This window comes from Ruegeria sp. BA12 (genome assembly GCF_056539625.1).
The window spans coordinates 55,959-168,874 of the sequence record NZ_JBQFVF010000004.1; the positions used below are offsets into that span (position 1 = coordinate 55,959).

The 112,916-nt window shown below is 57.3% G+C and carries 111 protein-coding genes, 3 tRNA genes and 2 riboswitches (2 of these 116 cut by a window edge); of the genes, 62 read left to right on the top strand and 52 right to left on the bottom strand.

Annotated features, from left to right (window positions below; translation table 11 throughout):
• A protein-coding gene (locus ACR0B0_RS09765; protein WP_170361039.1) for an argininosuccinate synthase crosses the window boundary here: on the bottom strand, positions 1-1,019 show its 5' portion. 208 nt of this gene lie to the left of the window's left edge; the window shows 1,019 of its 1,227 coding nt (coding positions 1-1,019); its start codon is at positions 1,017-1,019; its stop codon lies beyond the left edge, outside the window.
• A gap of 118 nt (positions 1,020-1,137) precedes the next feature.
• Here ACR0B0_RS09765 and ACR0B0_RS09770 point away from each other — a divergent pair, with 118 nt between their 5' ends.
• Both ACR0B0_RS09770 and ilvA read left to right on the top strand, forming a co-directional pair.
• A complete protein-coding gene (locus tag ACR0B0_RS09770) occupies positions 1,138-1,926 on the top strand; it encodes a hypothetical protein (RefSeq protein WP_480647540.1) in 789 nt (262 codons plus the stop codon).
• Between the two features lie 58 nt (positions 1,927-1,984).
• Entirely contained in the window at positions 1,985-3,211 is a 1,227-nt protein-coding gene (gene ilvA / locus ACR0B0_RS09775) for a threonine ammonia-lyase IlvA (protein ID WP_480647542.1), read from the top strand.
• On the opposite strand, the gene ACR0B0_RS09780 is transcribed toward ilvA, so the two are convergent.
• A complete protein-coding gene (locus tag ACR0B0_RS09780) occupies positions 3,208-3,537 on the bottom strand; it encodes an Hpt domain-containing protein (protein WP_170396836.1) in 330 nt (109 codons plus the stop codon). The two genes, ilvA and ACR0B0_RS09780, sit on opposite strands and share 4 nt — an antisense overlap.
• Before the next feature lie 156 nt (positions 3,538-3,693).
• Between ACR0B0_RS09780 and ACR0B0_RS09785 the strand changes: the two genes are divergently transcribed.
• A complete protein-coding gene (locus ACR0B0_RS09785; protein WP_480647544.1) occupies positions 3,694-4,965 on the top strand; it encodes a PP2C family protein-serine/threonine phosphatase in 1,272 nt (423 codons plus the stop codon).
• Here ACR0B0_RS09785 and ACR0B0_RS09790 read toward each other — a convergent pair.
• Positions 4,962-5,408, bottom strand: coding sequence for an NUDIX hydrolase (locus tag ACR0B0_RS09790; protein WP_480647546.1), 447 nt, complete (start codon positions 5,406-5,408; stop codon positions 4,962-4,964). The two genes, ACR0B0_RS09785 and ACR0B0_RS09790, sit on opposite strands and share 4 nt — an antisense overlap.
• 76 nt (positions 5,409-5,484) lie before the next feature.
• Between ACR0B0_RS09790 and hslO the strand changes: the two genes are divergently transcribed.
• From hslO to ACR0B0_RS09830, 8 genes are all read left to right on the top strand, one after another.
• Positions 5,485-6,462, top strand: coding sequence for an Hsp33 family molecular chaperone HslO (gene hslO, locus ACR0B0_RS09795; protein ID WP_170349573.1), 978 nt, complete (start codon positions 5,485-5,487; stop codon positions 6,460-6,462).
• Complete coding sequence (locus tag ACR0B0_RS09800; RefSeq protein ID WP_480647548.1) at positions 6,446-7,051, top strand: CoA pyrophosphatase; 606 nt, start codon at positions 6,446-6,448, stop codon at positions 7,049-7,051. Before hslO ends, ACR0B0_RS09800 begins: the two co-directional genes overlap by 17 nt.
• Positions 7,048-8,202 carry a CCA tRNA nucleotidyltransferase gene (locus ACR0B0_RS09805; RefSeq protein WP_480647550.1) on the top strand — a complete coding sequence of 385 codons (1,155 nt, stop codon included), beginning with the start codon at positions 7,048-7,050 and terminating at the stop codon, positions 8,200-8,202. Before ACR0B0_RS09800 ends, ACR0B0_RS09805 begins: the two co-directional genes overlap by 4 nt.
• A gap of 191 nt (positions 8,203-8,393) precedes the next feature.
• A complete protein-coding gene (locus tag ACR0B0_RS09810) occupies positions 8,394-10,232 on the top strand; it encodes an ABC transporter ATP-binding protein (protein ID WP_480647552.1) in 1,839 nt (612 codons plus the stop codon).
• Complete coding sequence (locus tag ACR0B0_RS09815) at positions 10,229-12,061, top strand: ABC transporter ATP-binding protein (RefSeq protein ID WP_480647554.1); 1,833 nt, start codon at positions 10,229-10,231, stop codon at positions 12,059-12,061. The genes ACR0B0_RS09810 and ACR0B0_RS09815 overlap by 4 nt, the downstream gene beginning before the upstream one ends.
• A 57-nt stretch (positions 12,062-12,118) precedes the next feature.
• Complete coding sequence (locus tag ACR0B0_RS09820) at positions 12,119-13,348, top strand: class I SAM-dependent RNA methyltransferase (protein WP_170349578.1); 1,230 nt, start codon at positions 12,119-12,121, stop codon at positions 13,346-13,348.
• A gap of 20 nt (positions 13,349-13,368) precedes the next feature.
• Entirely contained in the window at positions 13,369-14,154 is a 786-nt protein-coding gene (locus tag ACR0B0_RS09825; RefSeq protein ID WP_170349843.1) for an ion transporter, read from the top strand.
• Between the two features lie 56 nt (positions 14,155-14,210).
• Positions 14,211-14,729: a L,D-transpeptidase family protein gene (locus ACR0B0_RS09830; protein ID WP_170349579.1), complete on the top strand. Its 519-nt coding sequence runs from the start codon at positions 14,211-14,213 to the stop codon at positions 14,727-14,729.
• Here ACR0B0_RS09830 and ACR0B0_RS09835 read toward each other — a convergent pair.
• From ACR0B0_RS09835 to cysQ, 7 genes are all read right to left on the bottom strand, one after another.
• Entirely contained in the window at positions 14,713-16,158 is a 1,446-nt protein-coding gene (locus tag ACR0B0_RS09835; protein WP_170349580.1) for a nodulation protein NodH, read from the bottom strand. The genes ACR0B0_RS09830 and ACR0B0_RS09835 overlap by 17 nt on opposite strands.
• A gap of 6 nt (positions 16,159-16,164) precedes the next feature.
• On the bottom strand, positions 16,165-17,865 hold the full coding sequence (locus tag ACR0B0_RS09840) for a DUF5927 domain-containing protein (protein WP_480647556.1): 1,701 nt from the start codon (positions 17,863-17,865) through the stop codon (positions 16,165-16,167).
• Entirely contained in the window at positions 17,862-18,848 is a 987-nt protein-coding gene (locus tag ACR0B0_RS09845; RefSeq protein ID WP_170533175.1) for a glycosyltransferase family 2 protein, read from the bottom strand. The genes ACR0B0_RS09840 and ACR0B0_RS09845 overlap by 4 nt, the downstream gene beginning before the upstream one ends.
• Before the next feature lie 165 nt (positions 18,849-19,013).
• Complete coding sequence (locus ACR0B0_RS09850) at positions 19,014-19,994, bottom strand: glycosyltransferase family 2 protein (RefSeq protein ID WP_480647558.1); 981 nt, start codon at positions 19,992-19,994, stop codon at positions 19,014-19,016.
• A gap of 64 nt (positions 19,995-20,058) precedes the next feature.
• Positions 20,059-21,042 (bottom strand): UDP-glucose 4-epimerase GalE, encoded by a 984-nt coding sequence (gene galE, locus ACR0B0_RS09855; RefSeq protein ID WP_170376474.1) that lies wholly within the window; start codon positions 21,040-21,042, stop codon positions 20,059-20,061.
• A 70-nt stretch (positions 21,043-21,112) separates the two neighbouring features.
• Positions 21,113-21,913 carry a 3-deoxy-manno-octulosonate cytidylyltransferase gene (locus ACR0B0_RS09860; RefSeq protein ID WP_226689029.1) on the bottom strand — a complete coding sequence of 267 codons (801 nt, stop codon included), beginning with the start codon at positions 21,911-21,913 and terminating at the stop codon, positions 21,113-21,115.
• Positions 21,913-22,710 (bottom strand): 3'(2'),5'-bisphosphate nucleotidase CysQ, encoded by a 798-nt coding sequence (cysQ, locus tag ACR0B0_RS09865; RefSeq protein ID WP_480647561.1) that lies wholly within the window; start codon positions 22,708-22,710, stop codon positions 21,913-21,915. Before cysQ ends, ACR0B0_RS09860 begins: the two co-directional genes overlap by 1 nt.
• Positions 22,711-22,832: 122 nt before the next feature.
• Here cysQ and ACR0B0_RS09870 point away from each other — a divergent pair, with 122 nt between their 5' ends.
• Positions 22,833-23,654: an ABC transporter permease gene (locus ACR0B0_RS09870; protein WP_170349587.1), complete on the top strand. Its 822-nt coding sequence runs from the start codon at positions 22,833-22,835 to the stop codon at positions 23,652-23,654.
• Here the strand turns inward: ACR0B0_RS09870 and ACR0B0_RS09875 are convergent.
• Positions 23,651-24,253: an alpha-ketoglutarate-dependent dioxygenase AlkB family protein gene (locus tag ACR0B0_RS09875; RefSeq protein ID WP_170349588.1), complete on the bottom strand. Its 603-nt coding sequence runs from the start codon at positions 24,251-24,253 to the stop codon at positions 23,651-23,653. The two genes, ACR0B0_RS09870 and ACR0B0_RS09875, sit on opposite strands and share 4 nt — an antisense overlap.
• 212 nt (positions 24,254-24,465) lie before the next feature.
• Between ACR0B0_RS09875 and dnaK the strand changes: the two genes are divergently transcribed.
• The 9 genes from dnaK (at position 24,466) to radC (ending at position 33,021) form a co-directional block, all read left to right on the top strand.
• The gene (dnaK, locus tag ACR0B0_RS09880; protein ID WP_170349589.1) at positions 24,466-26,373 is read left to right on the top strand and encodes a molecular chaperone DnaK; all 1,908 of its coding nucleotides are present in this window, start codon (positions 24,466-24,468) and stop codon (positions 26,371-26,373) included.
• A 74-nt stretch (positions 26,374-26,447) separates the two neighbouring features.
• Complete coding sequence (gene dnaJ / locus ACR0B0_RS09885) at positions 26,448-27,602, top strand: molecular chaperone DnaJ (RefSeq protein WP_170349590.1); 1,155 nt, start codon at positions 26,448-26,450, stop codon at positions 27,600-27,602.
• 128 nt (positions 27,603-27,730) lie between these two features.
• Positions 27,731-27,837, top strand: a riboswitch (TPP riboswitch).
• Between the two features lie 43 nt (positions 27,838-27,880).
• Positions 27,881-28,684: a bifunctional hydroxymethylpyrimidine kinase/phosphomethylpyrimidine kinase gene (gene thiD / locus ACR0B0_RS09890; protein WP_480647563.1), complete on the top strand. Its 804-nt coding sequence runs from the start codon at positions 27,881-27,883 to the stop codon at positions 28,682-28,684.
• Positions 28,681-29,658, top strand: a complete 978-nt coding sequence (locus tag ACR0B0_RS09895; protein WP_480647565.1) for an FAD-dependent oxidoreductase — start codon at positions 28,681-28,683, stop codon at positions 29,656-29,658. Before thiD ends, ACR0B0_RS09895 begins: the two co-directional genes overlap by 4 nt.
• Positions 29,642-29,836 carry a sulfur carrier protein ThiS gene (thiS, locus tag ACR0B0_RS09900; RefSeq protein WP_480647567.1) on the top strand — a complete coding sequence of 65 codons (195 nt, stop codon included), beginning with the start codon at positions 29,642-29,644 and terminating at the stop codon, positions 29,834-29,836. Before ACR0B0_RS09895 ends, thiS begins: the two co-directional genes overlap by 17 nt.
• Before the next feature lie 2 nt (positions 29,837-29,838).
• Complete coding sequence (locus ACR0B0_RS09905; RefSeq protein WP_480647568.1) at positions 29,839-30,603, top strand: thiazole synthase; 765 nt, start codon at positions 29,839-29,841, stop codon at positions 30,601-30,603.
• Complete coding sequence (locus ACR0B0_RS09910) at positions 30,600-31,196, top strand: thiamine phosphate synthase (protein WP_480647570.1); 597 nt, start codon at positions 30,600-30,602, stop codon at positions 31,194-31,196. Before ACR0B0_RS09905 ends, ACR0B0_RS09910 begins: the two co-directional genes overlap by 4 nt.
• On the top strand, positions 31,193-32,155 hold the full coding sequence (locus ACR0B0_RS09915; protein WP_480647572.1) for a HesA/MoeB/ThiF family protein: 963 nt from the start codon (positions 31,193-31,195) through the stop codon (positions 32,153-32,155). The genes ACR0B0_RS09910 and ACR0B0_RS09915 overlap by 4 nt, the downstream gene beginning before the upstream one ends.
• A 110-nt stretch (positions 32,156-32,265) precedes the next feature.
• Complete coding sequence (gene radC / locus ACR0B0_RS09920) at positions 32,266-33,021, top strand: RadC family protein (RefSeq protein WP_058283296.1); 756 nt, start codon at positions 32,266-32,268, stop codon at positions 33,019-33,021.
• A 4-nt stretch (positions 33,022-33,025) separates the two neighbouring features.
• Here the strand turns inward: radC and ACR0B0_RS09925 are convergent, their stop codons facing one another.
• The 3 genes from ACR0B0_RS09925 to secA form a co-directional block, all read right to left on the bottom strand.
• A complete protein-coding gene (locus ACR0B0_RS09925) occupies positions 33,026-34,582 on the bottom strand; it encodes a phosphate ABC transporter substrate-binding/OmpA family protein (protein ID WP_480647574.1) in 1,557 nt (518 codons plus the stop codon).
• A gap of 25 nt (positions 34,583-34,607) precedes the next feature.
• Positions 34,608-35,531, bottom strand: coding sequence for a hypothetical protein (locus tag ACR0B0_RS09930; protein WP_170349599.1), 924 nt, complete (start codon positions 35,529-35,531; stop codon positions 34,608-34,610).
• A 100-nt stretch (positions 35,532-35,631) separates the two neighbouring features.
• Positions 35,632-38,349 carry a preprotein translocase subunit SecA gene (secA, locus tag ACR0B0_RS09935; protein WP_170349600.1) on the bottom strand — a complete coding sequence of 906 codons (2,718 nt, stop codon included), beginning with the start codon at positions 38,347-38,349 and terminating at the stop codon, positions 35,632-35,634.
• Positions 38,350-38,525: 176 nt separating this feature from the next.
• Here secA and ACR0B0_RS09940 point away from each other — a divergent pair, with 176 nt between their 5' ends.
• From ACR0B0_RS09940 to ACR0B0_RS10010, 15 genes are all read left to right on the top strand, one after another.
• Positions 38,526-39,374 (top strand): peptidylprolyl isomerase, encoded by an 849-nt coding sequence (locus ACR0B0_RS09940; RefSeq protein WP_425081256.1) that lies wholly within the window; start codon positions 38,526-38,528, stop codon positions 39,372-39,374.
• Positions 39,375-39,379: 5 nt separating this feature from the next.
• Complete coding sequence (argJ, locus tag ACR0B0_RS09945; RefSeq protein ID WP_480647576.1) at positions 39,380-40,606, top strand: bifunctional glutamate N-acetyltransferase/amino-acid acetyltransferase ArgJ; 1,227 nt, start codon at positions 39,380-39,382, stop codon at positions 40,604-40,606.
• A 55-nt stretch (positions 40,607-40,661) separates the two neighbouring features.
• A complete protein-coding gene (gene mutT, locus ACR0B0_RS09950) occupies positions 40,662-41,060 on the top strand; it encodes an 8-oxo-dGTP diphosphatase MutT (RefSeq protein WP_170349603.1) in 399 nt (132 codons plus the stop codon).
• Between the two features lie 782 nt (positions 41,061-41,842).
• Positions 41,843-43,786 (top strand): AMP-binding protein, encoded by a 1,944-nt coding sequence (locus ACR0B0_RS09955; RefSeq protein ID WP_480647796.1) that lies wholly within the window; start codon positions 41,843-41,845, stop codon positions 43,784-43,786.
• A gap of 78 nt (positions 43,787-43,864) precedes the next feature.
• The gene (locus ACR0B0_RS09960) at positions 43,865-44,683 is read left to right on the top strand and encodes an ABC transporter ATP-binding protein (protein ID WP_170376430.1); all 819 of its coding nucleotides are present in this window, start codon (positions 43,865-43,867) and stop codon (positions 44,681-44,683) included.
• Between the two features lie 29 nt (positions 44,684-44,712).
• The gene (locus ACR0B0_RS09965) at positions 44,713-45,699 is read left to right on the top strand and encodes a branched-chain amino acid ABC transporter permease (RefSeq protein ID WP_480647578.1); all 987 of its coding nucleotides are present in this window, start codon (positions 44,713-44,715) and stop codon (positions 45,697-45,699) included.
• Positions 45,700-45,954: a hypothetical protein gene (locus ACR0B0_RS09970; protein WP_170349607.1), complete on the top strand. Its 255-nt coding sequence runs from the start codon at positions 45,700-45,702 to the stop codon at positions 45,952-45,954.
• Positions 45,951-46,208: a hypothetical protein gene (locus ACR0B0_RS09975; RefSeq protein WP_170349608.1), complete on the top strand. Its 258-nt coding sequence runs from the start codon at positions 45,951-45,953 to the stop codon at positions 46,206-46,208. Before ACR0B0_RS09970 ends, ACR0B0_RS09975 begins: the two co-directional genes overlap by 4 nt.
• A gap of 3 nt (positions 46,209-46,211) precedes the next feature.
• Positions 46,212-47,288 carry a branched-chain amino acid ABC transporter permease gene (locus ACR0B0_RS09980; RefSeq protein ID WP_170349609.1) on the top strand — a complete coding sequence of 359 codons (1,077 nt, stop codon included), beginning with the start codon at positions 46,212-46,214 and terminating at the stop codon, positions 47,286-47,288.
• A gap of 73 nt (positions 47,289-47,361) precedes the next feature.
• On the top strand, positions 47,362-48,645 hold the full coding sequence (locus ACR0B0_RS09985) for an ABC transporter substrate-binding protein (protein ID WP_170360980.1): 1,284 nt from the start codon (positions 47,362-47,364) through the stop codon (positions 48,643-48,645).
• 64 nt (positions 48,646-48,709) lie between these two features.
• Positions 48,710-49,939, top strand: coding sequence for a patatin-like phospholipase family protein (locus tag ACR0B0_RS09990; protein ID WP_480647580.1), 1,230 nt, complete (start codon positions 48,710-48,712; stop codon positions 49,937-49,939).
• Positions 49,940-49,941: 2 nt separating this feature from the next.
• Entirely contained in the window at positions 49,942-50,775 is an 834-nt protein-coding gene (locus ACR0B0_RS09995; RefSeq protein WP_170349612.1) for an ABC transporter ATP-binding protein, read from the top strand.
• A 19-nt stretch (positions 50,776-50,794) separates the two neighbouring features.
• Positions 50,795-52,015 (top strand): phenylacetate--CoA ligase family protein, encoded by a 1,221-nt coding sequence (locus ACR0B0_RS10000; protein WP_480647582.1) that lies wholly within the window; start codon positions 50,795-50,797, stop codon positions 52,013-52,015.
• 121 nt (positions 52,016-52,136) lie between these two features.
• Positions 52,137-53,801 (top strand): ABC transporter permease, encoded by a 1,665-nt coding sequence (locus ACR0B0_RS10005; protein ID WP_480647584.1) that lies wholly within the window; start codon positions 52,137-52,139, stop codon positions 53,799-53,801.
• Positions 53,802-53,877: 76 nt separating this feature from the next.
• Positions 53,878-54,228 (top strand): DUF2794 domain-containing protein, encoded by a 351-nt coding sequence (locus tag ACR0B0_RS10010; protein WP_170349615.1) that lies wholly within the window; start codon positions 53,878-53,880, stop codon positions 54,226-54,228.
• On the opposite strand, the gene ACR0B0_RS10015 is transcribed toward ACR0B0_RS10010, so the two are convergent.
• The 3 genes from ACR0B0_RS10015 to ACR0B0_RS10025 all read right to left on the bottom strand — a co-directional run bounded on the left by ACR0B0_RS10015 (position 54,225) and on the right by ACR0B0_RS10025 (position 56,794).
• Positions 54,225-54,962, bottom strand: coding sequence for a C40 family peptidase (locus ACR0B0_RS10015; protein ID WP_480647586.1), 738 nt, complete (start codon positions 54,960-54,962; stop codon positions 54,225-54,227). The two genes, ACR0B0_RS10010 and ACR0B0_RS10015, sit on opposite strands and share 4 nt — an antisense overlap.
• On the bottom strand, positions 54,959-56,341 hold the full coding sequence (locus tag ACR0B0_RS10020; RefSeq protein ID WP_480647588.1) for a leucyl aminopeptidase family protein: 1,383 nt from the start codon (positions 56,339-56,341) through the stop codon (positions 54,959-54,961). The genes ACR0B0_RS10015 and ACR0B0_RS10020 overlap by 4 nt, the downstream gene beginning before the upstream one ends.
• 63 nt (positions 56,342-56,404) lie before the next feature.
• A complete protein-coding gene (locus ACR0B0_RS10025) occupies positions 56,405-56,794 on the bottom strand; it encodes a hypothetical protein (protein ID WP_170349845.1) in 390 nt (129 codons plus the stop codon).
• Between the two features lie 144 nt (positions 56,795-56,938).
• On the opposite strand from ACR0B0_RS10025, the gene ACR0B0_RS10030 reads away from it, so the two are divergent.
• Positions 56,939-57,589 carry a carbonic anhydrase gene (locus ACR0B0_RS10030; protein WP_170349618.1) on the top strand — a complete coding sequence of 217 codons (651 nt, stop codon included), beginning with the start codon at positions 56,939-56,941 and terminating at the stop codon, positions 57,587-57,589.
• Between the two features lie 105 nt (positions 57,590-57,694).
• Complete coding sequence (locus tag ACR0B0_RS10035; RefSeq protein WP_480647590.1) at positions 57,695-58,231, top strand: SRPBCC family protein; 537 nt, start codon at positions 57,695-57,697, stop codon at positions 58,229-58,231.
• Positions 58,232-58,291: 60 nt separating this feature from the next.
• Here the strand turns inward: ACR0B0_RS10035 and ACR0B0_RS10040 are convergent, their stop codons facing one another.
• The 4 genes from ACR0B0_RS10040 to ACR0B0_RS10055 all read right to left on the bottom strand — a co-directional run bounded on the left by ACR0B0_RS10040 (position 58,292) and on the right by ACR0B0_RS10055 (position 62,747).
• Entirely contained in the window at positions 58,292-59,209 is a 918-nt protein-coding gene (locus ACR0B0_RS10040) for an endonuclease/exonuclease/phosphatase family protein (RefSeq protein WP_480647591.1), read from the bottom strand.
• Between the two features lie 161 nt (positions 59,210-59,370).
• Positions 59,371-60,393 carry an aspartate-semialdehyde dehydrogenase gene (locus ACR0B0_RS10045; RefSeq protein ID WP_170349621.1) on the bottom strand — a complete coding sequence of 341 codons (1,023 nt, stop codon included), beginning with the start codon at positions 60,391-60,393 and terminating at the stop codon, positions 59,371-59,373.
• 110 nt (positions 60,394-60,503) lie between these two features.
• On the bottom strand, positions 60,504-61,541 hold the full coding sequence (locus ACR0B0_RS10050; RefSeq protein ID WP_170550205.1) for a glycosyltransferase family 4 protein: 1,038 nt from the start codon (positions 61,539-61,541) through the stop codon (positions 60,504-60,506).
• Positions 61,542-61,574: 33 nt separating this feature from the next.
• Complete coding sequence (locus tag ACR0B0_RS10055; RefSeq protein WP_170550202.1) at positions 61,575-62,747, bottom strand: MFS transporter; 1,173 nt, start codon at positions 62,745-62,747, stop codon at positions 61,575-61,577.
• Between the two features lie 142 nt (positions 62,748-62,889).
• Between ACR0B0_RS10055 and ACR0B0_RS10060 the strand changes: the two genes are divergently transcribed.
• Positions 62,890-64,032 (top strand): DUF3095 domain-containing protein, encoded by a 1,143-nt coding sequence (locus ACR0B0_RS10060; RefSeq protein ID WP_480647593.1) that lies wholly within the window; start codon positions 62,890-62,892, stop codon positions 64,030-64,032.
• Between the two features lie 4 nt (positions 64,033-64,036).
• Here the strand turns inward: ACR0B0_RS10060 and ACR0B0_RS10065 are convergent, their stop codons facing one another.
• Both ACR0B0_RS10065 and ACR0B0_RS10070 read right to left on the bottom strand, forming a co-directional pair.
• Positions 64,037-64,807, bottom strand: coding sequence for an HpcH/HpaI aldolase family protein (locus ACR0B0_RS10065; RefSeq protein WP_480647595.1), 771 nt, complete (start codon positions 64,805-64,807; stop codon positions 64,037-64,039).
• A gap of 10 nt (positions 64,808-64,817) precedes the next feature.
• Positions 64,818-66,230: a pyridoxal phosphate-dependent decarboxylase family protein gene (locus ACR0B0_RS10070; RefSeq protein WP_480647597.1), complete on the bottom strand. Its 1,413-nt coding sequence runs from the start codon at positions 66,228-66,230 to the stop codon at positions 64,818-64,820.
• A 235-nt stretch (positions 66,231-66,465) separates the two neighbouring features.
• Here ACR0B0_RS10070 and hpaR point away from each other — a divergent pair, with 235 nt between their 5' ends.
• Together hpaR and ACR0B0_RS10080 are read left to right on the top strand one after the other, a co-directional pair.
• Positions 66,466-66,900, top strand: a complete 435-nt coding sequence (gene hpaR / locus ACR0B0_RS10075; protein ID WP_170349627.1) for a homoprotocatechuate degradation operon regulator HpaR — start codon at positions 66,466-66,468, stop codon at positions 66,898-66,900.
• Positions 66,901-67,441: 541 nt separating this feature from the next.
• On the top strand, positions 67,442-68,140 hold the full coding sequence (locus ACR0B0_RS10080; protein ID WP_170410991.1) for a fumarylacetoacetate hydrolase family protein: 699 nt from the start codon (positions 67,442-67,444) through the stop codon (positions 68,138-68,140).
• A gap of 3 nt (positions 68,141-68,143) precedes the next feature.
• On the opposite strand, the gene ACR0B0_RS10085 is transcribed toward ACR0B0_RS10080, so the two are convergent.
• Positions 68,144-69,352: a winged helix-turn-helix domain-containing protein gene (locus ACR0B0_RS10085; RefSeq protein ID WP_170349629.1), complete on the bottom strand. Its 1,209-nt coding sequence runs from the start codon at positions 69,350-69,352 to the stop codon at positions 68,144-68,146.
• Between the two features lie 4 nt (positions 69,353-69,356).
• Complete coding sequence (locus tag ACR0B0_RS10090; protein WP_170360951.1) at positions 69,357-70,382, bottom strand: LacI family DNA-binding transcriptional regulator; 1,026 nt, start codon at positions 70,380-70,382, stop codon at positions 69,357-69,359.
• 115 nt (positions 70,383-70,497) lie between these two features.
• On the opposite strand from ACR0B0_RS10090, the gene ACR0B0_RS10095 reads away from it, so the two are divergent.
• Positions 70,498-70,574, top strand: a tRNA-Arg gene (locus tag ACR0B0_RS10095).
• A gap of 56 nt (positions 70,575-70,630) precedes the next feature.
• Here ACR0B0_RS10095 and arsJ read toward each other — a convergent pair.
• The 3 genes from arsJ to ACR0B0_RS10110 are packed head-to-tail and all read right to left on the bottom strand — an operon-like array spanning position 70,631 to position 73,721.
• A complete protein-coding gene (gene arsJ / locus ACR0B0_RS10100; RefSeq protein ID WP_480647599.1) occupies positions 70,631-71,896 on the bottom strand; it encodes an organoarsenical effux MFS transporter ArsJ in 1,266 nt (421 codons plus the stop codon).
• Positions 71,893-72,891, bottom strand: coding sequence for an ArsJ-associated glyceraldehyde-3-phosphate dehydrogenase (locus ACR0B0_RS10105; RefSeq protein WP_170349642.1), 999 nt, complete (start codon positions 72,889-72,891; stop codon positions 71,893-71,895). Before ACR0B0_RS10105 ends, arsJ begins: the two co-directional genes overlap by 4 nt.
• Positions 72,888-73,721 carry an arsenate reductase/protein-tyrosine-phosphatase family protein gene (locus tag ACR0B0_RS10110; protein WP_480647601.1) on the bottom strand — a complete coding sequence of 278 codons (834 nt, stop codon included), beginning with the start codon at positions 73,719-73,721 and terminating at the stop codon, positions 72,888-72,890. The genes ACR0B0_RS10105 and ACR0B0_RS10110 overlap by 4 nt, the downstream gene beginning before the upstream one ends.
• Positions 73,722-73,927: 206 nt before the next feature.
• On the opposite strand from ACR0B0_RS10110, the gene ACR0B0_RS10115 reads away from it, so the two are divergent.
• Positions 73,928-74,003: transfer RNA gene (locus tag ACR0B0_RS10115), tRNA-Thr, on the top strand.
• 32 nt (positions 74,004-74,035) lie between these two features.
• Here the strand turns inward: ACR0B0_RS10115 and dxs are convergent.
• From dxs to ACR0B0_RS10145, 6 genes are all read right to left on the bottom strand, one after another.
• A complete protein-coding gene (gene dxs, locus ACR0B0_RS10120) occupies positions 74,036-75,964 on the bottom strand; it encodes a 1-deoxy-D-xylulose-5-phosphate synthase (RefSeq protein WP_170349644.1) in 1,929 nt (642 codons plus the stop codon).
• 14 nt (positions 75,965-75,978) lie between these two features.
• The gene (locus ACR0B0_RS10125) at positions 75,979-76,845 is read right to left on the bottom strand and encodes a polyprenyl synthetase family protein (RefSeq protein ID WP_170410982.1); all 867 of its coding nucleotides are present in this window, start codon (positions 76,843-76,845) and stop codon (positions 75,979-75,981) included.
• Positions 76,846-77,088: an exodeoxyribonuclease VII small subunit gene (locus tag ACR0B0_RS10130; protein ID WP_058282745.1), complete on the bottom strand. Its 243-nt coding sequence runs from the start codon at positions 77,086-77,088 to the stop codon at positions 76,846-76,848. It lies immediately after the preceding gene.
• Positions 77,085-78,011 carry a histone deacetylase family protein gene (locus ACR0B0_RS10135; protein WP_480647603.1) on the bottom strand — a complete coding sequence of 309 codons (927 nt, stop codon included), beginning with the start codon at positions 78,009-78,011 and terminating at the stop codon, positions 77,085-77,087. Before ACR0B0_RS10135 ends, ACR0B0_RS10130 begins: the two co-directional genes overlap by 4 nt.
• A 69-nt stretch (positions 78,012-78,080) precedes the next feature.
• Positions 78,081-78,782 carry a response regulator gene (locus ACR0B0_RS10140; protein ID WP_170349647.1) on the bottom strand — a complete coding sequence of 234 codons (702 nt, stop codon included), beginning with the start codon at positions 78,780-78,782 and terminating at the stop codon, positions 78,081-78,083.
• Complete coding sequence (locus tag ACR0B0_RS10145) at positions 78,779-79,291, bottom strand: MarR family winged helix-turn-helix transcriptional regulator (protein ID WP_170349648.1); 513 nt, start codon at positions 79,289-79,291, stop codon at positions 78,779-78,781. Before ACR0B0_RS10145 ends, ACR0B0_RS10140 begins: the two co-directional genes overlap by 4 nt.
• 160 nt (positions 79,292-79,451) lie before the next feature.
• Between ACR0B0_RS10145 and ACR0B0_RS10150 the strand changes: the two genes are divergently transcribed.
• The 4 genes from ACR0B0_RS10150 (at position 79,452) to ACR0B0_RS10165 (ending at position 82,331) form a co-directional block, all read left to right on the top strand.
• On the top strand, positions 79,452-80,318 hold the full coding sequence (locus ACR0B0_RS10150; protein WP_480647605.1) for a branched-chain amino acid aminotransferase: 867 nt from the start codon (positions 79,452-79,454) through the stop codon (positions 80,316-80,318).
• Positions 80,319-80,445: 127 nt separating this feature from the next.
• Positions 80,446-81,396, top strand: coding sequence for an AraC family transcriptional regulator (locus ACR0B0_RS10155; protein WP_170360940.1), 951 nt, complete (start codon positions 80,446-80,448; stop codon positions 81,394-81,396).
• A gap of 109 nt (positions 81,397-81,505) precedes the next feature.
• The gene (locus tag ACR0B0_RS10160) at positions 81,506-81,871 is read left to right on the top strand and encodes an SPW repeat domain-containing protein (RefSeq protein ID WP_170349651.1); all 366 of its coding nucleotides are present in this window, start codon (positions 81,506-81,508) and stop codon (positions 81,869-81,871) included.
• Positions 81,872-82,133: 262 nt separating this feature from the next.
• Positions 82,134-82,331, top strand: a complete 198-nt coding sequence (locus ACR0B0_RS10165; RefSeq protein ID WP_170396731.1) for a hypothetical protein — start codon at positions 82,134-82,136, stop codon at positions 82,329-82,331.
• 33 nt (positions 82,332-82,364) lie between these two features.
• Here ACR0B0_RS10165 and cobO read toward each other — a convergent pair whose 3' ends face one another.
• From cobO to ACR0B0_RS10190, 5 genes are all read right to left on the bottom strand, one after another.
• The gene (gene cobO / locus ACR0B0_RS10170; protein WP_480647608.1) at positions 82,365-82,964 is read right to left on the bottom strand and encodes a cob(I)yrinic acid a,c-diamide adenosyltransferase; all 600 of its coding nucleotides are present in this window, start codon (positions 82,962-82,964) and stop codon (positions 82,365-82,367) included.
• A gap of 58 nt (positions 82,965-83,022) precedes the next feature.
• Positions 83,023-83,958: a DMT family transporter gene (locus tag ACR0B0_RS10175; RefSeq protein WP_170376372.1), complete on the bottom strand. Its 936-nt coding sequence runs from the start codon at positions 83,956-83,958 to the stop codon at positions 83,023-83,025.
• A 45-nt stretch (positions 83,959-84,003) separates the two neighbouring features.
• Positions 84,004-84,666, bottom strand: coding sequence for an HD domain-containing protein (locus ACR0B0_RS10180; protein ID WP_480647609.1), 663 nt, complete (start codon positions 84,664-84,666; stop codon positions 84,004-84,006).
• Complete coding sequence (aroC, locus tag ACR0B0_RS10185; protein ID WP_170360930.1) at positions 84,650-85,750, bottom strand: chorismate synthase; 1,101 nt, start codon at positions 85,748-85,750, stop codon at positions 84,650-84,652. Before aroC ends, ACR0B0_RS10180 begins: the two co-directional genes overlap by 17 nt.
• A gap of 95 nt (positions 85,751-85,845) precedes the next feature.
• Positions 85,846-86,286 (bottom strand): 6,7-dimethyl-8-ribityllumazine synthase, encoded by a 441-nt coding sequence (locus ACR0B0_RS10190; protein ID WP_170376366.1) that lies wholly within the window; start codon positions 86,284-86,286, stop codon positions 85,846-85,848.
• 74 nt (positions 86,287-86,360) lie between these two features.
• Positions 86,361-86,508: riboswitch (FMN riboswitch) on the bottom strand.
• Positions 86,509-86,617: 109 nt separating this feature from the next.
• Between ACR0B0_RS10190 and ACR0B0_RS10195 the strand changes: the two genes are divergently transcribed.
• Positions 86,618-87,226, top strand: a complete 609-nt coding sequence (locus tag ACR0B0_RS10195) for a glutathione S-transferase (RefSeq protein ID WP_170550164.1) — start codon at positions 86,618-86,620, stop codon at positions 87,224-87,226.
• Positions 87,227-87,267: 41 nt separating this feature from the next.
• Here ACR0B0_RS10195 and ACR0B0_RS10200 read toward each other — a convergent pair whose 3' ends face one another.
• Positions 87,268-87,726: a c-type cytochrome gene (locus ACR0B0_RS10200; RefSeq protein ID WP_170349659.1), complete on the bottom strand. Its 459-nt coding sequence runs from the start codon at positions 87,724-87,726 to the stop codon at positions 87,268-87,270.
• Positions 87,727-88,211: 485 nt separating this feature from the next.
• Here ACR0B0_RS10200 and petA point away from each other — a divergent pair, with 485 nt between their 5' ends.
• From petA to ACR0B0_RS10220, 4 genes are all read left to right on the top strand, one after another.
• On the top strand, positions 88,212-88,796 hold the full coding sequence (gene petA, locus ACR0B0_RS10205) for a ubiquinol-cytochrome c reductase iron-sulfur subunit (protein ID WP_170349660.1): 585 nt from the start codon (positions 88,212-88,214) through the stop codon (positions 88,794-88,796).
• An 11-nt stretch (positions 88,797-88,807) separates the two neighbouring features.
• A complete protein-coding gene (gene petB / locus ACR0B0_RS10210) occupies positions 88,808-90,139 on the top strand; it encodes a cytochrome b (RefSeq protein WP_170349661.1) in 1,332 nt (443 codons plus the stop codon).
• A 17-nt stretch (positions 90,140-90,156) separates the two neighbouring features.
• On the top strand, positions 90,157-90,942 hold the full coding sequence (locus tag ACR0B0_RS10215; protein ID WP_170349662.1) for a cytochrome c1: 786 nt from the start codon (positions 90,157-90,159) through the stop codon (positions 90,940-90,942).
• 146 nt (positions 90,943-91,088) lie between these two features.
• Positions 91,089-91,502 carry a nuclear transport factor 2 family protein gene (locus ACR0B0_RS10220; protein ID WP_480647612.1) on the top strand — a complete coding sequence of 138 codons (414 nt, stop codon included), beginning with the start codon at positions 91,089-91,091 and terminating at the stop codon, positions 91,500-91,502.
• 11 nt (positions 91,503-91,513) lie between these two features.
• Here the strand turns inward: ACR0B0_RS10220 and mtaB are convergent, their stop codons facing one another.
• Both mtaB and dapF read right to left on the bottom strand, forming a co-directional pair.
• Complete coding sequence (gene mtaB, locus ACR0B0_RS10225; RefSeq protein ID WP_480647614.1) at positions 91,514-92,770, bottom strand: tRNA (N(6)-L-threonylcarbamoyladenosine(37)-C(2))-methylthiotransferase MtaB; 1,257 nt, start codon at positions 92,768-92,770, stop codon at positions 91,514-91,516.
• Positions 92,767-93,609 (bottom strand): diaminopimelate epimerase, encoded by an 843-nt coding sequence (gene dapF, locus ACR0B0_RS10230; RefSeq protein ID WP_480647616.1) that lies wholly within the window; start codon positions 93,607-93,609, stop codon positions 92,767-92,769. The genes mtaB and dapF overlap by 4 nt, the downstream gene beginning before the upstream one ends.
• Before the next feature lie 211 nt (positions 93,610-93,820).
• On the opposite strand from dapF, the gene ACR0B0_RS10235 reads away from it, so the two are divergent.
• Positions 93,821-93,896 (top strand) — tRNA-Lys (locus ACR0B0_RS10235).
• Positions 93,897-94,300: 404 nt separating this feature from the next.
• Here the strand turns inward: ACR0B0_RS10235 and ACR0B0_RS10240 are convergent.
• From ACR0B0_RS10240 to ACR0B0_RS10255, 4 genes are read right to left on the bottom strand one after another with little or no spacing between them, the layout of a single operon-like run.
• The gene (locus ACR0B0_RS10240) at positions 94,301-95,092 is read right to left on the bottom strand and encodes an endonuclease (protein ID WP_480647618.1); all 792 of its coding nucleotides are present in this window, start codon (positions 95,090-95,092) and stop codon (positions 94,301-94,303) included.
• Positions 95,085-96,452, bottom strand: a complete 1,368-nt coding sequence (locus ACR0B0_RS10245; protein ID WP_480647620.1) for a DNA cytosine methyltransferase — start codon at positions 96,450-96,452, stop codon at positions 95,085-95,087. The genes ACR0B0_RS10240 and ACR0B0_RS10245 overlap by 8 nt, the downstream gene beginning before the upstream one ends.
• A 35-nt stretch (positions 96,453-96,487) precedes the next feature.
• Positions 96,488-96,952 (bottom strand): very short patch repair endonuclease, encoded by a 465-nt coding sequence (locus tag ACR0B0_RS10250; RefSeq protein WP_480647622.1) that lies wholly within the window; start codon positions 96,950-96,952, stop codon positions 96,488-96,490.
• Positions 96,918-97,658 (bottom strand): hypothetical protein, encoded by a 741-nt coding sequence (locus ACR0B0_RS10255; RefSeq protein WP_480647624.1) that lies wholly within the window; start codon positions 97,656-97,658, stop codon positions 96,918-96,920. The genes ACR0B0_RS10250 and ACR0B0_RS10255 overlap by 35 nt, the downstream gene beginning before the upstream one ends.
• Positions 97,659-98,766: 1,108 nt before the next feature.
• On the opposite strand from ACR0B0_RS10255, the gene ACR0B0_RS10260 reads away from it, so the two are divergent.
• The gene (locus tag ACR0B0_RS10260) at positions 98,767-99,201 is read left to right on the top strand and encodes a hypothetical protein (RefSeq protein WP_480647626.1); all 435 of its coding nucleotides are present in this window, start codon (positions 98,767-98,769) and stop codon (positions 99,199-99,201) included.
• 137 nt (positions 99,202-99,338) lie between these two features.
• Positions 99,339-100,334, top strand: coding sequence for an HNH endonuclease signature motif containing protein (locus tag ACR0B0_RS10265; protein ID WP_480647628.1), 996 nt, complete (start codon positions 99,339-99,341; stop codon positions 100,332-100,334).
• A 428-nt stretch (positions 100,335-100,762) separates the two neighbouring features.
• On the opposite strand, the gene ACR0B0_RS10270 is transcribed toward ACR0B0_RS10265, so the two are convergent.
• The gene (locus ACR0B0_RS10270) at positions 100,763-102,028 is read right to left on the bottom strand and encodes a hypothetical protein (RefSeq protein WP_480647630.1); all 1,266 of its coding nucleotides are present in this window, start codon (positions 102,026-102,028) and stop codon (positions 100,763-100,765) included.
• 331 nt (positions 102,029-102,359) lie between these two features.
• Here ACR0B0_RS10270 and ACR0B0_RS10275 point away from each other — a divergent pair, with 331 nt between their 5' ends.
• Complete coding sequence (locus ACR0B0_RS10275; protein ID WP_480647632.1) at positions 102,360-104,006, top strand: DNA cytosine methyltransferase; 1,647 nt, start codon at positions 102,360-102,362, stop codon at positions 104,004-104,006.
• Here ACR0B0_RS10275 and ACR0B0_RS10280 read toward each other — a convergent pair.
• From ACR0B0_RS10280 to ACR0B0_RS10295, 4 genes are all read right to left on the bottom strand, one after another.
• Positions 104,003-105,853 carry a DEAD/DEAH box helicase family protein gene (locus tag ACR0B0_RS10280; protein WP_480647634.1) on the bottom strand — a complete coding sequence of 617 codons (1,851 nt, stop codon included), beginning with the start codon at positions 105,851-105,853 and terminating at the stop codon, positions 104,003-104,005. The two genes, ACR0B0_RS10275 and ACR0B0_RS10280, sit on opposite strands and share 4 nt — an antisense overlap.
• Positions 105,850-106,125 carry a helix-turn-helix domain-containing protein gene (locus ACR0B0_RS10285; protein WP_480647636.1) on the bottom strand — a complete coding sequence of 92 codons (276 nt, stop codon included), beginning with the start codon at positions 106,123-106,125 and terminating at the stop codon, positions 105,850-105,852. The genes ACR0B0_RS10280 and ACR0B0_RS10285 overlap by 4 nt, the downstream gene beginning before the upstream one ends.
• Positions 106,098-106,457 (bottom strand): hypothetical protein, encoded by a 360-nt coding sequence (locus tag ACR0B0_RS10290; protein WP_480647638.1) that lies wholly within the window; start codon positions 106,455-106,457, stop codon positions 106,098-106,100. Before ACR0B0_RS10290 ends, ACR0B0_RS10285 begins: the two co-directional genes overlap by 28 nt.
• A gap of 156 nt (positions 106,458-106,613) precedes the next feature.
• On the bottom strand, positions 106,614-107,789 hold the full coding sequence (locus ACR0B0_RS10295) for a tyrosine-type recombinase/integrase (RefSeq protein ID WP_480647640.1): 1,176 nt from the start codon (positions 107,787-107,789) through the stop codon (positions 106,614-106,616).
• A 619-nt stretch (positions 107,790-108,408) separates the two neighbouring features.
• Here ACR0B0_RS10295 and ACR0B0_RS10300 point away from each other — a divergent pair.
• The 6 genes from ACR0B0_RS10300 to ACR0B0_RS10325 all read left to right on the top strand — a co-directional run bounded on the left by ACR0B0_RS10300 (position 108,409) and on the right by ACR0B0_RS10325 (position 112,770).
• Positions 108,409-108,837: a hypothetical protein gene (locus tag ACR0B0_RS10300; RefSeq protein WP_170349678.1), complete on the top strand. Its 429-nt coding sequence runs from the start codon at positions 108,409-108,411 to the stop codon at positions 108,835-108,837.
• On the top strand, positions 108,834-109,499 hold the full coding sequence (locus tag ACR0B0_RS10305; RefSeq protein ID WP_170349679.1) for a MotA/TolQ/ExbB proton channel family protein: 666 nt from the start codon (positions 108,834-108,836) through the stop codon (positions 109,497-109,499). The genes ACR0B0_RS10300 and ACR0B0_RS10305 overlap by 4 nt, the downstream gene beginning before the upstream one ends.
• A 31-nt stretch (positions 109,500-109,530) precedes the next feature.
• Positions 109,531-109,857: a biopolymer transporter ExbD gene (locus ACR0B0_RS10310; protein WP_480647642.1), complete on the top strand. Its 327-nt coding sequence runs from the start codon at positions 109,531-109,533 to the stop codon at positions 109,855-109,857.
• Positions 109,854-110,231: an ExbD/TolR family protein gene (locus tag ACR0B0_RS10315; RefSeq protein WP_170515635.1), complete on the top strand. Its 378-nt coding sequence runs from the start codon at positions 109,854-109,856 to the stop codon at positions 110,229-110,231. Before ACR0B0_RS10310 ends, ACR0B0_RS10315 begins: the two co-directional genes overlap by 4 nt.
• On the top strand, positions 110,228-111,373 hold the full coding sequence (locus ACR0B0_RS10320) for a TonB family protein (RefSeq protein ID WP_226689059.1): 1,146 nt from the start codon (positions 110,228-110,230) through the stop codon (positions 111,371-111,373). The genes ACR0B0_RS10315 and ACR0B0_RS10320 overlap by 4 nt, the downstream gene beginning before the upstream one ends.
• Before the next feature lie 374 nt (positions 111,374-111,747).
• A complete protein-coding gene (locus tag ACR0B0_RS10325) occupies positions 111,748-112,770 on the top strand; it encodes a porin (RefSeq protein WP_170360912.1) in 1,023 nt (340 codons plus the stop codon).
• A gap of 58 nt (positions 112,771-112,828) precedes the next feature.
• Here the strand turns inward: ACR0B0_RS10325 and ACR0B0_RS10330 are convergent, their stop codons facing one another.
• Positions 112,829-112,916, bottom strand: the 3' portion of a protein-coding gene (locus ACR0B0_RS10330) for a DUF3833 domain-containing protein (protein ID WP_480647645.1). It continues 455 nt past the right edge of the window; only the last 88 of its 543 coding nucleotides appear in the window; its start codon lies off the right edge, out of view; the stop codon is at positions 112,829-112,831.

The following is a 112,916-nucleotide window of genomic DNA, read 5'->3' on the forward strand; positions in this document are numbered from 1 at the left end:
TGATCCTGAGATTTGTCGATGGCGGCTTGCAGCATTTCCCGCTCGGGGCTGTACCAGAAGCCGTTATAGATCAGCTCGGCATATTGCGGCATCAGCTGATCTTTCAGGTGCATCGCGCCGCGGTCCATGGTGATGGATTCGATCCCACGGTGCGCTTCCAGCAGGATGGTGCCGCCGGGCGTTTCGTAGATGCCGCGCGATTTCATGCCCACGAAGCGGCCTTCGACCAGGTCCAGACGGCCAATACCGTGCTTGCCGCCATATTCGTTCAGCTTGGTCAAGATGGTTGCGGGGCTCATCGCCTCGCCATTGATGCTGACCGCGTCGCCTTTTTCAAAGCCAATCTCAATGAACTCGGGCTCGTTCGGTGCGTCCTCGGGGTGGACGGTACGCTGATAGACGTAGTCGGGCGCCTGATCCGCCGGATCTTCCAGAACCTTACCTTCGGACGAGGTGTGCAGCAGGTTGGCATCGACCGAGAAGGGCGCCTCGCCGCGTTTGTCCTTGGCAATCGGGATCTGGTTCGCCTCGGCAAATTCCAGTAGCTTTGTCCGGCTGGTCAGGTCCCACTCTCGCCAGGGAGCGATGACCTTGATGTCGGGGTTCAGCGCATAAGCGGCCAGTTCGAACCGCACCTGATCATTGCCCTTGCCGGTTGCACCGTGGGCGACGGCATCGGCACCGGTGGCTTCGGCAATCTCGACCAGACGTTTCGAGATCAACGGACGCGCGATGGAAGTGCCCAGCAGATACAGGCCTTCGTATTGCGCATTGGCGCGGAACATGGGGAAGACGAAGTCGCGAACAAACTCTTCGCGGATGTCTTCGATATAGATGTTTTCGGGCTTGATCCCCAGCAGCTCGGCCTTTTGGCGGGCGGGCTCCAGCTCTTCACCCTGACCCAGATCGGCGGTGAAGGTCACGACCTCACAGCCATACTCGGTCTGCAACCATTTCAGGATGATCGAGGTATCAAGGCCACCGGAATAGGCCAGAACAACTTTCTTGGGCGCGGACATCTGACTTCCCCTTATGCGTAAGACGATTGGCCCCTAACGGGTTTTGGACGCGGGGGCAAGTTATGAGGATTGACGCAGGGTGGGAATTGCAGTGAAACGGGCGGATTGAGAACAAGGAATGGTTGAGAGGGCAGAGTATATGCTGGGATTGGCGATTTTCGTACATTCGGTAAAGATGGTTCTGAGGAACCTGAAGCAAGCGCTTCAGATTTCCGTTGTACCTGCGCTCATTGGCGGCTTTTTGGCCATTGGCTTGTTCTTTCTTTTCGACGCCCCACACAAACAATTCGAAGGTGCCACTGCTACAACCCCTGACCCAACTGCTGTGATGACGTTACTCGGATTCCTATTTTGCATCGTGATCGTAGTGTTCGTCGTAATGCTCTGGATTGTAGTATCATGGCACAGGTTTGTTTTGCTCGAAGAGTATCCGTCGGGGCTAGTTCCACCTTTCCGATTTGACCGCGTTCTGGCCTATTTCGGGCGTCTTTTGATGCTGTTCTTGTTGGCTTTCATCCTTATGATCCCTGCGGCGTTGATCATGAGTATGTTGGCGCAATCCTCGGCGGTTTTGGGGGCCATTTTCTGGGTGGGTTTGATCGTATGTCTTACGATCGGATTCTATCGTGCCTCACCAATTCTGCCCGGTGCAGCTATTGGAAAGCCCATAAAGCTGTCTGAAGCGTGGCAGGCGACCTCGGGCGCAAGCGGAGCCATCGCACTTCTGGTCGTCTTATCCATCCTCTTCCAAATATTGCTTCAGCTACTGGCATCATTGCTGCTTTTCATCCCGATCATCGGGACATTGATAGTTTTGTTTGCGAGCATGCTGATCGTCCCATTGATCAATGTCAGCATTCTGACGACGATCTATGGCGTGTTCATCGAGAAACGCGAACTCACCTAAGCTGAGTACACATATGTATTCCTTGCCCTTTCAACGGTGATCGGGCAGGGAAACCGGCATGACTGATTTCATGACCCGCGCCCGCGTCGCTGAACAGGCGATGCGCACCGTGTTTCCGCCAACCCCGTTGCAGCGGAACGCTCACCTTTCCGACCGCTATGGCGCCGATATCTGGCTCAAGCGCGAGGACCTCAGCCCGGTGCGGTCCTACAAGATCCGCGGTGCGTTCAACGCGATGCGCAAGCAGCAGGGGCAAGAGCTTTTCGTCTGCGCCAGCGCGGGCAACCATGCGCAGGGCGTGGCCTATATGTGCAAGCATCTGGGTGTGAAGGGCGTAATATTCATGCCGGTAACGACGCCGCAGCAGAAAATCCAGAAGACCCGTATATTCGGTGGCGACAATATCGAGGTTCATCTGACCGGCGATTATTTTGACGACACACTGGCTGCTGCGCAAGCGTGGTGTGCGCAACAGGGCGGGCATTTTCTGTCGCCCTTTGACGATGAGGATGTGATCGAGGGGCAGGCGTCTCTGGCTGTCGAGGTTGAGGCGCAGCTGGGTGGCGTCCCGGATCACGTGATCCTGCCGGTGGGTGGGGGCGGCATGTCCTCGGGCGTGGCGACATGGTTCGGGGATCGGACCCATTGCCTGTTTGTCGAACCCAAAGGCGGGGCCTGTTTGCATGCGGCCATGGCGGCGGGACATCCGGTGGCGCTCGATCAGATCGACAATTTTGTCGATGGGGCAGCGGTCGGGAAGATCGGGGCGAAACCGTTTGAACTGCTCAAGGATCGCCACCTGTCCGACGTGCTGGTCTTGTCCGAAGACCGGATCTGCACCACCATGATCGAAATGCTGAATGTCGAAGGCATCGTGCTTGAGCCCGCAGGCGCCCTGGCGATCGAGGCAGTGACCGATGTGCAAAGCTTTATCCGCGGCAAAACCGTTGTCTGCGTCACCTCGGGCGGCAATTTCGATTTCGAACGTCTGCCCGAGGTCAAGGAACGGGCGCAGCGTTATTCCGGCGTCAAAAAGTACTTTATCCTGCGCCTGCCGCAGCGCCCCGGCGCGTTGAAAGAGTTTCTGGGCATATTAGGGCCGGAAGACGATATCGCCCGGTTCGAATACATGAAGAAGTCGGCGCGCAATTTCGGTTCGGTCCTGATCGGCATCGAAACCCGTAAGCCCGAGAATTTCGCACGCCTGTTCGCGCATCTGGACGAGGCTGGCTTTACCTATACCGACATCACCGAAGACGAGACGCTGGCCCAGTTCGTGATCTAGGACAGGTTCGCGGCTTTCTCGGCAAAGAACACAGTTTTTGAGTCGTCATAGACTGTCAGGATGGCAGGCAGATCGACGTCACTAGCCTTGCCAGCGGCGGCGTTGCGCTCTGCGTCCTGACACAGCTTGAAAAACCGGTCGAACCCCAGACTCAGCGCGCTGCCCTTGAGGAAATGCATGTTCTGTTCGAATTCAGCCCGGTCGGTGTCCTGATACAGCCGGTCGATGGTTTCCTGAACCTCGTCCAGAAAGATCTGCACCACCTCTTCGAATTCGCTGGCACCCACCTCATCCCGCAGCTGTCTGACCCTGGACCAGTCGATCATGTTCGGCCTCTCCACACATATCGCGACCTGACTTGGATAGCCCACGGCAAGTAAAGAGCGGGTTAAGCAATAAGCCAAAGACGCCTTCACCGGATGTTAAACCGCCCTGCGCTAGGGTCGCTGCGTTCCGTAAAGGTCACAGTACAGAGGGTTCAGGTGGCAGAGGGCAGTCAGGCAGAGGCCAGGTCCGATCAGGATTTTGGTGCGATCCAAAAGGTGCTGGTCGTCGATGACAGCCGGCTGCAACGTCGTATTCTGGTGGCCTCGCTGAAAAAGTGGGGCTTTGAGGTGCTAGAGGCCGATAACGGCGACGCCGCGATCGAGATGTGCGCCACCGACCCGCCGGATCTGGTTCTCAGCGATTGGGTGATGCCGGGGATGAGCGGGCTGGAATTCTGCCGTGCCTTCCGGGCGCTGGAAAGTGATCAATACAGTTACTTCATCCTGTTGACCTCAAAAAGTGAAAAGCAAGAGGTGGCGCGCGGGCTGGACGCTGGTGCGGACGATTTCCTGATCAAACCGCTTGAGGCGGATGAGCTGCGCGCGCGGATCTCGGCCGGGGCGCGGATTCTGGATATGCAGCGCGAACTGTCCGAGAAGAACCGGATGATCGAATCCGCGTTAGAAGACCTGCGCGTGGCGCATGATGCCATCGACAAAGACCTGATTCAGGCCCGGAAAATTCAGGAATCCCTTGTCCCCGAACTGACGCGGGATTTCGGGAAATCGCGGGTCAGCATGCTGCTGAAACCCTGCGGGCATATTGGCGGTGATCTGGTGGGGATGTTCTCGCCCGGGGTCAATCGGCTGGGGTTTTACAGCATTGACGTGTCGGGCCACGGTATCACCTCGGCGATGATGACGGCGCGATTGGGTGGCTACCTGTCCAGCAATCATTTCGATCAGAACGTGGCGATGGAAAAACGCTTTGACAAGTTCTATGCTCTGCTGCCACCCGAACAGGTGGCCGAGATGCTCAATTGCCGCCTGATGGCCGATGCCGGCGTCGAAGAATATTTCACCATGGTCTATGCTATTGTCGACCTGCGCAACGGGCATCTTAAGATGGTGCAGGCCGGGCACCCGCATCCACTTGTTTTGCGCCAAGACGGCAGTGCCGAATTTCTGGGCGAAGGCGGCCTGCCCATCGGTTTGCTGCCCGATGTGTCCTTTCAGCGGATCGAAACTTACCTGCAACCTGGCGATAAACTGATGCTGTATTCTGATGGCTTTACCGAGTGTCGTCTGGCCGATGGCGGCTTGCTTGAGGAAGAAGGCCTGCAGCAGATGGCCCGCGATTGTGCGCCCGACTGCAGCGGTACTGAGTTTCTGGACGATATGTTCTGGCGCCTGACGCAGGCCATGGCACCGGGCAGCGGCATGGATGATGACGTGTCCGCCGTGTTCTTTGAATATAACGGAGCTTAGAAACTGTTCAGATGTCGGGTAGCAAAGTGACGGTCCCCCTCGTTGCCAAGCATCTGCACCGCAACGGCAGTTTCCATCCAAAGCGCCTCGTGAAACTCTTCGCGAGGCGGTCCCATCCGGCGCACCGGACGGGCGCTGTAGATCATGCAGATTTTCTCGGCCCAAAGGTCATATTCAGGCATAAAGGTGAACCGGCGAAACGCACCGATCCGCCGCGGGGCGGCGATCCGCCAGCCGGTTTCTTCGAACACTTCGCGATGCAGCGCGGTAATCGGGGATTCGCCCGGATCAATGCCACCGCCCGGCAGCTGCAATTCGGGGTTCAGCCCATCGTCATACCACGTGACCAGCAGGTCTTTTCCTTGCGGCAGCAACGCATAGACACCCGGTCTACGTGTATATGTACGCCCTTTTTCCGGGGTTTCACCGAACCGTCTGATCATGTATGGCCCCTTCAAACCCAATCTGTTCAACCTATATGGTGCCGGTATGCCAACCCGTGGCGTGTAAGGAAACCCCATGTCTCTTGGAACGAAAATCGCGTGGGACGATACTGTCCTGCCCTTTCAACTTGATGTATCGGATATGCGCGGCCGTGTAGCCCGTCTGGATGGCGTGCTGGACGGCATCCTGAAGCAGCATGACTATCCCGAAAAGGTCGAGGCGTTAGTGGCCGAGATGGCCCTGCTGACCGCGTTGATCGGCCAGACCGTTTCGCTGCGTTGGAAACTGTCTTTGCAGGTGCAGTCCAAGGGCCCGGTGCGCATGATCGCGACCGATTACTTTGCACCCAAGGTCGAGGGTGAGCCGGCCCGCATCCGCGCCTATGCCAGCTATGATCGCGACCGCCTGACCGATGGCGGGCCGTTTGATCAGGTGGGCGAGGGTTATTTCGCCATCATGATCGACCAGGGTGAAGGCACGCAGCCGTATCAGGGGATCACTCCGCTGGCGGGGGGCTCGATCTCTGCCTGTGCCGAGGCGTATTTCGCACAATCCGAGCAGCTGCCGACGCGGTTCTCGCTCAGCTTTGGCAAATCGACCGAGCCGGGCGTCGGTGAACATTGGCGCGCGGGCGGGGTGATGCTGCAGCACATGCCCAAGGCCTCGCCCTTTGTGGCGGACGGACAAGGTGGGGGACAGATCCTGACCGCCGAAGATCTGGTCGACGGGGAAGAGAGTGAAAACTGGGGCCGCGTCAACATCCTGTTGGATACGGTCGAGGATCTCGAATTGATCGGGCCTTCGGTGGCGCCGACCGACCTGTTGATCCGGCTGTTTCACGAGGAACAGCCGCGGGTCTATGACGCTCAGTCCGTGCAATTCGGCTGCACCTGTTCGGAAGATCGTGTGCGGCAAAGCCTGTCGATCTATTCGGCCAAGGACATCGAAAAGATGACCACGCCCGAAGGCAAGGTAACCGCCGATTGTCAGTTCTGTGGCGCACATTACATACTGGAACCGGGCTCGGTCGGCTTTGATGCGGACGACGCCTGATCCTACGGACCAGCTGCGGGCGGCCCTGCGCCGCCCCGGCCATGGTTCAAGCGATTTCGACCTGAACCCCGAAACCATTCTGCCTGAAGGGCGCAAATTGCGCCCGGCGGGGGTGCTGGTTCCGATTTCGGTGATTGACGACATGCCGCGGCTGATTCTGACGAAACGATCCTCGGCCCTGAAACACCACCCCGGCCAGATCGCCTTTCCCGGCGGTAAGCAGGATCAAGGCGACGTAGATGTCACCGCCACTGCCCTGCGTGAGGCGCAGGAGGAGATCGGTCTGCCGCCCGACTTGCCCGAGATTCTGGGCCACCTATCGTCTCATGAAACCGTCACGTCCTTTACCGTTACACCGGTTGTCGCGATCCTGCGCGAACCGTTTCAACTGACCCCCGAACCGGGCGAAGTGGACGAGGTGTTTTCGGTTCCGCTTGCACATGTCCTCAACCCTGCGAATTATATCGTTGAATCGCGCCGCTGGCGTGGTCACAAACGGTATTATTTCACGGTGCCGTTCGGCCCCTACTACATCTGGGGCGCGACGGCCCGAATGTTGCGGGGATTGGCCGCACGGGTGAATGAATGACGCGAATTTCTGAGGCCTGGGTTACTGACCCGGCAACGCAAAAGGTCTGTGTGGCGTTGACGGGCGCTGGTGCGCAGGCGTTGTTCGTCGGGGGTTGCGTGCGCAACGCGCTGCTGGGCGCGCCGGTCTCGGATATCGATATCGCCACCGATGCGCGCCCCGAACGGGTGATGGAGCTGGCGCAGGCAAAGGGTCTCAAGGCCATCCCCACCGGAATCGACCACGGCACGATCACTGTGGTCAGTGGCGGTGCCCCGCATGAGATCACCACCTTTCGCCGCGACGTGGAAACTGATGGCCGCCGGGCGGTGGTGGCTTTTTCCGACAAGGTGGAAGAGGACGCCGCGCGCCGCGATTTCACCATGAATGCGATCTATGCGCGGCCCGATGGCAGTATTCTCGACCCGTTGAACGGGCTGCCCGACCTGCAATCCCGCCGCGTGCGCTTTATCGGCAACGCCGAGAACCGCATTCGAGAGGATTACCTGCGATCCCTGCGGTATTTCCGGTTTCACGCCTGGTATGGCGATGCCGAGGCTGGGTTTGATCCGGACGCTCTGGCGGCGATTGCGTCTAATCTGGACGGGCTAGAGGGCCTGTCTCGTGAACGGGTCGGGGCCGAACTTCTGAAACTTATGGGCGCACCCGATCCGGCACCCTCGATTGCCGCGATGCGTCAATCGGGAGTTCTGGCCCGGCTGCTGCCAGGGGCCGAGGACCGTGCGTTGGCACCGTTGATAGCCTTAGAGGAACAGGCTGGGGCCGCCCCTGAGTCAATTCGGCGTCTGGCCGCAATCACAACGCCAGAAATCGCCAAGACCCTGCGCCTGAGCAAGGCGCAATTACAACGTCTGACCCGCATGCGGGATGAGGCATCCGGTACCGCCAGCGTTGCCGAACTGGGGTTTCGCTATGGCGAAGAGGGCGGCTTGCACGAAACCCTGCTGCGCTGCGCCTTCCTTGAACAGCCGTGGAGCGAAACCTTGCGCACCGATCTGCACAAAGGGGCTGAGGCTGATTTCCCGATCAAGGCCACCGACCTGATTCCCGATTTCACCGGTCCCGCGCTGGGCAAAAAACTGGCCGAGCTTGAGGCGCGCTGGATTGCATCAGGCTTTGCGCTGACCCGCGAGGAATTGCTGAGCATCTGACACGAAGTCTCAAAAGGGGATGACAAATCAACTTCTTTGTGGTTTCGTGCGCCTGTCACATGAATGGAGGGATGCGAATGTATTACGGGATCTGGTTCGGCTAAAGCCGGAACACTTTGACCCGTAGGGGTGGTGTTCTGGTGCCATCTTTCTTCGCATGACCTATTTACTGCTCAATCGGAGCACTCTCCATGTTTCGCTATTTCGAAAACCTTGTTGACCCTTTTGCCGACTATACCGAGACCGACACACCGCCCACGCGGCTGTGGCCGTTTATGCTGGATTATTCCCGACCTTTCATGCGGGTGTTTTTCTGGACCGCGCTGATTTCAGTCATCGTCGCCGCGGTCGAGGTCGGGCTGATTTATTACATGGGCCGCGTGGTTGACCTGTTGTCTGGCCCTCCGGCTGAGGTCTGGCAGGCCCACGGGACTGAATTGATTCTGATGGCTGTGTTTGTGCTGCTGTTACGGCCGATGCTGCATGTGGTTGATGTCCTGCTGCTGAACAACACGATCCTGCCGAACTTTGGCACCATCATACGTTGGCGGGCGCATAAGCATGTGCTGCGTCAGTCCGTGGGGTGGTTCGAGAATGACTTCGCGGGCCGTATCGCAAACCGGATCATGCAGACGCCCCCCGCCGCGGGTGAGGCCGTGTTTCAGGTTTTTGACGCGATTTCTTTCTCGCTGGCTTATCTGATCGGGGCGGCGATCCTATTGATGGCGGCCGATCCGCGCCTGTTGTTGCCGCTGCTGATCTGGTTTGCACTATATGCATTGTTGGTGCGCTGGACGGTCGCTCGGGTCGGACCGGCGTCCAAGGCGGCGTCGGATGCGCGCTCGGCGGTGACAGGTCGGGTGGTGGACAGTTACACCAACATCCACTCGGTCAAGATGTTCGCGCATGATGATCAAGAGTTGGACTATGCCCGCGAAGCCATCGCTGAAACCCGTCGCACCTTCCAGGTTGAGATGCGGATCTTCACCATTATGGATGCGGTTCTGGTGACGTTGAACGGCCTGCTGATCGTTGGTGTTGTCGGTTGGGCCATTGCCTTGTGGATGCAGGGCAGTGCCACGGTCGGTGTGGTGGCAGCGGCGACCGCGCTGACCTTGCGACTGAATGCGATGACCGGTTGGATCATGTGGGCGTTGACCAGTTTCTTCCGCCAGCTTGGTGTGGTGGCTGAAGGGATGGAGACGATTGCCCAGCCTATCGACCTGCTGGATGCGCAGGATGCGAAACCATTGCAACTGACCACAGGTCAGATCGACATCCGCAACCTGTCGCATCACTATGGCCGCAAAACGGGTGGGCTGGATCATATCAACCTGACCATTCAACCGGGTGAAAAGATTGGTCTGATCGGGCGGTCCGGTGCCGGAAAATCGACCCTAGTTAAGCTGCTTTTGCGGTTTTATGACGTGGAACAGGGTGCGATCCTGATTGACGACCAAAACATCGCGGGCGTAACGCAGGACAGTCTGCGCAGCCATATCGGCATGGTTCAGCAAGACAGCGCGCTGTTGCACCGGTCGGTACGCGACAACATCCTCTATGGTCGCCCCGAGGCATCCGAGGAACAGATGATCGCCGCCGCCAAACAGGCCGAGGCGCATGAATTCATCCTCGACCTGCAAGATCCGCAGGGACGCACCGGATATGATGCACATGTGGGGGAACGGGGCGTGAAGCTGTCCGGTGGACAGCGGCAGCGGGTGACGCTGGCGCGGGTGATCCTGAAAGACGCACCGATCCTGCTGTTGGATGAGGCGACATCCGCCCTGGATTCCGAGGTCGAAGCGTCGATTCAGGAGACCCTCTACGGCATGATGCAAGGTAAAACCGTGATCGCCATTGCCCACCGGCTGAGCACCATTGCGCAGATGGATCGTATTCTGGTTATGGATGGAGGTCGGATTGTAGAGCAGGGCGGGCATTCCGAATTGTTGGCGCATGGGGGGCTTTACGCTCAGTTCTGGGCGCGGCAATCTGGGGGCTTCCTGAACCCGGAGGCTGCGGAATGAAGGCTGCCGATCTTATAGATCCGTTCAAAAACTCTGAGACGCCCCCGCCGCAAACGCTGGGGGCGTTCATCCGTTGGTGCCTGTCCGGCGCGTGGCCGATGATTTTTGTCGCCGCCAGTTTTTCGGCGATGGCTGGCGCGATGGAGGCAGGAACGGCCTGGATGTTGGGTCTGGTGATCGATCTTGCCTCGGAAAATGGACCTCAGGGTTTTTTCAAGGCAGATAATCTGTGGATGATTCTGGGCGTGGTGGCATTTTTCATGTTGCTGCGCCCGGCGCTGTTTGGGCTGTCTTCGGTGACGAACAACTATATCGTCATGCCCAATGTGCCGCCGCTGGTGCTGGCCAAGCTGAACCGCTGGACCCTTGGCCAATCGGTCACTTATTTCGACGATGATTTTGCAGGCCGGATCGCGCAGAAACAGATGCAGACGTCGAATGCGCTGGCCTCGGTCGTGTCCGAGACAATCAGTGCAATTGTGTTTGCCTTGGCCTCACTTGCCGGTTCTTTGCTCTTGTTAGGGTCTATTCATCCACTGGTGATGTTACCTTTCGCCGGGTGGCTAGTGGTGTATTTTCTGCTGATCCGCTGGTATCTGCCACGCATTCGCGCCCGGTCTGCTGCGCGGGCTGGCGCGCGCGCCATGGTGTCCGGGCAAGTGGTTGATACCATCACCAATATCAAGACCGTAAAGCTGTTCGCCCATTCTGCGTTTGAGGATCAGGCCGCACGAAGCTCGATGGTTGATCTACGCGAAAAGATGTTGGCCTTCGGGGCATTGTCCGCCAGCTTCCGATTTATCCTGATGGTGCTGGCCGGGGTTCTTCCGGTTCTCTTGCTGGGCGCGACGCTGCTTTTGTGGAGAAACGGGATTGCGACGGCGGGTGATATCGTGGCGGCTGGTGCGGTTTCGATCAGAATTGCGCAGATGACCGGATGGGTCAGTTTCACACTGATGGGGCTCTACGCGAATGTGGGTGAGGTCGAGAACGGTATGAAGACGCTTGCCAAACGCGACCGGGTCGAGGACGCCGCGCAAGCCACTGACCTTACAGTGACCGAGGGGCGGATAGATTTCGACCATGTCAGCTTTGCCTATGGTCGCGATGTGGGCGGTGTGTCCGATGTGAGCATGACCGTGCATCCGGGTGAAAAGCTGGGAATTGTTGGGGCCTCGGGTGCTGGGAAATCCACTTTGGTCTCGTTGTTGCTCAGGCTCTATGACGGGGAAAAAGGCATTATTCGCATTGATGGGCAAGATGTCAGCCAGGTAACGCAGGACAGTTTGCGTAGTCAGATCGGCATGGTCACGCAGGAAACTGCGATGTTCAACCGTTCGGCGCGTGAGAATATCCTGTATGGCCGCCCAAACGCGTCAGAAGACGACATGATTGCATCGGCGAAGAAGGCCGAAGCGCATGATTTTATTCTTAGCCTACAGGATGCCCATGGCCGCAGCGGCTATGACGCGCATCTAGGCGAACGCGGTGTGAAGCTCAGCGGTGGGCAGCGGCAACGGATCGCTCTGGCGCGCGCTATCCTCAAAGATGCGCCGATTCTGGTGCTGGATGAGGCGACCTCGGCGCTGGATTCCGAAGTTGAGGCGTCGATTCAAACCGCCCTGCACCGGGTGATGCAGGGCAAGACGGTCCTGGCGATTGCACATCGCCTGTCCACGCTCAGCGAGATGGACCGGATTATCGTCCTGGATCAGGGGCAGATCGTCGAATCCGGCGCCCATGACGCGCTGTTGGAGCAGGGCGGGTTGTACGCGCGGTTCTGGCATCGCCAATCGGGCGGGTTCATTCAGGCCGAAGCCGCCGAATAACGCACAAAGCGTGCTAGGGGGTTTTGTTGCACGCAAAGCCCCGGTATCAGGCCCCTTATGACGCAACACTTCACCATAAATCGCCTGGGTCATCAGGGAGACGGCATTGCTGACGGCCCGGTTTACGCGCCGCGTACCCTGCCAGGTGAAGTGGTAAGTGGTACATTAGTAGGGCAGCTGCTGACTGACATACGGGTTGAAACACCCTCGGACCAAAGGGTGAAACCTCCTTGCCGTCACTACAAGGCCTGTGGTGGATGCCAATTGCAGCACGCCGCAGATGATTTTGTGGCCGACTGGAAGGTCGAAGTGGTGCGCACCGCACTGGCGGCGCAGGGGCTAGAGGCGCAGATGCGCCCGATCCATACTTCGCCCGAGCGGTCGCGCCGCCGTGCCACGATCGCCGTGCGTCGAACCAAAAAGGGCACGCTGGCCGGATTCCATGGCCGAGCGTCCGACACGATCACCGAAATCCCCGATTGTCATCTGCTGGACCCGGCCCTGATTGCTGCCATACCGGTGGCCGAGGCGCTGGCTATTCTGGGCGGAAGTCGCAAGGGCGTACTGGCCGTGACACTGACCTTGTCCGAAGGCGGGCTGGATGTGGCCGTCAAGGGTGGCAAACCGCTGGATGGGCCGTTGGAACTGGCATTGGCGCAGGCAACCGAGAAGCACGGCTTGGCGCGGCTTAGCTGGGATGGTGAAGTGATCGCAATGCGCCAACCTCCGATGCAACGCTTTGGGGGTGCTGGGGTTGTGCCACCGCCCGGAGCATTCCTGCAGGCGACAAGAGATGGAGAACAGGCTCTGTTACAGGCCGTTTTGCAGGCAATACAGGGTGCGAAGCGTATTGCCGACCTGTTTGCAGGCAGTGGGACTTTCTCACTACCACTTGCCGAAAGTGCCGAGGTACACGCGGTCGAAGGTGAAGCCGCGATGACGGATGCGCTGGATCAGGGCTGGCGCCGCGCGCAAGGGTTGAAACGGGTCACGACCGAGTCCCGCGACCTGTTCCGCCGCCCGCTGATGCCCGATGAGTTGAAATCCTTTGACGCCGTTGTGCTGGACCCGCCCCGCGCTGGGGCCGAGGCGCAAGTTGCCGAACTGGCACAGGCGCAGCGCCCGGTGATTGCATATGTCTCGTGCAACCCGGTGACCTTCGCGCGGGACGCAAGAACGCTGGTTAATGCGGGCTACACTCTTGAATGGGTACAGGTGGTGGACCAATTTCGATGGTCGTCACACACGGAACTTGCCGCGCGGTTTGTATGGGGGCCCGCATCATGAGCAGACAGGAGAGTGTCAATATGGGCTTCAATCAGCGTCTGCTGACCATCATCGAACATCCCACTTTTGGCCGGTTCATCACTGCGGTCATCATCTTTAATGCTGTGTTGTTGGGGATGGAGACATCGCCAACCCTGATGGAGGCCGCGGGACCCCTGATCGTGACGCTGGACACAATCTGTCTGGCCATTTTCGTGGCCGAGATCGCCATGAAGCTGTTGGCGACCGGGCGACGGTTCTTTCTCAGCGGCTGGAACGTCTTTGACTTTATCGTTGTCGGCATTGCCCTCATCCCCAGCGCCGGGGGGCTGTCGGTATTGCGGGCGTTGCGAATCCTGCGGGTACTGCGGGTTATCTCGGTCGCGCCGCGCCTGCGGCGGGTGGTCGAGGGTTTTATTTCGGCCCTGCCGGGCATGGCCAGCGTATTCCTGTTGATGGCGATCCTGTTCTACATCGGTGCCGTGATCTCGACCAAGCTGTTCTCGGCCACTTTCCCGGACTGGTTCGGCGACCTAGGTCTGTCGGCCTATACGCTGTTCCAGATCATGACGCTGGAAAGCTGGTCCATGGGCATTGTCCGTCCGGTGATGGAGGTCTATCCCTATGCCTGGCTGTTCTTTGTTCCGTTCATCATGGTCACCACCTTTGCGGTCGTGAACTTGCTGGTCGGTCTGATTGTGAACTCGATGCAGGATGCGCATCATGCCGAGGATGAGGTGCGAACTGACGCCTATCGCGACGAAGTATTGGAACGGCTGGAAAGCATCGAGCGCCGCCTGACCGAACAGCAGCACATCAAAAAGTGATTTCAGTTTTTCGGAAATCTGGCATAATGCTGAAAAAAAAGAGCAGGCAGTGAAACATGGATCGTCGAGCATTTGGATTGGGCGCTATGGCAACGCTGGGCCTTTCGGCCTGTGCCACAGCTAGCCCACGATTTCTGACATATGATGGCCCCGAGGTGACTTCTTTGGTCATCAACAAGGGCGCGCGGAAGATGTATCTTCTGCACAACCAAACCATTCTCAAGGAATACAAAGTCGATTTGGGCTTTGCGCCAGATGGTACAAAGACAAAGCGCGGTGATGGCCGCACGCCCGAAGGCAGCTATCTGATCGACCGTCGCAACCCCAACAGTCGCTATCACCTGTCGCTGGGGATTTCCTATCCGAATTCCAATGATATCGCGCAGGCCAAGGCGGCCGGTGTTGATCCGGGTGGTGATATTTTCATTCACGGTCAGCCGAAAAAGCGGTCGGAACTGAAACGCGCCAAGAAGACAGCGGATTGGACCGCCGGTTGTATCGCCGTCAAGAATGAAGAGATCGAAGAGATCTATGCGATGGTCAACAAGGGCACACTGATCACGCTGCGCCCGTAACTGGTTCCCAATCCCCGAACCCGAATTGCACATAGTCGCGCTGGTAGGCCTCAGCCGCCAGCGTTTCTAATCTGTCGTCATAAATTTCGGCCAACGTGAACGGGATTTCCGGCGCGCAAAACCCGGGTGTTGGTGGGCTGTCATGCCCCATCCGTCTGGCTAGATCGGGCAGGGTTGTTGCGATCTCATCCTCGCGCAGGATGAAGTCAGGCAGAGCAAAGGATGCCATCCCGTCTAATACCTGAGACTGGCTGCACCACGTTCCATCCACACGAACGGGCGTCTGTCCAGCCAGATTTTGGCGTAGGAAGATTAGGAAGGCCGAAAACGCCTCATAATGCTGATCAACCGGGTAATTGCCGTCACGCAGCTGACCCGGGATCGGAATTTTGAACCGGTTGCGCAGCATATTTCGGATTTTCAGGTAAGCGCCGGGCCCGGTGCTGAGGATGTTGGAGCAAAAGGCCGAATGCGCCCGTGCCAGAGGGTGCTGTAGTACCGTGAATTTTCGGTGTCCGGGATGAGCGTGCAGCCATCGCCGCATCTGTTTGCGGTTCAGATTGGTGACCAGCTTGTCGGTGCTGACCGAGTCAAGATCGGCCATCCATTGGGTCACAGGTGCCTCAAGCCCGCCGCGTATCGGCATAAACATCAAGGGCGTATGCGGCGCGGCGACATAATTGCCGACGGTCGATCCGCGCCGGGGCTCGAAATTCGGGGTGCGATGCAGGTTGAAACTGTCGATCCGGGCCAAGGCATGCTCGGTCTCTTCCGGGTTTGTCACCTTGGACAGGGTCGGGCCCGGGTTCTGCGGCTTGATCGTATCGTCAATCGAAGCCGACCGCGCCGAAATACCCAACCACGCGGCCAGCCCGTTCAGCACCTCCAGATTGGTCAGGTCGTCATAGGAAATGTAAAACCCGGTTTGACCTGTTCGCTGAAGGGTATTGAGCAACAAGAGCTGAAAATCCTGCTGTCTATCCAGATAGGATTCAAACTCTTCCGCATTAAACTCTACCTGTGCTTCGCGGCGGCGTTTGATGTTCTTCAGTTGCCACTGCTTGGTTTCCCGCGCAATTTTCAACGAAACGTAACTGTCCAGAGGATTGCGCGTCAAAATGATTTTGGCGCAGCGTGGGTCAGCCAAAACAGGCTCTAACACGCGGTTATCGTGCCCCTGAAAGAAGCGGAACCCATTTAACTCGCCGGGTGCATCTTTGATTGCCTGCACCAGTTTCATCGGATCGCCGTCACGATCTTCCAAAGTTACATCCAACAGACTTTCAGATTTCAGCCGACCAATGAAATGTGGGTTGAATGCCTCACCAAAGCTGGTGACGCCTTCAAGCGCGTTGAGATTGAACTCAAGCAGGTTGGACCCGGTGCGCATCGCGGCGAGGATGACGAAATAGTCGAACTTGGATGTCATGACAGACTATTGCACCAGATAGGGTTTCTTGAATGGCCGAACCCGCGCGCCGAAAATATCATCTGCCGGAAAATCCCCCACCAAATAAGGATGCATTCCCTGATTTTTGAGGTTCTGGAGGAATTGTCCAAAGCCAGTCAAATCCACCATTTTTGGCGCCTCGGTCAAATGGTTCGCGCGATGGGTGCCGATTTCCTCGATCACGGTCTGCATGGGCTCCATCGGAGATTCCACAAATTCGGCCAAGGACCAGGTCCGCACCTGCGCCTTGGTCCAGACCGAGCCCAGAACCTCAAGCTGTTTGGTTTCAATCTGTTGAAGGCGTGCCGCTTCACAGCGGATATCGGCGAAATTCATGTTCGACCGGAACAGTGGGATCGCCCAGGCCCCGGTGATAACCGAGATTTGCGCGTTCTTATCCCGCGCCAGAAACCAGCTGATCTTTTGCGTGTCCCCGGGACCGAATTGAAAGCACTGCCGCTCACCCCGTGTGTTCCAGATCAGGTTCGAGATAAAGGCCGTTGGGTTATAGTCACGCAGAACCGCACAATCGCTGAGCGCACCGTTTGTGATCGTGTCCCCGTTGGCGAACTCGGCCCGAGCGGGGCCAAACAGGTGCCCATGCACCCGTGCGCCTGTGGTCTCAGCCAGCCAGGGTTCAAAATCCTCGAACAGCTCGGCAAAGCCCTGAAATACCGAATAAGGGAATGAGGTCAGGCCGTTCTCACTGCCGTGGCGAGGAAAGCGGCTTTGCATGTACAGCCCGTCGCGCCCACGGGTTCGACGCTCGACCGCTTTGGAAAATACCCGGTCGATCTTGCCCGGGTTGGGTTCGGCTGGTCGCATGGCGCTGCTCTGATCGGTCAGAAAGGCCTGATACAGCCGATCAGCACGCGGCCAGATCTTTCGGGCCACAAAACAGTCCGACCGGCGCAGCAACTGTAGATGATCATCATAAAAGATATGTGGTCGCCCCTGATAGTCGAATTTCGACAAGGTCAGCGACCGGCTTTCGATGTGGGTGGAATACAGTCGGGCCAGCGTCTGGAAATAGCTTTCATCCGGAATCCAGACGCGGCGGAAATAGCGGTCATAGGTCTGCCGCTTGGGGTCCTGCAGAATGGCCGACAGGGTCTGTCGGGTCAGGCACCACCATTGGCTGCCCATATGCGGCATCAGCCCTTCGGGGATTTTGCGGCGCATCCCGAGGGCGCGTTGCAGTTTTACATAAGCGTCGAACAGTTTGCGGTTCCGGCGCCAGGAAAACGGAAAGCGCAGTGTAAAACGTTCCTGATCCAGCCCACCGATCGTCCAGCTGACATCGGCGGTCGTTGCGCTTTCGATGAAATCGACCCGAGGCCGGTCAGAAAGATAGTCGATCAGCTCATCCACGGGCCGCAGGGGCAGGCAGGCCCCCGAAGACAAGTAGACGTGATGAACGTCCGGAAAAGCCTCAAGCATCAGTTCGGCCGCGGATTGTGAGGCCGCGACAATTCCCCAACTACCCCATTCGCAGGTATGGCGTTCCGAGAACCGGATCAACGCTTCATCCGCGAACGCGGCAACGAAATCGGAATAAACTTGATCCGGCACTTTGCGGTCCACATGGATCACCACCGGACAGCCCGATGCCGTCCAATGCCGTGCCACCTGCTCGGCCCGGTGCAGTGCTGTATGAACCAGCATGACAATGCCCAGACGGCTCATGCCCAGTTTCCTTTCGACATGAGGCCAAGGATCTCAAGCTGACGCCAGTTGATGTATTTCTCGGACCGGTCACACCAAAACACCGGCTGCTCGTCCAGCCCCTGGGCATATGCGCGATATTCGCCCGAGCGGCGGTAATGCTGGCCGCGCTGCATCTCTTCGCGGGCTTTGTCGCCCAGCGTGCTGATCAGCTTGGCGTGCAGCAATGCACCGCTGGTCTTTTCACCGCCCCAATCGTCATAAACCTGGTTTAAGCCACGCGGCAGCAGCGAATGGGTCGAGCTGACATAGACATAGCGACGGTCCCATTTGACCAAGGGAATCTTGTTCAGCGCAGGCGCTTGCAAGGGGGTGTCGCGAAAAAACACGCGCGCACGAGGTCCCCCCTGAATCCACAGATTTTTATACTCGGGGTTCTTGGTGATCATGTAGTTGCCAGCATCAAACCAGCGGGCGATCTCAAACGGGTCCTGCCCTTCGTGATACGGCTGAGCATCCACTGGTCCTTGCGGATACATGTCGATCAGCATGGTGCCGAAACTGCGTACCGCGCAGCCGTCCAGCCAATCGGTCAGGGCGCGGATCGGACGGGTGTCGCAGAACGGATAGATAAAGAACTCATCCGGGTCGACTGTCAGAACCCAATGTCCGTGTGCGTATTTTCGCAACAGGTAGTTTGACCAATCCAATCCAAACGAAGCCTGTTTATAGCTGGCATTTGCCCGCCAGACCGAAACGTCGGGTTGGCTTGCCAGGTATTCGCCCGAGCCATCATCGCTGTCGTTGTCGACAAACAGAAAATGATCGACGCCCAACCTGCGGTAGTATTCCAGAAAGTAAGGCAGGCGGATTTTCTCGTTCCGCAGAACGCTCATCAACAATATATCGTCGCGTTGGATATCGTTGGTCTTGTCGGAAATCGGCTTCAATTGCCGACGTTTGCGCAGGCAGCGCACCAGACGACGCTTGCGCCGCAATCTCATTCGGTATGAATCCAACAGGCTCACGCGTTTGCACTGCCTTTTTCGTTACGCGAGCATGCCCGGGGCTGGACGATCCAGAGTGGTGCCGGGCAAGTGCCGTTTTATGCCATTGATGTATCTTTCAAGGCAACGAATTTAAAAACCGTTAGTCACATATGCTGCTTTTCAGCAAACTTTCCCCATCAGACCCAATTGTTGTAATTGGGCCCAGCCCTCAAGACGCACGGACTGAGGCGTCCACATGTTGGGGCGGTTTCCAATTGCATCATAATATGACCCAAATAGGTCGGGATCATGAAAATGCTGCCGTCGGGTTTTTTCGGTCGATGACTTGTCCACCACCTCGGGAAGAAATTTGGTGTGCAGCAACACGCCCGAAGGCGTCTTGCCGCTGGGGCCGTCATAGAACGTGTTCAGGTGTCGGGGCAGGGCCGAGTGGCACGAGTTCACATATGCATAGCGCCGTGACCAGCGCACCAGCGGGATTTTGTTCAACGTGGGCGAATTCCGCGGCCTGTCGGCAAAAAACATCCGTTCTCGCGCGCCACCCTGCACCCACAGGTTTCCCAATGGGCTTTGGCGCTGCGCCCGGTAGGGGCCGGGATCGAACCAGCTAAGGGTTTTGGTCGGGTCCATTTCGGGGTCATAGGGCTGCGCGCCCAGTGGCCCCTTGGGGTAGAGATCCAGCAGCAGCGCGCCAAAGGCGATGTGGCCTTGTTGGTCCAAGGTGCCTGTTAGGTCATGCAGGGATTTGCTGTCGTGGTTGGGGTAGATCAGCAGCTCATCCGCGTCCACCATCAAGGTCCAGTGTCCGTGGCCATAGCGCATTTGCAGCCATGTCAGCCAATCCAAACCGTATCGCGCGTCGCGATAGCTGTTAAGGGTCTGCCACAGCGACACATCGGGCTGATCGCACAGAAATTCTACCGAGCCGTCATCGCTGCCGTTATCCACGACCAGAAAGTGATCCACCCCAAGCCCGCGATAGTGGCGGAAGAACCACGGAAGGCGATTGACTTCATTGCGTAGCGTGGTGAAGGCCAGTGCCGCGCCTGGTCTGATTTGCGCGGTCTGATCCTTGAGGCTGGCTAGCTGATGGCGGCTGCGAAAGGATCGCCAAAGCAACCGTCGTCGTTTCAGACGCAACCGGTACTTCTGCACCCATCCAATGGGGGGAAGATTATCGGCTGCATGATCTATCACCTATGGTTCACTTTTCGTAATTGCCGTTCTGATGCCAGCGCCAGGCATCACTGATCATCGTCTCTAACGTTGATCTTTTTGGGGTCCAACCAAGCTCTTGCCCCGCACGGACCGAGCCTGAAACAAGCTTGGTGCAATCACCAGCGCGGCGGGGGCCGATGGAATAAGGCACCTCGCGGTTGGTGACGGCTTTGGAATGGTCGATCACCTCCATCACCGAAAAGCCCGATCCGGTGCCAAGGTTGAAAACCCGACTACCCTTGCCCTGTTCCAGCCAGTTCAACCCCAAAACATGAGCATCAATTAGATCGCAGACATGCACATAGTCGCGGATGCAGGTACCGTCGGGTGTGTCGTAATCGGTGCCGAATACGGTCAGCCCGTCGCGCTTGCCGTCAATGGCGTCCAGCATCAGCGGCACCAGATGAGTTTCGGGACGGTGGAATTCCCCCACTTCACCCTCGGGGTCGGCACCGGCCACGTTGAAATAGCGGAAGATCACGTGGTTCAGGCCATATGCGGCCTCGAAATCATGCAGGATATCTTCGATGGCCCGCTTTGAGGCACCATAAGCGTTCAGCGGCAGTTGCGGTGTGTCTTCATCCAGTACCACATTGTCATGCTCGCCATAGGTGGCGCAGGTCGAGGAGAACACAAAGTTCAGGCAACCGGCTGCCACGGCTGCCTCGATCAGGTTCAGTGATCCGGTGACATTGTTGGTCCAATATCTGCCGGGCTGGGACATCGCCTCGCCCACCTGACTGAGGGCGGCGAAGTGCATTACGGCGGCGGGCTGGTATTTGGCGAAGACCTCATCCAACCGAGCGCGATCCAGCAGATCGCCCTGTTCGAACGGTCCGAATTTCACCGCGTCCTGCCAGCCGGTGATCAGGTTGTCATAAGTCACGGGTGTATAGCCCGCCTGCGCCAGCGCCTTGCAGGCATGCGATCCGATATATCCAGCTCCGCCGGTTACAAGAATATTGGTCATCTGTCTTCCAGACAAAGAAGTTTGCGCCCTGCTATGCCAACAGGCGTGTCCAGGTCAGGGGGAAAATGGCTCAATCCAACCCCATCGCGGCCATCATTTCCTCAAGCTTGGGGACGTCCTGCGGGTTGTTCAGTTCCCAGAACTGGCGGCCTTTGGCCTCAACCTCGACGCACAGAACTTTGCGGCCATTCTCCATAAAGCGCAGTTGCTCAAGCCCTTCCAGCTGTTCCAGCGGGCCCACCGGCCAGGTGGAATAGGCGGCCAAAGCATCGGGGCGATAGGCGTAGACGCCGACATGGTGGAAAACCGGGGTCTCTTCTTCGCCTGCGTAGGTCTCGGCGGTGAACGGGACGACCTCTTTCGAGAAATACATGGCGCTGTGATCCGCGGCGAAGACGGCGGTGGTGCCGCCAACGCGCCCGTGCTTGCGGTCGTTCAGCAGGCTGTTCAGCGCGTCACCATCGCAGCGCAGCACGGGTGTGGCGACGCCCGCCCCGGGCGCGGCGCGCAGGCCAGCGATCAGGTCTTCGACAAACCAATGCGGTGTCAGCGGCGCGTCGCCTTGCAGGTTCACCACGATGTCATAGCCAGCGCCAAGGTTGGCATGGGTCTCAGCGCAGCGTTCGGTGCCATTGCCGCAGCTTTCCGAGGTCATCACCACCTCGGCCCCGAACCCTTCGGCCACTTCGCGGATGCGGTCGTCATCGGTGGCAACGACCACCTTGTCGACGCCCGACACCGAACAGGCAGCGCGCCAGGACCGCTCGATCAACGTCATCGCGGTGCCATTGGCGCCGGTCAGCGGAACCAGCGGTTTGCCCGGATAGCGGGTCGAGGCATAGCGGGCGGGAATGGCGATCAGAACGGACATCAGGCCTCCTTCAGGTCAACACCCGGAGCGTAGGCGATAAAGAACGGGTTTGCATAGCCGTCCTTGCCATAGGTCAGCGGTGAATGATCATCAAAGCGCACCACGTTGCCGCCCGCACCGGCCAGCACGGCATGGCCCGCAGCTGTGTCCCATTCCATCGTGCGGCCAACGCGGGGGTAAAGATCTGCCTCGCCCGTGGCCACCAGACAGAATTTCAGGGATGAGCCCGCGCTCTTGCTGTCCTTCACCTGATATTTGTTGATGTAATCCTCGGTGGCCTGATCGCGGTGCGATTTCGACGCCACGATCAGAAGCGCTGAATTGTCCGGATTAGACACTGATATGGAAGTCACCTCCCCAGCCTGGGCTTTGTCCAATGCTCCGGTCTCTTCAACCGACTGACCATCGGCTTGTGTATAAAACATGCGGCCCTTTGCAGGCGCATAAACCACGCCACGGGTTGGAACGCCGTTTTCGACCAACGCAATATTCACCGTGAAATCGCCGCGCCGGTTGATGAATTCTTTGGTGCCGTCCAAAGGATCGACAATCAGGAATCTGTCACCCTTTTCTGAATGCGAGGCGGCCTGTTCCTCGGTCACCAGCAGAATATCCGGGAAGGCATCGCGCAGACCGGCCGAAATCAAGGCATCGGCAGCTTCGTCTGCTTCGGTCACCGGGCTGGAATCGGATTTGACCTTTACGTCGAAATCATCCGAATTGTAGATCTCCATGATCTTGTCACCGGCTTCCAGGGCCAGCCGTCGAATGACGGGAATGAGGGCGTCGTAGGTCACAAAAAAGCTCCGTTCCTGTGATTTGTTGATCGAATAGCCTGACGGCCTTATGATGTGCCGGTTACGGAACGGCAAGAATTTCGTGACAGATTGCAGGTGAAAAAACGGGAAAGACGCTTCGGGTGTATTATTTCAAGCGAAACCAGTCCTTACTGGGCGGCGCGTTCACAACGGCCGAGCTGATTTTCCACGCCGTTGTTCGCAGCATACGGTCCCAGCATCACAACGCGGTCGTGGCCATAATCATCAACATCTTGCAGGTTCTCGCCCTGGTTTTGGTGTTGTATACGATCCTGTCTTTCCTGGGACCACGTATTGCAAGAATCCGGGGCGAATTTGTCCTGTTTCTGCTGTCGGGCGTATTTCTGTTCATCACCCATATCAAGTCCGTCAGCGCGGTAGCGGGGGTCGGGACCGGCAACAACCCGATGATGCTGCATTCGCCGATGAACATGGTTGTCGTCCTGTTGGCCACCGCTTTTGGGGCGCTTTACACGCAGATTGTGACAATCATCGTGATCCTCTTTATTTACAGTGTAGCAGTCGCGCCAATTGAAATTCAGGAACCGGGCGGCGCTTTTGGCATGTTGATCCTGAGCTGGTTTGTTGGCTGCGCAATTGGCGTCGTCTTCATGGCTCTGCGACCGTGGTTTCCCACTTTTGTGACAGTCCTGACCAATATCTACCGGCGCTTGAACATGATCTTTTCGGGTAAAATGTTCGTGGCGAATGCGCTGGGCGGTGCCACGTTGGCCATGTTCACCTGGAACCCCCTGTTTCACGTCATCGATCAGTGCCGCGGTTTTCTTTTCCGCAATTATTTTCCTCGCAATACCAGCTGGGAATACGCGCTTTGGGTGGGGCTGATCCTGCTGCTGATCGGCTTGTTGGGAATTTTCTTCTCTCGTCAGCATGTGTCCCAAAGCTGGGAGGCGCGCCGCTAACCTGCCACACGCAGCGTCAGGTTGATCCGACCACCCTTGGGCAACAGTTTTGATGATCCGAACCGGATGCGGTCGACGCCGTGATAGGTCAGCCGGGCGGGCCCGCCCATGATCACCACATCACCCGAGTTCAACCAGATGGATTCGGTCTTGCCGCCCCGTGTCTGGTTGCCGATGCGGAACAGGGCATCATCCCCCAGTGAGATCGACAGGACCGGCCAGGAAAAATCGGCCTCGTCCTTGTCCTGATGCAATCCCATCCGGGCCCCTTCGCCGTAGTAGTTGATCAAACAGCAATCAGGATCACGGTCCGCACTGGCAAGGTCGCGCCAGATACCAAGAATCTGCTCCGGGATCGCGGGCCAAACCGCGCCTTTGGGGTGTTGCGCCTGATATCGGTAACCCGTCTTGTCGGTGACCCAGCCCAGTGACCCGGCCGACGTCATACGCACGGACATTTCCTTACCCGATGGCGTGACCGGCCGGAACAAAGGGGCGGATTTCAGAATCGGCCGCAGGCTGTCGATCAGCCGCTCCTGCGCGGGCCCGTCCAGCCAGGCTTTCCTGATATCAAAACCGCGTAAAAGCAGCCGCGCCATCCGAGAATCCCCGATCCTTGCCAAAACCTTGCCAAAAAGGCCACAGATTCCCGAAAACCTGCGTTTTACAACGCTTGCAGGCCTCTGATCCCGCCCTTATATACGCCGGGACGCGCGATGGTGTAGGGCTGTTGCGCACATCAGATCGGGGCCGGGTGCCATAACGGGTTCGGACCTCGGGACATCGCCTTGAAGAGAAAGGGATTGAACATATGGGAAAAGTAATCGGGATTGACCTCGGAACCACCAACTCGTGTGTGGCCATCATGGACGGCTCGCAGCCGAAGGTCATCGAAAACGCCGAAGGGGCGCGGACCACGCCCTCGATCGTCGCCTTCACCGAAGATGAGCGACTGGTCGGTCAGCCTGCAAAACGCCAGGCGGTCACCAACCCCGACAACACGATCTTTGGTGTTAAGCGTCTGATCGGTCGTCGTGTGGATGATGCAGAAGTCGAAAAAGACAAGAAAATGGTGCCGTACGCCATCGTCGATGGCGGCAATGGCGACGCGTGGGTGGAAGCCCGCGGTGAAAAGTACTCCCCAAGCCAGATCTCGGCCTTCACTCTGGGCAAGATGAAGGAAACCGCCGAGAGCTATCTGGGTGAGGAAGTCACGCAAGCCGTGATCACCGTTCCTGCATATTTCAACGACGCACAGCGTCAGGCCACCAAAGACGCCGGTAAAATCGCCGGTCTGGAAGTGCTGCGGATCATCAACGAACCGACAGCGGCTGCGCTGGCCTATGGTCTGGACAAAGAAGAAACTCAAACCATCGCGGTCTATGACCTTGGTGGCGGTACTTTCGACGTGACCATTCTGGAAATCGACGACGGCCTGTTCGAGGTCAAATCGACCAACGGTGACACCTTCCTAGGTGGTGAAGACTTTGACATGCGCATCGTCAACTACCTGGCGGATGAGTTCAAAAAGGAACACGGTGTCGACCTGTCGCAAGACAAGATGGCGCTGCAGCGTCTGAAAGAAGCTGCTGAGAAAGCCAAGATTGAGCTGTCTTCGACTTCGCAAACCGAAATCAACCAGCCGTTCATCTCGATGGGTTCGAACGGTCAGCCGCTGCACATGGTCATGAAACTGACCCGTGCCAAGCTGGAATCGTTGGTTTCGGACCTGATCAAAAAGTCGATGAAGCCCTGCCAGGCCGCACTGAAAGACGCTGGTCTGTCGGCTGGCGACATTGACGAGGTTGTTCTGGTCGGTGGTATGACCCGGATGCCGAAAGTGATCGAAGAGGTCACCAAGTTCTTCGGGAAAGAGCCGCACAAGGGTGTGAACCCGGACGAAGTGGTTGCCATGGGCGCCGCCATTCAGGCCGGTGTTCTGCAGGGCGACGTCAAAGACGTAGTTCTGCTGGACGTGACCCCGCTGTCGCTGGGGATTGAGACGCTGGGTGGGGTGTTCACCCGTCTGATCGACCGCAACACCACGATCCCGACCAAAAAGTCTCAGGTCTTCTCGACCGCCGAGGACAACCAGAACGCCGTAACCATCCGCGTGTTCCAGGGTGAGCGTGAAATGGCTGCGGACAACAAGATCCTGGGTCAGTTCAACCTCGAAGATATCCCGCCTGCACCGCGCGGCATGCCTCAGATCGAGGTGACTTTTGATATCGACGCCAACGGCATTGTCTCGGTTTCGGCCAAGGACAAAGGCACTGGCAAAGAGCAGAAGATCACCATCCAGGCCTCGGGCGGTCTGTCGGATGAAGACATCGACAAGATGGTCAAGGACGCCGAAGAGAACGCGGAAGCCGACAAGGAACGCCGCGAGCTGGTAGACGCCAAGAACCAGGCGGAAAGCCTCATCCACTCGACCGAAAAGTCGATGGAAGAGCATGCCGACAAAGTCGACCCGACCACCATCGAAGCCATCGAGCTGGCAATTGCCGCGCTGAAGGACGAGCTGGAGACCGAGAATGCCGACAAGATCAAGTCGGGCATCCAGAACGTCACCGAAGCGGCCATGAAGCTGGGCGAAGCCATCTACAAGGCGCAAGCCGAAGAAGGTGAGGATGAACCTGCGGCGGCAGATGCTGCGCCGGGTGAGGACGACATTGTTGACGCCGAGTTCGAAGATCTGGACGACGACAAGCGTAACTAACGGGTAACCGGGCCAATGTGGGCCGGTCCGGTTGCCGGGCCGGCCCAAATACGTTGAGGCTGAAGGAAATACTGATGTCAAAACGCGACTACTACGATGTGCTCGGCGTATCAAAGGGCGCATCAGCGGATGAAATCAAAAAGGGTTTTCGCAAGAAAGCCAAAGAGTTGCATCCCGATCGCAACAAAGACAACCCGGATGCCGAGTCGCAGTTCAAAGAAGCCAACGAGGCTTATGATGTTCTGCGCGACGCCGACAAAAAGGCCGCATATGACCGTTTCGGCCATGCCGCCTTTGAAAACGGTATGGGCGGCGGTGGTGGTCGTCCGGGCGGCGGCTTTGGTCAGGGTGATTTCTCCAGCGCATTCTCAGACGTGTTCGACGATCTGTTCGGCGATTTCATGGGCGGTCAGCGTGGCGGCCCCGGTGGCGGGCGCCGTGCGGCGCGCGGATCGGACCTGCGCTATAACCTGCGCGTGACGCTGGAAGAGGCGTTCGCGGGCCTGCAGAAAACCATCAGTGTTCCTGCTGCCGTGGCCTGTTCGGCCTGTGACGGATCGGGTGCAGAAGGCGGAGTGGAGCCAACCACCTGTCCAACCTGTTCGGGCATGGGCAAGGTGCGTGCACAGCAGGGTTTCTTTACCGTCGAACGATCCTGCCCGACCTGTTCGGGTCTGGGTCAGATCATCAAGAACCCCTGTAAAGCCTGTGGCGGTGCAGGCCGCGTGGAAAAAGAGCGTGCGCTGTCCGTCAACATCCCCGCCGGCGTCGAGACCGGAACCCGCATCCGCCTGGCGGGTGAGGGTGAAGCTGGGATGCGCGGTGGCCCTCCGGGTGATCTGTATATCTTTGTCGAAGTGTCGGATCACAAGCTGTTCGAACGCGACAGCGTGAACCTGTATTGCCGCGTCCCGGTCAGCATGGCCAAGGCTGCGCTGGGCGGTTCGATCGAAGTGCCAACCATCGATGGTGGCCGTGGCCGCGTGCAAATACCAGCAGGCAGCCAATCGGGCCGTCAGATGCGCCTGCGCGGCAAAGGCATGCCCGCCCTGCGCGGTGGTGGTGTGGGCGACATGTTCATCGAACTGGCGGTGGAAACGCCGGTCAATCTGACTAGCCGCCAGAAGGAACTGCTGAAAGAGTTCGACGATTTGGGTGAGGATAACCACCCGGAATCAAAAAGCTTTTTCTCATCCGTCAAATCCTTTTGGGATGGGATGAAGGGCTAAGATCACTCCACCAAGTTGCTAAAAGGCCGATCCCCTTGGGTCGGCTTTTTTCGTTTTATAGGTCCAGTTTGTCCATGAACTTCGCGAAATTTGGCTCTTGAATCTTGCCACATCCCCTGAGATTGTCGCGCCAACCGTTGGGGTGCCCTGATCAAGGGGCTGAGAGGCGTGAATGCGCTAACCCATCGAACCTGATCCGGGCAATACCGGCGTAGGGAACGGTCTACACACACAGACGTTTTCCATGCTGCGTTGCCCCCTGATGATGGAGCAACGATATGGCGCATATTGCCCTGACAATTGCGGGCTCGGACAGTGGCGGTGGGGCCGGGATTCAGGCGGATCTCAAGTCGATGTCTGCGTTGGGCGTGTATGGGGCCAGCGTGATCACGGCGGTCACGGCGCAGAACACGCGGGCTGTGACCGCAGTGCATGGCATACCGCTCAACGTAGTGGCCGCTCAGATCGAGGCGGTGCTGACCGACCTGGATGTGAGCGCGATCAAGATCGGCATGCTTGCGACCCCTGAAATTATTCAAACCGTTGCCGTGGCGATCGCTGGGTTTGATGGCCCCGTCGTTTTGGACCCGGTGATGATCTCCAAATCTGGCGATGCCTTGCTGGTACAGGATGCGGTTCAGACCCTGCGTGATGTTCTTGTGCCCCAAGCGACCATGCTTACCCCGAACTTACCCGAGGCCGCTTGTTTGCTGGGCACCTCGGACGCCGAATCCCCCGATCAGATGATCGCGCAGGGGATGGCGCTGTGCGGGCTAGGGGCGCGCTCGGTATTGATGAAAGGCGGACATGGGCGCGGCGACGTTTGCCACGACGTCTTGCTTGATCCTTCGGGAGTTGTGGCAGAATTCACCGCCACTCGGCGCAATACGCGCAATACGCATGGCACCGGTTGCACCCTGTCGTCTTCGATAGCAGCCGGGCTGGCGCGAGGGCTGGGCCTGACCGACGCGGTCGCGCAGGCGCATGAGTATCTGCAAGGGGCCATTGCTAAAGCCGACAGTCTGATGGTCGGACAGGGGCATGGCCCGGTTCATCATTTCCATCGGGACTGGCCCGCGTGACGGTCTGGTCGGTCATAGGGGCCGGTGTGGCCGGGCTCGCCGTAGCCAGCGAGCTAGTGTCGCGCGGGGCGCAGGTTCAGGTGTTCGATCCCGGCGGCCCTCCGGGCCCGCATGGGTGTTCTTGGTGGGCTGGGGGTATGTTGGCCCCGTGGTGCGAGTTTGAAAACGCCGAAGAACCGGTGTTGCGGCTGGGCAAGGCTGCGTTCGAGTGGTGGACTACGCGTACTCGGGTGGAACAACGTGGCACGCTGGTTGTTGCCAACCCGCGTGATCTGCCGGATCTGCGTCGGTTCGCCCGTCGGACCGGGGGGTATACCGAGATTAGTCAGTCTGAAATTGCCGATTTAGAGCCTGATTTAACCCGTTTCACCAAAGGTCTGCATTTCACGGATGAGGCTCATCTGAACCCGCGACAGGCGCTGCGGGATCTGCTCCGCCAATTGCAGGACCAAGGGGTGGTTTTCCACCGGAAACTGGTCCCGACCCAGCTGGAGAATGCAATCGATTGCCGCGGTCTGCACGCGCGTGAGGTTTTGCACGACCTGCGCGGCGTCAAGGGAGAGATGCTGGTGATCCGCTGCCCGGACGTGAACCTGACGCGACCTGTACGTCTACTGCACCCCAGGATACCGCTGTACATCGTGCCGCGTGGGGATGGTTTCTACATGCTGGGCGCAACGATGATCGAAAGCGAAGACAGCAGCCGTATCACGGCCCGATCCATGCTGGAACTGCTCAGCGCCGCCTTTGCGCTGAACCCCGCCTTTGGCGAGGCCGAGGTGCTTGAGATCGGTGTCGATCTGCGCCCGGCTTTTCCCGACAACCTGCCCCGCATCCGGCGGCTGGGGCATACGATTTATGCCAACGGACTGTACCGCCATGGCTATCTGCTGGCCCCAGCGCTGGCGCAGGGAGTGGCCGATCTGGCGTTGGACAACAAACATTCGGAGATGGTCGATGCAGATCGTGCTTAATGGTGAATTGCGCGAGGTGCGCGCCGAAATCCTCTCGGACCTGTTGGTCGAATGCGGGTTCTCGGGGAGGGTGGCGACAGCTGTAAACGAAGACTTTGTGCCCTCGGGTCTGCGCATTGCTCAAAAGTTGACCGATGGCGACCGGGTTGAAGTCGTCGCGCCGATGCAGGGAGGCTGAGGATGAAGACCTTCTACGGAAATCAGCTGCCCAATCCGCTGATGTTGGGAACGGCGCAATATCCAAGCCCCGCCATTCTGGAACAGGCGTTTCGCGAGAGCGGCGCGGGTGTTGCCACAGTGTCCTTGCGCCGTGAATCCGGGGCTGGGCAGACCTTCTGGCAGATGATCCGCGAGCTGGGTGTGCTGATCCTGCCGAACACCGCTGGGTGCCACACGGTCAAAGAAGCCGTAACCACCGCCCATATGGCGCGTGAGGTGTTTGACACTAATTGGATCAAGCTGGAACTGATCGGCCACACTGACAGTTTGCAGCCAGATGTGTTTCAACTGGTCGAGGCCGCGCGCATACTGACCGAGGACGGGTTTCACGTATTCCCCTACACCACCGACGACCTGATCGTGGGCGAGCGTCTGCTGGCCGCCGGGTGCGAGGTGCTGATGCCTTGGGGTGCACCCATCGGGTCGGGGCGCGGGCTGAACAATGAATATGCCCTGCGCGCGATGCGGGCCGAATTCCCCGACATACCGCTGGTAGTGGATGCGGGCGTCGGCCTGCCCAGTCACGCCGCGCAGGCGATGGAGTTGGGTTATGACGCCGTTCTGCTGAATACCGCTGTCGCTCGCGCCGGAAACCCTGTGGCCATGGCCCGCGCAATGATACTGGCGATTGAGGCCGGGCAACTGGCGCATCAAGCCGACCCGATCGAGGCGCGCGATATGGCCGAACCATCAACTCCGGTAATCGGAAAGGCCTTCTTATCATGATGTTAGACCGGTTCTATCCGATCTTCGACCACTCTGACTGGTTGCGCCGGATGCTGCCCCTGGATGTGAAGCTGGTGCAACTGCGGATCAAGGATCAGCTTGATGTGATCATACGGGAACAGATCGCCCAATCGTTGGAACTATGCCGTGCCCACGGCACCGTGCTGGTGGTCAATGATCATTGGCAGGCGGCTATCGACGCTGGTTGTGAGTGGATTCATCTCGGGCAAGAGGATCTGGACGAGGCCGATCTGAAAGCCATCCGCAAGGCGGGGCTGAAACTGGGTGTCTCTACCCACGATGATGATGAATTAGAGCGTGTCCTGACCATGGACCCGGATTATGTGGCTTTGGGCCCGGTCTATCCGACGATCCTGAAAAAAATGAAATGGGAACAGCAGGGCCTGCCACGCGTCACCGAATGGAAGGCACGGGTGGGGGATATCCCTCTGGTCGCGATTGGCGGCATGAGCGTTGAGCGGGCGCCGGGCGTCTTGCAGGCGGGGGCCGACATCGTCTCGGTCGTCACGGACATCACGCTGAATTCCGATCCAGAAACCCGCGTTCGCGAATGGATCGAGGTCACGAGATGAGCCGCTATGCCCGCCAGATGATCCTGCCCGAGGTTGGACCGGCAGGCCAGACCCGCCTGTCGGCAGCGCGGGTTCTGGTGGTGGGCGCGGGCGGGTTAGCCGCCCCGGTCTTACCCTTGTTGGCCGGGGCCGGGGTTGGGCATATAACCATCCTGGACCGGGATCAGATCGCGCTATCGAACCTGCATCGGCAGACATTGTTCGCTGAATCCGACTGTGGGCGCGCCAAGGCCAAAGTCGCCGCAGAACGCTGCCGGGCGTTGAATGGTGACATCACCGTAGTGGCCGGGAATCAGGCTCTAACAAACCAGAATGTGTTAAATTTTGTCCGCGGCTCTGACATTGTTCTGGACTGCGCGGACAGTTATGCGGCCAGCTATATCCTGTCGGATACCTGTTTGTTGCAGGGCAAGCCGCTGATCAGCGCATCCGTATTGGGGCTGACAGGCTATGTCGGTGGGTTTTGTGCTGGCGCGCCGTCCTTGCGTGCGGTGTTTCCGGATGCACCGGATAGCGGCGCGAGCTGTGCAACGGCCGGCGTGTTGGGCCCTGTCGTTGGGGTGATAGGTGCCTTGCAGGCGCAGATGGCGCTGGGCGTGATACTTGGCCTGGACCCCTCGCCTTTGGGACAGTTGGTACAGTTTGACGCCCGCACGCTGCGCAACAGCACATTCAGATTTGACGGCGCACCGGAACCGGCGCACCACTTTCGATTTCTTTCCGCCAGCCAATTGACCGAAGATGATGTGATCATTGAACTGCGCACCCGGGACGAGGCCCCCGAGCCTCTTCACAGCAGGGCACGTCGGGACATTGTTGAATCCCTGAAAACAGAGCCTAACAAAGGAAGAAGAATTGCGCTTTGTTGCTCTAGTGGATTGCGCGCATGGCGGGCGGCTGAGCAAATTCAATCGGATTGGTCCGGTGAGATTGTCCTGGTTGCAGCCTCAACTACATGAGTGAATTGATACACGAGGTAAGTGGAAACCGGTGACTATCGACCAAAGGGGACTAAGGTCGTTTGGACGCGTTAACCTTTCGGAAACCGTTTCCGCGCAAATCTGAGCGCATGACTCAGGACGCCTTTGCCGAAGCCCCGATGCTGTTTGAAAGTGACGAAGCCCCGGTGGCGCCCCTGCCCTCGGGGCGATTGCCGTCCTATATCAAAGACCACCGGAAACGCCTGCGGGAACGGTTCATGTCAGGTGGATCGGCGGCGATGCCGGATTATGAGCTGTTGGAACTGGTGCTGTTCCGTTCAATCCCGCGGCAGGATGTAAAGCCGCTGGCACGGGCGCTGATGGACACGTTTGGGGATTTCAACCGGGTTCTGACCGCGCCCGAGGAACGGCTGCGTCAGATCAAGGGCGTTGGTGACACGGTGATCACCGATTTGAAGATACTTGAGGCCTGCGCCCATCGCATGGCCCGCGCGCGGGTGATGCAGCGGCACGTGATTTCAGGTTGGGATGCACTGCTGGACTATTGTCACACCACGATGGCCCATCGCGAGACGGAGCAGTTCCGGGTGTTCTATCTGGATCGCAAGAACGTGCTAATCGCGGATGAGGAACAGGCCAAGGGCACCGTCGATCACGTACCTGTCTATCCGCGCGAGGTTGCGAAACGGGCGTTGGAATTGAATGCGTCAGCCTTGATCCTGGTACACAATCACCCTTCGGGCGATCCGACCCCGTCGCAATCAGATATCGACATGACCAACCGGATACAGGACGCATGTCTGGCCCTGGGGCTGACGCTGCATGATCATCTGATCATCGGCAAATCGAATGAACTGAGCTTTCGGTCGCAGGGATATCTGTAGCGAGTTACTGAACCCAGATCTCGACCCGGCGGTTGATCTTTCGGCCCCATTCGGTGTCGTCGCAAGCCATCGGCATCGCCTCACCAAACGCATCGACTTGCAATTCAACACTATCGGGAATGGCAGTTTCCACCGCCGCCAACACCGCATTGCGCACGGTTTTGGCGCGCAGCAAGGCGATCCGCTTATTTGCAGTCGCGGCTCCGTCGCCGTCGCTGAAACCAACGAACACCAGCTTGCGCGCATTCAGCGTCCCGGCCTCAAGCTGTTGGGCCAAATGCTGGATGTTCGACCGTGATTGTGCGTCGGGGCGGGACGAGCCTGCCTCGAACCTGACCGATAGCGACAGCCGGGACATGGGTCTGAGGGTATCGACCATACGCTGCAATTCCTCCAACCCAACCTCGGGGCCACCCGAGGCCACCGCATTGGCCAGACGATCCCCCTGCAATCCGATCCGCATCATCTCGGGTTCCTGATCGACAAAACCCGCATTGCGGATCGCCTTTTGGGCTGCGTCGCCTTGGGTATAAGCCAGAAACTGCCGGGCGATACGGGGCAGGCGGCGCTTGGGGAGGTACAGGAACATGGGTGAGGTCAGCAGGTAGTCCTCGGTCTTGATCGTCTGCCGGGTGGCCATCAACACGTGACCACATCCACCGGTCAGGGGCAGTGCGCGGGCCGCGTCAGCCTCGGCCTGGCTAGCGATGCCGATGGCAAAAGGGTCCTTGGTGACCTTTTGAACCAGATCGCTGCTGCGCTCATGCCGGATAACGGCATCAGACAGAACGACACTGGCGGGTGAAAGCAGTTGATCCTCGACCCCTTGTGCCAGACCTGATCCGGCGTCGGGCAGGTGCAGCGCAATTGGTGCGTCGGGTCCACCCAAGGCGGACCAATTGTCAATCGTGCCAGAAAACACCAAGGCGAGATCCGCGGGAGAGATTTGGGGCACGGGATTGTCCGGCGCCACGATGGGCACCAACGCATCCAACGCAATAACCCGCGACCGGCGTGCGTGGTTCAAGTCACCCAAACCAGCGGCCTCGGCAGCCTCTTGCTCTGACGGGCGGATTTCGCGCAAAGCCATGACAATGTCGGTTTGATCCGCGATCAGATCGGCAAAGCCCTGACCGGTATTGCCGATATCGAAATAGAATCGGCCCAGCGGCGCGTCGCGCCCATCCTGATGAAGCTCGTATATCAAACTGTCCGGAGCGGATTGGCGGGACGTGACTGACAGCCCTTCCTGTTCGGCAAAGCCCATCAACAGGGCAGGCAACACCTTCTCGGCCATGACGGAAGAGCCTGAAAACCTCAGTTCGCCCACGAAATCGGTCAGATTGGGGCAGGCAGGGCCATCGCAGGTCACGCCCGAGCCATCCACCGTCAGCTCACCAAATTGGGTGTCGACGCGGTAGAACTCTCCGTCAAAGCCAAGCAGGGTACCTGTCACCTCGACCTTGCCGTCATGAGAGGTGAGCGTGATATCCTGCGCCTGAACGGCTGAGGAAAGTGTTGCCGAAAACAGTGCGACCGCCGCCACACGAAGAAATGTCATAGGAAGTTCTAGCCTGCCTGCGGTTTTAGTTTGCCGCGATTGTCAGGTTTTGGAACAGATTATTCAACACCAGAAACTCACCTGTTTTGGAGCAGTCTGGAAAGTTCAGCGTTAATTCGCGCGGCCGCAGTTTCCGGTCTTCGCGCAACTCCAGCGACTGGACGTGCAGGTCCGTGCCGCAATTTTCTGCCGTCACCTCAGCCTCGACCGTCAATTCGATCGAGCCCGATTGACCCGATTGCCCGGCGGGAAAGGAATAGATCTCGAGGTTGCGCGCATCGCTGAAGGTCGGTTGCGTCAGCTGAACGACACTGCCTGCGCCTTGCGAGTCAGACTGAGCCGAAACATGACCTGCATCCCCATAGCTGGCCCCAAATTCCAGCGCGTGGATCTGCAGTTCGGTCGTGCCCTGCCATTGTAATACAACGCGGGCATACTGGCTGATGTCGGGAACGTGAGTGGTGGCTACGGTCCCTTTCTGATCGTCAAGCGAGATCAGGAAGATCGCGTATTCCGACAAGGCTGGTATGGTCAGGTCCAGCGTGCCATTGGCGTCTGTCTGCTGGGTTACGGTCAGTCCACTGTGATGCACCTCGATCCGTTCATTGCCATAGCAGGGGGCCTTGATGATCAGGCGCGCGGCAGCACCGGGCACGGCGCGTGCGCGGGCGCTCAGGCTACAATCAGCGTGATCAGAGGGGGTTGACCGGCCGGGAGTCTCAACTCGTTGTGCAGAAGGGATGGCGCGAACCGTTTCCTGGGCGGGGGTCGAGGAGGTCAAGACAATGTCCTCCAGCCCGGGAATACCGGCGCCTTGATCAGCGGCCGCAAGTTCAGTGCCCTGCACGTCGTCAGACCACGCAGGAAATCCATTTTGCATCAGGTAACCAATTGCCAGCGCGCAAACGACTGTGCCGCCGGTGGTCACGTAGTTCTTTATTACAAACAAGACACCCTCCCCAGTTGAAGGAGCGAGTCGCATATTGATTCTGAATCACGGCCAATATGTGGCCGTGAGGGGGACTCAATGTGTCTGAATTACGCTGACGTCAGGTCAGGCGCCCGTGGCAGTGTTTAAATTTTTTGCCCGATCCACAGGGGCAACGGTCATTGCGCGACGGGTTGCCCCAGGTGCTTGGATCATCCTCGACAAAGCCGGGACGCGGATCGCCCGAGGCTTCGGCCTCGGCTACCGCTTCGGCCCGTTCGGTCGCTTGTTCGACCTGCTGCTGCGCCTGAGCCTGTTGTGCTTGCATCTGCGCCAGCATTTCCCGCTGCTCTTCTTCAGACAGTGGGCGCACGCGTGACAATTGCTGAGTCACGGTCTCACGCAGGCTATCGAGCATCGACTCGAACAGCTGGAAGCTCTCGTTCTTGTATTCGTTCAGCGGATCGCGCTGGGCATAGCCGCGGAACCCAACGACCGAGCGCAGATGTTCCAGCGTCAACAGATGCTCGCGCCATTTACCGTCGATGGTGTTCAACAGCACCTGTTTTTCGATGTTGCGCATGTTTTCGGGACCAAAGGCCGCCGCTTTCTGCGCCATCATCTCGTCTGCGGCGTTGATCAGACGTTCGCGTACCTGCTCGTCATCCACGCCTTCTTCGGCGGCCCAGTCCTGTACAGGGGCGTCGATGGTCAGCTTATCCTTGACCGCCTCGTGCAGACCGTCAGTGTCCCATTGATCGGCATAGGATTTTGGCGGCATGTGTTCGTCGATCAGATCGTCGATCACCTGTTCGCGCATATCCGAGACGATTTCGGACAGGTCGTCCGAAGACATGATCTCACGCCGTTGGCTGAACACTACCTTCCGCTGGTCGTTCATCACGTCGTCAAATTTCAGGACGTTCTTGCGCATGTCAAAGTTGCGGCCTTCGACCTTGGACTGTGCCCGCTCCAGTGACTTGTTCACCCAGGGGTGGACGATGGCTTCGCCTTCTTTCATGCCCAGGGTGGTCAGCACCTTATCGAGCCGTTCTGACCCAAAGATTCGCATCAGGTCGTCTTCGAGGCTCAGGTAAAACACGGTGCGGCCCGGATCGCCCTGACGGCCCGAACGGCCACGAAGCTGGTTGTCGATGCGGCGGCTTTCGTGACGCTCGGACGCCATTACATAAAGACCACCGGCTGCCAGAACCTTTTCCTTTTCCTCGGCATGGCGGGATTCTTCAGCGGCACGCAGCTGGGCCGGGTCGGCCTCGGGGTTTTCGGCCAGTGCCTGCAAAACCTTCATTTCCACATTGCCGCCCAGCTGAATATCGGTGCCGCGGCCAGCCATGTTGGTGGCGATAGTCACCGCACCCAGACGGCCGGCATCGGCGACGATCTGCGCCTCTTGCTCGTGCTGGCGGGCGTTCAGAACATTGTGTGCAATGCCTTCCTTTTGCAGCATTTGGCTGAGCAGTTCGGATTTCTCGATCGACGTGGTGCCCAGGAGGACCGGCTGGCCCTTTTCCTGCGCCTCTTTGGTCTGTTCGATCATCGCGCCGTATTTCTCACCGGCGGTGCGATAGACCTGATCGTCTTCGTCCAAACGGGCAATCGGTTTGTTGGTCGGAACCTCGACTACGCCCAAACCGTAGATTTCAGCGAATTCTTCGGCCTCGGTCAGTGCGGTGCCAGTCATGCCGCCCAGCTTGTCGTACAGGCGGAAATAGTTTTGGAAAGTCACACTGGCCAGCGTCACGTTTTCCGGCTGAATCTGCACACCTTCTTTGGCTTCGATGGCCTGATGCAGACCTTCGGACAGGCGGCGGCCCGGCATCATCCGGCCGGTGAATTCGTCGATCAGCACGACATCGCCGTCACGGACGATATAGTCCTTGTCGCGCGTGAACAGCTTGTGCGCGCGCAGACCTTGGTTGACGTGGTGCACCACGGTTGTGCTTTCGGGATCATACAGCGAATGCCCTTCGGGGATCAGCCCCGCAGCAATCAGCTGCTGTTCCAGAAACTCGTTGCCCTCATCGGTGAAGGTCACGTTGCGGGACTTTTCGTCCAGCGTATAGTGATCGTCCTGCAACGAGGGGATCAATCCATCAATGGCGGTATACAGATCCGAACGGTCCTGCGACGGCCCAGAGATGATCAGAGGTGTTCGCGCTTCGTCGATCAGGATCGAGTCGACCTCGTCCACAATCGCGAAGTTGTGGTATTTCTGGTAAATCTGATCCAGCTCGGCCTTCATATTGTCGCGCAGATAGTCGAAACCCAGCTCATTATTGGTGGCATAGGTCACGTCACAGGCATAGGCCGCTTTCTTTTCGGCGTCGGGTTGGCCCGACCAGATCACGCCGGTGGTCATGCCCACGGAGGCAAACACCTTGCCCATCCATTCCGAGTCGCGCTTGGCCAGATATTCGTTAACCGTGACCACGTGAACGCCCTTGCCGGTCAGCGCATTCAGATAGGCGGGGAAGGTGGCGACCAGCGTCTTGCCCTCACCGGTCTTCATTTCCGAGATGTTGCCTTGATGCAGGAACGCGCCGCCCATCAGCTGCACGTCAAAGGCGCGCAGACCCAGCGCGCGTTTGGCGCCTTCGCGGACGTTGGCAAAGGCTTCGGGCAGCAGGTCATCCAGGCTTTCCCCGTCCAGTGCGCGTTTGCGCAGCTCGGCGGTTTTTTCGATCAGGCCGTCATCGGACAGTTTCTCGAACTCTGGCTCCAGCGCGTTGATTTTCTCGACCAACGGGCGGGTCGCCTTAATCTTGCGGTCGTTCGGTGTTCCGAACACCTTTTTGGCGAGCGTTCCGAGTCCCAGCATGTTCACTCCAGCGGATCTGTTCTTATCGTGGTTGCGACAGGCTTGCCCACCTTGCGCGCAACCCATAGATACGGGGGGTGAAAGGCGGCCCTGTCCAAGGCTTCAAAGCGATGTAAGCGGCAGGTCCCAGAGTGTCAACGCTGCGCCCTGTCGCGGCAAAGAAATAGGATGATTCCATGCCCAAAGGCCTCACTTTTCTGCCATCGTTGGCGCTTGCTGCTGTGATGGCCCTGCCATTGGCCGCCGAAACCAAACCTGATGCCGCCACCGTGGTCGCTCGTGTGAACGGTGATGAAATCACATTGGGTCACATCATCGCCACCGCAGCCGCGCTGCCCGAGCAGTACCAGCAGATCGAAGATGATGTTCTGTATGATCTGATTCTGGATCAGCTGATCCAGCAACAATTGTTGAGCCAGCAGCAGGACGCTTTGAGCAAACTGAACACTCTGGCCTTGGAAAACGAGACGCGATCCATGCGTGCGGTGCAGGCGGTGGATGCGTTGATCGACGAAAACCTGACCGACGACGTGATACAAGACGCCTATGACGCCCAGTACGCGGATTTCGAAGGTTCGGACGAGTTCAACGCCAGCCATATTCTGGTGGAAACGGAAGACAAAGCCAAAGAAATCAAGGCACAGCTGGATGACGGCGCCGATTTTGCCGAAATGGCCAAAGAACACTCCACCGGCCCGTCGGGCCCGAACGGGGGTGAACTGGGCTGGTTCGGACCCGGTCAGATGGTCCCGGAATTTGAGGCGGCCGTGATCGCGCTGGACAAAGGCCAGATTTCCGAGCCGGTGAAAACTCAGTTCGGCTGGCATCTGGTCACCCTGAACGACAAGCGCAAAACCGAAGCGCCTGAATTGGAACAGGTACGCGCCGAGTTGACCCAAACCCTGCAACAGGGCGTCATTCAGGCACGGATCGACGAGCTGACCCGCGAGGCCGACATCGATCGTCCCACCCCCGAGGGTGCTGGCCCCGAGGCGCTGCGTCAGATCGAACTGCTTCAGGAGTAACCCCCGTGGCCACGATCACCAAGGTATCCCCACTGGCCCCGGCGGCCTTTCCCGATTTGCCCGCGATTGACGGTGTGCGGTTCGCCACGGTCGAGGCCGGTGTGCGTTATCAGGGCCGTACTGATGTTATGCTGGCGGTGATCGATCCCGGCACTTCGGTGGCGGGGGTGTTCACCCGCTCCGCCACACGCGCGGCCCCGGTCCTAGACTGTCAGGACAAGATCGGCGGAACCAACGAGGGGCCAGCTGCGATCCTGGTGAATTCAGGCAATGCCAATGCCTTTACCGGTCATTATGGTCAGACCTCGGTGGCCGAGGTGACGCAGGCAGTTTCCAAGGCCACCGGTGTTCCGGTCGAAAGGGTTTTTACCTCATCCACCGGCGTAATTGGTGAGCCGCTGCCCCATGAGCGTATCGTGGCGCAGCTTGAGGCTCTGAAGGCGGGCCTCAGCCGTCACGCGGTCGAGGATGCGGCGCGCGCGATCATGACCACAGACACGTTCCCAAAAGGGGCCAGTGCGCAGGTCGATATTGACGGCAAAACAGTCTCTATTGCGGGGATTGCCAAGGGGTCAGGCATGATCGCGCCGGATATGGCAACGATGCTGGTTTACATCTTTACCGACGCGCAGGTGGAACAATCGGCGCTGCAGGCGCTGCTGGGTGCGCAGACAGATCGGACGTTCAACTGCATCACGGTGGATAGCGATACCTCAACTTCGGACAGCCTTTTGTTGTGTGCAACTGGGGCGTCAGGCGTGGATGCCACCGGGAATGCCGCCTTTGCCGATGCGCTGGAAGGCGTGATGCTGGACTTGGCGCAGCTAGTGGTGCGCGACGGAGAAGGTGCGACCAAGTTCGTGGAAATCCGTGTGACTGGGGCCACCTCGGACGCAGATGCTAAGGTGCATGGGTTGGCAATCGCCAATTCCCCTCTGGTCAAAACCGCAATTGCGGGCGAGGACCCGAACTGGGGCCGCGTTGTTATGGCCATCGGAAAATCGGGTGCCGCGGCCGATCGGGACCTGCTGAGCATTTCTTTCGGTGACATTCTGGTGGCCGAGAAAGGCTGGGTCAGCCCCGATTACAGCGAGGACGCCGCCGCCGCCTATATGAAAGGTCAGGATCTGGTGATCTCGGTCGACCTGGGGCTGGGCGAAGGTAAGTCCATCGTTTGGACCTGCGATCTGACCCACGGGTATATCGAGATCAACGCGGATTATCGCTCGTGAAACCGGAGCAATTCCAGCAAAAGTGGAGCCCGGTTTTGCGTCCGGGATTGCGACCATGAAAACCGTATTAGTGTCTGCCGTCGCCCTGATCGACATCGAGGGCCGGGTGTTGCTGGCGCAGCGCCCGGAAGGCAAATCCATGGCGGGCTTGTGGGAGTTCCCGGGCGGCAAGATCGAAGCCGGGGAAACGCCCGAAGCCGCCTTGATCCGCGAATTGCATGAGGAGCTGGGCATCGACACCTGGGCCTCCTGCCTTGCCCCGCTGACCTTCGCCAGTCACAGCTATGACGATTTTCACCTGTTGATGCCCTTGTTTGCCTGCCGCAAGTGGGAGGGGATCCCGCAGTCTAAAGAAGGGCAGGCACTGAAATGGGTGCGCGCGAATGAGTTGCGAAACTACCCGATGCCTGCAGCGGATGTGCCGCTGATCCCAATTTTGCGAGACTGGCTGTAAATCCGTCAGATTGGACGTCGGAACGAAATCAGTTCCGTTTTCAACCAAGAGAATGTGAATGCAATGTGAACAACGCGTTGCTTCTGTATTTAATATTGTTGATGCAAACTCTTTTAGCTTACGGCGAGTCGAAAACACCTAATGGTGCCTGTCTGCAGAATTACTCAATGATAAGGTCAGGGGCGGCTACGCAGATTGAATGGCGCAGATCGGATTGGTGATGTTATGAAAAGCGATACAAGTTCCACCAACAATGAATTGCAAAACAAATGGGCGACATGGACGATGAAGCCTGAAAAGAAACAGCTAAGTTTCAAGTATTTCGCGTCTGCATTGGTCATTGCGGCGTCGGCCTTTGTTGTTGTCGGCCTTCATCAACACGCGATTTTTTGATTTTTTTACCAGCGCCCAACGCGCCGTGTCTTATGTGGTAATCCAGAATATTTAGCCATTAGAAGACCTCCGCAAGACCGATGTCTGCGGCGGCAAATCGTTCCTGATGATCAGAGCATTTGATAGTAGGTCAGGGCTATTTATCTGTTCGTTCGGTTTAGGTTTGCAATTTCCACACCCAAGATTGGTCAGGTTTCACCACGTCTTGGTTGTTACAATTCGTAAGAATTGAGAAAACATCAGGAAAAAGTTGACGCTGATCGTGCAAGCGTCCCTTAATCGGGCGTTGGCGTCCGGGGTTGATCCTCGGGTCCGCTTTTTCCGGCCCGGGGAGAGGTCGGATGTGGAGGAGAGGAAGATTGGCTCAGACGCAGTCGGGCGCCGAGGGGATGCACTCCCTTGCTGCGCTGCTACACCGAAACGCGACACAGTTCGGGGACGCCCCGGCCTATCGAGAGAAAGAATTCGGCATCTGGCAATGCTGGACTTGGGCTGAGACGACTAAGGAAATTCGTGCCATCGCGTTGGGGTTTCTCGAGTTGGGTGTTGAAAAGGGCGACCATATTGCTGTGATCGGTCGCAACCGCCCGGCGCATTATTGGTCGATGGTCGCTGCGCAAATGGTCGGTGCGGTGCCAGTTCCGCTGTATCAGGACGCGGTGGCCGAAGAGATGGCCTATGTACTGGAACATTGCGGTGCAAAATACGTTGTCTGCGGCGATCAAGAGCAGGTCGATAAGGTCATCGAGATTCAGGAAAACCTGCACCAGGTCAAACACATTCTTTATACCGACAAGCGGGGGATGCGGAAATACGACCATTCCCAGATGAACGCGCTGGACGACATCATGGCCGAAGGCCGTGCCGGTCACGCCCGGTTCGATGCGGAACTGGACAAGCGCATTGCTGCGGTCACTTATGACGATACCTGCGTGATGCTCTATACCTCGGGCACTACCGGCAAGCCCAAGGGTGTGGTGTTGTCGAACCGCAACGTCATCGAAAGCGCCAAGAATTCAGCCGAGTTCGATCATCTGACCCAGAGCGAGGATATCCTGTCCTACCTGCCGATGGCCTGGGTGGGCGATTTTATCTTTTCCATCGGTCAGGCCTATTGGTGCGGGTTCTGCGTGAACTGCCCCGAAAGCGCCGATACGATGATGACCGATCTTCGCGAGATCGGACCGACCTATTTCTTCGCCCCGCCGCGCGTGTTCGAAACACAGCTGACCAATGTGATGATCCGGATGGAGGACGCGGGCAAGCTGAAGCAGCGCATGTTCCATCACTTCATGGCGCATGCCAAGAAGGTCGGAGGTTTGCTGTTGGATGGCAAACCCGTGGGCCTCGGTGATAAGTTGAAATACGCGCTGGGCAATCTGCTGGTCTACGGCCCGCTGAAGGATACGCTGGGTTATGGTCGGTTCCGGGTGGGCTATACAGCGGGTGAGGCCATCGGGCCCGAGATTTTCGATTTCTACCGATCCCTTGGCATCAATCTGAAACAGCTCTACGGCCAGACCGAGGCCACCGTGTTCATCACCGTGCAACCGGACGGCGAAGTACGCGCGGATACGGTTGGTGTGCCTGCGCCGGATGTCGAGTTGAAGATCGATGACAAGGGAGAAATTCACTATCGCTCGCCCGGTGTTTTTGTTGAGTATTTCAAAAACCCGGATTCCACGGCCTCGACCAAAGATGCCGAGGGATGGGTTGCCACTGGCGATGCCGGTTTCATCGAAGAGAACTCAGGGCATTTGCGGATAATTGACCGCGCAAAGGATGTGGGCAAGATGGCCGACGGGTCGATGTTTGCGCCGAAATACGTCGAGAACAAGCTGAAATTCTATCCTGACATCCTTGAAGTTGTTTTGTTTGGAAACGGCAAGGATCGCTGCGTGGCCTTTATCAATATCGACCTGACAGCAGTGGGCAATTGGGCGGAACGTAACAACGTGGCCTACGGGTCTTATCAAGAACTGACGGCGAATCCACAGGTGTTAGAGACCATCAAGGCACATGTGGAAGAGGTGAACAAATCTGTTGCCGCCGACGAGATGCTGTCGGGCTGTCAGGTGCATCGCTTTGTGGTTCTACACAAGGAACTGGATGCGGATGACGGCGAGATGACCCGCACGCGGAAAGTGCGGCGCGGGTTTGTCGAGGACAAGTTCAGCGACATTATCGCGGCGCTGTATGACGGGTCAGAGACCGTCTCAACCAAAACGGAAGTGACCTATGAGGACGGCCGCAAGGGATCGATCAGCGCGACGCTTGAGATCGTAGATGCGCCGGTTGTACCGGTCGCTCAACATAAAGTGGCTGCGGAATGATGGGTCGCCGAGCGCCGCTCGACCTGCGGTCATCGCCCCGCCCGCCATCCCGTTTTTGCGTAGGTCAGGGAGTGACTGATGCTGGATAGTTCCGAAGGATATGTCACCGAAGACGGCCGCAAGATCGGCGGCGTGGTGATGGAGATGAAGAACATCACTCTGCGTTTTGGCGGTGTTGTGGCAATCAAGGATATCTCGTTTGATATTCGCGAGGGTGAGATCCGCGCCATCATCGGGCCGAATGGGGCAGGTAAATCCTCGATGTTGAACGTGATTTCCGGGTTCTATGTCCCGCAAGAGGGTGAGGTCTGGTTTCACGGGGCCAAGCGCCCACCGATGCGGCCATTCGAGGTCGCGCAGCAAGGCATTGCGCGGACGTTCCAGAACATTGCTCTGTTCGAAGGTATGAGCGTTTTGGACAACGTTATGACCGGACGGCTGAACTTTATGAAGACCAACATTTTTCAGCAGGCCTGGTGGAAGGGCAAGGCAGAAGCGGAAGAGGTGGAAAACCGCGAGGCAGTGGAGAAGATCATCGATTTTCTGGAAATCCAGCACATTCGCAAAACGCCGGTGTCGCGCCTGCCCTACGGGTTGAAAAAGCGGGTCGAGCTGGCCCGTGCGCTGGCGGCCGAACCCAGGCTGCTGCTGCTGGATGAGCCGATGGCGGGCATGAATGTCGAAGAAAAAGAGGACATGAGCCGCTTTATCCTAGACGTGAATGACGAGTTCGGCACCACCATTGCCTTGATCGAACACGATATGGGCGTGGTGATGGACCTGAGCGATCGCGTGGTCGTGATGGATTACGGAAAAAAGATCGGCGACGGCACCCCGGATGAGGTGCGCAGCAATCAGGACGTCATCGACGCCTATCTGGGGGTCAGTCATGACTGAGCATCGGACAGACATGGGGAGAGGCGCAGATGCCTGAACAACTCGTATTCGCGATGGAGGTCATCCTCAACGGTCTGATGGCCGGGGTGCTCTATGCGTTGGTCGCGCTGGGCTTTGTTCTGATCTACAAAGCTTCGGGGATTTTCAATTATGCCCAAGGCGTTATGGCGCTGTTTGCGGCGATGACGCTGGTCGGGGTCATGAACGGGCAGGTGCCCTTTGCGCATGTGATAAATGCAACTTTTGGCACGCATGTTCATACCTTCGGGTGGAATGTGCCCGCTTTTGTGGCGATCCTTTTGACCATGGGTGTCATGGTATTGCTGGCCTGGGCGGTACAGCGGTTCGTCATGCGTCATCTGGTAGGGCAAGAGCCGATCATCCTGTTCATGGCCACCATCGGCCTGGCCTATTTCCTTGAAGGTGTGGCCGACCTGATGTGGGGGTCCGAGATCAAGACGCTGGATGTGGGCCTGCCGCAGGGCATCAATCTGTGGATTGATGAGAGCACCTTTAACATCTTCGGTTATGGCTTCTTCCTCGACAATCTGGACATCGTGGCGACCGTGATTGCGGCGCTGCTGGTGGCGGCCTTGGTGGCGTTCAGCCAGTACACCAAACAGGGCCGGGCCATGCGTGCAGTGGCCGATGACCATCAGGCAGCACTGTCGGTTGGCATCTCGCTGAACTTCATCTGGATCATGGTCTGGTCGGTGGCTGGGTTCGTGGCGCTGGTCGCGGGCATCATGTGGGGCACCAAGTCGGGCGTGCAGTTCTCGCTGTCGCTGATCGCGCTCAAGGCGCTGCCGGTGCTGATGCTGGGCGGGTTTACCTCGATCCCAGGTGCCATTGTCGGCGGGTTGATAATCGGTGTGGGTGAGAAACTGTTCGAGTTCGCCGTCGGCCCGCTGGTCGGCGGCGCGACCGAGAACTGGTTCGCTTACGTTTTGGCGTTGATCTTCCTGGTGTTTCGTCCGCAAGGTCTCTTCGGTGAGAAAATTATCGAGAGAGTATAGATGGATAAGCTGGAACCCCTCTTCAAAACGTTGCCAATTGCATTGCTGGCCTATGGGTTCGCGCGGTCACTTGGTGACTGCTTTGAACTCAACCTGTCTGGTTCAAGCATAGCGATGCCTGGCGATACAGCGTGGGAGATGAGGATGTTGCTCATTGTGAGCTATCTGCGAGCCTTGGACTCGCTGTTCTTCTACGCAGCTTTTGCTGCTGTGGTGCATTGGCTGAACGTCAAAAGCCGCGGGGTCGCTGCATGACCAAACTGATCGCCATCATCAACGTCATCGCATGGGCAGGGTTCTGGGCCTTTGGCTATATCGCCGTCACCTCGGAAGATCTGACCGAAAGCCAGCTGGTCGTGGCCGCGATACTGGCTTTTGCCGGGCTGATCACGGGCGTTCTGGCCTACATGAAACTGGTGCGCAACTCCGAGGCGAGCGGATACGCCAAGGGCACAAACCAACTGGATGCCGAGGCTCGTAACCGGGCACAGGAAGAGTGGGAGAAGTAAGTTATGTTCTACCGTGAGGCCGGGGATTTCAAAACCTCCTACATCGATGACAACCAGACCTTTCCGATCAAGTTCGACCGGTATCGGTACTATGTCGTGCTGGCCGTGGCCTTTGGGATTATTCCGTTCCTCATCAATGATTACTGGGCCAATGCGTTGCTGTTGCCGTTTCTGATCTACGCGATTGCAGCGATCGGGTTGAACATTCTGGTGGGCTATTGCGGTCAGGTCAGCTTGGGCACCGGGGGGTTCATGGCCGTGGGGGCCTATGCCTGCTACAAGCTGATGACCGCGTTCCCGGATGTCAGCATGTTCATACATGTCATTCTGGCGGGCGGGATCACCGCCATTGTCGGCGTGCTGTTCGGCCTGCCAAGCCTGCGGATCAAGGGGTTCTATCTGGCGGTGGCAACTCTGGCCGCGCAGTTCTTTCTGGTCTGGCTTTTCAACCGCGTACCGTGGTTCTACAACTATTCCGCTTCGGGCCAGATCAACGCGCCCGAGCGTGACGTGTTCGGCATCATCATCACCGGCCCGAATGCACCGGCCTGGGCCACCTATCTGTTCTGCCTGATCTTCCTGTCGGTTAGCGCCATCATTGCGCGCAACCTGACGCGTGGCACCACGGGGCGCAGCTGGATGGCGATCCGCGACATGGATATCGCCGCCGAGATCATCGGGGTGAACCCGCTGAAGGCGAAACTGACCGCTTTTGCCGTCAGCTCGTTCTTTGTGGGCATCGCCGGGGCGCTGTTCTTTGCCGTCTATTTGGGCGCTGTCGAAGTGGGTGAGGTCTTTGGCATTCAGAAATCATTTCTGGTGCTGTTCATGATCATTATTGGCGGGTTAGGGTCTATTTTCGGATCCTTTGCGGGCGCTGCGTTTCTGGTGTTGCTGCCCGTGGTGCTGAAAGTTGTTGGCGCCGATTGGCTGGGCTGGCCCACCGATATTGTGGCGCATCTGCAGCTGGTGATTGTCGGCGCGCTGATCATCATGTTCCTGATCCTTGAGCCACACGGTCTGGCGCAGCTTTGGCGCGTGGCGAAAGAGAAACTCAGACTCTGGCCGTTCCCGCACTAAGGGGCAGGCCCAATCAGATAACGGGTGCAAAGCCCGACCCCAACATCGGACCAACCAAGGGAGGAGACACCCGATGAAATTGACACTGGCAACCGCGGCGCTTGGCGCCCTGATGGCCGCAGGACCGGCTCTGGCGGATTTGGTAATCCCTGATCTCAGCTACCGGACTGGGCCCTATGCAGCTGGCGGCATTCCGTTTTCGGACGGGTATAACGACTATTTCACCCTGTTGAACGAACGGGATGGCGGCATTGGCGGCGTGCCGATCCGCGTGGTCGAATGCGAAACCGGCTACAACACCGAAAAAGGGGTTGAGTGCTACGAATCAACCAAGGGCGAAGGCGCGTTGGTGTATCAACCGCTGTCGACGGGCATCACCTATCAGTTGATCCCAAAAGTGACCGCGGACAATATCCCGTTGCACACGATGGGATATGGCCGGACTTCGGCTAAGAATGGCGACGTTTTTAGCCACACGTTCAACTATCCGGCCAACTATTGGGACGGGGCGTCAGGTGCGATTAACTATCTGTTGGAAGAAAACGGTGGCGATCTGAGCGGCAAGAAAATTGCTCTGGTCTACCACAATTCGGCCTACGGCAAGGAGCCGATCCGCACGCTGGAAGAACTGTCCAAGAAGCACGGCTTTGAGCTGGCGGCCCTACCGGTCGATCACCCCGGTCAAGAGCAGAAGTCGCAATGGCTGCAGATCCGCCGCGACCGTCCTGACTATGTCTTGATGTGGGGCTGGGGCGTCATGAACCAGGTTGCGGTACAGGAAGCCGCGAACATCCGCTTCCCGATGGAGAATTTCATCGGTATCTGGTGGTCCGGCTCGGAAAATGACGTTGTGCCTGCGGGTGAGGCCGCGAATGGCTACAAGGCGTTGACCTTCCACAATGTGGGCACGGATTTCCCGGTCTTTGCTGACCTGCAACAATATGTGGTCGATTCTGGCAAGGCTGCCGGTGCAGGCGATCAGGTTGGGACGGTTCTGTATAACCGAGGCCTTTACGCTGCGGTGCTGGCTGCAGAAGCCATTAAGAAAGCACAAGAGCTTTCGGGCAATGCCGAAATCACTCCGGCTGACATGCGTGACGGTATGGAAGCGCTTGAAATGACCGAAGAGAAAATGGCTGAGCTGGGCCTGCCGAACTTTGGTCCGACCTTCTCGGTCTCGTGCAAAAACCACGGCGGCGACGCTCTGGTTGGTGTGACGCAGTGGGACGCGGCGAACAAGACCTGGTCGCTGATTTCTGACTTCAAACCAACAGATGGTGACGTGATCGGTGCGCTTATCGACGAGGATTCCGCAGCTTACGCGTCGGAAAACAACCTCGAGGGGCGCTGCAACTAAAGCGCAACAAAAACAGGGGCGGCGGTGATCTGCCGCCCCAACCCCCAAACAAGGACACGCGGTGATGCTGGAGTTTCTCCGGATAAGAACAGGGATAGTGCTGAGTGCGGTACTTGGGCTTGCTGCGTGCAGCGCGCCCGAGATCGACGGGCCGACCTGCACCGGGCTTGTCCGAGATTTTGTTCCGGCGAAATCCGTTGTCGGGCGCAGCTCAGCGCCGAATGTGGATGCGACTGCGGATCTGTTTGCCCGGGTGTTCGAAGGTCAGGCCGCGCAACGTGCAAACCTTGACCGCGATGGGCGGGGCATTCCCGTCGAAATTCTGGCTATGACCACCGGTGGGCAATATGGTGCCTTCTCATCAGGCGTTCTGACCGGCTGGACAGAAAACGGCAGGCCAGACTTCAACGTCGTGACCGGGGCCAGCGCCGGGGCTTTGATTACCCCTCTGGCATTTGCGGGATCGGCGTTTGACGCGCGCCTGAAATCCAATACCAGGATCAATTTGAACGATGTGCTGTCGCTGCAAATCGTGCCACCGATTCCTTTGGCCAGCTCTGTCTTCAGCACCAAAAAACTGAAACGGCTGGTCGAAAGTGAAATTGACGAACCTCTGCTGGATCGTATCGCCGAGCGGGCCGATCCGGGCCAATCCGGGCAAGAGGTCAACAGCGTGGTGGTCGGCGCGGTCAATCTGAAAACCGGGCGGTTCGACATCATGGATATCGGTCAGTATCTGGCCACCACCCCAGATGATTTCGCGACAAAAGAGGATTGCGTGTCCGAGGCGGTTCTGGCCAGCTCGGCCATTCCGGTTCTGTTCCCGCCTCGCAAGATCAATGGGGGCCTATACGCGGATGCAGGTGTGCGCCAGCATGTGTTTCTGGAAGGCCTGGCTAAAGGTCAGCAAACAGCTACGCAGCGCACAGGCCAACAATTTGACGTTCGGGTAACTTTGCTGGTGAACGGTGACCTGGTTGTCGCGGAAAAGGACCCAGGACCCGGTATCCTCGCGTTGGCAGGCCGGAATTTCCAACTGGTCACCGATCAGGGATTTCGCGAGTCGATCGACCGAACCCTTCGCGTTGTGAAACAGAACCCCTCTTGGACCTTTAAGGCATTGGTTGCGCCTGAACTGCCCGCGCTCAATTGCAAGAACCCCGAACCCCTTTTTGACAAATGTATCACCGGGGCCTTGTTCGAGGCGGGGAAGAACATGACAAGCTCTCAACCCATCCCGTGGCTGACCGCGGCTGAGGTGGAGCGCAAGATCAACGAAATCTACGGGAGTTGACGATGCTGGATGCGGCACAAACCACCGATGTACAGGCCGAAACCCTGTTGGAGGTCAACAATATCGAGGTGATCTACAACCACGTCATTCTTGTGCTGAAGGGCGTCAGCCTGACCGTGCCCAAGGGTGGGATCACCGCCTTGCTGGGCGGCAACGGGGCGGGCAAGACCACGACGCTCAAGGCGGTGTCGAACCTGCTGCAGTCCGAACGGGGCGAGGTCACCAAGGGTACGATCACCTATCGCGGCACCAGCGTGCATGAAAGCGATCCGGCCGATCTGGTGGAAAAGGGCGTCATTCAGGTGATGGAAGGCCGCCATTGCTTTGAACACCTGACGGTCGAGGAAAATCTGCTGACCGGGGCCTATACTCGCAAGGATGGCAACGCGGCGATCCAGCAGGATCTTGAACTTGTGTATTCCTATTTCCCGCGTCTCGCCGAACGGCGCCGGTCGCAGGCGGGCTATACCTCGGGCGGGGAACAGCAGATGGTGGCGATGGGTCGGGCTTTGATGTCGCGCCCAGAAACGATCCTGCTGGATGAGCCATCGATGGGTCTTGCGCCGCAGCTGGTCGAAGAGATTTTCGGCATCGTCAAGGATTTGAACGAGAAAGAGGGCGTGTCCTTCCTGCTGGCCGAACAGAACACCAATGTGGCGCTGCGGTTTGCACATTACGGATACATTCTGGAATCGGGGCGTGTTGTGATGGACGGCCCGGCGGCCGATCTACGCGAAAACCCGGATGTGAAAGAGTTTTATCTGGGCATGTCCGACGAGGGGCGCAAAAGCTTCCGTGACGTGCGCTCATACCGCCGCCGCAAAAGGTGGCTGTAAGCGGATGGAGGATCTGGTCATGAAGAACTACTACGACGCGCTCGAGACCCGTTCAGCCGACGAGCGCGCTGCCGATCAGGCTCAGGCGCTGCGTGTTCAAATTCAGCGGGCGTTGTCCGCGCCCGGTTTTGCGGCGCATCTTGCAGGGGTTGATTGCAGTGCTGTTGCCTCGGCCGAGGATCTGGTGAAACTGCCAGTGCTGCGCAAATCTGAACTGGCGCAGGCACAGGCGGCGCGGCCGCCGTTTGGCGGGTTCACGGTCACACCGGCGCGGCATTTTCACCATGTTTTTCAGTCCCCGGGCCCGATTTATGAGCCCGGCAGCACTGATCCCGATTGGTGGCGCATGGGCCGGTTCCTGCATGCGGCAGGCGTAGGACCCGGAGATATCGTCCATAACTGTTTTGGCTATCACCTGACCCCGGCTGGGATGATTTTTGAAAGTGGTGCGCGGGCTGTTGGGGCCGCTGTGCTGCCCGCCGGTACCGGCCAGACCGAGTTGCAGGTCACTGCGGCGCGTGATGTGGGGTGTACGTCTTATGCGGGTACTCCGGATTACCTGAAGGTCATTCTGGACAAAGCGGATGAGATGGGCGTGGAGCTGAACTTTTCTTCTGCCGTGGTGGGTGGTGGCGCGCTGTTCCCATCGCTGCGTCAGGATTATGCCGACCGGGGTATTTCCTGTCTGCAATGTTATGCCACCGCCGATCTGGGCAATATCGCCTATGAAAGCCACGCGATGGAGGGAATGATCATCGACGAGCATGTGATTGTCGAAATCGTCACGCCCGGCACAGGCACCCCGGTTGCAACGGGTGAGGTGGGTGAGGTCGTGGTGACCTCGCTAAACCCAGATTATCCGCTGATCCGGTTTGCCACCGGTGATATGTCCGCGATCATGCCCGGACAATCGCCTTGTGGCCGCACCAACCTGCGTATCAAGGGTTGGATGGGACGGGCCGATCAGACCACCAAGATCAAAGGCATGTTCGTGCGTCCTGAACAGGTGGCCGCGCTGGTCGACAAACATTCAGAGATCGTCAAAGCCCGTGTCATCGCCGCGCGACAGGGGGAAATGGACACGATGACCGTTCAGATCGAAAGTCCACGCGACGATGACGTGACCTATGCCAAATCCGTAATTGAGGTGCTGAAACTGAAAGGCGCGATTGAGGTTGTGGCCCCCGGGTCGCTGCCCAAGGACGGGTTGGTGATCGAGGATCAACGCGTTTACGAATAGTCCAACAAAGGGTTCTGCGGCAGTTTGTGCCGTAGAATTGTTCCTCTGCCTACTGGTGTTTCTTAGCATTTTAGTCGATTAAAGGCGAAACCTGCGCCTCTTTGCCTGTAACACCGGAAACATGGCCGAAATCGAATACTCAGAACACGGAACGCGCAATCGGGGCGTGTTTGGCACCCGGCTGGTGGCCGTGGTGGCCTATCTGGTGGCTGCGGCCTGTCTGCTTCCGATGATGGCTGTTGTGCTGGCAGCGGTGACGGGTGGGACGGAAACGATCTCACACCTGCTGGATACGGTTCTGCCCGGCTATGCGCTGACAACGTTGATTTTGGTGGTTCTGGTCGCCATCGGCACCTTGTCCATCGGTGTGGGCGCGGCCTGGCTGGTGACGATGACCCGCTTTCCGGGCGTCCGCTTTCTTGAGATCGCACTGGTCTTGCCACTGGCCTTTCCGGCCTATGTTCTGGCCTATGCCTATACGTTCATTCTGGATCACCCCGGCATCGTTCAAACCACCCTGCGCGAGGTGACCGGCTGGGGCCCGCGCGACTATTGGTTCCCCGAGATTCGCTCGACCGGGGGCGCGGCGGTGATGCTGATCCTGGTTCTGTATCCTTATGTCTATTTGTTGGCCCGCGCCGCCTTTCTACAGCAAAGCTCGACTGCTTTTCTGGCCGCGCGGGCGTTGGGAAAAAGCCCTTGGCTGGCGTTCTGGCATGTGTCCTTGCCAATGGCGCGCCCGGCAATTGCCGGCGGGGTCCTGCTGGCGATCATGGAGACCATCGCCGATTTTGGTACCGTGGCCTATTTCGGTGTCCAGACCTTTGCCACCGGTATCTATACCAGCTGGTTTTCGATCGGAGACCGCGCTGCCGCCGCGCAATTGGCCATGTGTCTGCTGGGTTTCGCGTTGCTGCTGGCAGTGATCGAACGCACTCGGCGGGGCAAGGCAAAATATTACCAGGCAGGTAAAAGCCACGCCCCACTGCCAGCACAGCAGATTAAAGGTTGGTTTGCAGTTGCGGGGTTCACGCTGTGTGCCATTCCGGTGCTATTGGGTTTTTTGCTGCCGGTGTTCATTCTCGTGCAGATGGGTCTTGAATCGGAACAGAACCTGCTGTCGCGGCGCTATATCGGGTTTATCCAGAACTCGTTAACGCTGGCAGGTACGGCCGCCGTCGTCACCGTTTTTGCGGCGATTTGCATAGGGTTCTATCAGCGGTTGCGCCCGGGCAAAGGGTCCGCCACGTCAGGTTATGTCGCGCGGCTGGGGTATGCAGTGCCGGGCGGTGTAATCGCGGTGGGCCTTTTGGTGCCTTTTGCCAGTTTCGACAACGCATTGGATGCTTGGATGCGCGAAACTTTCGATATCTCGACCGGCCTGCTGGTTACCGGGTCAATCTGGTTGCTGATCGCGGCCTATATGGTGCGTTTTCTGGCCGCTGCGCTCAGCGCTTATGAGGGTGGGCAAAGCACGGTGCATGTCAACATGGACGCCGCTGCACGGTCGCTGGGCCAGACCCCGTTGGGAACGCTGAGACGGGTGCATTTGCCAATCCTGACGCCCTCGCTGCTGACGGCGCTGCTGATCGTCTTTGTCGACGTGATGAAAGAGCTTCCCGCCACCTTGATCATGCGGCCCTTCAATTTTGATACGCTGGCGGTACAGGCGTATCGGCTGGCTTCGGATGAGCGGTTGGAGGGTGCCGCCGTGCCCTCGCTGGTGATCCTTGCGGTGGGGCTGTTGCCGGTGATTCTGATCTGCCGTCAGGTCGGGCGGCGCTAGCACAGGGCGAACCAAAAAATCACATCCTGTTGTGCTTGGGCTTGATTCAAACGCAATTTCCGGCAAGGCTTGGGGTATGAACATGCAGCCTCCCAGCCGGTTTTCTGCAAACTCGGCCCAGATGCCCGTCGCGTTTAACCGGCACGAGATGTCCCATATTCTATCCGTCTATGGCAGGATGGTCGCCGCCGGAGAATGGCGCGATTACGGAATTTCCAACCTGCGCGACATGGCGGTGTTTTCCATCTTTCGGCGAACGGCAGAACATCCGATTTACCGGGTCGAGAAACATCCACGTCTGCGGCAAAGGCAGGGGATGTATTCGGTGGTTGGCATGGATGGCCGCATCCTGAAACGCGGCCAGGATTTGCGCACGGTTCTAAGGGTGTTGGAACGCAAGCTGATTCGCTCGGTCGACCTTGATTAGAGCCGTTTGTGGGCGGTCACTGGCCCATCACCCTGTTCCAGAATACGCGTGATAGCCTGATCCATCGGCTCGAACGTCACATCCATGTGATAGGCATTGGCATGCAGCAGCATGTTGTCGCCATAGACCCAGGCGACGTGACCCTTCCAAAACAGCAGGTCGCCGCGTTTCGGTTCCGTCCCAGCGGGCAGGGCCTCGCCCAATTCACGCTCTTGATCGCCGCTATCGCCGGGACAAGGCGTGCCGCAGGCCAATAGCCCAGCCTGCACCAGACCCGAGCAATCCAATCCGAACCGGCTGTTGCCGCCCCAAAGATAGGGTGTGCCCAGAAACAGTTCGGCCACGGAAACCGGATCGGTCAGGTGGATGGCGTTGCGCTTGGCATGAACGGCGGGGATGAATCCCAGCTCAGTTTCCAGAAACCGGCCATTTTCCGAAAGAACCTGAACCCTGCTGCCGAAACTTAACGAGACCCGGTCGGGGCTTTTCATATCCGGCTGCGCATAGGCGTGGGTCGCAGGCGCCGTGACCCAATGCGTATCGAGCACCGGTGCCCCCAAATGATCCAGGTTTACCCAGCCCGGGTAACCGTCCTTGTCGGCGGTGATCCGGCCCCAACCCTGTTGCGTTTCAAGGACGGTGACGGTGTCACCGAATAAAAGCTGCCGGTCCCGCGGACCATCCGGGCGGCGCAACAGGTCAGCGACGGGGGTTATGATGCGCTGTTGGGTCATAAGCCCAGAATCTCGGGTAGGGCGGTCAATATGGCGCGGGGGCCTTGACCGAGGCCGCCTTTGCTGCGACCCGGGACCTTGCTGGGCTGCCACGAGTAGATGTCGAAATGCATGTAACGACTATTGCCCACAAACCGACGCAGGAACAGCGCGGCGGTGATCGAGCCTGCAAACCCACCCGGAGGCGCATTGTCCAGATCGGCGATGCCGGGTTCGATCATTGCCTCATAGGGTTCATGGAACGGCATCCGCCAAACCGGATCAGCGGCCTGCCTGCCTGCTTGTGCCAAAGCATCGGCAGCACTGTCGTCATCGGTGTAAAACGGCGCAAGATCGGGGCCAACGGCCACCCGCGCGGCACCCGTCAGCGTGGCCATCGAGATTACCAGATCCGGCTCCCCCTCATCTGCCAGCGTCAGCGCATCGGCCAGTACCAGCCGCCCCTCAGCGTCGGTATTGTTGATCTCAACCGTCAAGCCCTTGCGCGAGGTCAGGATATCGCCGGGGCGAAAGGCGTCTCCGGCCACCGAATTTTCAACCGCTGGGATCAACACCCGCAGTTGCAGCGGAAGGTTCAACGCCATGATCATCCGGGCCAGGCCCAGCACATTGGCCGATCCTCCCATGTCCTTCTTCATCAAGCCCATCGAGTTGCCGGGTTTCAGGTTCAACCCACCGGTATCAAAACACACACCTTTGCCGACCAATGTCAGCTTGGGACCGACACTGCCCCAGTTTATCTCGATCAGCCGGGGGTCCTGCGCGGACGCCCGGCCAACGGCGTGGATCATCGGAAAGTTCTGATCCAACAGCGCCGCGCCGCGGATCACGTCGCACGACGCCTCGAATTCCTGCGCCAGCGCCTCTGCCGCAGCTTGCAATTGATCCGGACCCATATCTGCGGTGGGCGTGTTGACCAAATCGCGGGTCAGGGCCTCGGCTTGGGCCAAAACTTCGATCAACGTGGCGTCGACGCCCTCGGGCGCGATCAGCCGGGCGTTGGCCGGAGATTGCTTGGCATAGCGGTTGAACGCATAGCCGGTCAGCAACCAGCCCAGACATTCGGTCGCTAACACCTCGGATGGGACGCCAGAAGCAATGTGATAGGTGCCTTCTGGCAGGGTTTCGGCCACGGCGGCCAGCGGAAAGCGCTTGCGCACCCGGCCTGTTGCTTTGCCATATCCCCCCAGCGCAAATTCGGGTTTGCCTTCCGGTCCGGGAATCAGCAATGCTTGACCCAGCGCGCCGGTGAACCCGCTGGCCCTGACCCAGTTTGGAATATGGTCTGGCTGATCGCTCAGCCAACCTTCCAGATCGGGTTGTGCGATGACATGCAGCGGAAGCGATGGATCAGAAGAGGAAGCGAAGGACAGGGTCATGGAAATCTCGGCTTGTTCGATTTGCGCCCAGCCTAGCCGCCCACGGCCCGTCCGCAAGCCCCGTCAGACCGAAAGGTCCTGCTGATCCCAGATCACCGTCAACGAGTTTTCACCGACCCGGATCAGCCGCGACAGGGTGGCGCCGGTGGCAACGGCATCCCCTGCATCCACGGACTGCGCCACATCTCCGGCGACGCGGGCCAATGCGACCATGCCGATCTGTTCGGCGATCGCCACCAGCGACCGCGCGCATTTGCGCAACCCGGCCCAATCGCGTTGCCGCCAGAACCGTTCGCAGTTCGACAGGCGCACGGCCAGTTCCTCGACCGTACGGCACAAAACGTCCAATGCGTTCTTGTCGCCCAATTGCCGGTACAATCCATTCAGCCGGTCCTGATCCAGACGAACGGTTTCCTTGTGTTCAAGCGTGAGTATCTTATCCACCACATTCACCCCAATATTTTGTGCCCCCACGGCATGGACCGACTTTGACCGCGAATTCCTTTGCAAAACCTTGCATTCGCGGGGGATAATCGCTCGAATTTTCTGCGAATTCGGGGTAGAGCAGCCCCCAGCGAACAAATCAGGGACTTTCAAATGGATCACGCCAAACCTTTGCCGAACTATTTGGTCAAGCGGTATCACGGCTGGAAAGCCACCACATATTCTGAAAATCAAGTCTGGTATCGCCGTCTGGCCACTGAAGGACAACGTCCACGGGCGATGGTGATTTCATGTTGTGACAGCCGCGTCCATGTCACTTCGATCTTCGGGGCCGATCAGGGTGAGTTCTTTATTCACCGCAACATTGCCAACCTGGTGCCGCCCTATGCACCGGATGGTGATCATCACGGCACCAGTGCGGCGATTGAATATGCGGTCACCGCTCTGAAAGTGGCGCATCTGATCGTGCTGGGCCATTCGCAATGTGGTGGTGTGCAGGGCTGTATCGACATGTGCAAGGGGCAGGCCCCGCAACTGGAAGCCAAAGAAAGCTTTGTGGGCCGCTGGATGGATATCCTCAAACCGAAATACGACCTGGTCGCCGATGTCGAGGACAGCGTTGAACAGGCGCGTCAGTTTGAGCGGCAGGCGGTTGTGGCCTCGCTTGAGAACCTGATGACCTTTCCCTTCGTGTCCTCTGCGGTGCAGGATGGTTCGCTCAGCCTGCATGGGTTGTGGACCGATATCGGCGAAGGCGGGCTGCAAAGCTATGATCCGCAGGAAAAGAAATTCGTCGTCGTCTAAGCGGCGCTGAAATGTTGCGCAAATAGTGGGCGGAGGATCAGGTCTCTGATTCTGCGCCCTTTTTTGGTATAGTGGCCTGATCCAGGTTTGGGTTAGAGGCGCGATATGCGAGTCATCAAACGTATTTTCCTTTTTCTAATCTGTCTTGTTTTGCTATTGATCGGTGTCTCATACCTGCTGCCCGGCAAGGCGATCGTGTCGCGCAGCATCACCATCGATGCCCCGGCCAGCGCCATCTTTCCTTATGTGAATTCCATGCAAGAGACCGAGAAATGGTCTCCCTGGCTGGCGCGGGACCCGGAAACGCAACTGTCCTATAGCGGACCCGAAGCTGGGGTGGGCAATACCCTGAGCTGGAGTTCCGAGCATCCACAAGTCGGCAGCGGCACTCAGGAAATCATCGAAAGTGTTCCGGATCAGACCGTCAGAACCGCGCTGGATTTTGGTCCGATGGGCACGGCATCGGCGTCGTTTGAGCTGGCGCCCGAAGGCGATCAGACTCAGGTAACTTGGGGGCTTGAATCCGATCTTGGGATGAACCCGATGGCACGCTGGATGGGGTTGATGATGGATAAGTGGGTCGGCGGCGATTACGAACAGGGACTGAGCAATCTAAAGGCGCTGGTCGAAGGACAGACCTAAGCCAATAGGTTTTGCGCCGCAGGTTTTGATCTATGCAGCCCGGCGCAACGGTCGGGCAGATTATTCAAATCGAATTCGGGCGAGCTTTCCAAGGTGGTCGGAGCCCATAAAGGGGCGCAACTCAACCGTTCCCGTTGTTCCTTTCGGGAACAACAGGTTGTCGATTGGCAAGGGTATCTGCCAGCTGCCAAGGTTATGAGTGTTCAAGATAGTTCCAAAGCTTTGATTGTCTGCTGCCGCCGCGATCCGCTGAACGCTTTGGCCCCAGGGCACCATATTGAAATCTCCGGCAATCAGAACCGGCCCGTCGAGTTCCTTAATGCGATCAGCAATCACTTGGCTTTGTTTGGATTGGTCGTAAGGAAACGGCCAGTTCAGGTGTACGGATACAACCCAAACCAGACCGCCGCCGGGGGTTTTAACCTGCACCCCGACAAGCCCATACCCTTCCAGGCAAAACTCGGAACCTTCGACAATTGGCAATGTGGTCAAGATGGCGACGTTTTGTTCGGGGCGAAATTCACAGATCGATTTTGCCGGGTAATGTTCGAACATGTTTCTCATGAACTTGCGATTGTGACTGGACACTTCCTGCAAGGTCACGATCTCGGCGTTGGATTCTATTATGTCATCGGCCAAGGGATAGCGTGGCCAGGCCTGGCTCATGAGGTTCTTTTGATACAACGTCAGGCAAGCACCGTTGCAATCACCTGAGGGCGCTGCATAGCTGGTTGCGATTGACCCAATCGCGAGGACGGCGACGGCTATCGCGCTCAAAGCGACGTAACGCGCGCGCATGCACAGCAAAATCACGGCGCATGGTAAAAGCAGAACGCCGGCCAGCGGGCGAAGCAGGGCGAACGAATCCCCAGCTGCAATGACGGGGCCTGTAAAGCCAATAATGACCAGACCCATCAGCATACTTGCGCAGCCTATGATCAGGTTTCGTACAATCCTGTGCCTGGTCAAAACTCGCATGCTCTGCCTCTGTCGCTTTGTTCGGGGCAATGCATGTGGTTTGCTGTGTCACATGTCCCGCTGTCAAAGCGCGTCATTTTGGTGACAAGCCAGCCTGTCTTTGTCAACAGGCAGAGGTGGAATGTGCCACGTCATCCAACATGGCACATTCGATATGTTTATCAGCCCTTTTTCAGGACTTCACGACCCAGCAGTTCGGCAATCTGCACAGCGTTGAGCGCCGCGCCCTTGCGCAGGTTGTCGGACACGCACCACAGGTTCAGGCCGTTTTCGATCGTCGAATCCTGGCGGATGCGGCTGATGAAGGTGGCAAAATCGCCTGCGCATTCGATCGGCGAGACGTAGCCGCCGGGTTCGCGCTTGTCGATCACCATGATGCCCGGTGCCTCGCGCAGGATGTCGCGGGCTTCGTCTTCGTCCAGGAATTCTTCGAATTCGATGTTCACCGCCTCGGAATGGCCGACGAACACCGGAACACGAACGCAGGTAGCAGTAACCTTGATCGACGGATCGACGATCTTTTTGGTTTCGACAACCATCTTCCACTCTTCCTTGGTCGAGCCGTCTTCCATGAAGACGTCGATCTGAGGAATGACGTTGAAGGCGATCTGTTTCTGGAACTTCTTCGGTTCAACCTCGGTGGTGGGGTTGTAGATGGCCTTGGTCTGATCCCACAGCTCATCCATCCCCTCTTTGCCAGCACCCGAAACCGACTGATAAGTCGACACGACAACGCGCTTGATCTTGGCGCGATCATGCAGCGGCTTCAGCGCGACAACCATCTGCGCCGTCGAGCAGTTGGGGTTGGCGATGATGTTCTTGTTCTTATAGTCGTGAATCGCCTGCGGATTACATTCCGGCACGATCAGCGGAATCTCCGGGTCATAGCGATAGAGCGACGAGTTATCGATCACCACGCAGCCAGCCGCGGCCGCCTTGGGGGCGTAAACCTTGGTGGCCTCGGACCCCACGGCAAACAATGCCATGTCCCAGCCGGTGAAATCGAATGTGTCCAGGTCTTTGGTCGTGAGGGTCTTGTCGCCAAAAGTCACCTCAGTCCCCAGCGAACGACGGCTTGCCAGGGCAGCAAGTTCATCGACAGGGAACTGGCGTTCCGCCAGGATGTTCAGCATTTCGCGGCCCACGTTACCCGTGGCGCCGACGACTACGACGCGATAGCCCATTTCATGTCTCCAAAGTTAAGGACGCGCGTTCATAGCCGCGTTGCAGCAAAGAAAAAAGAGGAATCGCGCCATTATTCCGAGGATGACGGCGATTTGAGGCGTTTCCGGCCTCAGTCTTGCGCTAACAGGGATCGGTATACCTTGACGATCTCTTCTGCCTCGCCTTCGATTCGAAAATTCTGTTCGATATGCTGGCGGGCGGCGGTTCCGGCGGCGGCCATTTTGCCTGGGTCGCTCAGCATGTCGTGCAAAGCCTCGGCCAGCGCATCAACGTTGTCTTTTTTCACCAAACGACCGGTTACTCCGTCCTGAATCTGCGCACTAAAGGCGCCAACGCCATGGCAGGCGATGGCCGGAACGCCTGATGCCATCGCTTCAAGCGGGGTCAGGCCGAACCCTTCATGGCGGGCAGGGGCGACGAACAAATCCAGCGCGCGATAGGTTTCGACGATCTCCTCCCACGGGCGTTCGCCCAGAAACCGGACACGGTCGGCCAGCCCGGCCTGTTTCAGCTTGGTTTCCTGTTCATGCTGGAAGGCTTCGAATTCTTTCGTGGCATTGCCGGTAAAGACAATTTTGGCATCGGGAAAGGATGGCAGCACCTTGATCGCTGCATCGACCAACAGATCGACGCCTTTTTGGGGTCGAATACGCCCGAAGCACCCTATCAACGTCCCGGTTGGCAATCCAAGCTTGGCGCGCAGTGCTTCCTTATCCTCGGCCGGGTGGAAGATCTGCGTATCAACGCCATGCATGATCACCTTCGACGGGTGTTGCAGGAATGAGGCCGCCTGTGGTGTGGTGGCAATCAACGCATCCATTTTCGAGATCAGTTTTTTGGTAAATCCCGAATGATCGCGCTGTGCGGCCGACGTGAACAGCATTTTATAGTTGCGGCGGAATACGGACCTTAGGAACAGCCCCATCAGCATTTCGGTGTTGCGACGCGCATGCCAGACGATGGGCGCACGATTGGGCAAAAACAGAGTCTTCCAAAGGGGAATATGCGGAATATTATCTGGCAACCCTGGGCCCGTGGCGCGGATGTTGATCAGCTTTAACTGGATGGGCAGCAGCCGGATAACAGTTGTGGTCACTCCCGAAAGACTATGTTTCAGGTTCGGCGCCAGAACTTCGATATCCTGCATTGAGCTCTCCATACCCGATGATCCGAGGCGGGATCAGTCTATGCTGTCGCGGCTGAATAGATAAATCACGCACCCGATGGCAAGCGCGACTGCGAAAAAGCCGAATATCGCTGTGTAGGGTGCGGTCGGGCTTATGTCCACCGTGGCCGCGTGAATGCGTCCGGTGATAAATTGGGCCAGCCCCACACCTCCGATGCCAAAGAGGTTCAGCAAGGTCATGCCGCGCCCAACCAGATGCGGTGCAACGAAAGCGCGGCCATGCGCCATGATCACCGGAAAGCTGGCCCCCATGAACCCAATCACCGCCATCAGAACCACTGATACCCAGACGGCGTTGTCGATCCACAGACACAACAGCACCAGCGCCACGGTGCCCAACGCATTGCCGCCGAAAATCACCCATTTCCGCGTGCCTAGCATCCGGTCAAGCGGCCCGTAGGCAAAGGTGCCTGCAATCATCGCCGCGCCCATGATCAGAGTCGCCGTCCCGATCTGAGTGGTGTTTAGGTTGAATATATCGCTTAGGTACGGTCCGGCCCACAACCCTCGTGTGGCGCCCGAGGGTGCATAGGCGACCAGCATCAAAGGCAGGATCGCCCAAAGCGCGGGTTCCTTCAGCAGATCCAGCACGGACCCCCTGTGTTCGATCTCGACCCGTTTTGGGTCATGCACGGTGAACCAGATACCCAGTGCGATAGCCCCCGAAAACAGCGCCAACACCCACATCGTTGCGCGCCATCCAACCAGTTCGACCGCCAGCGCAGTGGGGTATGAGGCCACCAGATTGCCGACCGATCCAACCCCCAACATCACGGCGGCCAATGTCGCAAAGCGGGCGGGCGGGTATTCCCGCGCGAAGATATAATAAGATGCCATCAAAACAGGCGAGCATCCGACCCCGATCAATCCCATGGCGATGGCGATGTGAAACGGCGTGTGGGCCACGGCAAACAGGGCTGCGCCACCTGCGCCGCCGACCAGCAAAAGAACGGCCGAGGTCAGGCGCGGCCCGACCTGGTCCAGAGCCCATCCCACCGGCAATTGCATCGCGGCAAAGATCAGAAACCAAAGACCCGAGGCAAAGGCCAGATCCTCGGGTGTGGCGCCGATATCGCGGCCCAGATCAACGCTGAGAACCGCCAGAAAGGCGCGAAAGAACTGGCTGAGCACATAGCCCAGGCACAAGACTACCAGACCTGCCTTCATTTTTCGTCCCTTCTACCCCCGCCTGCGCGGAAATGCTTCGCACGTCACGATGCGCCACACAAGCGCGTGTGCTATACTGTTTTCACCGGACAGCGTTCACATTCGGTCTATCTAACTATTTACCCATCACCCCGAGGTGCAGATGAAAGACGCCCAGGCCGCCTTTTATGACAGCCTTCCCCTGCAGCGGGACTTTACTCGACTGGCTCAGCCTGCGCGGTTTACCGCTGTGCCGGATGATTGGGCGCTGGGCGTGGCCGATATCGTTGATTCCACCGGTGAGATTGCCAAAGGGCGTTATAAAACCGTCAATATGGTCGGCGCGGCTGTGATCTCGGGCATGATCAACGGGTTGAAGGGGCAGGAGTTTCCCTATGTCTTCGGTGGCGACGGGGCCGGATTTGCCATACCCGCCAGCGCGGTTGACACGGGCCGAACGGTCCTGGCCCAGCTTCGGCGCTGGGCGGACGAGGAGTTTGGGATTACTCTGCGCGGGGCCTTGGTGCCTGTGTCCGAAATCCGCATGGCGGGCAAAGACCTCCGTGTGGCACGCTATGCGCCGTCAGACGGGGTGGATTACGCCATGTTCTCGGGGGGCGGGCTGGCCTGGGCTGAGGCGCAGATGAAAGAAGGCCAGTTCGAAGTGCCGCCCGCCGACCCCGGCGCGCAGCCCGACCTTACCGGCCTGTCCTGTCGCTGGTCCAATAGCAGGGCGCGGCATGGAATGATCGTCTCGGTTGTGGTGCAGCCGACTTCCAAAGCCACCGAAAGCGATTTTGCCGATCTGTCTCAATCCGTCCTATCCGCGGCCGATCGGTTGGAGCGCGCAGGTCACCCGGTGCCAGAAAACGGCCCACCAATCAGTTGGCCACCCCCCGATGTCGCGCTTGATGCGCGTGTGTCACGGGCCGGGCGCAACCTGTTTGCGCAGAAACTCAAACTTTTGGGGCAGAACCTGCTGATTGCGCTGCTGTTCAAGACCGGCAAGCGATTGGGTCAGTTCGACCCTGAACATTACAAACACATGGTCAGTCGCAATGCCGATTTCCGCAAATTCGATGACGGGTTGAAAATGACGCTGGATTGCGATCCGGCCACCTTATCGCAGATCCGCATGATGCTGGAACAAGCGCGGGGACAGGGCAAGGTTCGCTATGGTCTGCACGCGCAGGATGAGGCGATGATGACCTGTTTTGTGCCTTCGGCCACACGCGATGATCACGTGCATTTCGTGGACGGCGCTTCGGGCGGTTACGCGCAGGCCGCTGCTGGGATGCGAGGCTAAAGCGCTACTTCGCTTTCCACTTGGCTGCTAAGGCCCGCGCCGCTTGCGCCAATAGCATCACATCAATTCCCACTGCCAGAAACTGCGCGCCCATGTCCATATAGGCCTGGCTTGCCTGATCATTGGTGCCCAGAATGCCAGGTGCCTTGCCGGCTGCCTTGATACGGGTGATGGCGTCGGCGATGGTGGCCTGCACCTCAGGCGCGGCGCTGTTGCCTTGATAGCCCATGTCGGTGGACAGGTCCGCCGGGCCGATGAACACACCATCAATACCGTCAACCGTCAGAATATCGTCCAGTGCTGCCATCCCGGCGCGGTTTTCCACCTGAACCAGCAGGCAAATCTGCGCATCTGCCGTTTGAATGTAATCCGCGACTGATCCATAGCCAGTCGCGCGCGCTGCTCCTGCACCGACACCGCGTACACCTTCGGGTGGATAACGGCAGGCGCGAACCAATTCCCGCGCTTGCTTGGCGCTTTCTACAATCGGTACCAGAATAGTCTGCGCTCCCACGTCCAGCACCATCTTGATCTTCGCCGTTTCCCCCACGGGCACGCGTACCACCGGATGCGAGGGGCTGGCGGCCAGCGCCATAAGCTGATCGCGTATCGAACGGATGTCATTCGGCGCATGTTCACCGTCGATCACCAGCCAGTCGAATCCGGCGGTGCCCATGATCTCGGTTGCGATGGGTTCGGCAAAACTGCTCCAGCAACCGATTTGGCGATCTCCGTTGATCAGAGCCTGTTTGAAAGTATTTTTTGGTGCAGACATGGTGGAACCCTTAGGTTAGTGAGCGTGCGATTTCGGTGATGACATCATAGGCCATTCGCACGTCATCTTCAGTGGTTTCGAACTGACCCGCCTGAAAACGGATCGTCATATCACCGTCAACACGGGTTTGGGTCAGGTAAATGCGGCCATCATCGTTGATGGCATTAACCAGCCGCAGGTTCAGCGCGTCCAGATCGGTGTGCCCTTCAGGCGCATAGCGGAAGGTCCACAACGACCACATCGGTTGCGTGGTGATCTGGAAATCCGGCTCGGCCGCCAACTTGTCATGCAGGTCGACGGACCAGTTCACATGATTGCGCAGCCGCTCACGCAACCCCTCAAGCCCATAGGCGCGTATAACGAACCACAGTTTCAGCGCACGGAACCGACGGCCCAGAGGCACCGACCATTCCGAGTAGTTGATGATCCCGTCCTTACCATGCGTCTTCAGGAATTCCGGGCTAATCGCCAACGTCTGCACCAGGTCATCCGGGTTTTTCAGGAAATGCGCACAGCAATCAAATTGCACACCCAGCCATTTATGCGGGTTGAAGACGATGCTATCGGCCTGATCCACGCCGGGCCAATAATGACGATATTCCGGGCAGATCATCGCCGACCCGGCCCAGGCCGCATCCACATGCGTATAAAGCCCGTATTTCTGCGCCACCTTCAAGCATTCGTCGATCGGATCAGTGGCACCGGTTCCGGTGCCACCAACACACATAATGACACCAGCGGGCTGAAAACCAGAGTCTAAATCGGCCTGAATTGCCCCATCCAGTGCCGCAGGATCCATCCCGCGCCAATCTCCCTTGATCGGAACACGTACTAGATTATCCTGCCCAATTCCCGCAACCCAGATGGCGCGGTCCACCGATGTATGGACCTCGGCCGAGCAATAGACACGAAGCGGTTTCTGACCGAACAACCCCTGACGATTGCCCTGCCAGTTCAACACTTTTTCCCGCATAGTCAGCACAGCGGCCAGCGTTGCCGACGAAGCAGAATCCTGGATGACACCAGCAAACTCTTCGGGCAGGTCCAGCGCCTGCCGCAGCCAGTCCATCATCCGCGTTTCCATCTCGGTTGCGGCGGGCGAGGTCTGCCACAGCATGCATTGTGGCGCGATTGCGCTGGCCAGAAACTCGGCCAGAACCGAAGGGGCCGAGGCGTTCGAGTTGAAATAGGCAAAGAACCGGGGGTGCTGCCAATGGGTGATACCAGGCATCACGATATCTTCGAAATCGCGGAAAACGTCCTCGATCGCCTGCGCCTGTTCCGGCGGATGGGCGGGCAGGGCGTTGAAAACTTCTCCGGGCTCGGTCTGGGCGCGCACCGGTTTGTCCCCCACGGTCAGGTGATAATCCTGTGCCCATTCGGATATTTTCTTGCCCCAGTCTGAGAATTCATCCCATTTCATCGCTATCCTCAGCATTGTTTGGCGGGGGTTACCCCAGGCTGGTTTTGTCTTGCTGATAGTGATGGACAACGCGGGCAGAAGGTCAACGATCTTTCGATCCTTCACTTCATCACAAAATGACAACTCTGTGAAAATATCCCATCGCATAGAGTCTATTTATGGCCAAATAGGTAAGAACAGCCGAAAAAACCCTCTGTCCCGTTGCAGTGTCGGCGGAATTCGGCAAGAATTTCGTATGACCAATGATGTACCATTGACGTCACGTTCATTGCCCATTGCGTTGCTGCGGGCGCGGGAACGGGTCATGGGACCCATTCGCAAGATGCTGGTGGATGTTGGTGTGACCGAACAGCAATGGCGCGTGCTGCGTGTCCTGAACGAGGAAGGCCCGCAAGAGCCGACTCATATTGCGGACCGTGCTTGCCTGTTGTTGCCCAGCCTCACTCGCATTCTGCAAAAGCTTGAGGTCAAAGGCCTGATCCTGCGGAGCGCGCATCCTTGTGACAAGCGCCGCCAGATCGTCGACATCACAGCCAAAGGAAAGCAGATTATCCAGGACAATATTCAGATAACCATCCATCTGGCCGAGGATCTGCGCACCAAACTTGGGCCCGACCGGCATGAGGCCCTGTTGGACCTGCTGAACGAATTGCGCGAACTGGAAACGTGACACCCCAAATACGAACCCCGCCAGAGACAGGTGCTATCTCTGACGGGGCGGCCAGACGTGTACTGGATTATATGCCTGGCCCGAGGCCGGTTGCACCGGATAGTTCCCGACGGTCCGGCCCGCAATTCAGAGAACGCGCCAATCAAAAAAGTAACCGGCTTTTTGCGCCAAAGACATTGGGGGTAACGCCTTTGACCATAGTTCTCTGAAATATTCGCACCCGATAATGCCGCGTGATGCGGGACCCTATGGGGTGTCTTGACGTCGTGGCGGGTGCTTGGGTCCCCGCCATATCTGTGAGTGGCGGTCAGAGCGCGCGGCACCCCGATTTGCCAGCGCTCGTCACCCAGCCATCTTTCAACTTAGAGCTGTTTGAGCGTTTTCCAAGCCCGTCGACCAGATTGTGAACAGCTGTCGGCCAGGGCTTGCCGATTGGCAGGTAAAATTGCAGTGAATTCAGCCGATGTCGCGAGAAGCGGCGACTTGTTCCCGCGGTTCACCGCATTAAGATGCGCGCTGGCTGATAGAATAGGGGGCTGCCATGCCAGACAATTTGTTTTCTCTTCCCGATCCGGTTGTGATTCCGATGCAGGGGCAGGATGCGGCCTATCCGGTGGGGCGAATTTTCTGTGTGGGCCGTAACTATGCCGCTCATGCCGCCGAAATGGGGCACGAGGTCGACCGCGAAGCCCCCTTTTATTTCACCAAATCAACGCCAAACGCAGTTCTGACCGGTGCGTCTGTACCATACCCGCCGGGGACCGAGAATTTTCATTACGAGATGGAGCTGGCTGTAGCCATCGGAAAGCCCGTTTTCCGCGCCACCAGTGCGCAGGCCTGGGACGCCGTCTATGCCTATGGCTGTGCCCTGGACATGACCCGTAGGGATCTGCAAATCCGAGAGCGCAACAAACAGCGACCCTGGGATCTGGGTAAGGACCTTGAGGCCGGGGCAGTGTTTGCGCCCCTGACCTCGGCTGCGGACTGGTCACCGCAAGACAACACACGCATTCATCTAAGCGTGAACGGCGACATTCGTCAGGATGCCACGCTGAGCGAACTGATCTGGAAGATCGACGAAATCATCAGCCATTTGTCCGGATATTACCATCTGCGTCCAGGTGACCTGATCCTGACGGGCACACCCGCCGGTGTTGGCCCAGTGCAGGCTGGGGATGTGATCGAAGGGGGGATTGACGGGTTGCAACCGATCCAATTGACGCTGACAGATTCGGAATAGACCCTATTTAGGGTCTTTCAGCCAATCGGTTGCGAATTCAAAACCGTCCAATCCAGCAAACCGGCGGACGCGGTCCATCTCGGCCTCTAGCCTGCGTGTCCGCGCGCCGGACCAGCGCACGGATCGCTCTGGCCATAACGCGTTGATCTGTAGAATGCCACGGTCGCGCTGGGCTTTCATATCGATCCGGCCAATCAATCGGTCCCCTTCCAGCAGCGGAAACACGTAATAGCCATAGGTCCGTTTGGCGGCGGGAACGAAGACCTCAATCCGATAATGGAACCCGAACAGACGTTCCGCGCGGTTGCGGTCGCGCAGCATCGGGTCAAAGGGGCTAAGCACGCGAATGCGACTGGACGGCGAAGGCGGGTTTTTCTCGGCCAAATCCGGGCGCGCGAGCAGTTTGCGGCTTCTTCCATCGGCACAGGTGACTTCAATCTCCTCCAGAATACCCTGTGTTAGACCCTTATTACACCAGTTCTTGGCCTCGCTAACACTGACCGTATCCCAGAATGCCGCCAGCTCTCCGGGTGTGGCAAATCCCAGCCGGTCCAACGCTGCATTGCACAACCAATCCACGGTTTCCTTGGCGTTGCAGGGTATGTTGCCAGGACACAGATGCGTCTCGATGACCCGTTCGGTCAGATCGTATTGTTTTTGAAACCCGTTGCGGCCAACCACGGTCAGCGCGCCCGACCGCCACAGGAACTCAAGCGCCGTTTTCGATGGGTGCCAATCCCACCAACCGCCCGAGCCCTTTTTCTCGTCCTTGCCCACATCCGAGGACGAGACCGGGCCATGATCGCGGATGTGTTGCAGGACAGAGGCAAATTGCTGCTCAAATCCATCCCGGCGCCAGTTTTTCCAGCGGGATTTCAACAAGGTCTCATCACGTTGAAAACGCAGATGCCAATGGGGGTAAAACTCTATCGGGATGACAGCAGCGTCATGAGTCCAGTGTTCAAACAGCGCCTTGTCACGTTCGTAAAGTTGTTTGAGGTTTTTGGCGCGATAGGATGGCCTGCGCGAATACAGGATCATGTCATGGGCGCGGGCCACGGTATTGATACTGTCCAGCTGAACAAAGCCCAGTCGGTGGATCAAGCCCAATAACTCCGCACCTTTGGCCCCGCCCGAAGGCGGTTCGGCCAGCGCATGGTGATCCATAAACAGCGCGCGGGCCGTTTTGTTGTCCAGCCGCCGCGGCGCCATGAGTTTAGCGCCGCTTCAGGGTGTCGCCATAGCTGATCTTGGGGGTCAGTGTCAGACGCGTGTCGACCTCGGTATTCGGATCGGCCAATTGCGTGGCGATAATCTCGGCCGCCTTGCGCCCGATCTCAAGACGGCAGGCATCCATCGTGGCAAGCTTGCGTGGTAACCCCTGCAGCAGTTCCACATTGTTGAACCCGGCCAGACCGATCTGTCCCGGTATGTCGATGCCCTGTTCCAGCAGGTACAGCAATCCACCAGCACCGATCATATCATTGGAATAATACAGGAAATCCAGATCTGGTGAACGATCCAGCATGGCCTGCGTCATCTCGCGCCCCTTGGCCAGGGCCGAGCCGCCGGAGTAGAACTCGCGATCTTCGATCTCGATCCCGTTCTTGCCCAGCACTTCGGTAAAACCTTCAAAGCGTTTCCGCGCGCGGTGGTCCAACGGCATCTTGGTGCCCATGAAACCGATATGTTGATAACCCGCTTTCAGGATCGCAGCAGCCATTTCACGCCCGGCACGGCGGTGTGAGATGCCGACCATCGCGTCCACTGGTTTGCCGTCCGTATCCATGATCTCGACCACCGGAATTCCGGCTGAATCCAGCATTGCGCGGGCTGCTTCGGTATGTTCCAGTCCCGCGATGATCACACCCGACGGCCGCCACGAGAGCATCTCGTAAAGGACTTTTTCTTCTTTCTCGGGCAGGTAATCGGTGACGCCGACAACGGGCTGCAATTCAGTGTCTTCCAACACCTGATTGATACCGGTCAGAACCTCGGGAAAGACCATATTGGACAGCGACGGGATAATCACCGCAACCAGATTTACGCGGCTGGAAGCCAGCGCGCCTGCAATCTTGTTAGGAACGTATCCCAACTCTTTCGCGGCAGCCAAAACGCGGGTGCGGGTAGCATCGGACACGTCGCCCCGGTTCCTCAGGACCCGACTGACCGTCATTTCGGACACCCCTGACGCTTCGGATACATCACGAAGGGTAAGCGGACGTTTTGTTTCTGTGGTCACGGAGGGCACCTGCACTGTTGTTTTGCCCGATGGTAGCGTGAACGGGACTTGATTTACAACTGTTGTGCAAAGGTCATGACAACCTGAAAAAACCGGGTTACAGAGAGCCTTGCGCGGCCCCGTGGCTCAACTGGATAGAGCAGCCCCCTCCTAAGGGGCAGGTTGCAGGTTCGAATCCTGCCGGGGTCGCCAAGTTTGCTGAAACACAGCTATAGGCGGCCGGGCGGTCAGGTAGTGTACGACGACATTCAAGAATAGGCGTCAGCGGTTTGATCGGTCAGCTTGCCCGATGCCAGCGCTGCCAGTGCAACCATCGCGGCTGCGGTGCCCAGGACCAGGGAAAGACCTCCGATTTGATAGGTCAGCCCGGACAGGACGGTGCCTACAAGACGGCCCGTTGCATTGGCCATGTAGTAAAATCCGACATCCATCGTCACCCGTTCCGATTTTGTGAAGGCCAGGATCAAGTAGGAATGCAGCGATGAGTTGACTGCGAACACCGCGCCGAACAGCAGCAGGCCCAGAACCAGCGTGACGGTTAACCATGTTTCGGGGCCTGAAGAGAACAGCACCACAATCGTCAATGCGGCGGGTACGCAAAACAAAGCTGCGGCCCAGCTGCGGGCGGAGCGGATCAGGTCTGCTTCGCTGCGTTCACTGGCGCGCAGAATCTTGGGCGCGCTGGCTTGAACAGCGCCGTAAAGGATAACCCAGACTGCCATGAAAGAGCCGATCATGAAAAAGGCTGCGCGGTTTCCTTCTTGGGTGCCGTCGGACAGCACGGCGTAGAAATAGATCGGGATGCCGACCACGAACCACACGTCTCGGGCGCCAAAAAGAAAGACACGCGCCGCCGAAAGCCAGTTCACATTGGCGGATTTCGAGAACACCTCGGAGAATTTTGCCCCTTTGCGGCCCATGGGCAGACCTGCGGGCATGAACAGTATTACTCCAATCAATATCAGCGCCAGAACTGCGGCCATAATCAGGATCGCCATCATGAATCCCGAAGTGGCCAACATCACCGCACCCAGCAGAAAGCCCAGCCCTTTCACCGCATTCTTGGATCCGGTCAGCACCGCTACCCAACGAAAAAGCCCGCCCCCCTCGGTGGGTGCCAGCAGTTTCACAGAAGATTTCGAGGACATCTTGGCCAGGTCCTTGGCCACGCCGCTGGCCCCTTGCACCATCATCACAAAGGTCACCGATGCTGCGATGGTCCAATTCGGGTCCAGTTGCGTCATCGCCAGTAAGGCCAGAACCTGAAGTCCCAGACCGGCATAAAGCGTCGAGGCCAACCCGAACCGCGCCGCGATCCAGCCCGCCGTCAGATTGGTCACGATCCCTGCGACCTCATACAAAACAAACAGATAGGCCAGCTGCACCGGAGAAAAGCCCAGCGAATGAAAATGCAACAGCACCAACATGCGCAACGCACCGTCGGTCAGCATAAACGCCCAATAGGCGGCTGTGACCGCGATATAGGCTGACAGACCCTCGGGCCGTTGGGTCACAGCCCCGACCCAACCATAAGGGCAACGTCCACCAGGCGGTGCGCATAACCCATTTCATTGTCGTACCAGGCATAGATCTTTACCTGCGTTCCGTTCACCACCATGGTCGAAGGCGCATCCACGATCGAAGAGCGTGTATCATTGGTGTAGTCGGTCGACACCAAAGGCCGCGTTTCATAACCCAGAATACCTTTCAAGTCCCCTTCGGCAGCGGCTTTGAACAGGGCGTTGACCTCTTCAGCAGTTGTTTCCCGCTCGACTTCGAATACGCAATCGGTCAGCGAGGCGTTCAGCAACGGCACACGCACTGCATGGCCGTTCAGCCGCCCCGTGAGTTCGGGGTAGATCAGCGTGATTGCGGTGGCCGATCCGGTGGTGGTCGGGATCAGAGAATTCAACGCCGAGCGTGCGCGGCGCAGGTCCTTGGCCGGTCGATCCACAATGGTTTGCGTGTTGGTCACGTCGTGGATTGTGGTCATCGATCCGTGTCGAATGCCCAGGTTATCATGGATCACCTTGACCACAGGCGCCAGGCAGTTGGTGGTGCATGAGGCCGCAGTGATGATTAGGTGCTTGTTCGGGTCATAGGTGGCATCGTTGACGCCCATGACGATATTGGCAGTCGGTCCCTCCTTGACCGGAGCCGAGACGACAACCTTTTTCACGCCAGCCTCGAAATATGGGGCCAGCTTGGCCTCGGTCTTGAATACGCCTGTACAATCGATCACCACATCGACACCGTCCAGTGGAAGGGCATTCAGGTCCTTGGTGCCAATAAAAGGCAGGCGGGTGCCATTGATCGTGACACTCTCTGCGTCATGCTCGAAATTGGCATCCCAGCGGCCATGCACGGTGTCAAACTCCAGCAGATGCGCGTGCATTTCGGGGTCGCCCACTGCATCATTGATCCAGGCGATCTTGGCGCCTTTTTCCAGCAATGGTTTCAAGGCCAGCTTTCCCATCCGGCCCAAACCGTTCAGTGCGTAAGTTGTCATTGTTCTTCCTCGACGGGCGTTCTGCCGATGTCATCGACAGCAGATTGCAATGCGATCCGGTCAAGACTTTCGACCGGCAAAGAGGTGAAGGCTTCAATCCGGCGCTTGAGCGCGCCATAAGTGTTCTGAAACGCTAGGCTTTTTTCGGCGTCTGTGCCTTCGGTCTGGACCGGATCGATCATACCCCAGTGGCCGCTAATCGGCTGACCTTCCCAGGCGGGGCATTCTTCGTTTGCGGCCTTGTTGCAGACAGTAAAAACGAAATCCAACTCGGGCGCGTCGGGGCCCGAGAATTCAGATATGCTTTTGGACCGTAAACCCGAGGTGTCATGACCCTTGTCCTCAAGCACTTGCATGGCCATCGGCTTCAGCTCGGAAAACGATTTTGTGCCAGCTGAGTAGACGTTGAACCGGTTCCCAGCGATGTCTCGCAGCAGGGTCTCGGCAAAAATGGAACGTGCCGAGTTGCCAACGCAGATAAACAACACGTTGAATTTGCGGCCCGTCATTGCGCCGTTTCCTTGCTCGGATGGCATGCAGATATCAGGGCGGCCACGGCAGCAATCGTTCAGCAGGAAGCCCAGCATGTTCTGAACGTTCTTCATTTCAACCGAATAAAGCAGGGAAGTCCCCGACCGTTTCTGCGTCACCAGCCCGGATCGTTGCAATGCGTTCAGATAGTTCGACAGAGTGCTGGGTTTGATACTCAGCTCTGTCGCCAATTCACCCGCCGGAACGGCGTCAGGAAAGCGTCGCATCAATATACGAAACACCGAAATACGTTGCGGGTGGCCAAGGACAGCGAGTTGGTTTGTTATTCGATTTATCATATTTCATGAAATATCGAAATAATACGCAAGCAACAATCCCTAACCCGCGCCGTTACAATAAATTCACATTCGTTGTCACTGAATGTTCGCGTTGGGGTCGAGCGGTCAACAGCACAGCTTGCCCAAACGCGTGGAAAAAGCACGAGGAAACCAAAAAGAAGTAGGCTTGCGCGTACCACCCCGACCGTTTAAACGAACCCTCGCTTGCCTCAATAGCTCAGCTGGTAGAGCAGGTCCTTCGTAAGGACAAGGTCGGGGGTTCGAGTCCCTCTTGAGGCACCACATGCATTCCCGAATCGTGTTCCGGTAACCGCTTAGGCGCGTTTTTCGCCTATTGTTGTGACGCCCAGAACCGACAGAACCTTGGCTTCGATCTGTTCGGCATTCATGCCCGCAACGGCATACATGTCCGCTGGGCTGGCCTGATCGATGAAGATATCCGGCAGCACCATCGAGCGGTATTTCAGCCCGTGATCGAACACACCCTCATCCGCCAATAGCTGTGCCACGTGGCTGCCAAATCCGCCAACGGCACCTTCTTCGATGGTGATCAGAGCCTCGTGGTTAGCGGCCAGATCAAGGATCAGATCACGGTCCAGCGGTTTGGCGAAACGGGCGTCGGCGATGGTGGGTGTGATCCCGCGGGCTGAAAGGGCCTCGGCGGCCTTCTGCACCTCGGCCAAGCGGGTGCCAAAGGACAAAAGCGCCACGCGCGCACCTTTTTGGATCATGCGGCCTTTGCCGATCTCAAGCACCTCGCCTCCTTCAGGCAGGTCGACGCCCACACCCTCGCCGCGCGGATAGCGGAACGCAATGGGACCGTCATCATGGGCCGCCGCCGTGGCCACCATGTGCATCAGTTCGGCCTCATCCGCAGCGGCCATGACGGTCATGCCGGGCAGGTTGGCAAGATAGGCAATATCGAAGGATCCCGCATGGGTTGCGCCATCAGCACCCACCAGCCCTGCACGGTCGATGGCAAAACGCACCGGCAGGCGCTGAATGGCCACGTCATGCACCACCTGATCATAGCCGCGCTGCAAAAAGGTCGAATACATCGCGCAGAACGGTTTCATACCGCCAGCCGCCAGCGCCGCCGCGAAGGTCACGCCGTGCTGTTCCGCAATTGCGACGTCGAAACAGCGCGACGGGTAGCGTTCGGCAAACAGGTTCAACCCGGTGCCGTCCGGCATTGCGGCCGTGACAGCCACGATCTTGTCATCGCGCCCCGCCTCATCAACCAGCGCTTTGCCAAAGACCGACGTATATGACGGCGCGTTGGACGGGGCCTTTTTCTGCTCGCCCGTGACCACGTCAAATTTCGCGGTGGCGTGGCCCTTGTCGCGGGCCTGCTCGGCGGGCGCGTAGCCCTTGCCCTTTTTTGTCAGCACATGGATCAGGATCGGACCGGTCGCCCGTGCTTTGACCGTGCGCAAAACCGGCAGCAACTGATCCATGTCGTGACCGTCGAGAGGCCCGATATAGGAAAAGCCAAGCTCTTCGAACAGCGTGCCGCCCACCGCCATGCCTTTCAGCATTTCCTTGGCCCGTTTTGCACCTTCTCGGAACGGTTCAGGCAGAAGCGAGACCGCACCCTTGGCAGCGGCTTTCAATTCGTGGAACGGGGCTTCGGTGTAAATTCGCGACAGATAGCTGGACAGTGCACCGACGGGCGGGGCGATGCTCATCTCATTGTCATTAAGGATGACGATCAGGCGTTTGCCCAGATGACCGGCGTTGTTCATCGCCTCAAAGGCCATACCCGCCGACATCGACCCATCGCCGATCACGGCAATTGCGTCACCCAGCCCTTCGGGCGTGACGCCTCCCAGATCGCGGGCCACGGAAAATCCAAGCGCAGCGCTGATCGAGGTCGAACTGTGCGCTGCCCCAAACGGATCATACGGGCTTTCGCTGCGCTTGGTGAACCCGCTCAGTCCGTCCTTCATGCGCAGGGTTCGGATACGGTCGCGCCGTTCGGTCAAGATCTTATGCGGATAACACTGATGCCCCACATCCCAAATGATCTTGTCGCGGGGCGTGTCGAATACCGCATGTAACGCGGTGGTCAGCTCGACTACACCTAGGCCCGCGCCCAAGTGCCCACCTGTGACGGACACGGCCGAAATCGTCTCGGTTCGCAATTCCTGCGCCACCTGATGCAGTTGCGCATCCGAGAACTGCTTGAGATCCGCAGGACGGCTCACAAGGTCCAGCAAAGGCGTTTTCGGGCGGTCAGACATTTGGCGTTCCTGGCTTAGCTGTCCCGGGCAATAACGAAGCGGGCGGCGTCCTTCAAGGTTTCTGCCGATGCGCCATAGCCGTCCAGTGCGGCGCAGCCTTGATCCACCAGTTCCGCCGCACGGGCTTTGGCTGCTTCCAGACCCAACAGTGAAACAAATGTGGCCTTGCCAGCCTGGGCATCCTTTTGCAGGCGTTTTCCAGCCTTTTCGGCATCACCCTCGACATCCAGAATGTCGTCCGCGATCTGAAAAGCAAGCCCCAGTGCCCGGGCATATTGGCGCAACGGCCCGGGGTCGGCCTGCGCCAAACGTGCGCCTGCACATGCGGACCATTCAATAAGGGCACCGGTCTTACCCGCTTGAAGGCGCGTGATTTCGTCCAGGGTCAGCGGTGCTGCAGCCGTTTCCGCCGCGATATCCAGCGCCTGACCCAGCACCATACCTTGCGCTCCGCAGGCCTTGGCAAGGGTCAGAGCCAATTCTGCCCGAACCTCGGCCGTGCCGACCTCGGGACGGGTGCAGAGTTCGAAGGCCAGCGTCTGCAACGCGTCCCCGGCCAGAACGGCGGTGCCTTCGTCCCATTTCACATGAACCGTGGGCCGCCCACGGCGCAGATCGTCGTCATCCATACAGGGCAGATCGTCATGGACTAGTGAGTACGCGTGCAGCGCTTCGATCCCGGTGGCGGGCCAAACGGCGCGACTTGCATCCACGCCGTGCAGGCGCGCGCTTTCCAGCACCAGAAACCCACGTAACCGTTTGCCACCTTTGGTGGCATAGGCCATCGCACGGGTCACATTCAGATCGTCCAGCGCGCCCAGAACCAGATCGAACTGATCCTGAATCCGCGCCGCATCCTGCGCTAGTATTTCACGAAACATTTACTGACCTTCGACAGGCGTCGTCCCGGTCGGCTGACCGTTGGCGTCCAGAGTAATAGCGGCCACCTTTTCTTCGGCCCGCTTCAACTCCTCCTCGCAGCGCTTTTTCAACGCCGCGCCGCGCTCATACAACGCGATGGACTGGTCCAGCGCCACATCGCCGCGCTCGAGCTGGCCAACAACGGCCTCAAGCTCTTTCATCGCCTGTTCGAATGTCATCTGGTCTACTGGAGTATCGGTCATCGGGCTGCCTTCATCAATTCTTCCACATGGGCGAGTGTGGCCTGGGCCAGTGCGTTCAGATCATACCCGCCTTCCAGAGTCGAGACGATACGTCCCCCGCAAAGCTCATCGGCTATGTTGCAAAGCTCTGCGGTGACCCAGGCAAAGTCACCTGTGGACCAGTTCAGATTGGCCAAAGGATCGTCTTGATGCGCGTCAAATCCAGCCGAGATGATGATCAGGTCCGGCTTGAAGGCGCGCAGGCGCGGGAAAGCCTGTGTTTCATAGGCCGCACGCATCTCGGCCCCGCCGGAACCGGGGGACAGGGGGATGTTGAGAATGGTCTCATACGCGCCGGTTTCATCCGGACGCCCCGATCCGGGCCACAACGGCATCTGCTGGCTGGTGATCACAAGTGCGCGTTTCTCATCCCATAGCAAATCCTGCGTGCCATTGCCGTGATGCACGTCAAAATCAACCACTGCGACACGGTTCAGCCCGTGGTGATCCAGCGCATGTTTCGCCGCCAGCGCGGCATTGCCGAACAGGCAAAACCCCATCGCGGTGTCAGTCTCGGCGTGATGCCCCGGAGGCCGGATCGCACAAAAGGCATTTTGCGCCTCACCGCCCAGCACCATATCCACCGCCCGCACCACAGCCCCCGCCGCGCGATAGGCCGCATCGACCGAGCCCGGAGACATGAACGTGTCCCCGTCGATCTGGGCAAAGCCCTCTGCGGGGCGCATTTTGCGTACATCCCGGATGTAGCTTTCCGGATGTATGCGCAGCAGATCGTCATCCGCCGCCAGTGGCGCTGTCACCCGGTTCAGGTCCAATGACTCCAACGCATGCAGGATATGCTCCAGCCGGGCCACCCGCTCAGGGTGCCCATCCGGGGTGACATGCGCCAGACAATCCGCATGAGTCAAAAGGGCGGTTTTCATATTGATCCCCTGTTCATCTGGCTAAAAATACCTTCGCCGAAGGCCAATAGTTGCCGCGAAGCGGCCTGATCAATCCGGCGCCAGCATATACCCGGCGCCCCGGACCGTCTGCAGATAACGTGGCTGCTTTGGGTCTTGTTCGATCTTGCGCCGCAGCCGGGTGATCTGCACATCCACCGCGCGTTCCTGCGCCTGTCCCTTGTCGCGGCCCAGATCCTCGACCAGCTTGGCGCGGCTGATCGGCTCACCGGGTTGGGTCGAGAAGATCTTCATCAACTGGCTTTCCGTCGCAGTCAGACGCACCGGTTCTTCGCCCTGCCACATCTCACCACGTTCCACGTCATAGCGGATCGGGCCGAGGGTCAAAATCTTGGTCGCCGTATCTTGCGCTGGTGTTTCAGGCATCCGCCGCAGGATCGCGTTGATGCGCAGCAAAAGCTCTTTTGGCTCGAACGGCTTGGCCAGGTAATCGTCCGCGCCAGCCTCAAGCCCGGCGATCCGGTGTTCGGTCTCACCACGCGCGGTCAACAGCAGGATCGGGGTTGAATGGGTTTCGCGCAGAGTTCTGGTCAGGCTTACGCCGTCTTCGCCCGGCATCATCACGTCCAGAACGATCATGTCGAAGTCCAGCCCCGAAAGTACCCGCCGCGCATGGGCGGCATCACGGGCGGCGGTCACCAGAAACCCGCTGCGCATCAGGAATTTCTTGAGCAGATCACGAATACGCTCATCGTCGTCGACGATCAGCAGATGGGCATCCAAATCGCTCATGAGGTCGTATCCCGCAGTTTCGTGTAAGCATGACGCATATCAGCATCCATCATTGCTTCAAGTACTTTACGAAATCCTGATACCGCCTCGGGGCCCGCATCCTTGTAGGCGGCGCGCATTCGCACCCGCTGAGCCTCAGAGAGTTTGGCCTCAAGCGCCTTGCCTTTTTCGGTCAGAAACAGATGGCGTTCGCGCTTGTCCACTGTGCCCACGCGGCTTTCGACCAGCCCGTCATCGATCAAGGTCCGCAGTACCCGGTTCAGCGACTGTTTCGTCACGCCCAGGATCGCCAGCAAGTTGTTCACGGTCGTTCCTGGCGCGCGGTTGATGAAATGAACGGCGCGGTGATGGGCTCGACCATAGGCGAGTTGCGCCAGAATGCGATCAGGATCGGCGGTAAAGCCCCGGTAAGCGAAAAACATCGCTTCGATCCCTTGTCGCAACTGTTCGTCGGTCAAAAACAAAAGGCTTTCACCGCCAAACACTTGGGCGGGGCGCGTATCCGACATCATTTGCCTCATTCGTTACTCAGGACCGACTTTATGTCAGCGTTATTGACATTCCAAGAGTGGACAGGTATCGAACCGCAGTTTCTGCGCAACTTTATGTCCGCATCGGACTTAAATGGCGCAACAAGCGAAAAATTCAACCCAGTTCAGGAGGTTTCGCATGGCGGGGTATGATGATCGTGACGGCGTGATCTGGATAGACGGTGAACTGGTGCCTTGGCGCGATGCCAATGTACACATCCTGTCTCATGCAATGCACTATGCGTCCTCGGTGTTCGAAGGTGAGCGCGCATATAACGGCAAGATCTTCAAAAGCCGCGAGCATTCCGAGCGTCTGATCGCATCTGCCGACGCGCTGGACATGCCGATGCCTTATACGATCGATCAGATCGAAGCTGCCAAGGAAGAAACCCTGAAAGCCAGCGGTCTGCAGGACGCCTATGTGCGGGTGCTGGTCTGGCGCGGTTCGGGCGAAGATATGGGCGTGGCCTCGGCTCGAAACCCCGTACGTATGGCCGTCGCGGTTTGGCCTTGGGGCGCCTATTATGGCGACGCTAAGATGCAAGGCGCCAAGCTGGACATCGCCGAATGGAAACGCCCAAGTCCGGAAACCATCCCGGTTCACGCTAAGGCGGCGGGTCTCTACATGATCTGCACCATTTCCAAGCACAAGGCCGAGGCCAAGGGCTGCTCGGACGCGCTGTTCATGGATTACAACGGCTATGTGGCCGAGGCGACCGGTGCCAACGTGTTTTTCGTCAAGGATGGCGAGGTACATACTCCGTTGGCCGATTGCTTCCTGAACGGCATCACCCGTCAGACCGTGATCCAGATGCTGAAAGACAAGGGCATCAACGTGATCGAACGTCGTATCAAGCCCGAAGAAATGGCTGATTTCGAGCAATGCTGGCTGACCGGGACGGCGGCCGAGGTCACTCCGGTGGGGCAAATCGGCGACTACGCTTTCGAAGTCGGAGATCTGACCCGCGAGATCGCCGCAGATTATGAGGCGCTGGTTCGCGCCTGATCTGACCAGAAACGCACAGTTAGGAACCCCCGCGTTTCGTGGGGGTTTTTCTTTGCCCGCCGTTCAAGTTCTTGTGCAGATCGTTCAACGGGCTGGACGGCAGCGCAGGCAGCGATAGGTTACGCCCATGTTGGACCTGCTCAGCGATATCCTCACCCGCCTGTCCTTGCGGGGGACATTCTATTTCCGCACGTCATTCACGCCGCCTTTCGGTATCCAGGTCCCTGCCTATCAAAATGTCGCCCGCTTCCACTTTGTTCAGCGCGGCGAATTGAAGGTTTATGTCTCTAACACAGGGGAAACGCTGCGGCTCAAGCAAGGCGATTTGATCCTGATCCCGCACGGGGCCGCGCACGCGCTGCTGTGCAATGAGATCAAGCCACTGGACGCGTTGCCATTAGAGCAGGTTCTGGAGGAGTCCGGTTATCAGGGCGACGGCGTCCTGATTTACGGGGGCGAGGATAAAAGCCGCGATACTCAGCTGGTGTGCGGCCATTTCTCATTCACTGGTCCGCCGGGACGAAGGGGCGCAGGTCATATGCTGATCGACCGCTTGCCGTCGTACATTCTGATCGAAAACTACGGCGAAGAGGCCGGTGCCTGGATCGAAGCGACCCTGCGCATGATCGGGTCCGAGATCAACGGTGCCCGTATCGGGGGCGACCTGATCGCCCTGAAGCTGTCCGAAGTGCTGTTTGCGCAAGCCATACGCGCCCATCTGGAATACCAAAGCCCCAGCGATACCGCCTTGGCCGGATTCGCTGATCCGCGCATCTCGCGGGCGCTGACCGCCTTTCATCAGGCCCCCGCACAGGAATGGAGTGTCGAGTCACTGGCGCGTGAGGCCGGGATGTCACGTACCGCCTTCGCGCAGTTGTTTGCCGAGAAGATGAACGCGACCCCCATGCAATATCTGACGGATTGGCGCATGCAGATCGCCTGTCACGGCCTGACTGAGAATCGCTGGAACGTGGCGGATGCGGCGGCCGAGGTTGGCTATGCGTCAGAAGCGGCCTTTTCCCGCGTGTTCAAGAAACAGATTGGCCTGTCTCCGGCAGCTTACCGGTCCATGCACTGATCCGCTGGATCTTCGAACGATCTGCAATGTTTCGCGAACGATCCAGAATTAAACGTCCGACTATCCAATCTTAACTTGGTGCCATGCCAAGTTAGGAAAGGAAAAAACAATGTCTGTCCGTTTTGTTACCCGCACTGTGCATGCTTATCTTGATTATCCGGTTGCTCTGGCGCTGATGGTGTTGCCTTTTGTTTTAGGGCTGGGGCAATCCAACCCAATGGCGTTGTGGCTGTCGGTAGTCACCGGTGTCGCGGCGCTTGTTCTGACCGTGCTGACCGACCACCATCTCGGCGTCTGGCGGGTTCTGCCCTATAAATTCCACCTGGCGGTTGATTTGCTCGTCGGCGTCACGTTCCTGGCCGCACCTAGCCTGTTTGGTTTTACGGGGCTGGACGCAATTTACTACTGGCTGAATGGTGCGGCGGTGGTTGCTGTGATCTCGCTTAGCGCGTCGGAACAGGGCGCAACCGCCTGAGTGTGAAATACGCCCACTTTTATGTCTGTGAGTCGCTTGTTTTAAGAACAGGCGGCTCATCCGCTCATCAAACGCATCACACCTGATCACATGGCGCTTTTGCTCTTGCAATTCCCGACTAAAATAATCAGATAAAAAGCAACGCTGGGTATGATACTATCCGGCACCGAATTTCGAGGCGGTTTGCGGGCTTAGCGCGTGACTTGGTGAGAGCCCGCCGCCGCCTCGGAAACGAAACAGACTGGCATGGAAAGAGCTTGGTATGGGCGATCCGCTGGACGAAATCATGGCACGGTACGAGGCCGCAACCGCGTGCGGCTGCTGTTGTGACGACGATTTTTGCGCCTATGTCGACAAGAAAAAACCTGCCACAGATGCCAAGTCATCCGACCGTTTACCTGACAGCGCCGCCAGCCAACGCGGGTCGGTCCGGTTTCTCAATGAAAACCGGGCGGGATAACAGCCCCGGTTTGGGGCTGTTTAGACTCTGTTTTCAGAAATCCACGCCGCGCTGTGCTTTGATCCCGGCTTGGAACGGGTGCTTTTCTTCGGTCATTTCAGTGACCAGATCGGCATAGTCGCGCAGCGCTTGCGGAGCGTCCCGCCCGGTCAGGAACACGCTGGTTTTGTCTGATCGCTCGTTCAGCCCGTCAATCACCTGATCAACCGACAGATATTCATAACGCAGGGCGATGTTGATCTCATCCAGTACCACCAGATCATAATCCCCGCTGGCCATCAGCGCGCGGGCCTTGTCAAAGGCGGCATTAGCGGCTGCGATGTCACGCTCGCGGTCTTGGGTGTCCCAGGTAAAGCCCTCGCCCATCGTGTGCCAGGTGACCAGATCACGTTCTTCGAAGAAACGCCGCTCGCCGGTTTTCCACTTGCCCTTGATGAACTGGACCACGGCGACCTTCTGCCCCCAACCCAGGGCGCGGATTACCACGCCAAAAGCAGCCGAGGATTTGCCCTTGCCTTTGCCGGTGTTGATCAGCACCAGCCCACGGTCGGGATCGACCGCCTCTGAGACTTTCTTGCGGTGCTGAGCCTGCACCTTTTGCATCTTTTCCTTGTGATCCTGCGCGTCGCTCATGGGGAACCCTCATTTTGTGTCGCGCCACACCCTAGGGGAAGTTTGGCAAAGGTAAAGGTCAGGCTTTGGGATCTGTGACGGCGCGGGCGCGTCCACGTTCCAGACCCAGCTGATGTTCGCGCCAGATCACCACAATATTGCCGGCGATCACTAGTGCCGCACCGATCAACATCACCAGTGTCGGGAGTTCGCTGAACCAGAAATAGCCGATGACAATGGCAAACAACATCGAAGTATAGTCGTAGGGCGCTAACATCGACGCTTGACCAAAGCGATAGGACGAGGTCACCAGAATCTGCGCCACACCGCCGATCAGCCCGGCCAGAATCAACACGGCGGCTTGCTCCCACGTGGGCAGGACCCAGCCCCAGAAAACGGTCAGACCGGACAGCAAGGTCGCGGTCATCGAGAAATAAAACACAATGGCCGCCGGGTGGTCGACCTGCACCAACTGCCGGATGTGAATCTGCACAAAGGCGCGTGCAACGGTCGCTCCTAGTATGCACAGCGCGCCGATGGTTGCGGCGGCCTCCATGTTGTTGCCGCCTAGTCGGGGCCAGATCATGATCAGAACACCCAAAAGGCCAATTGCCACGGCGGCGATCCGAATCTTGCGGATGCGCTCGCCCAACATGATCGCGGCCAGAATCAGGGTGAAAATCGGGGTCGCGTAACCAATTGCCGTGGCCTCGGGCAGGGGGATCAGACCAAGGCCAGTAAAGGTCAGCCCCATCGCTGTGGTCCCAAGTACGCCGCGCCAGAAATGGCCCATGGGTTTGCGAACAACAAAGCCTTGCGCCAATTCTCCGCGTGAGATCAGCCAGATGACGATCACTGGAATGGCGAACAGTGATCGGAAGAACACCATCTCGCCGGGTGGAAAGTGATCAGACTGCGACTTGATCAACCCAGCCATCACGGTGAACAAAAACACCGCGCTCGTTTTCAGAGCGACGGCCAGCAGCGGTCGATGCGATGTTAACGGTTTTGCCATCGGCGCGAACCTGCGCCTTTGTTCGACAAAGATCAACGCGTGGAATCAGGAATTCGTCCAGTCCGCAGGCAGAGACTGGCCGATCTCGTCCGCGAAGTCCTCCAGAAAGCGGATCATCAGCTCGATGCGTTGTCGTGCAAGGGTTTTTCCGCCCTCGGTCAGCATGTCACTGGGCAGGCCCAGCAGCTTTACCTTCCAGTGATCCAGCGAATAGGTCAGATCGTCCAAGGACCGATTTGCGGCAAACGGATCAGCCGGATCGTACAGCGCCCGTCCCAAAGCGCCTGAAACCGAAAAGTTCCGCGCAATGCCAATCGCGCCCAGCGCGTCAAGCCGGTCCGCGTCACGCAGAATGCAGGCCTCGGGTGAGACTGGCGTGATATTGGCAGAGAAGCTGTGTGCCTCAATCGCATGCTGAATGGCGCGAGTTTGGTCTGGGCTATAGCCAAGTTTGCTCAGTATAGGCTCTGATTCCTGCGCGGACTTGCGGGATGCCAGATGGCGATCCGGGTCGTCTTTGGACAGGTTCACCAGATCATGCAGATAGCTGGCAGCCAACAACACGGGCATGTCGGTCTGATCGTCCGCAATGGCCTGCGCGTTCACCCAAACCCGGTCCAGATGGGCCAGATCATGCGCCGGGTCGGTCTCCATCCGCTGCGCGACGATGGCGCGCAGGCGCGCGCGCAGATCAGCCGATCCGTCCACGGTTCTCTCCGATCTGGCCACGGTGCAGCAGCAAGTGGTCGAGGATGACGCAGGCCATCATTGCCTCGCCCACGGGCACAGCACGGATGCCGACGCAAGGATCGTGGCGCCCTTTTGTAATGATCTCGGTTTCCTCACCGGATTTAGTGATGGTTTTGCGGGTGGTCAGGATCGACGAGGTCGGCTTCACCGCAAATCGCACCACAAGATCCTGCCCAGTCGAGATACCGCCCAGAATACCGCCCGCATGGTTGGAGCTGTATTGCGGACCGTCCTGCCCCATGAAAATTTCGTCTGCGTTGGCTTCGCCGGTCAGTTCGGCAGCGGCCATACCTTCACCGATCTCAACACCTTTGACGGCGTTTATCGACATCATCGCAGCGGCCAGATCAGTGTCTAACTTGGCATATACCGGGGCGCCGATGCCGGCAGGGACGCCTCGGGCTACCACTTCAACCACTGCGCCGACCGAATTGCCGGATTTGCGCAGATCATCCAGATAGGTCGCCCAGTCTTCGGCTGCTGCCGCGTCAGGTGTCCAAAACGGGTTCTGTTCGATCTGCGACCAGTCAAAATTGGCGCGGTCAATCTTGCGCGGCCCCATTTGCACCATATAGCCGGTGATCTGCACATTGGGAGCGATCTGTTTGATTGCTTCGCGCGCCAGCCCCCCGGCGGCCACACGCGATGCGGTTTCCCGGGCCGAACTGCGCCCGCCACCGCGGTAATCCCTGATACCGTATTTCTGCCAATAGGTGATATCGGCGTGACCCGGCCGGAACTTGTCCATGATATCGCCGTAGTCTTTTGAGCGTTGATCGGTGTTCTCGATCATCAGTTGCACGGGCGTGCCGGTGGTCTGTCCTTCAAACACGCCGGACAGGATTTTAACCTGATCAGGCTCACGTCGCTGGGTGGTGAATTTGTTCTGCCCCGGTTTGCGCTTGTCCAACCAGTGCTGAATCATCGCCTCGTCAATCGCAACGCCCGGCGGGCAGCCATCGACGGTGGCACCCAAAGCGGGCCCGTGGCTTTCGCCCCAGGTGGTGACGCGGAAGAGGTGTCCAAAGCTGTTCATCGACATGGGGCATGCTCCTTTGCGCGTCGTGATTAGCGGGCAAGGCCCGCGGCCTCAAGCGGATTTGCGGTTGGGGCCGTTTGACCCCAACCTTGTTCACATCACGCAGCTGCCGCCAACCCGGCGCGGGTCTGGGTGATTTTCAGCGCCGCCTGTGCGGCTTCGCGGCCCTTTTGCACAAAGTGGTCGCGGTAGATGGCATTGTGGTGGTCGGTTTCCTGATACTGGTGCGGGGTCAGCGATACCGATAGGACCGGAATACCTGTGTCCATCCCAGCGCGCATTAGCCCGTCAACCACGGCTTGGGCAACGAAATCGTGCCGGTAGATACCGCCATCCACGACGAATGCGGCGCAGGCGACCGCGGCATAACGCCCGGTTTGGGCCAGGTCGCGGGCCAGCAGCGGCATCTCGAACGCGCCGGGGACGTCATAAACGTCGACCTGCTCGGCGGGAATGAGGTCCAGAAACCCATCCAGCGCGCGGTCAACGATATCGGAATGCCAGTTGGCTTTGATAAAAGCATAGCGGGTGTGTGTCATCATGATCTCCTTTCGTAACAGACACGTCACCCAAGGCGATCACGAGCAAATACGCCGTATCACCGGCGTTACTTGCACGTTCTCTTCCATCCGGACTTTAACCGTCGGCTCTGGCCTTTCACCAAATCTGCTGACACCCCGGTCAACGGGGCCGCTCGCGGGCTTACGGGTCTTGGCCCGCATACCGCCGGTGGGGAATTTCGCCCCGCCCTGAGAACGGGATCGACATTGCCAAGGCCCGCGCGGTTCCGCAAGGGTGAAGGTGCTGGCAATTGATGGGTTTTGTTTCAAACCAGCTGCTGTAGGGTTTCTGAAGCCAAGGAGAATGTGAATGAAACTCTATCACAGCCCGATGTCCCCCTATGTGCGTAAGGTTATGGTTTTGCTGCATGAAACCAACCAACTTGACGATGTCGAGGTGATGACCATTGCCAATACGCCGTTGGATCCCTCCGATTCCCTGCTGGGCAAAGTGCCGTTGACCAGAATCCCCGCGTTGGAGCGGTCCGATGGCCCGACATTGTTCGACAGTCGGGTGATCTGCGCCTTTCTGGATGCACGCGCCAAGGCCGGGATGTACCCCGAGGGTTCCGGGCGCTGGGACGTGCTGACACTGGAAGCGCTGGCAGACGGTATTATGGATTCAGCTTTGGCGGTCGCCTATGAAGAGCGTTTCCGCCCCGAGGATAAGCAGTGGGACCTTTGGAAGGATGCGCAATGGGGTAAGATCGAACGCGCCTGCGCTGCGCTGAACCAACGGTGGATGGCCCATTTGGCGGGCCCGCTGGATATGGGCCAGATCGCTGTGGCCTGCGCACTGGGGTATCTGGACCTGCGGCATGATGCGCGTGGCTGGCGTAAGGGCAATGATGCGTTGGCCGCGTGGTACGCGGATTTCAGCGAACGGCCAAGCATGGTTGCCACCCGCCCACCAGCCTAGGAAACAGGCCCCGCGCCGAGGATGGGGCGGAGCCTTTTGCATTACTGGCTGCTGAAGGTGGCCAGATAGGCAGCAATGTCTTCGGCCCCTTTCTTCAGCTTCACGCTCATGTTCGGGCGTGCGGTTTCGTCATTCAGGTAATCCTGAATAAACCCAATCGGGTCTTGCGAGTAAGCGATGATATTTTCCTCGGTCCACACAAGCCCTTCGTTGCCCGCACGGATCATGTCATCAGTGAACATTCCGATGGGCAGGCGTTCGCTTCCGTAAAGATAATCAGTCTCGGATCCGGCAACACGACCTACCACACCATACAGATTCGGCCCGGTGATGCCGCCTTTGACCAAAATTTCTCCATCTTTGATGATCGCGTGGCAAGAAGAGCAGCGGTTATATAGTTTTTCACCCTTTGCCGGATCGCCAACGGCCACGGCCTGAGACGCGATGGCCAGAAAAAGGGTCAGCGTTGGTGCAAAAAGTTGTGACACGGGGTTTGACATTGAAAACGTCCTGCAGAGGTTGGAATTTCCTTGCCTTTCGTGGATTCCCGTTAAAAGTGCAATCGAATTCAGGCGTATATAACCCGTTATAAAATATACATTTTTAACTCAGTTTTTAATTGGTCACACATTCCAGAAAAGTGGAAAATAGGGTGGCAGAATCTGGTCTGAATCTTGCCCGATGCCCGCTTTCTTGCGGGGCAAAACCCAGTTCTGCATGCCGGTTTCGCCCTCAGTATGCCTCACCCGAATCACATGGGCAGCAGGTTTGGACAGGCGGTGGGTTCTCCCGCTTAAATCTGTCCCCATCTTGAAAAAATACCCCGTCGTTGTGACATGAATGCCCTGTTGAGGCGTCCTGCGCGCCTATGACCGCTGGACGAACCGATTTCTCCCGGCTAGATAGCCGCGATGAGACGCCGCTTTGATGCGGTGCTGATGCATGTTTGCCCGCAATCGCGGGCGCCGGAATCGGAGAAAACCTCGTGTCCCACGCAGAAGACCACGAAGGCACCCGCAGAGATTTCCTCTACTACGTCGCAGGCGGCGCAGGTGTCGTTGCGACGGGTGCAGCCGTATGGCCCCTGATCAACCAAATGAACCCATCGGCAGACGTTCAGGCGCTGTCCTCGATTCGCCAGGACGTCAGCGGTGTCGAGCCGGGCACGCAGCTGACCGTCAAATGGCTGGGCAAGCCTGTATTTATCCGTCACCGTACCGGTGCTGAGATCCAAGAGGCTCAGGAACAGGACGCCGAAGGCGTAGATGCACTGCCTGATCCGCTGGCGCGCAACTTCAACCTGCCTGCCGATGCGCCCGCAACGGATGCCAACCGCGTGATGCCGTCGCCCGAAGGCGAAGCGCCCGGCGCATGGATTGTTCAGATGGGCGTTTGCACCCACCTGGGCTGTGTCCCTCTGGGCGATGCGGGTGATTTCGGTGGCTGGTTCTGCCCCTGCCACGGTTCGCACTATGACCTTGCCGGTCGTATCCGCAAAGGCCCCGCGCCTGAAAACCTGCCCGTTCCGCCCGTTGAATGGGTGGATGCGACAACCATCAAGCTCGGCTAAGGGAGACCCAGATGTCCGGAATTCCCCACGATCATTACGAGCCGAAGACAAATGGCGAGAAGTGGCTGAACAGCCGTCTGCCGATCGTCGGCCTGCTGTATGACACCCTTATGATCCCAACGCCTAAGAACCTGAACTGGTGGTGGATCTGGGGCATCGTCCTGGCGTTCTGCCTGGCGCTGCAAATTGTCACCGGTATCGTTCTGGTGATGCACTACACCCCGCATGTCGATCTGGCTTTTGCCAGCATCGAACACATCATGCGCAACGTGAATGGCGGCTATATGCTGCGCTACCTACACATGAATGGCGCATCGCTGTTCTTTGTTGCGGTATACATCCACATCTTCCGTGGCCTGTTCTACGGCTCGTACAAAGCCCCGCGTGAGATCACGTGGATCATCGGGATGCTGATTTACCTGATGATGATGGGCACCGCCTTCATGGGCTACGTTCTGCCTTGGGGTCAGATGTCCTTCTGGGGTGCAACCGTGATCACCGGCCTGTTTGGCGCGATCCCGTTCGTGGGTGATGCGATCCAGACCTGGCTGCTGGGCGGACCCGCGGTGGACAACGCCACGCTGAACCGCTTCTTCTCGCTGCACTACCTGCTGCCGTTTGTCATTGCGGCGCTGGTGATCGTGCATATCTGGGCCTTCCACACCACTGGCAACAACAACCCAACAGGTGTTGAAGTGCGCCGCGGTTCGAAAGCCGAAGCCGAGAAAGACACGCTGCCGTTCTGGCCGTACTTTGTGATCAAGGATCTGTTCGCACTGGCTGTGATCCTGGTTGTGTTCTGGGCGGTCGTCGGTTTCATGCCGAACTATCTGGGCCACCCGGACAACTACATCGAAGCCAATCCGCTGGTGACGCCTGCGCACATCGTGCCCGAATGGTACTTCCTGCCGTTCTACGCGATCCTGCGTGCCTTCACTGGTGAGGTCTGGGTCGTGCAGTTCGCCAGCTTCATCACCGGCGGCATTGTTGACGCCAAATTCTTTGGTGTGATCGCGATGTTCGGTGCGATCCTGGCCATGGCGCTGGCGCCCTGGCTGGACACGTCGACTGTGCGTTCGGGCAAATACCGCCCGCTGTTCAAATGGTGGTTCTACCTGCTGATCATCGATTTCTTTGCCCTGATGTGGCTGGGTGCGATGCCCGCGGAAGAGCCCTATGCGACCTTCTCGCTGATCGCGTCCGCCTACTGGTTCGCTTATTTCTTCGTGATCCTGCCGATCCTTGGCGTGATCGAGAAACCTCTGGCCCAGCCCGAGACCATCGAAGAAGACTTCAACGCGCATTATGGCAAGGCTGACGCCGACGCCACGCCGGCCGAGTAAGAAGAGGGACCGGAAACATGTTCAAGAAACTTGCAATCGGTGCCGCGTTTGCTCTCGCCCTTGCTCCTGCTGCGTCCTACGCGGCAGGCGGCGGCGAACAGCATATCGAGGACTTCCACTTCTCGTTCGAGGGGCCGTTTGGCACCTGGGATCAGAACCAGCTGCAGCGCGGTCTTCAAGTCTATACCGAGGTTTGCGCGGCTTGCCACGGCCTGAGATACGTGCCCCTGCGCGACCTTGAAGCGCTGGGCTATTCGGAAGAAGAAGTCATCGCCTATGCGGCGGGCAACTTCGAAGTGTTCGACCCCGAGCTGGACGATTTCCGTCCGGCCATTCCGACCGATCACTTCCCGGCAAATGACGGCGTTGGCGCACCGGACCTGAGCCTGATGGCCAAGGCCCGTGCGGGCTTCCACGGTCCTTACGGTCTGGGCATCAACCAGTTCTTCAAAGGCATGGGTGGCGCGGAATACATCGCCTCGCTGCTGGATGGCTATACTGGCCATGAAAAAGAAGAGGCCGGCACGATCCTGTACGAAAACACCGCCTTCCCAGGCGGCTGGATTTCGATGGCACCGCCCCTGGCCGAAGATCAGGTGGAATTCGCTGACGGTCACCCGGCCACGGTCGAAGCCTTGTCCGAAGACATCGCGGCCTTCCTGATGTGGACGGCCGAGCCGAAGATGATGGAGCGTAAGTACTCCGGCTTCGTCGGTGTGATCTTCCTGTCGCTGTTGTCGGTGCTGTTGTACCTGGTCAACAAGCGCCTGTGGGCAGGTGTGAAAGGCAAGAAGACCGTCTGATCGGATTTTGCTTCTGAATGCTACGAGGCCCGGTGTTCGACACCGGGCCTTTTTTGTTCGGCTGGCTGCCGGTGTTATACTCGCCTCGTCCTTTGTTGTTTTTGGGGCAGCAAATTTTCAGCGCATTACATTTGGGAGAACGAATTATGGACACGCAGAGCAATGTCGAAAAGATGCGGAAAGCCTTTGCGGAATGGAACGATTGCAAGGCTTCAGATATCGGTATGTGGGAAAAATACACGACCGAGGATCTGTGCATGCGTTCGCTGGGCCGGGGCCAATACGGGCTGGATTTCAGCCGTGGGCGCGATGGTCGGGCCGAGATGCAGGAATATCTGGAAGATCTGACTGCCGCATTCGAGATGCAGCATTGGACCCTGAAAGACACCATTGCACAGGATGACCGTGTTGTCGGCATCGGCGCCTGTGCCTGGACGCATAAAGGCACTGGCAAGACGGTAGAGACGCCGATTTTGATCATTTGCCGGTTTCGCGACGGGCTGGTCTGTGAATACGAGGAATTCTATGACACCGCAGCGGTGTCTGCGGTCACCACCTAAGCAGCTTTACCTCAGGCAGTCAGCTGTGTGTCTGAGCGCCCTAGCACTTTGGCCGTCACAATCTGCCCCTCGGTATGCGGGGTGTTGAACGCGACCTCGGTGAACTGCTCGGTCCGGCCCATATGCGGGTTTTCCATCAGGATGTGATGGGTCTTGCCGATCTGGGCGGTCAGGTGTTTTGCGACCTGCGCCTCACCCGCCGCACGCAGACGGGCGGCGCGGTCCTTGATAATGTTCCCGTTGATCTGCTGCGGTATGCGGGCCGCTGGTGTGCCATCGCGCTTGGAATAGGGGAAAACGTGCAACCAGGTCAGATCGCAGTCACTGACCAGCTTCAGCGAGTTTTCGAAATGCGCCTCGGTTTCGGTCGGGAAGCCTGCGATAATGTCGGCGCCAAAGGTCATCTCGGGGCGCAGCTTGCGAGCCTCTTGCGTGAAACGGATGGCATCGTCGCGCAGGTGGCGGCGCTTCATCCGCTTCAGGATCAGGTCATCCCCGTGCTGTAGCGACAGGTGCAGATGCGGCATCAGGCGTGGTTCGGTTGCGATGGCCTGCATCAGGTTCTCATCCACTTCGATCGAGTCGATGGAGCTGATCCTCAGCCGCGGCAGGTCAGGCACCAGTTTCAGGATGCGCATGACCAAATCGCCCAGCTTGGGCTCTGCGGGCAGGTCAGCGCCCCAAGAGGTCAGGTCAACGCCGGTCAGTACAACCTCGTTATAGCCCCGGTCCACCAGCCGCTTGATCTGATCCACCACCACGCCCGCAGGGACGCTGCGCGAGTTGCCGCGGCCATAAGGAATGATGCAGAAGGTGCAGCGATGGTCACAGCCGTTCTGGACCTGCACATAAGCGCGCGAGCGGGTGCCAAACCCATCAATCAGATGTCCCGCCGTCTCAGTCACCGACATGATGTCATCGACCTGCACAGCCTCAGTCTCACCGATGAAATCCGCGGCCATGCCTTTCCAGGTGTCGGGCTGCATCTTTTCGGTGTTGCCAATCACCGCATCGACCTCCTCCATCCGGGAAAAGGTCTCGGGTTCGGTCTGCGCAGCACATCCAGTCACGATCAGCCGCGCGTCGGGGTTCTCACGCCGCAGTTTGCGAATCTCTTGCCGGGCCTTGCGTACGGCCTCGGCCGTCACAGCGCAGGTATTCACCACCACCGCGTCGGTCAGACCGGCTTGCTGGGACAGCTCTTTCATCGCCTCAGTCTCATAGGCGTTCAGGCGACAGCCTAGCGTGGTGAATTTGGGGGCGCTCATCCCAGTGACCCCAGGAATTCCGATGTCAGAGTGCCCGAAAAGACATGACAGGTGGGTCCGGTCATCCAGACTCCATCTTCGCGCCAGTCGACCCAAATGGTGCCACCGTCCAGATCAATCTGCACCTTGCGCCCGGTCAGACCAAGTCGGGCAGCAGCCACAGCCGTCGCGCAGGAGGACGAGCCAGAAGCCAACGTGATTCCCACGCCCCGCTCCCAAACGCGCATACGGATGTGATCTGGCCCGATGACCTGCGCCACCTGCACATTGGTGCGCTCAGGGTACAGCGGGTGATATTCGTACCGCGCGCCAAATTCTTCCAGGGGAATCGCCTCGGCGTTTTCGACAAAGAACGTGCAATGGGGATTGCCCATACCGGTCGCGGTCGGAGTACCCTCGATCGGCAATTCCAGTGTATCAACTTCTTCAGCCAGCGGAATCTCGTTCCATTCCAGCTGCGGTTGCCCCATGTTCACCGAGGTCATGCCGTCCCCGGCATCGCAGGCAAAAAGCGTGCCGCGTTCGGTGGTCAGCGTCAGTTCCGATTTGCCGCTTTCTTCCAACAGGAAACGGGCGATACAGCGCGTGGCGTTCCCGCATGCCGCTGAGGTCGACCCGTCGGCGTTATAAAACACCAGATGCGCATCTGCGTTACCGTTTTCTATCACGGCCAGCTGGTCGAAACCCACGCCGAACTGTCGGTGCCCGATTCCCCTAGCAAGCGCAGGCGAAATCTCAACACTTTGCGCGCGCGCATCTACAATGACAAAGTCATTGCCAAGCCCGTGCATCTTCATGAAGGGCAAACCAGAGGTCATCATTCGTTGCATGGCCGGCATATAACCACGCGTTTGAAAGGAATCCACCCTGCGATGCAGATTCCTGAAAAAAGGGGTTGACCCCCCCGCGTCACCTCCCTAATTAGGCCGCCTATCGGGACGCCGGAAACAAGTTAAGTGACGGTGAAACGAGGTGCAAAATAAGGGCTTGAACCCAGTCGGGAAAATACCTTAGAGAGCGCCACGGATCGAACAGATCCAACAAAAGAGTGGGCCGTTAGCTCAGTTGGTAGAGCAACTGACTTTTAATCAGTGGGTCGCAGGTTCGAATCCTGCACGGCTCACCACTTCAACCGATTGATCGGAAACAAAAAATCCCAGTCTCTTGTGCTGTGGTTTGCGTCTCTTTCGGGGTAAAATGCTGTTTAGGCTACCCTTAGGCTACCGGTTGAACTCGAAAAGCTGATTTCTGCGGTTCAGTACGCTGTCCAGTTGAACTTTACCCAACGTTCGGGCTGGAACTCAAAATAGACCAAATTGCGATGGTTTGAATCATGTGACCCTTGGCGCAGCATTTGAACGCGTCGGAACACTCGTGTTGAAATTCTAGTTGTGATTTGAGCCTATTCTGAAATTGATCCGGCCCCAGGGTACCCATCGGGCAAACTCTGGTGCTTTGTGCGCGGCACACACATTAAGTCGCGATCTATTTTTCACGGTAACACTTTGTCCCGTATGTCGGTCATAAGGATCAATTCTGATAGTCTCGGATTAAGACGGGGTCGAGTTTCTGGGCAGGAACAAGCTTATAGTGCTTTTCGTCAACTACCTTGATTTCGCCCTCCTGCAGCGTCAGTTCGAACAATGCAACAATCTGGTCATCCATGAATTGTGCTGCGATTGCTCTGCACCGCATACCCGGGAACTTTTCCTCTACAAAACGGATGTCTTGCGTCGTCTGCACAATTCCAATCTGGTCTTTTCCACCTTTAGCTTGAACCGGTATGACGTAGTGACAGCCTCGCTTGTCGATACCCACATAAAGCTCGTCAATTTCGATTTGGCCTATTCCTTTAACCGTAGTTCTAAGGTGGTTTTGAAGGCTGTAGGTCGTAAGGCTCAAAAAAGTGTCGATCAAACGGTTGTAGCGGACAATGGCAAGAAGTGCCTGCTCATCGTCTAGTGCATATGCCCGGATAATCTCAGGTGTAGCATCAGGTATAGCGATCCAAATAAGGTCATCGCGCGGAAGTATGCGATTAATCTTGACCAGTGAGAATCGGTACTGGGACCTCCCTGCTAGTTCGATCACCCACTCCATACCGTCCGGCTGAGTAGCAAGCACGCGTGGAGGAAGTTCAGTTCTGAACCGGAACGAATAAATTACGTCGCCTAGATTGTCGGGCAGTACGATTTCCAGCGATTTCGCTGCGTCTTTGATTTCTTGGCGGGTGAATTCAAGCGCCGTAAGCCCTTCGTCATAGTGATCGAAGAATATTTTTTCGATTAATGCCTGGTATCGGTTCCTCACTCTCTTAGCCATGTGAGACTTGCTCTGCTAAGCGTTCGCGCTCGATTTCTATCTGCTTGCGTTTCTTTGCTCCGCTCTTTCTGTCACGGCGACTGGGCGGCGCATCGACACCAAAGTGTTTCGCCGCCGTGGTAAGATCAAAAGCCAAAAGAGCGTTGTCGCCAAGTTGCAAAACGGAGTCAGGACGGACGGGTTCGCAGCCAAGCGCCTTCATCAGTTCAGCTGCAATTGCGCGAGCTAGAGGTGGTGGTACAGCGTTTCCGATCTGTCGCGCGCCGTGCCATTTCGTGACGTTGAACCGGAACCAATCAGGAAAACCGTGTAAGCGCGCCATTTCGCGCACGGTGATGCAGCGGTCGAATTTGTAATGAATGGGCCTCGGACTCGTAAATGCGCCGCGCGCGCCGTCAGTCCCGGCTCTAAGAGTGTTAGAGACGCCATGTACCGGCAACTTAAAAAAGCGGCTGATCGGCTCTACCGCTCCCGGAACAGTTTCCGAAAATCTACGTCGCGAGATGGCGGTATGTTCGGTTCGCGCACTAGAAGTGAGGCGTGAAGAATCCCAGTCCCGAACGTATCCATAGTGCCATGCGCTGTTGGTCACGCACCGCAATTCTGCCGCATACTTCGAAGGGGTCCCGAACTTGGATGTTTTGACCGAGTCGGAGCCAATCAGAGATGCAAATCCGTCAGCATTAGGTAGATCACCGACTGCATCTGGGCAGGTTGGTCCATCCGGTAATCCGTCAATCCTTTTTTTGCGACCTGCAATGTTGCTCGACGCCATCGGATAATCTGGAAGTTCTTCGCCTTCTCGGCAGCCTACCAAAATCAGTCGCTCCCTAGACTGGGGCGTTCCAAAATTACCGGCATTCAGAACTTTCCAAGGTACGCGAACGACGTATCCTTCCGCTCTGAAAGCCTCGACAAGTTCGTTTAGGAACTCTTTGTGTTTCCCGACTGTCAGGCCTTTGACGTTCTCGAATACAAATGTGCGAGCCTTGAGTTGTGATACTATTCGAACAAACTCAAGGACTAGCTTGTTGCGAGGATCGTCGAGTATCCGATGGCCTATTAATGAAAAACCTTGGCACGGTGCGCCGCCAAAAACGCAATCTACGACGGCGTCGCCGATACCGGCCACCTTTCTAATGTACTTTGCGCTTAGTCCTTCGACTGAATTCGGAATGATTGCCGTATTGGGGAAATTGTATTTGTGTACAGCGCAATGAACTGGATCGACTTCTACAGCGGCTGCCACATCGAACCCGGCTTGCTCAAAGCCTAAGCTCAACCCCCCAGCACCGGCGAATAGATCAATTCCAATTGGGCGCATTCCTGTAACGTCCTCGATGCTCGATTCACTACGCATTGATACCCCGACTAACACAGGATGTCGATCGAATTCTACCTCGGGTCTACAAAGGATTGTAGTTTATGGGATAGAGCTGCCAAATCCTTGGTCTCGCACTGCCAGACAACAAGAACCTCCCAGCCGAGCGCGTTAAGTTCAGAAATTTTGTCACGATCACGACGAGCGTTGGCTTGTAATTTCGGCACCCAGTATTCTTGCCGAGACTTAGGGGGTTGCCCTTTGGCGCACCCGTGAGCATGCCAGAAGCAGCCGTGTACGAAGATGATCTTACGGTGCTTTGGGAGTGTGATGTCGGGACAGCCCGGCAGGTCTTTGCGGTGCAGCCGGAAGCGGAATCCTAAGCTGTGAAGCACTCGCCGTACGATCAACTCCGGCTTCGTATCCTTGCTCTTCACGGCCTGCATAATGCGGCGACGTTGCTCTGGGCTGCGGGTGTCCAATTTTGTTTGTCCAGAAATCAGTTCACTTGGATGGGTTTCGCTGTGCTTCGAATTCATCCAACAAACGTGTCATCTCTTCGTTTCGCGACAGACCAAACGGCAGCAATGCCATACAGAAAGTCATGTATGACCTGTAATAATAGTTATACATGCTGTTTGCTGCGCCATTCTGAATACTTGTTCCTGCCATTCCCCGCACACAAAAATTCCCGGAACTGGGCGACCACATTTCCATTAAATTCGGCGATGCCCCGTGCGTGTAACCGGAATAGGCGTTGTGCAAAGCGAGGCTGGTACTGATCATTAGACTTTGGTTTATTCCATCTCCCGCGTTTTCCGCGATGTACGCCCTGATTTTTCGCCTTGGCACTTCTGCCTTTTTGGCTACCGGTTTGCCAGTGATCTTACCGTCAATAGAATCCTCCGCATAAAATGCTTCGAGAAATTCGCGATGCCTATCAGGCAGAGTTTCTTCACGGGAGCCAAGAGCAAGGAACGTTACGTCTTCACATGTCTCTTCAATCTGACGGTGAAGTGCGCCTAGCTCCTGAGTGTATCCTGCCTCCAACAAAACTTCTGCGGCGTGCAGTGCGCTGACCAACCGCGCAAGCTTTTGGACCACCGCTTGTTGCAGCGTCTTTTCCTCAAAACGAAACACCAACCCTATTCCGATAGACACCGGCTTCGGAGGCGGAACTTTCGCGGTCAATGTTGTTAGGATTGCTTGCGCCGACAACATCATTCTTTCGATCAAATCCTGCATAAGAACCCTATTTGCTGCCGTTTCGCTGAGGTTTTCATGGCGTCCCGGTATCCTACAGCAATTGACGGCGGACTTTGTACCAATATGATATTCCTAACGGGCCAAGGTCGCTGCAATAATGATGACAAGACATATTCTTTTTGCAGATGGTTTAGTCGAGTTTCTTTCGAAACCGATAAGCGCATGAAAAAGCATGGCGTCACTCGATACGGGAAACGATTCGGTATCCGGTCAGACGCTGCCGATTGGATGAACGCCGCAAGGTATTCGGCAGAAGCACGGCCCGACCTTCAATGCACTGCAACCTCAAAACAGACCGGTAGGCGGTGCCGCAGATGCCGTTCGCCGGGTTTCACTGTATGTCACAATCATGGCGGCGGCGGTCGTATGAGAAACGAAAGAACGAGGATTGCACCACCCTCCGGACCGAGAAACGAACGAAACCGGATGGCCAAGATCGCCAGACGAGCCTTGTCGAGGGCAGCCGCAGATGTACCACGAGAAGTGTGGATGGAGTTCAATCGGAATTGGGCGAAACGGATTGCGGACACGGACCACAATGCGTTTGCGATTGTTTTATGGATTCGTATGCAAGGCCACATGACCACCAAAGAATGGGTTGAACAGCTAAGGCGTTTCGGCCTCTTGGAGCATAGTCAGGAAGTATCATAGCCGCGCTCGCAGGTGCGGATGAGCCGAGCTACTGGAATGATCAATATGTTACCGCCTCGACGGCTGCGGAGCTACGGTAATTGCTGTGCAACCGCTTGGGAAGCGGATCAATGAAGTTCGCCGAAAGTGGCACCATGTGCGCCCCAATGTCTCCGTTGATGTCTGACCCACGCGACCTGCATGGGTCTGACAATCGTTCTATCGAATGGCATTCGGCACAGTTAGTTCGGGAGTTTCCGGTGCTGCCGAGCATAGCTTTCAATTCAATCTCCAGCATGGTTAAGCCCGGAATAGGTTCATCGACCTTCCTTTGGTTTCGTAAAACAGGTTGACTGGTTCCGGAATCGGAACTAGTAGTAAGAAAGGTTCCGATTCCGGAACCACCATAATCGAAACGGCAGACGGCTCGAGGCCGCGCCGCTCAGGAGAGAAAACGATGACACCAAACCACAGGCATGACGCCTCTTACGCAACCATGTGTTCCTACCTAGGACTTTCCGCTCGCGATGTAGCCGAGATTGGCGGGTTCTCAGATCGCTTTGCACGCGACATCTTGGCAGGCCGAAAGTCGTTTCCCCAAGACACTAAGGTTGCGCTTTTTCAACTGCTCAAGAACTTCAATACGCTCATCGAAGCTTTGAAGTTAGATGTACGCGACGGGGTGCGTGTCCTCTACATTTACCGGACCAATGAGCAACTGCGTGCGTCACCAGTCGGTAAGTTCTGGCACGGCGTTGGAAAGGCAAAGGGCGGTTTCTTGGGACCGTACAGAGCTGCTGCCTTTGAGGTCTTTCGGTGGTCATCAGACGTTTCCCAGGGCCAGTCGACACCTATCAGTTTGGTCTTTGCTGAAACGCCGGAAGCTGCCTGAGTCTCTGATTGCTTGTTTTGCGAACAAGCAAACTCACTCAATAGTCCCTTAAGTTTCGCCTCGCGAGCCAAAGCAAATCCGTCGCCTTGGTCCGACGCTAGAGGCCAAACCGACGAAACACCACGAAAGGCCAAGCTATGTCTGACCTCTTTATCAACACCTATTCGGAAACCCGGACATGCACCTACAAAGACGATACGTTTGATGTCCGCGATAATGGCGCGATCTTACGACGGAGGCGACCTAGCGGTCGCGTCCGTCAGCTCGACGATTATTGGACCTTTGGAAAAAAGAATGGCAATACCGGCTATGCGATGTTCGGCAGTGATGCGGTCCACAGAATTGTAGCAACGGCGTTTCACGGAGAACCCCCAACGCAGCAACACATCGTCGACCACATCGACACCAATAGGATGAACAATCGACCAAACAACCTGCGTTGGATCACGAAGCTGGAGAACATCTTGCTGAATCCGATCACTCTCAAGCGTATTGTCGAGGCCTATGGATCGGTTGAGGAGTTTTTCGCTGACCCTAAAAAGCCAAAGGCCAAACCCTTGCCAGGACAATTTGACTGGATGCGGGCAGTCTCTTCATCTGAGGCGGCGGCCAGCAGAAGGAAGCTCGAGGCTTGGGCCAAAAGCACGAAGTCGTCGTCCGGTGGCAGTCTTGGAGAATGGCTCTTCGAACACCGTTCCCAAGTCGAGCCACCGAAACTGCCAGAAATTACTAGATCGCTTACTGAAGGTGCTTTGCAAGCGGACTGGGTTACTCCATCAGAGTTCCTTCTTTGCCCAAAGCAGGATTTAGGCGGTACGCTCGACGACTATTCCAGAGCGCTAAGGTTCGGAGAGGTATTTTCCTCAAACGAATATGGGAAGTCCTTTGTTGTCGAAGGCTGCCGCGACAGACGAAGCGATTGCATCGTTGTCGTGTGCAAGATTGAGAATGCGCCGATTAATAACTGGGGAATAACCACTATCTATTTGCATGACGGGAACTTCATTCACGAGAACAAGGGGACCTACATAAGCCTGATAGAGGCAATGGAAGTCTATGCTTCGGGTATCGGGGATTACTTCAAGCCAGATGGATTTGATGCAGACCTCAGCCCGAGCTTCAGCGCGAAATAGACTGTCGCCCACGAAGGTCGATTGCTACGCGGCGGTGGTAAAGCGGTCTGCCTGTTCAGACTTCTTGGCCTTACAATAGTGGAAGCCATCGGCGGAACGCTCGTGGTTTGTTTCACCCAGTGTGACTTAGCGGAGCAAAAGCTCCAGCCGGTAGTAATCGTGCTTTTAGCACAGTCGGGACTCGGAAGGCTGTCCGCCGAGGTTCTGCTCCCGTGTGTATATGACCCTCCATCAGTCCGTATTTCGTGGACCAGTGAACCAGTTGGAGCTTTTTACAATGAATTCATGCTGGTAGCTGGTCCACACTCAGTGGACCGCGTAAGTATATGAAGTAAAATAAAAATAAGCAAACTGGTTCACTGGTCCACCAATTCCGGACCCATAGAGGCTCATGCACGCTTGCGCACACACGCAATAGCCACGATCTGTTACCAGATGTCGTCAGTTTCATCCTTGTCCGCCATCTTCAATTTGATTTGATCGGATGACGGCAATCCGACCCCGCCGAAATTTGCCAGAGCATCCCAAGCGTCTTCTGTGACCTTGAAGGAACCGCCCCGGCCCTGCCTGGGCCGGTTGGCGTCCTCATATTCGATCAGACCCTCCGCCTCGGCATGCGTACGGTGGCGGTGAAGTGTAGTTTTGGCCACACCTAGCGCCTTTACTAGTTGGCGCTCGGACCCCCGAACATAAGGCGCGTAGTTTCCGCTCCTATCCATTTCGTATCCGACGAACAATCCGGTCCAGTGCATCGTCGGCAGCGATACATTAACTTGAGCGGCGCTGGGCGGCACCGATACAACATAGGGACGCCCCCGCTTATCATCCCAGCACGTCTTCCCTGGTGTCCCGTCAGGATGCGCCAGAGTCTCACACAGAGGCTTTACCAGCTTGTCCCGCAGAAGCGTAAGCAACGCTTCCGCATTCTCGGTCAGCTTCAGTCCATGGGCTTCGGCCACAGCATCCCCGATGCAGTGCAAGGCGGCATCGTAATCCTCAAGCTGCGCGACCAGACGGCCTTCTTGATCGACGTTTCGCCCAGCGCGGTGAACCATTGCTGACGCTTTGACCAAGGCCAGAATGGACGACAGGTCACGCCGCGCCCGAACAGCCCGGGAAGGCATCAGTTCGGCCAATGCCGGTGCGAAGGGAACCACGACTTCGCGCGGCCCCAGACGAACATACTCTGCGAAGGTATCCCAAAGGCCGAAATCCACGTCCGCGTCCGCCAGCCCAGCTGCGGCCTTCGCCGCTGCCTTCATGACTGCCTTCGTTTGGCGTTCGCTTTCATCCAGCCAGATCGACAGCATGCGGGTTTCAATTTCGGAATCCAGATGCCCCCGTGTGGTCGTCGTGATCAAACCTGTAGGCCCCTCCTGTTCAATCCACCGTGTCGTCAGTCGTCCCGTGTCCGGATCGCGCTCCACCGTGGCATGGCGCAACCTCCCCTCGGACAGCATCAGCCGCAGCATCTCAGCGACATCGTTCTTTTCGTCGCCTCTTCGGACCAATGCCTCGCCTTCTTCCAGAAAGACCATGACATGTGCATATGAACCGGGTTCGTCGTAAACGATTGCCCGTGCTGACAGCGACGAGAGGTCCTTCATCGCTGTACCGGACAGCCGCAAAGCGGCTTTTGTCGTAAAGGACTTGCCTGCCGACGACTGCGCCTTCAAGACCAAGTTCAGCGCCATGCTCTCGTGTTTATAGAGTATTAAGCGGCTAAGAATTCAAAACACTAGGCTTCTGCGATCTACGCACAACGAACGTCAGAGGATTTGGGATGCCTAATATCCAGCCCTGCCTGAAAACGGGCTTTGCTTGCTAGGGCAATTCGTCTTCACTGTTTTGTCGTTCGATGCGCGCTGATGGATAATTCGAACTTTGCTATCAAAGGCGTTTGTTTGAGAGCCCCGTTAAGAAGGGTCCGAAAATGCGGGAATTAGGTACATATCAACTACCAGAAACCAGTAGATCTTTACTTCTTCGCATTGTAGTGTCAAGTCAGTCTTGGAGGTACAAAAAATGCGGGCAATTGACTTGTATAGCGGCGTAGGCGGATGGTCTTGCGGCCTGCAGTTGTGCGGCATCCAAATCGTAAAATCCTACGAAATTGACAAGTTTGCCATCAAGACAAACCATCTGAATTCAAGACATGACTGCGATCAATGCGATATTCTCAAGCTAAAGCTGGACGACCTCCCAGAGGACATCGAATTGGTTGTAGGCAGTCCTCCTTGCACTCAATTTTCGTTTTCAAATCGTGGAGGGCAAGGTGATCTTCAGAAAGGGCTGGAGCACATCAAGAAATTCTTGGAGGTTGTCGATTATCTCAAACCCCGTTGGTGGGTGATGGAAAATGTGCCTCGAACTGTTAAAATCGTAAAGGAGTGCTTTGAGGAGGGTGGAGCATTTCACCAATACTCTCACCTAAAGCCTCAGTTCTTCGTAGCAAAAGCCGAACTTTTCGGCACACCTCAGCGCCGCAGGCGAGCGTTGATAGGAAATCTCGACTTCGCTTCCTTAGCGAAACAGGAGCGTGAAAAGGTCACCACGCTTGGTGAAGTTATCGACGCAGTTTCGGGAGGCAACGCAACCATTCAAGACCCCGTCTACGGCATCAAAATCCGTCGATCAGATGTCTCCGATTTAGGACTTGAAGAGTGTTTGGACGGCGAAGAAGAACGGATCAACCGGACACTCAAAACTTCGCACCATATCTACAACAAAATGAGCTTTCCGGACAACGAGACAGTACCTTCCCGTACTTTAACCGCCACCTGTACTCGTGTTTCGCGAGAGAGTATTATCGTCCGAGATCGAAGCGATAGTCGGCGCTTTCGTCGACTATCAATTAGAGAGCGGGCATGCCTTCAGGGGTTTCCAATAACCTACGAATTTTGTTCGAATTCTTATGCTGGAAAAATCAAGCAAATTGGGAACGCAATCCCGCCAACTTTGAGCTTTTCCATCGGTTGTTTGGTCACTAACACCGGACTAGACTTAAAAACCCTGAGCCAGCGCAGCGATCGCTTGAACTCCATTGGCTATGAACAGCGCCCCGAAGAATTTGAATTTGATCGTAAACGTATTTACTCACCTCACCGGCACTATCGCTTTTCAATAGACAAATTGAATTTTGGCAGTGGGGTACGCTTCGAGCTGACAAACCGAGGCACTGACATTCCGGGTGAACTATGGAGGTGCAATTTCTGGTTTGGTACTGCCAAGAAAATTCTTGAGGTTCCACTCAATCAGGACCTCGTTTCTTTTTTGGCTGAAGAACTCGGTGAAGTCGACCGTTCACCTGCCTCAGTATTAGAGAAAGAGCTAAAGAACCTTGATGGTACTTCCCTACAGCGCGTTTGGGCACATCGCGGACCGGCAGGACTGCACCCGTTTCAACTCTCAGATTCCCTGACAGAGTTTGGAATACAAATGCAACAAGCGATAGAGAACTCAAGCATAGACAAATTGAACCTGCTTGAAAGAGTACTGCAAGGATTCGGACCTGATCCAGATTATTCCATCAACCCAGCAGGGAAGCTCGCAAATAATGCGAGCAGACTGCTGGGTGCCTTCTTCATTTGCGGTCAATTCAATGCTTTGGCAGCACCACTTTCAGAACTCCAAAATGAAAACCAAGGAACGCAAGCGCTTCTAAAACACTAACCGTCCTCCTGGAACATCTTCTTGAACAATCCAAAGCTTTCTTCAGGAATCTGCTTCATAATACGGACTAGTTTTGCGTCGCCTGTATTCTTAACTCGCTCTCTGACTTTGTCTGCCATTTGTTCGCCTTCAATGACGTCATCTTCATCAATATCTAAACCACGAACAATAGCACCTGTCCGCAACGCGTCATCCAATGTCAGAACAAACGAAGTCTCAAAAGTTTTGCCGCAATGCTGACATTCGCGGGCGCTTAAGCGATTTAGCCCACCACAACCTAAACAGGGCTTAAATTTTGCGATCGCTTGAGGAAACTCATGACCACACACTTCGCAAAACTTGTCTCCCAAAGCGCATTCTGTAGTGCAAGATGGACATTTTTTTGTTTTGACTTTTCCTGTGTCCACACGCTTGCCGGGAGACATTTCCTCTTCTACCCGCCGGGCAAATTCTTCAAAAACGTTAAACGAGGGCATAACGACGTACGCCCGTGTATCATCGTCCGCTCCATTGCTCCTAACCACCCGACCGACTGCTTGCCTAAACGACAGTTCGGTCATTGCTTTTGGCAGGTAGATCAATACCCTCAATCTGGTGATATCGACTCCCTCTGCTATCATTCCGACTGACACGATCCATCGCTTGTCAGTATGACGGAAGGCCTCGATCTTGTTTTCGGCATTGGAAATCTGAGAATGAACGAGAATCGGGGCTTCCCCTTCAACAAGCTCGATGAGCTTCATCATATACTCGGCCATCTGTATGGATGGAGCGATGACCAAGCCGCCAGCATTAGGCATTCTATAGCGCAGGTCTGACAACTTCGAACTAGCCCAATCGAGCATCGTGCCTTGATAACCGTCCGCGCGAGGCGTGACATCGTCTTCTTCATATTGTGGAGCGCAGGCAAGGCGATAGAAGTCCAGAGCCCTTTGAAGGCCCGGAATGCGTTTCATTGTAGGAGTAAGCTCTGCCGGCGATTGGCTTGTAACGTTAACTGTCTCGCCATCTTCAAGGTCAACAGTGAAGATGCCTTCGTGACGATGAAAGGTCGTAGGGCGGCAGTATTCCAAATCAACTGCTTCGCCATATGATAGAGTGTAAGATCCGTCTTCTGGATGATCTATTGCCCCCTGATCGTCATATGCCATCCAGACAGAACTTTTTGCATCGGAGCGAATTGGGGTGCCTGTCAGTACCAACACAAATCGAGCGGCAGCGAAAGCGGAGTCTGCGCTATCGCCCCAAGCTGCCGAAACTGCTGCGTGATGGTGTTCGTCACAAATGACCAGAACTCTGGAGCTTCGGCAGACCGTTTGGAAGGCGTCTTGTAGACCTTGAATCGCTCCCCAAGTCGCACAAACATCTATCTCAATATCGGAGTCTGCACCCGTGACTTTGGCCATGAACCGGCCGGTAATCTGGTGAAAATCCTTACCCCATTGGTTTACAACTTCGACCCTCGGGGCAATAACTATTACTCGGTCAATCTCGCCAAGTTCGAACAGTTTCTGAGCAATTGCACAGGCGGCCTTGGTTTTGCCGGCCCCTGGAGCAGCATTTATCAAAAAATGCTTGTCTTCCTTCGTTTCAAGAAGCCACTTCAAGCACTTCTTCAGCGCTTGTTCTTGCCAATCCCTTAGTCGCAGCAACTTATTCCCTTTCTTCAAATTACACTTTGGGCAAAGCGCTTGCCCATTAACGACAGTTGTTTTTCCGCCTTTAGAGTACGGAACTTTGTGATCCGCATGGAAATCTTTGCCTAACCTGCCACCGCAATTTCTGCATCTCCCACCGGCTAGCAGTTTCAGTATGAACCTTTGTCTCGCGCTAAATAGGCGTCTCACTTGCTAACCCGGTACTCCGTTAGCATTATTTCCCTAATGGGCAGGTTTTTTGGGGGTTTGAGAACCGCGTACTCGTTCACTCTGACCATGGCGGTCGCATATGGGATTTTTTTGGGTTCCACGACCCAGCCTTGTTTTCTCATCTCGTAAACGAGTTCTGGAAGATTCGAGACACCAAACAGAATCAATGCTTCCAGCCTGGTAAGTGGCTTGCCTTCCAGTAGGTGGTCTTTAGCGGCTTGATTTAAGCCCGAACTAGTTGATGCGGCCATTGCTCCCCCAAGTATTTTTGCACTGCACGCTCAACACTCAACCGCTTCTCTTTGGTTTCGTTAGCGAACGCATCTGCGTATCCCATTTCAAAAAACAAAACTGCCCATCCTCCATCTTTCATAGCTGCGTCGACAGGCATGTTTTCCATTGTTGGCTTGAACCTAGGCGTTCCAAACCCACCGTCTTTTTCTTCTGGTTCTTGATTGTAGGTTCTGAAGATGACATGCGCCAGCCGTACCAAATCCGCGGCTGGAACATCTGGGCCAGCAGCCATGCGAAGTTCTCTAAAAATCACACGGATTTTGTCGCTCTTACGAGCAGGAACGGACATCTACAGCCTTCAAACTAAACCATTAATCACATACCAGTAACGTGTGCGTTACAAGCGCAAAGTGCAACCATCACTTGTAAAGTTTTCACGGCAAACACCATCCAAATTGATTTGATGGTGATTTCTAGTCACACGGCTGCGTTGGAGATGTTACCTCTAGCTGATAGATTCACCGACAACGCTGCCAATCGCATTCGCAGCGGCAATCGCAGGGTCACTGTCAACATGCGCGTAACGTGCAGTTGTTTGGGTTTGTGTATGACCTAACAGGCGTCCAATTATCGGAAGGGCGACACCTTGACCCACTGCGATACTGGCGGCGGTGTGGCGAAGATCGTGTATCCTGATGTCCCTCAGTATTGCTGCCTTGCAAATCACCTTCCAAGGCTTTGACAAGTTGACGAACGAAGAACCCTGCTTCTTGCCCGGAAACACATAAATCGAATCCGGATCGCGTGTAGTCGCCTTCTGTTGCTTTAAGACTTGAATTGCAGTGTCTCCCAAGAAATGCGGTTTCGCCCCAGTTTTGCTGTCGGGCAGCAAGATGACCTGACGTTCCCAATCGATCCACCCCCATTCACAGGTGGCGATTTCGTTTCTTCGGGCACCTGTCAGCAATAATAGCCTGATTAAGTTGGCTACATCCGGCCAAATTGCGCCCTCGTCTACCAAATCGCGCAAAGCTTTACCGAGCCGTTCCAGTTCGGGGCCGGACAAGAATCGTTCCCGAGATTGCTCTTCAAATTTCTTAACATAGCGGCACGGGTTGGTTCCTTGCTCTCGCCACTCCCATGCTTCGCATCTGTTCATCAATGAAGACAACAAGGCCAGCATTCGATTTGCTAAGTATGGCGTGTCACTCAGCGACTGGTGTAAGCGACTAACGTCTGAGCGCGAAACATCTACAGCTTTGGCACTGCCCAACTTTGGGCCAATGTGCCGTTCCCAGCATGAGGTATAGTCTCGGATGGTCGCGGGCTTCTTGTTGGCCAGTTCCTCGCGTTCGAATTTCTCCCATGCATCAAATAGCTTTGGTGCGCCGCGTATGGCTAGTCTTTCCCCTTGCGGATCTGCTCCACGTTTCACGGCCGCCAAAATTTGTCGCGCGTGCTCTTTTGCTTGGTCGAACGGGATTTGGCCATGAATGCCAATCGTCACCCAGCGTTGTTTGGCACTGCGCCCACCACCGTAAGAGCGGTATTTTACGACGTACCGCTTTGAGCCGGTCGGCAAAAGTCTCACGCCAAAGCCGGATAGCGTGCCATCCCAAAGATAAAGTGTCTTATCTTCGCGGCATGTGGCGTTGTCGATTTGTCGTTTAGTCAATTTCATCAGCTTTGGTTCCTCAAAACAGCCACAGCAACCACCTAACAACCACCGGGCAAAGCACATTGTGGCAAACAGTATGAGGAGAGCATGGGTGAATTTCAATAAAAACACAGGTATTTCAAATGGTTATACACCATTGTAGTGCAGCGTAGAAAACCATGGAAAAGCCATTGGAACTAACTTTTAATCAGTGGGTCGCAGGTTCGAATCCTGCACGGCTCACCACTTTTTCAATAAAAGCAAGATTTGTCGTGGGGCAGAAGCTGACGTTACCACGAGGTTTGTTTGCACTCCTTCCCCGATAGCTATTCACGTGTGAGTGTGCTTGCGAACGAGAATTTTAAGCCGATCAGACCTGAAGTGGGCGCAGGTCCGACATGTAAGTCTGTTCGTGCCAGTGAGTGGACTGCGCGATGACAAATAGGACTGCCTGCAAATGCTCCAGTGACATCAACTAGAGCAGCACGCTGTTGCCCTTGACCCAGCAATAGGGTTGAACGGGTCGAAAATCGCACTTTATCACAAAGATGTCCGCAACCCTTTCGCGCCCCAGCGGTCTTGGATAAGACGGACATAGCGCTGTCAGAACCTCTGCCTGCGTGAAACAATTGGGAGCGTATTCATGAAGTTTCGCCCTTTGGCCCTTGCTGCCATCGTTAGCACGCTGCCCTTTGCGGCTCAGGCCCAAACGGCGAAGGATGCGCCGGGGTTGGTGGTCGAGCTGAACGCGACTGAAGATGTCGAAGGCGCCTGCCGTTTGACCTTTCTGGTCGAAAACGAAACTGCAACGGCGATCGACACTGCCAATTATCAGGTGGTGATTTTCGATGCCGCTGGTGTGTTCGAACGCTTTACCCTTTTTGGATTTCGGGACCTGCCAGCGGAACGCCCCCGCGTGCGCCAGTTTGATGTACGCGACATCGCCTGTGAAAATCTTGGGCGGGTTCTGATCAATGGGCTAAGCGGCTGTACCGTCGACGGTGCTGACAGCGAAATCTGCGACAAGACACCAACCTTGCGCAGCCGTACTGAAGTGGAGCTTTTGGGATGAGTATTCTTGACGCCCTGCGTGAAATTCTGGCCCTGGGCGGGCCGGTTGTGGCCATCCTGATCGCCATGTCCGTGGTGACGCTGGCGGTGACGCTTTACAAGCTTTGGCAATTCGCCGCCTCGGGTGTTGGTCGGCACCGGGTGCTGTCGCAGGCGCTGGACGCTTGGGATGCCGGTGACAAGCAAGCCGCCCGCGCGCGACTGGCCAAAAGCAACAGCTATCTTGCGCCGCTGGTCGGCGTGGCGATGGATGCGCCGGACGCACCCGGTCTGGATCAACGGTTGGATGCCGAGGCGGGGCTGGCGCTGGCCGGGCTTGAACGTGGGTTCCGTCTGCTGGATACGGTGGCGCAGCTGGCGCCGCTGTTGGGTTTGTTTGGTACGGTTCTGGGCATGATCGAAGCGTTCCGCAGTCTGCAAACCGCCGGGTCTTCGGTTGATCCGTCGCTGTTGGCGGGTGGTATCTGGGTGGCGCTGGTGACCACTGCGGTGGGCCTGGCGGTGGCGATGCCGACCTCGATGGTGCTGTCGTGGTTCGAAAGCCGCACCGCACGGGAACGGGTGTTCGCCGATAAGGCGCTGCGCACCGTACTGGTGCCGGGGCAGGCCATCCCGCTGGCCGAGGACGCACAGAGCATGGCGGCCACGCCCGGACATGCGTAACCTCGCACCCTTTGTCAGGCGACCACTGGCGATGACACCGCTCATCGACGTGATCTTTCTGTTGCTGCTGTTTTTCATGCTGACCTCGACCTTTTCCAAATATGGCGAGATCGAGCTGAGCGCTGCCACAGCGGGCAACCCGACCGCGGACACACCTCAAGATCGCGCCTTTGTGCAGCTGGGAGAAGAAAGGCTGGTTCTGAACGGTACTCCGGTCACGCTTGCGGACCTGACCACACAGGTGAAGACCGGGCAGGTGCTGGTCAGTTTGGACCCTGACACGACGGCGCAGCGGCTGGTGGACCTGCTGGTTTTGCTGCGCGGGCGCGAGGGCCTCAGCGTTCTGGTGCTGGAATGATCCGTCCTGGCCGCCCCCGCCGCAAACGCGACTCGACCATTGCGCTGATCAATGTCGTGTTCCTGATGCTGATCTTCTTTTTGATCGCGGGAACGGTGGCCACGCCGCTGGACCCTGATCTGAATCTGGTCGACACGTCCGAGTTGGAAGGCCGCGAACCGCCCGACGCATTGGTGTTGCACCGGAACGGAACGCTCAGCTTTCGCGGCGCGCCGATGGACCCCGAAACCTATATGACAGGGCGCGACCCCGGACCGGTACGCATCGTCCCGGATCGCGAGGCGCCGGGCGCTCGGCTGATGGAAGTGACGGCTGAACTGCGGCGATTGGGCGCCGTATCCGTGTTTGTCGTGACCGAAAAGGCGCTAGAATGATCCGGGGGTCGGTGGTCATTGCGGTTCTGGCCGCGCTTCTGTCGCTGCTGCTGCATCTGACGGGGCTAAGCCTGACCGCACCCAGACTGACCGGACAATCAGGTGACACTGATACACCCGACAGGGTTGAACTGGGCAACAGTTTCGAAGATCTGGTTGAAGCCGTCGCTGAACCTGTTGAACCCGAACCGGAGGAAACGCCTGAACCTCCGGTCGAAGACCCGCCCGAACCTGCCGAGATTCCAACCAGCGAAGTGCATGTGGCCTCGGACGATCCCCAACAAACCTTTGCGCCCGATACGGGCACCTCAGAAGTGTTGCAGCCCGTTTCCCCCGAACCGGTCGAGTCAGAAGCCCCCGAACCCCAAGAGACCACGGATGGCGACCAGAGCGCCAGTGACGAGGTGGAAGAAACTCCGGACGTAGAAACTGCCGAGGTTGTCGAAGCCCCAGAAAGCAACCCCGAGGTGACCGAGCCGATTACTGAGGCCGCGGCACCTGAACCGGTTGAGGCCGAGCAGCTTGCCGCGCTGCCGGACCCGTCGGAAGACGTATTGCCATCAGTTGCGCCGGATATCCCCACCGAAAGCGAGGCGGTCGAGCCCGATATTCCCGCAGCCCAAGCCGAATCCGCACCGCAGGCAGAGGAAAGCAGCGAAGGATCAGAGCTGGCCGTGGCCTCTTCGATCCGCCCACAACTGCCGGATCGTCGCCCACAGTCTGAACCGCGGGACGTGTTGCGTAGCGTGCGGGATTTCAGCAACCTTCGGTATCCATCGCGCGAAATTGAATCCCCCCTGACCACATACGCACGCCGGGGTGTCGACAGGTTTACATCGGGCAATAGCGGCAGGCGCTCAGGCGGGCGTGGGCCCGGAAATTCTGACCGGACGAATTATGCCGGAGAGGTTCTGGTTCACCTGAACCGCGCGCCGATCGTCTATACAGCAGCGCGGGGCTTTGCGAGGGTGTTTTTCGTGATCAAGCCGGACGGAACCCTGGATTATGTCGAAGTGGTGGATACCAACGGCACACCGGATCTTGAACGGGCAGCCAAGGCACAGGTGGCAGCGGCCTCACCCTTTCCGAAACCGCCCGGAGGTGTCAGCCGGTCGCTGTCTTTTGTCTATTACGGCAACTGATCTGCCGAAGAGCTTGGCAGGCTGAGCAGGTATATTCGAAAGCGTTGAATTTTACCGATCAGCGTGGCCGTAAGGCGTTGGCATGAGTATCGAAAACACCATTTACGGCTATTGGGTCAGTCTCTTTAAATTAAAGAGGTCGCGGCCTTTTTCTGCGATCAACTTTTTGTAACGGCTTCTGGAAGCTATGCTAATTATCTAAAAATAAACAATAAAAATTAGTTTATCTGATTTCACCTGTGCAAAGTTGCAACGCAAGCCGAGGGCAAGACGTTCGAATGTCCGCGGGCCCTGTTGAGCATGCCCGCGATTTGTTCGACTAGGCGCTCAGCCACACTTTGTAGCCAAACTCCTCTCACTCTCATGGACTTATCATGAAACAACTTCTTTTTGCGTCGACCGCAACAATTGCAACCGCAGGCATCGCAGCGGCCGAATCCGGCATCAACCTCAGCGGTTATGGCCGTTTTGGTATTGGTTACCTTGAGGACCGTCAGAACACGACACTGACCACCACCACAGCCAATGGTACGGTAAACCAATTCACGGCAGATTCTGACGAGGCCATCCTGATCTCACGTTTCCGTCTGAATATTGACGGTTTCACGGAAACTGACGGTGGCGTTCGGTTTGAAGGTCGTGTTCGTCTGCAGGCCGACGAAGACTCCGACACTGGTGAAGCCAACAACGCCGGTCTGAACGGCGCGCGGTTCTCTGTTATCTATGGTGGCTTACGTGTTGACGCCGGCAACGTGGCCGGATCATTCGACAACCTGGATGACTATTTCGGCACCGAGCCCGGCCTGGAAGAGTTTCTGGGTCAGTATTCGGGCGTGAACTACTCGTTCCTCGAGTATGAATCGACCGGTTCGGGCGACAATGCCGTGTTCTTCCAGTACACCGTTGGTGATTTTGCTGTTTCGGCGTCCTACGACCAGAACACCATCTTTGCAAACAATGGCACTGGCGCAACCACGGACCGTGACCGCTGGGACGTAAGTGCGGCTTATACTTTCAACAACATCACCGCCTCGCTGGTTTATGGTGAAACCGATGAAGGTGATGGTGTCGAAAAGGAAAGCCTGACCGTCTTCACTTTAGGTGCCGAATTCAATGACTTCTACGGAACGCTGTTCCTGGCGGACGACGATGTGGCCGATGATGATGAAAACGGCACTGCTTACGGTTTCTCGGTCGCCTATAACCTGGGTGCAGCGACCACGTTGCAGCTGGTCTATGGTGACGGATCGGCCGATAATGACACGCGCAACATCGGTGTGGGCGCCATCTATGATCTGGGTGCGGGCGCTACACTGCGTGGTGCCGTTGGCGAAGTTAAAGACGGTGACGACGACGGCCGGATTCAGGCCGACTTTGGTGTCTGGTTCAACTTCTAAAGTGACCTGTTTGACCTAGATTCAAGGGCGGGCCTTTAGGTTCGCCCTTTTTGGTGGCCTACTGTTTTTCAAAGAACAGGATGACCTCGCCCAGCCGTACGCCATATCGCGAAACATAGGCGCGGTTCAGCAGACGATCATCACTT

Bases quoted from the DNA above. Each gene is read 5' to 3' on its own strand.
- ACR0B0_RS09770 (WP_480647540.1), top strand. From the start codon at position 1,138: ATGGTTGAGAGGGCAGAGTATATGCTGGGATTGGCGATTTTCGTACAT.
- ilvA (WP_480647542.1), top strand. From the start codon at position 1,985: ATGACTGATTTCATGACCCGCGCCCGCGTCGCTGAACAGGCGATGCGC.
- ACR0B0_RS09780 (WP_170396836.1), bottom strand. From the start codon at position 3,537: ATGATCGACTGGTCCAGGGTCAGACAGCTGCGGGATGAGGTGGGTGCC.
- ACR0B0_RS09790 (WP_480647546.1), bottom strand. From the start codon at position 5,408: ATGATCAGACGGTTCGGTGAAACCCCGGAAAAAGGGCGTACATATACA.
- hslO (WP_170349573.1), top strand. From the start codon at position 5,485: ATGTCTCTTGGAACGAAAATCGCGTGGGACGATACTGTCCTGCCCTTT.
- ACR0B0_RS09800 (WP_480647548.1), top strand. From the start codon at position 6,446: ATGCGGACGACGCCTGATCCTACGGACCAGCTGCGGGCGGCCCTGCGC.
- ACR0B0_RS09805 (WP_480647550.1), top strand. From the start codon at position 7,048: ATGACGCGAATTTCTGAGGCCTGGGTTACTGACCCGGCAACGCAAAAG.
- ACR0B0_RS09810 (WP_480647552.1), top strand. From the start codon at position 8,394: ATGTTTCGCTATTTCGAAAACCTTGTTGACCCTTTTGCCGACTATACC.
- ACR0B0_RS09815 (WP_480647554.1), top strand. From the start codon at position 10,229: ATGAAGGCTGCCGATCTTATAGATCCGTTCAAAAACTCTGAGACGCCC.
- ACR0B0_RS09820 (WP_170349578.1), top strand. From the start codon at position 12,119: ATGACGCAACACTTCACCATAAATCGCCTGGGTCATCAGGGAGACGGC.
- ACR0B0_RS09825 (WP_170349843.1), top strand. From the start codon at position 13,369: ATGGGCTTCAATCAGCGTCTGCTGACCATCATCGAACATCCCACTTTT.
- ACR0B0_RS09830 (WP_170349579.1), top strand. From the start codon at position 14,211: ATGGATCGTCGAGCATTTGGATTGGGCGCTATGGCAACGCTGGGCCTT.
- ACR0B0_RS09835 (WP_170349580.1), bottom strand. From the start codon at position 16,158: ATGACATCCAAGTTCGACTATTTCGTCATCCTCGCCGCGATGCGCACC.
- ACR0B0_RS09840 (WP_480647556.1), bottom strand. From the start codon at position 17,865: ATGAGCCGTCTGGGCATTGTCATGCTGGTTCATACAGCACTGCACCGG.
- ACR0B0_RS09845 (WP_170533175.1), bottom strand. From the start codon at position 18,848: ATGAGATTGCGGCGCAAGCGTCGTCTGGTGCGCTGCCTGCGCAAACGT.
- galE (WP_170376474.1), bottom strand. From the start codon at position 21,042: ATGACCAATATTCTTGTAACCGGCGGAGCTGGATATATCGGATCGCAT.
- ACR0B0_RS09860 (WP_226689029.1), bottom strand. From the start codon at position 21,913: ATGTCCGTTCTGATCGCCATTCCCGCCCGCTATGCCTCGACCCGCTAT.
- ACR0B0_RS09875 (WP_170349588.1), bottom strand. From the start codon at position 24,253: ATGGCGCGGCTGCTTTTACGCGGTTTTGATATCAGGAAAGCCTGGCTG.
- dnaK (WP_170349589.1), top strand. From the start codon at position 24,466: ATGGGAAAAGTAATCGGGATTGACCTCGGAACCACCAACTCGTGTGTG.
- dnaJ (WP_170349590.1), top strand. From the start codon at position 26,448: ATGTCAAAACGCGACTACTACGATGTGCTCGGCGTATCAAAGGGCGCA.
- thiD (WP_480647563.1), top strand. From the start codon at position 27,881: ATGGCGCATATTGCCCTGACAATTGCGGGCTCGGACAGTGGCGGTGGG.
- thiS (WP_480647567.1), top strand. From the start codon at position 29,642: ATGCAGATCGTGCTTAATGGTGAATTGCGCGAGGTGCGCGCCGAAATC.
- ACR0B0_RS09905 (WP_480647568.1), top strand. From the start codon at position 29,839: ATGAAGACCTTCTACGGAAATCAGCTGCCCAATCCGCTGATGTTGGGA.
- ACR0B0_RS09910 (WP_480647570.1), top strand. From the start codon at position 30,600: ATGATGTTAGACCGGTTCTATCCGATCTTCGACCACTCTGACTGGTTG.
- ACR0B0_RS09915 (WP_480647572.1), top strand. From the start codon at position 31,193: ATGAGCCGCTATGCCCGCCAGATGATCCTGCCCGAGGTTGGACCGGCA.
- radC (WP_058283296.1), top strand. From the start codon at position 32,266: ATGACTCAGGACGCCTTTGCCGAAGCCCCGATGCTGTTTGAAAGTGAC.
- ACR0B0_RS09925 (WP_480647574.1), bottom strand. From the start codon at position 34,582: ATGACATTTCTTCGTGTGGCGGCGGTCGCACTGTTTTCGGCAACACTT.
- secA (WP_170349600.1), bottom strand. From the start codon at position 38,349: ATGCTGGGACTCGGAACGCTCGCCAAAAAGGTGTTCGGAACACCGAAC.
- ACR0B0_RS09940 (WP_425081256.1), top strand. From the start codon at position 38,526: ATGCCCAAAGGCCTCACTTTTCTGCCATCGTTGGCGCTTGCTGCTGTG.
- mutT (WP_170349603.1), top strand. From the start codon at position 40,662: ATGAAAACCGTATTAGTGTCTGCCGTCGCCCTGATCGACATCGAGGGC.
- ACR0B0_RS09955 (WP_480647796.1), top strand. From the start codon at position 41,843: ATGCACTCCCTTGCTGCGCTGCTACACCGAAACGCGACACAGTTCGGG.
- ACR0B0_RS09960 (WP_170376430.1), top strand. From the start codon at position 43,865: ATGCTGGATAGTTCCGAAGGATATGTCACCGAAGACGGCCGCAAGATC.
- ACR0B0_RS09965 (WP_480647578.1), top strand. From the start codon at position 44,713: ATGCCTGAACAACTCGTATTCGCGATGGAGGTCATCCTCAACGGTCTG.
- ACR0B0_RS09970 (WP_170349607.1), top strand. From the start codon at position 45,700: ATGGATAAGCTGGAACCCCTCTTCAAAACGTTGCCAATTGCATTGCTG.
- ACR0B0_RS09975 (WP_170349608.1), top strand. From the start codon at position 45,951: ATGACCAAACTGATCGCCATCATCAACGTCATCGCATGGGCAGGGTTC.
- ACR0B0_RS09980 (WP_170349609.1), top strand. From the start codon at position 46,212: ATGTTCTACCGTGAGGCCGGGGATTTCAAAACCTCCTACATCGATGAC.
- ACR0B0_RS09985 (WP_170360980.1), top strand. From the start codon at position 47,362: ATGAAATTGACACTGGCAACCGCGGCGCTTGGCGCCCTGATGGCCGCA.
- ACR0B0_RS09990 (WP_480647580.1), top strand. From the start codon at position 48,710: ATGCTGGAGTTTCTCCGGATAAGAACAGGGATAGTGCTGAGTGCGGTA.
- ACR0B0_RS09995 (WP_170349612.1), top strand. From the start codon at position 49,942: ATGCTGGATGCGGCACAAACCACCGATGTACAGGCCGAAACCCTGTTG.
- ACR0B0_RS10000 (WP_480647582.1), top strand. From the start codon at position 50,795: ATGAAGAACTACTACGACGCGCTCGAGACCCGTTCAGCCGACGAGCGC.
- ACR0B0_RS10005 (WP_480647584.1), top strand. From the start codon at position 52,137: ATGGCCGAAATCGAATACTCAGAACACGGAACGCGCAATCGGGGCGTG.
- ACR0B0_RS10010 (WP_170349615.1), top strand. From the start codon at position 53,878: ATGAACATGCAGCCTCCCAGCCGGTTTTCTGCAAACTCGGCCCAGATG.
- ACR0B0_RS10015 (WP_480647586.1), bottom strand. From the start codon at position 54,962: ATGACCCAACAGCGCATCATAACCCCCGTCGCTGACCTGTTGCGCCGC.
- ACR0B0_RS10020 (WP_480647588.1), bottom strand. From the start codon at position 56,341: ATGACCCTGTCCTTCGCTTCCTCTTCTGATCCATCGCTTCCGCTGCAT.
- ACR0B0_RS10030 (WP_170349618.1), top strand. From the start codon at position 56,939: ATGGATCACGCCAAACCTTTGCCGAACTATTTGGTCAAGCGGTATCAC.
- ACR0B0_RS10035 (WP_480647590.1), top strand. From the start codon at position 57,695: ATGCGAGTCATCAAACGTATTTTCCTTTTTCTAATCTGTCTTGTTTTG.
- ACR0B0_RS10040 (WP_480647591.1), bottom strand. From the start codon at position 59,209: ATGCGAGTTTTGACCAGGCACAGGATTGTACGAAACCTGATCATAGGC.
- ACR0B0_RS10045 (WP_170349621.1), bottom strand. From the start codon at position 60,393: ATGGGCTATCGCGTCGTAGTCGTCGGCGCCACGGGTAACGTGGGCCGC.
- ACR0B0_RS10050 (WP_170550205.1), bottom strand. From the start codon at position 61,541: ATGCAGGATATCGAAGTTCTGGCGCCGAACCTGAAACATAGTCTTTCG.
- ACR0B0_RS10055 (WP_170550202.1), bottom strand. From the start codon at position 62,747: ATGAAGGCAGGTCTGGTAGTCTTGTGCCTGGGCTATGTGCTCAGCCAG.
- ACR0B0_RS10060 (WP_480647593.1), top strand. From the start codon at position 62,890: ATGAAAGACGCCCAGGCCGCCTTTTATGACAGCCTTCCCCTGCAGCGG.
- ACR0B0_RS10065 (WP_480647595.1), bottom strand. From the start codon at position 64,807: ATGTCTGCACCAAAAAATACTTTCAAACAGGCTCTGATCAACGGAGAT.
- ACR0B0_RS10070 (WP_480647597.1), bottom strand. From the start codon at position 66,230: ATGAAATGGGATGAATTCTCAGACTGGGGCAAGAAAATATCCGAATGG.
- hpaR (WP_170349627.1), top strand. From the start codon at position 66,466: ATGACCAATGATGTACCATTGACGTCACGTTCATTGCCCATTGCGTTG.
- ACR0B0_RS10080 (WP_170410991.1), top strand. From the start codon at position 67,442: ATGCCAGACAATTTGTTTTCTCTTCCCGATCCGGTTGTGATTCCGATG.
- ACR0B0_RS10085 (WP_170349629.1), bottom strand. From the start codon at position 69,352: ATGGCGCCGCGGCGGCTGGACAACAAAACGGCCCGCGCGCTGTTTATG.
- ACR0B0_RS10105 (WP_170349642.1), bottom strand. From the start codon at position 72,891: ATGACAACTTACGCACTGAACGGTTTGGGCCGGATGGGAAAGCTGGCC.
- ACR0B0_RS10110 (WP_480647601.1), bottom strand. From the start codon at position 73,721: ATGATAAATCGAATAACAAACCAACTCGCTGTCCTTGGCCACCCGCAA.
- dxs (WP_170349644.1), bottom strand. From the start codon at position 75,964: ATGTCTGACCGCCCGAAAACGCCTTTGCTGGACCTTGTGAGCCGTCCT.
- ACR0B0_RS10125 (WP_170410982.1), bottom strand. From the start codon at position 76,845: ATGTTTCGTGAAATACTAGCGCAGGATGCGGCGCGGATTCAGGATCAG.
- ACR0B0_RS10130 (WP_058282745.1), bottom strand. From the start codon at position 77,088: ATGACCGATACTCCAGTAGACCAGATGACATTCGAACAGGCGATGAAA.
- ACR0B0_RS10135 (WP_480647603.1), bottom strand. From the start codon at position 78,011: ATGAAAACCGCCCTTTTGACTCATGCGGATTGTCTGGCGCATGTCACC.
- ACR0B0_RS10140 (WP_170349647.1), bottom strand. From the start codon at position 78,782: ATGAGCGATTTGGATGCCCATCTGCTGATCGTCGACGACGATGAGCGT.
- ACR0B0_RS10145 (WP_170349648.1), bottom strand. From the start codon at position 79,291: ATGTCGGATACGCGCCCCGCCCAAGTGTTTGGCGGTGAAAGCCTTTTG.
- ACR0B0_RS10150 (WP_480647605.1), top strand. From the start codon at position 79,452: ATGGCGGGGTATGATGATCGTGACGGCGTGATCTGGATAGACGGTGAA.
- ACR0B0_RS10155 (WP_170360940.1), top strand. From the start codon at position 80,446: ATGTTGGACCTGCTCAGCGATATCCTCACCCGCCTGTCCTTGCGGGGG.
- ACR0B0_RS10160 (WP_170349651.1), top strand. From the start codon at position 81,506: ATGTCTGTCCGTTTTGTTACCCGCACTGTGCATGCTTATCTTGATTAT.
- ACR0B0_RS10165 (WP_170396731.1), top strand. From the start codon at position 82,134: ATGGGCGATCCGCTGGACGAAATCATGGCACGGTACGAGGCCGCAACC.
- cobO (WP_480647608.1), bottom strand. From the start codon at position 82,964: ATGAGCGACGCGCAGGATCACAAGGAAAAGATGCAAAAGGTGCAGGCT.
- ACR0B0_RS10175 (WP_170376372.1), bottom strand. From the start codon at position 83,958: ATGGCAAAACCGTTAACATCGCATCGACCGCTGCTGGCCGTCGCTCTG.
- aroC (WP_170360930.1), bottom strand. From the start codon at position 85,750: ATGTCGATGAACAGCTTTGGACACCTCTTCCGCGTCACCACCTGGGGC.
- ACR0B0_RS10190 (WP_170376366.1), bottom strand. From the start codon at position 86,286: ATGACACACACCCGCTATGCTTTTATCAAAGCCAACTGGCATTCCGAT.
- ACR0B0_RS10195 (WP_170550164.1), top strand. From the start codon at position 86,618: ATGAAACTCTATCACAGCCCGATGTCCCCCTATGTGCGTAAGGTTATG.
- ACR0B0_RS10200 (WP_170349659.1), bottom strand. From the start codon at position 87,726: ATGTCAAACCCCGTGTCACAACTTTTTGCACCAACGCTGACCCTTTTT.
- petB (WP_170349661.1), top strand. From the start codon at position 88,808: ATGTCCGGAATTCCCCACGATCATTACGAGCCGAAGACAAATGGCGAG.
- ACR0B0_RS10215 (WP_170349662.1), top strand. From the start codon at position 90,157: ATGTTCAAGAAACTTGCAATCGGTGCCGCGTTTGCTCTCGCCCTTGCT.
- ACR0B0_RS10220 (WP_480647612.1), top strand. From the start codon at position 91,089: ATGGACACGCAGAGCAATGTCGAAAAGATGCGGAAAGCCTTTGCGGAA.
- mtaB (WP_480647614.1), bottom strand. From the start codon at position 92,770: ATGAGCGCCCCCAAATTCACCACGCTAGGCTGTCGCCTGAACGCCTAT.
- dapF (WP_480647616.1), bottom strand. From the start codon at position 93,609: ATGCCGGCCATGCAACGAATGATGACCTCTGGTTTGCCCTTCATGAAG.
- ACR0B0_RS10240 (WP_480647618.1), bottom strand. From the start codon at position 95,092: ATGGCTAAGAGAGTGAGGAACCGATACCAGGCATTAATCGAAAAAATA.
- ACR0B0_RS10245 (WP_480647620.1), bottom strand. From the start codon at position 96,452: ATGCGTAGTGAATCGAGCATCGAGGACGTTACAGGAATGCGCCCAATT.
- ACR0B0_RS10250 (WP_480647622.1), bottom strand. From the start codon at position 96,952: ATGAATTCGAAGCACAGCGAAACCCATCCAAGTGAACTGATTTCTGGA.
- ACR0B0_RS10255 (WP_480647624.1), bottom strand. From the start codon at position 97,658: ATGCAGGATTTGATCGAAAGAATGATGTTGTCGGCGCAAGCAATCCTA.
- ACR0B0_RS10260 (WP_480647626.1), top strand. From the start codon at position 98,767: ATGACACCAAACCACAGGCATGACGCCTCTTACGCAACCATGTGTTCC.
- ACR0B0_RS10265 (WP_480647628.1), top strand. From the start codon at position 99,339: ATGTCTGACCTCTTTATCAACACCTATTCGGAAACCCGGACATGCACC.
- ACR0B0_RS10270 (WP_480647630.1), bottom strand. From the start codon at position 102,028: ATGGCGCTGAACTTGGTCTTGAAGGCGCAGTCGTCGGCAGGCAAGTCC.
- ACR0B0_RS10275 (WP_480647632.1), top strand. From the start codon at position 102,360: ATGCGGGCAATTGACTTGTATAGCGGCGTAGGCGGATGGTCTTGCGGC.
- ACR0B0_RS10285 (WP_480647636.1), bottom strand. From the start codon at position 106,125: ATGGCCGCATCAACTAGTTCGGGCTTAAATCAAGCCGCTAAAGACCAC.
- ACR0B0_RS10290 (WP_480647638.1), bottom strand. From the start codon at position 106,457: ATGTCCGTTCCTGCTCGTAAGAGCGACAAAATCCGTGTGATTTTTAGA.
- ACR0B0_RS10295 (WP_480647640.1), bottom strand. From the start codon at position 107,789: ATGAAATTGACTAAACGACAAATCGACAACGCCACATGCCGCGAAGAT.
- ACR0B0_RS10300 (WP_170349678.1), top strand. From the start codon at position 108,409: ATGAAGTTTCGCCCTTTGGCCCTTGCTGCCATCGTTAGCACGCTGCCC.
- ACR0B0_RS10305 (WP_170349679.1), top strand. From the start codon at position 108,834: ATGAGTATTCTTGACGCCCTGCGTGAAATTCTGGCCCTGGGCGGGCCG.
- ACR0B0_RS10310 (WP_480647642.1), top strand. From the start codon at position 109,531: ATGACACCGCTCATCGACGTGATCTTTCTGTTGCTGCTGTTTTTCATG.
- ACR0B0_RS10315 (WP_170515635.1), top strand. From the start codon at position 109,854: ATGATCCGTCCTGGCCGCCCCCGCCGCAAACGCGACTCGACCATTGCG.
- ACR0B0_RS10320 (WP_226689059.1), top strand. From the start codon at position 110,228: ATGATCCGGGGGTCGGTGGTCATTGCGGTTCTGGCCGCGCTTCTGTCG.
- ACR0B0_RS10325 (WP_170360912.1), top strand. From the start codon at position 111,748: ATGAAACAACTTCTTTTTGCGTCGACCGCAACAATTGCAACCGCAGGC.